This is a genomic window from Gemmobacter fulvus (genome assembly GCF_018798885.1).
In the GTDB taxonomy this organism is placed as follows: domain Bacteria; phylum Pseudomonadota; class Alphaproteobacteria; order Rhodobacterales; family Rhodobacteraceae; genus Gemmobacter; species Gemmobacter fulvus.
Window position 1 is genome coordinate 2508654 of sequence record NZ_CP076361.1, and the last position, 110081, is coordinate 2618734.

Annotated in this window: 120 protein-coding genes, 2 tRNA genes, 1 other RNA gene and 1 pseudogene (2 of these 124 cut by a window edge); 73 read left to right on the forward strand and 51 right to left on the reverse strand. The window is 63.4% G+C overall.

From position 1 onward, the window contains the following. From rpsC to KM031_RS12235, 24 genes are all read left to right on the forward strand, one after another. A protein-coding gene (gene rpsC, locus KM031_RS12120) for a 30S ribosomal protein S3 (RefSeq protein WP_215504658.1) crosses the window boundary here: on the forward strand, positions 1–289 show its 3' portion. Its footprint begins 428 nt before the window's first position; only the last 289 of its 717 coding nucleotides appear in the window; the start codon falls outside the window, past its left edge; the stop codon is at positions 287–289. A 12-nt stretch (positions 290–301) separates the two neighbouring features. Then, positions 302–715, forward strand: coding sequence for a 50S ribosomal protein L16 (gene rplP, locus KM031_RS12125; protein WP_215504657.1), 414 nt, complete (start codon positions 302–304; stop codon positions 713–715). A gap of 240 nt (positions 716–955) precedes the next feature. Beyond that, positions 956–1159, forward strand: coding sequence for a 50S ribosomal protein L29 (gene rpmC, locus KM031_RS12130; RefSeq protein WP_215504656.1), 204 nt, complete (start codon positions 956–958; stop codon positions 1157–1159). An 11-nt stretch (positions 1160–1170) separates the two neighbouring features. Next, a complete protein-coding gene (rpsQ, locus tag KM031_RS12135; protein WP_215504655.1) occupies positions 1171–1404 on the forward strand; it encodes a 30S ribosomal protein S17 in 234 nt (77 codons plus the stop codon). A gap of 79 nt (positions 1405–1483) precedes the next feature. Continuing rightward, positions 1484–1852 carry a 50S ribosomal protein L14 gene (rplN, locus tag KM031_RS12140; RefSeq protein WP_035714274.1) on the forward strand — a complete coding sequence of 123 codons (369 nt, stop codon included), beginning with the start codon at positions 1484–1486 and terminating at the stop codon, positions 1850–1852. Continuing rightward, complete coding sequence (rplX, locus tag KM031_RS12145) at positions 1852–2157, forward strand: 50S ribosomal protein L24 (protein WP_215504654.1); 306 nt, start codon at positions 1852–1854, stop codon at positions 2155–2157. The genes rplN and rplX overlap by 1 nt, the downstream gene beginning before the upstream one ends. Continuing rightward, positions 2157–2717, forward strand: a complete 561-nt coding sequence (gene rplE / locus KM031_RS12150) for a 50S ribosomal protein L5 (RefSeq protein ID WP_215504653.1) — start codon at positions 2157–2159, stop codon at positions 2715–2717. Before rplX ends, rplE begins: the two co-directional genes overlap by 1 nt. Before the next feature lie 19 nt (positions 2718–2736). Beyond that, the gene (gene rpsN, locus KM031_RS12155; RefSeq protein ID WP_215504652.1) at positions 2737–3042 is read left to right on the forward strand and encodes a 30S ribosomal protein S14; all 306 of its coding nucleotides are present in this window, start codon (positions 2737–2739) and stop codon (positions 3040–3042) included. 12 nt (positions 3043–3054) lie between these two features. Next, positions 3055–3453, forward strand: a complete 399-nt coding sequence (gene rpsH, locus KM031_RS12160) for a 30S ribosomal protein S8 (protein ID WP_215504651.1) — start codon at positions 3055–3057, stop codon at positions 3451–3453. A gap of 10 nt (positions 3454–3463) precedes the next feature. After that, positions 3464–3997 carry a 50S ribosomal protein L6 gene (gene rplF / locus KM031_RS12165; RefSeq protein ID WP_215504650.1) on the forward strand — a complete coding sequence of 178 codons (534 nt, stop codon included), beginning with the start codon at positions 3464–3466 and terminating at the stop codon, positions 3995–3997. Positions 3998–4008: 11 nt separating this feature from the next. Beyond that, positions 4009–4368, forward strand: a complete 360-nt coding sequence (gene rplR / locus KM031_RS12170; protein ID WP_215504649.1) for a 50S ribosomal protein L18 — start codon at positions 4009–4011, stop codon at positions 4366–4368. A gap of 11 nt (positions 4369–4379) precedes the next feature. Further along, a complete protein-coding gene (gene rpsE / locus KM031_RS12175; protein WP_215504648.1) occupies positions 4380–4952 on the forward strand; it encodes a 30S ribosomal protein S5 in 573 nt (190 codons plus the stop codon). Positions 4953–4963: 11 nt separating this feature from the next. Beyond that, on the forward strand, positions 4964–5155 hold the full coding sequence (rpmD, locus tag KM031_RS12180; protein WP_215504647.1) for a 50S ribosomal protein L30: 192 nt from the start codon (positions 4964–4966) through the stop codon (positions 5153–5155). A gap of 178 nt (positions 5156–5333) precedes the next feature. Beyond that, the gene (rplO, locus tag KM031_RS12185) at positions 5334–5813 is read left to right on the forward strand and encodes a 50S ribosomal protein L15 (RefSeq protein ID WP_215504646.1); all 480 of its coding nucleotides are present in this window, start codon (positions 5334–5336) and stop codon (positions 5811–5813) included. Positions 5814–5913: 100 nt separating this feature from the next. After that, positions 5914–7269 (forward strand): preprotein translocase subunit SecY, encoded by a 1356-nt coding sequence (secY, locus tag KM031_RS12190; RefSeq protein ID WP_215504645.1) that lies wholly within the window; start codon positions 5914–5916, stop codon positions 7267–7269. A gap of 20 nt (positions 7270–7289) precedes the next feature. Continuing rightward, the gene (locus KM031_RS12195; protein WP_215504644.1) at positions 7290–7940 is read left to right on the forward strand and encodes an adenylate kinase; all 651 of its coding nucleotides are present in this window, start codon (positions 7290–7292) and stop codon (positions 7938–7940) included. A gap of 187 nt (positions 7941–8127) precedes the next feature. Then, positions 8128–8496 (forward strand): 30S ribosomal protein S13, encoded by a 369-nt coding sequence (gene rpsM / locus KM031_RS12200; protein WP_215504643.1) that lies wholly within the window; start codon positions 8128–8130, stop codon positions 8494–8496. A gap of 13 nt (positions 8497–8509) precedes the next feature. Beyond that, complete coding sequence (gene rpsK, locus KM031_RS12205) at positions 8510–8899, forward strand: 30S ribosomal protein S11 (RefSeq protein WP_215504642.1); 390 nt, start codon at positions 8510–8512, stop codon at positions 8897–8899. Between the two features lie 114 nt (positions 8900–9013). Continuing rightward, a complete protein-coding gene (locus KM031_RS12210) occupies positions 9014–10030 on the forward strand; it encodes a DNA-directed RNA polymerase subunit alpha (RefSeq protein ID WP_215504641.1) in 1017 nt (338 codons plus the stop codon). 133 nt (positions 10031–10163) lie between these two features. Continuing rightward, the gene (gene rplQ, locus KM031_RS12215; RefSeq protein WP_215504640.1) at positions 10164–10583 is read left to right on the forward strand and encodes a 50S ribosomal protein L17; all 420 of its coding nucleotides are present in this window, start codon (positions 10164–10166) and stop codon (positions 10581–10583) included. A gap of 147 nt (positions 10584–10730) precedes the next feature. Beyond that, the gene (locus KM031_RS12220; RefSeq protein ID WP_215504639.1) at positions 10731–11342 is read left to right on the forward strand and encodes an autoinducer binding domain-containing protein; all 612 of its coding nucleotides are present in this window, start codon (positions 10731–10733) and stop codon (positions 11340–11342) included. Between the two features lie 55 nt (positions 11343–11397). Continuing rightward, on the forward strand, positions 11398–11985 hold the full coding sequence (locus tag KM031_RS12225) for an acyl-homoserine-lactone synthase (protein ID WP_215504638.1): 588 nt from the start codon (positions 11398–11400) through the stop codon (positions 11983–11985). Between the two features lie 86 nt (positions 11986–12071). After that, complete coding sequence (locus tag KM031_RS12230) at positions 12072–13454, forward strand: Do family serine endopeptidase (RefSeq protein WP_215504637.1); 1383 nt, start codon at positions 12072–12074, stop codon at positions 13452–13454. Between the two features lie 37 nt (positions 13455–13491). Beyond that, positions 13492–14799 carry a replication-associated recombination protein A gene (locus KM031_RS12235; RefSeq protein WP_215504636.1) on the forward strand — a complete coding sequence of 436 codons (1308 nt, stop codon included), beginning with the start codon at positions 13492–13494 and terminating at the stop codon, positions 14797–14799. Positions 14800–14808: 9 nt separating this feature from the next. Here KM031_RS12235 and KM031_RS12240 read toward each other — a convergent pair whose 3' ends face one another. Next, positions 14809–15540 carry an SDR family NAD(P)-dependent oxidoreductase gene (locus tag KM031_RS12240; protein WP_215504635.1) on the reverse strand — a complete coding sequence of 244 codons (732 nt, stop codon included), beginning with the start codon at positions 15538–15540 and terminating at the stop codon, positions 14809–14811. A 140-nt stretch (positions 15541–15680) separates the two neighbouring features. Here KM031_RS12240 and argB point away from each other — a divergent pair, with 140 nt between their 5' ends. The 3 genes from argB to KM031_RS12255 are packed head-to-tail and all read left to right on the forward strand — an operon-like array spanning position 15681 to position 17759. Then, positions 15681–16559: an acetylglutamate kinase gene (argB, locus tag KM031_RS12245; protein WP_246566987.1), complete on the forward strand. Its 879-nt coding sequence runs from the start codon at positions 15681–15683 to the stop codon at positions 16557–16559. Between the two features lie 31 nt (positions 16560–16590). Beyond that, positions 16591–17256 (forward strand): ferredoxin, encoded by a 666-nt coding sequence (locus KM031_RS12250; RefSeq protein WP_215504633.1) that lies wholly within the window; start codon positions 16591–16593, stop codon positions 17254–17256. Then, positions 17253–17759 carry a SixA phosphatase family protein gene (locus tag KM031_RS12255; protein ID WP_215504632.1) on the forward strand — a complete coding sequence of 169 codons (507 nt, stop codon included), beginning with the start codon at positions 17253–17255 and terminating at the stop codon, positions 17757–17759. The genes KM031_RS12250 and KM031_RS12255 overlap by 4 nt, the downstream gene beginning before the upstream one ends. Before the next feature lie 78 nt (positions 17760–17837). On the opposite strand, the gene KM031_RS12260 is transcribed toward KM031_RS12255, so the two are convergent. From KM031_RS12260 to KM031_RS12320, 13 genes are all read right to left on the reverse strand, one after another. Beyond that, entirely contained in the window at positions 17838–18617 is a 780-nt protein-coding gene (locus tag KM031_RS12260) for an amino acid ABC transporter ATP-binding protein (protein ID WP_281417226.1), read from the reverse strand. A 12-nt stretch (positions 18618–18629) separates the two neighbouring features. After that, entirely contained in the window at positions 18630–19937 is a 1308-nt protein-coding gene (locus KM031_RS12265) for an amino acid ABC transporter permease (protein WP_215504631.1), read from the reverse strand. A 1-nt stretch (position 19938) separates the two neighbouring features. Next, positions 19939–21216, reverse strand: coding sequence for an amino acid ABC transporter permease (locus tag KM031_RS12270; RefSeq protein ID WP_215504630.1), 1278 nt, complete (start codon positions 21214–21216; stop codon positions 19939–19941). Positions 21217–21341: 125 nt separating this feature from the next. After that, entirely contained in the window at positions 21342–22358 is a 1017-nt protein-coding gene (locus KM031_RS12275) for an amino acid ABC transporter substrate-binding protein (RefSeq protein WP_215504629.1), read from the reverse strand. Positions 22359–22589: 231 nt separating this feature from the next. Then, the gene (locus KM031_RS12280) at positions 22590–23294 is read right to left on the reverse strand and encodes an ATP12 family chaperone protein (protein WP_215504628.1); all 705 of its coding nucleotides are present in this window, start codon (positions 23292–23294) and stop codon (positions 22590–22592) included. Continuing rightward, a complete protein-coding gene (locus KM031_RS12285; RefSeq protein ID WP_215504627.1) occupies positions 23291–24337 on the reverse strand; it encodes an RluA family pseudouridine synthase in 1047 nt (348 codons plus the stop codon). The genes KM031_RS12280 and KM031_RS12285 overlap by 4 nt, the downstream gene beginning before the upstream one ends. Beyond that, positions 24334–24699, reverse strand: coding sequence for a fluoride efflux transporter CrcB (gene crcB / locus KM031_RS12290; protein WP_215504626.1), 366 nt, complete (start codon positions 24697–24699; stop codon positions 24334–24336). The genes KM031_RS12285 and crcB overlap by 4 nt, the downstream gene beginning before the upstream one ends. A 3-nt stretch (positions 24700–24702) precedes the next feature. Continuing rightward, positions 24703–25356, reverse strand: a complete 654-nt coding sequence (gene yihA / locus KM031_RS12295; protein WP_215504625.1) for a ribosome biogenesis GTP-binding protein YihA/YsxC — start codon at positions 25354–25356, stop codon at positions 24703–24705. After that, entirely contained in the window at positions 25353–26102 is a 750-nt protein-coding gene (locus KM031_RS12300; protein WP_215504624.1) for an MOSC domain-containing protein, read from the reverse strand. Before KM031_RS12300 ends, yihA begins: the two co-directional genes overlap by 4 nt. Then, the gene (gene yidC, locus KM031_RS12305; protein ID WP_215504623.1) at positions 26099–27895 is read right to left on the reverse strand and encodes a membrane protein insertase YidC; all 1797 of its coding nucleotides are present in this window, start codon (positions 27893–27895) and stop codon (positions 26099–26101) included. Before yidC ends, KM031_RS12300 begins: the two co-directional genes overlap by 4 nt. A 200-nt stretch (positions 27896–28095) precedes the next feature. Beyond that, complete coding sequence (locus KM031_RS12310) at positions 28096–29643, reverse strand: putative bifunctional diguanylate cyclase/phosphodiesterase (protein ID WP_215504622.1); 1548 nt, start codon at positions 29641–29643, stop codon at positions 28096–28098. A gap of 78 nt (positions 29644–29721) precedes the next feature. After that, on the reverse strand, positions 29722–30591 hold the full coding sequence (ttcA, locus tag KM031_RS12315; protein WP_215504621.1) for a tRNA 2-thiocytidine(32) synthetase TtcA: 870 nt from the start codon (positions 30589–30591) through the stop codon (positions 29722–29724). A 59-nt stretch (positions 30592–30650) separates the two neighbouring features. Further along, a complete protein-coding gene (locus KM031_RS12320; protein ID WP_215504620.1) occupies positions 30651–31346 on the reverse strand; it encodes a glutathione binding-like protein in 696 nt (231 codons plus the stop codon). Positions 31347–31508: 162 nt separating this feature from the next. On the opposite strand from KM031_RS12320, the gene mscL reads away from it, so the two are divergent. Then, entirely contained in the window at positions 31509–31943 is a 435-nt protein-coding gene (mscL, locus tag KM031_RS12325) for a large conductance mechanosensitive channel protein MscL (RefSeq protein WP_215504619.1), read from the forward strand. A 54-nt stretch (positions 31944–31997) separates the two neighbouring features. On the opposite strand, the gene ald is transcribed toward mscL, so the two are convergent. Then, complete coding sequence (ald, locus tag KM031_RS12330; RefSeq protein ID WP_215504618.1) at positions 31998–33116, reverse strand: alanine dehydrogenase; 1119 nt, start codon at positions 33114–33116, stop codon at positions 31998–32000. A 158-nt stretch (positions 33117–33274) separates the two neighbouring features. Here ald and KM031_RS12335 point away from each other — a divergent pair, with 158 nt between their 5' ends. Continuing rightward, the gene (locus tag KM031_RS12335) at positions 33275–33733 is read left to right on the forward strand and encodes an Lrp/AsnC family transcriptional regulator (RefSeq protein ID WP_215504617.1); all 459 of its coding nucleotides are present in this window, start codon (positions 33275–33277) and stop codon (positions 33731–33733) included. A gap of 91 nt (positions 33734–33824) precedes the next feature. Here KM031_RS12335 and rpsU read toward each other — a convergent pair whose 3' ends face one another. Then, a complete protein-coding gene (gene rpsU / locus KM031_RS12340; protein WP_091302652.1) occupies positions 33825–34031 on the reverse strand; it encodes a 30S ribosomal protein S21 in 207 nt (68 codons plus the stop codon). A gap of 107 nt (positions 34032–34138) precedes the next feature. Between rpsU and KM031_RS12345 the strand changes: the two genes are divergently transcribed. Beyond that, positions 34139–34831: a COQ9 family protein gene (locus KM031_RS12345; protein ID WP_215504616.1), complete on the forward strand. Its 693-nt coding sequence runs from the start codon at positions 34139–34141 to the stop codon at positions 34829–34831. Positions 34832–34845: 14 nt separating this feature from the next. Beyond that, entirely contained in the window at positions 34846–35841 is a 996-nt protein-coding gene (locus tag KM031_RS12350; RefSeq protein ID WP_215504615.1) for an NAD(P)H-quinone oxidoreductase, read from the forward strand. A gap of 11 nt (positions 35842–35852) precedes the next feature. Here the strand turns inward: KM031_RS12350 and KM031_RS12355 are convergent, their stop codons facing one another. The 3 genes from KM031_RS12355 to KM031_RS12365 form a co-directional block, all read right to left on the reverse strand. Beyond that, complete coding sequence (locus KM031_RS12355) at positions 35853–37115, reverse strand: PqqD family protein (RefSeq protein WP_215504614.1); 1263 nt, start codon at positions 37113–37115, stop codon at positions 35853–35855. Then, complete coding sequence (locus tag KM031_RS12360; RefSeq protein ID WP_215504613.1) at positions 37091–37432, reverse strand: hypothetical protein; 342 nt, start codon at positions 37430–37432, stop codon at positions 37091–37093. Before KM031_RS12360 ends, KM031_RS12355 begins: the two co-directional genes overlap by 25 nt. A gap of 75 nt (positions 37433–37507) precedes the next feature. Further along, positions 37508–38839 carry a S8 family serine peptidase gene (locus KM031_RS12365; protein WP_215504612.1) on the reverse strand — a complete coding sequence of 444 codons (1332 nt, stop codon included), beginning with the start codon at positions 38837–38839 and terminating at the stop codon, positions 37508–37510. A 175-nt stretch (positions 38840–39014) separates the two neighbouring features. Here KM031_RS12365 and KM031_RS12370 point away from each other — a divergent pair, with 175 nt between their 5' ends. Then, a complete protein-coding gene (locus tag KM031_RS12370; RefSeq protein ID WP_215504993.1) occupies positions 39015–39515 on the forward strand; it encodes an RNA polymerase sigma factor in 501 nt (166 codons plus the stop codon). Beyond that, positions 39512–40228 (forward strand): anti-sigma factor family protein, encoded by a 717-nt coding sequence (locus KM031_RS12375; protein ID WP_215504611.1) that lies wholly within the window; start codon positions 39512–39514, stop codon positions 40226–40228. Before KM031_RS12370 ends, KM031_RS12375 begins: the two co-directional genes overlap by 4 nt. Before the next feature lie 101 nt (positions 40229–40329). Here KM031_RS12375 and KM031_RS12380 read toward each other — a convergent pair. Continuing rightward, positions 40330–41117 (reverse strand): IS5 family transposase gene (locus KM031_RS12380; RefSeq protein WP_260691898.1). Its coding sequence is split into 2 segments (ribosomal slippage): positions 40330–40778 and positions 40778–41117, totalling 789 coding nucleotides; the frame shifts between segments, so codons are not numbered across the junction. 328 nt (positions 41118–41445) lie between these two features. On the opposite strand from KM031_RS12380, the gene KM031_RS12385 reads away from it, so the two are divergent. The 4 genes and pseudogenes from KM031_RS12385 to KM031_RS22700 form a co-directional block, all read left to right on the forward strand. Beyond that, a complete protein-coding gene (locus tag KM031_RS12385; protein WP_260691936.1) occupies positions 41446–42297 on the forward strand; it encodes a HamA C-terminal domain-containing protein in 852 nt (283 codons plus the stop codon). Further along, positions 42294–44423: a DEAD/DEAH box helicase gene (locus KM031_RS12390; RefSeq protein WP_215507446.1), complete on the forward strand. Its 2130-nt coding sequence runs from the start codon at positions 42294–42296 to the stop codon at positions 44421–44423. The genes KM031_RS12385 and KM031_RS12390 overlap by 4 nt, the downstream gene beginning before the upstream one ends. A gap of 481 nt (positions 44424–44904) precedes the next feature. Continuing rightward, complete coding sequence (locus KM031_RS12395) at positions 44905–45210, forward strand: hypothetical protein (RefSeq protein ID WP_215507444.1); 306 nt, start codon at positions 44905–44907, stop codon at positions 45208–45210. Positions 45211–45229: 19 nt separating this feature from the next. Then, positions 45230–46267 (forward strand): annotated as a pseudogene (locus KM031_RS22700) (recombinase family protein); the annotation flags it as partial. A 493-nt stretch (positions 46268–46760) separates the two neighbouring features. On the opposite strand, the gene KM031_RS12400 reads toward KM031_RS22700, so the two are convergent. From KM031_RS12400 to murA, 13 genes are all read right to left on the reverse strand, one after another. Further along, positions 46761–46836 (reverse strand) — tRNA-Phe (locus tag KM031_RS12400). Between the two features lie 78 nt (positions 46837–46914). Continuing rightward, positions 46915–47082 carry a DNA gyrase inhibitor YacG gene (locus tag KM031_RS12405; protein ID WP_215507442.1) on the reverse strand — a complete coding sequence of 56 codons (168 nt, stop codon included), beginning with the start codon at positions 47080–47082 and terminating at the stop codon, positions 46915–46917. Then, positions 47079–48131, reverse strand: coding sequence for a ribonuclease E/G (locus KM031_RS12410; protein ID WP_215507441.1), 1053 nt, complete (start codon positions 48129–48131; stop codon positions 47079–47081). The genes KM031_RS12405 and KM031_RS12410 overlap by 4 nt, the downstream gene beginning before the upstream one ends. Beyond that, the gene (locus tag KM031_RS12415) at positions 48128–48706 is read right to left on the reverse strand and encodes a Maf family protein (RefSeq protein ID WP_215507440.1); all 579 of its coding nucleotides are present in this window, start codon (positions 48704–48706) and stop codon (positions 48128–48130) included. Before KM031_RS12415 ends, KM031_RS12410 begins: the two co-directional genes overlap by 4 nt. A gap of 60 nt (positions 48707–48766) precedes the next feature. After that, positions 48767–48985 carry a translation initiation factor IF-1 gene (gene infA, locus KM031_RS12420; RefSeq protein WP_054301515.1) on the reverse strand — a complete coding sequence of 73 codons (219 nt, stop codon included), beginning with the start codon at positions 48983–48985 and terminating at the stop codon, positions 48767–48769. Positions 48986–49087: 102 nt separating this feature from the next. Beyond that, positions 49088–49969 carry a carbon-nitrogen hydrolase family protein gene (locus KM031_RS12425; protein ID WP_215507439.1) on the reverse strand — a complete coding sequence of 294 codons (882 nt, stop codon included), beginning with the start codon at positions 49967–49969 and terminating at the stop codon, positions 49088–49090. 30 nt (positions 49970–49999) lie between these two features. Further along, on the reverse strand, positions 50000–50581 hold the full coding sequence (locus KM031_RS12430) for a GNAT family N-acetyltransferase (RefSeq protein ID WP_215507454.1): 582 nt from the start codon (positions 50579–50581) through the stop codon (positions 50000–50002). Next, on the reverse strand, positions 50581–50979 hold the full coding sequence (locus KM031_RS12435) for a ketosteroid isomerase-related protein (protein ID WP_215507438.1): 399 nt from the start codon (positions 50977–50979) through the stop codon (positions 50581–50583). The genes KM031_RS12430 and KM031_RS12435 overlap by 1 nt, the downstream gene beginning before the upstream one ends. A 129-nt stretch (positions 50980–51108) precedes the next feature. Then, a complete protein-coding gene (locus KM031_RS12440; protein WP_246567333.1) occupies positions 51109–51534 on the reverse strand; it encodes an arsenate-mycothiol transferase ArsC in 426 nt (141 codons plus the stop codon). Positions 51535–51596: 62 nt separating this feature from the next. Then, positions 51597–52076 (reverse strand): UPF0262 family protein, encoded by a 480-nt coding sequence (locus KM031_RS12445; protein ID WP_215507436.1) that lies wholly within the window; start codon positions 52074–52076, stop codon positions 51597–51599. Beyond that, positions 52076–53383, reverse strand: coding sequence for a histidinol dehydrogenase (hisD, locus tag KM031_RS12450; protein ID WP_215507434.1), 1308 nt, complete (start codon positions 53381–53383; stop codon positions 52076–52078). The genes KM031_RS12445 and hisD overlap by 1 nt, the downstream gene beginning before the upstream one ends. Positions 53384–53527: 144 nt before the next feature. After that, positions 53528–54004 (reverse strand): DUF2948 family protein, encoded by a 477-nt coding sequence (locus KM031_RS12455; protein WP_215507432.1) that lies wholly within the window; start codon positions 54002–54004, stop codon positions 53528–53530. Further along, positions 54004–55272: a UDP-N-acetylglucosamine 1-carboxyvinyltransferase gene (murA, locus tag KM031_RS12460; protein WP_215507431.1), complete on the reverse strand. Its 1269-nt coding sequence runs from the start codon at positions 55270–55272 to the stop codon at positions 54004–54006. Before murA ends, KM031_RS12455 begins: the two co-directional genes overlap by 1 nt. A gap of 339 nt (positions 55273–55611) precedes the next feature. On the opposite strand from murA, the gene KM031_RS12465 reads away from it, so the two are divergent. The 17 genes from KM031_RS12465 to KM031_RS12545 all read left to right on the forward strand — a co-directional run bounded on the left by KM031_RS12465 (position 55612) and on the right by KM031_RS12545 (position 69077). Continuing rightward, positions 55612–55686: transfer RNA gene (locus KM031_RS12465), tRNA-Thr, on the forward strand. 151 nt (positions 55687–55837) lie between these two features. Beyond that, a complete protein-coding gene (gene pqqA / locus KM031_RS12470; protein ID WP_215507429.1) occupies positions 55838–55939 on the forward strand; it encodes a pyrroloquinoline quinone precursor peptide PqqA in 102 nt (33 codons plus the stop codon). 13 nt (positions 55940–55952) lie between these two features. After that, complete coding sequence (gene pqqB, locus KM031_RS12475) at positions 55953–56840, forward strand: pyrroloquinoline quinone biosynthesis protein PqqB (protein WP_215507427.1); 888 nt, start codon at positions 55953–55955, stop codon at positions 56838–56840. After that, entirely contained in the window at positions 56837–57577 is a 741-nt protein-coding gene (gene pqqC, locus KM031_RS12480) for a pyrroloquinoline-quinone synthase PqqC (RefSeq protein WP_215507425.1), read from the forward strand. Before pqqB ends, pqqC begins: the two co-directional genes overlap by 4 nt. Next, the gene (gene pqqD, locus KM031_RS12485; protein WP_215507423.1) at positions 57577–57843 is read left to right on the forward strand and encodes a pyrroloquinoline quinone biosynthesis peptide chaperone PqqD; all 267 of its coding nucleotides are present in this window, start codon (positions 57577–57579) and stop codon (positions 57841–57843) included. The genes pqqC and pqqD overlap by 1 nt, the downstream gene beginning before the upstream one ends. Next, positions 57836–58924, forward strand: coding sequence for a pyrroloquinoline quinone biosynthesis protein PqqE (pqqE, locus tag KM031_RS12490; protein WP_215507452.1), 1089 nt, complete (start codon positions 57836–57838; stop codon positions 58922–58924). The genes pqqD and pqqE overlap by 8 nt, the downstream gene beginning before the upstream one ends. A 63-nt stretch (positions 58925–58987) precedes the next feature. Next, a complete protein-coding gene (locus KM031_RS12495; protein WP_215507421.1) occupies positions 58988–59857 on the forward strand; it encodes a PaaX family transcriptional regulator C-terminal domain-containing protein in 870 nt (289 codons plus the stop codon). A 181-nt stretch (positions 59858–60038) separates the two neighbouring features. Further along, on the forward strand, positions 60039–61244 hold the full coding sequence (gene pcaF, locus KM031_RS12500) for a 3-oxoadipyl-CoA thiolase (protein WP_215507419.1): 1206 nt from the start codon (positions 60039–60041) through the stop codon (positions 61242–61244). A gap of 16 nt (positions 61245–61260) precedes the next feature. Continuing rightward, complete coding sequence (gene paaA / locus KM031_RS12505) at positions 61261–62259, forward strand: 1,2-phenylacetyl-CoA epoxidase subunit PaaA (RefSeq protein ID WP_215507416.1); 999 nt, start codon at positions 61261–61263, stop codon at positions 62257–62259. A gap of 72 nt (positions 62260–62331) precedes the next feature. Next, a complete protein-coding gene (gene paaB / locus KM031_RS12510; protein ID WP_215507414.1) occupies positions 62332–62616 on the forward strand; it encodes a 1,2-phenylacetyl-CoA epoxidase subunit PaaB in 285 nt (94 codons plus the stop codon). Next, a complete protein-coding gene (gene paaC, locus KM031_RS12515) occupies positions 62616–63371 on the forward strand; it encodes a 1,2-phenylacetyl-CoA epoxidase subunit PaaC (protein WP_215507412.1) in 756 nt (251 codons plus the stop codon). Before paaB ends, paaC begins: the two co-directional genes overlap by 1 nt. A gap of 5 nt (positions 63372–63376) precedes the next feature. Next, positions 63377–63901: a 1,2-phenylacetyl-CoA epoxidase subunit PaaD gene (paaD, locus tag KM031_RS12520; RefSeq protein WP_215507411.1), complete on the forward strand. Its 525-nt coding sequence runs from the start codon at positions 63377–63379 to the stop codon at positions 63899–63901. A gap of 34 nt (positions 63902–63935) precedes the next feature. Continuing rightward, positions 63936–65012 carry a 1,2-phenylacetyl-CoA epoxidase subunit PaaE gene (gene paaE / locus KM031_RS12525; RefSeq protein WP_215507409.1) on the forward strand — a complete coding sequence of 359 codons (1077 nt, stop codon included), beginning with the start codon at positions 63936–63938 and terminating at the stop codon, positions 65010–65012. 20 nt (positions 65013–65032) lie between these two features. After that, entirely contained in the window at positions 65033–65803 is a 771-nt protein-coding gene (locus KM031_RS12530) for a Phenylacetic acid catabolic protein (protein WP_215507407.1), read from the forward strand. A gap of 71 nt (positions 65804–65874) precedes the next feature. Next, the gene (gene paaZ / locus KM031_RS12535) at positions 65875–67941 is read left to right on the forward strand and encodes a phenylacetic acid degradation bifunctional protein PaaZ (protein WP_215507405.1); all 2067 of its coding nucleotides are present in this window, start codon (positions 65875–65877) and stop codon (positions 67939–67941) included. 21 nt (positions 67942–67962) lie between these two features. Then, positions 67963–68460: an acyl-CoA thioesterase gene (locus tag KM031_RS12540; RefSeq protein ID WP_246567328.1), complete on the forward strand. Its 498-nt coding sequence runs from the start codon at positions 67963–67965 to the stop codon at positions 68458–68460. Then, the gene (locus KM031_RS12545) at positions 68457–69077 is read left to right on the forward strand and encodes an acyltransferase (RefSeq protein WP_215507403.1); all 621 of its coding nucleotides are present in this window, start codon (positions 68457–68459) and stop codon (positions 69075–69077) included. Before KM031_RS12540 ends, KM031_RS12545 begins: the two co-directional genes overlap by 4 nt. On the opposite strand, the gene KM031_RS12550 is transcribed toward KM031_RS12545, so the two are convergent. The 4 genes from KM031_RS12550 to paaG all read right to left on the reverse strand — a co-directional run bounded on the left by KM031_RS12550 (position 69061) and on the right by paaG (position 72360). Continuing rightward, positions 69061–69660, reverse strand: coding sequence for a TetR/AcrR family transcriptional regulator (locus KM031_RS12550; protein ID WP_215507401.1), 600 nt, complete (start codon positions 69658–69660; stop codon positions 69061–69063). The genes KM031_RS12545 and KM031_RS12550 overlap by 17 nt on opposite strands. A gap of 110 nt (positions 69661–69770) precedes the next feature. Continuing rightward, positions 69771–71081 (reverse strand): phenylacetate--CoA ligase PaaK, encoded by a 1311-nt coding sequence (paaK, locus tag KM031_RS12555; RefSeq protein ID WP_215507399.1) that lies wholly within the window; start codon positions 71079–71081, stop codon positions 69771–69773. A 29-nt stretch (positions 71082–71110) separates the two neighbouring features. Beyond that, positions 71111–71569 carry a hydroxyphenylacetyl-CoA thioesterase PaaI gene (gene paaI, locus KM031_RS12560; protein WP_215507396.1) on the reverse strand — a complete coding sequence of 153 codons (459 nt, stop codon included), beginning with the start codon at positions 71567–71569 and terminating at the stop codon, positions 71111–71113. Further along, a complete protein-coding gene (paaG, locus tag KM031_RS12565; protein ID WP_215507394.1) occupies positions 71566–72360 on the reverse strand; it encodes a 2-(1,2-epoxy-1,2-dihydrophenyl)acetyl-CoA isomerase PaaG in 795 nt (264 codons plus the stop codon). The genes paaI and paaG overlap by 4 nt, the downstream gene beginning before the upstream one ends. 104 nt (positions 72361–72464) lie before the next feature. Here paaG and paaN point away from each other — a divergent pair, with 104 nt between their 5' ends. The 7 genes from paaN to KM031_RS12600 all read left to right on the forward strand — a co-directional run bounded on the left by paaN (position 72465) and on the right by KM031_RS12600 (position 80642). After that, entirely contained in the window at positions 72465–74117 is a 1653-nt protein-coding gene (paaN, locus tag KM031_RS12570) for a phenylacetic acid degradation protein PaaN (protein WP_215507392.1), read from the forward strand. 41 nt (positions 74118–74158) lie between these two features. Beyond that, positions 74159–75301, forward strand: coding sequence for an ABC transporter substrate-binding protein (locus KM031_RS12575; RefSeq protein ID WP_215507390.1), 1143 nt, complete (start codon positions 74159–74161; stop codon positions 75299–75301). Between the two features lie 97 nt (positions 75302–75398). Beyond that, complete coding sequence (locus tag KM031_RS12580; RefSeq protein WP_215507387.1) at positions 75399–76271, forward strand: branched-chain amino acid ABC transporter permease; 873 nt, start codon at positions 75399–75401, stop codon at positions 76269–76271. Continuing rightward, positions 76271–77230, forward strand: a complete 960-nt coding sequence (locus KM031_RS12585) for a branched-chain amino acid ABC transporter permease (protein ID WP_215507385.1) — start codon at positions 76271–76273, stop codon at positions 77228–77230. The genes KM031_RS12580 and KM031_RS12585 overlap by 1 nt, the downstream gene beginning before the upstream one ends. Continuing rightward, complete coding sequence (locus KM031_RS12590; RefSeq protein WP_215507383.1) at positions 77227–78006, forward strand: ABC transporter ATP-binding protein; 780 nt, start codon at positions 77227–77229, stop codon at positions 78004–78006. The genes KM031_RS12585 and KM031_RS12590 overlap by 4 nt, the downstream gene beginning before the upstream one ends. Then, positions 77993–78694, forward strand: coding sequence for an ABC transporter ATP-binding protein (locus tag KM031_RS12595; RefSeq protein ID WP_215507381.1), 702 nt, complete (start codon positions 77993–77995; stop codon positions 78692–78694). Before KM031_RS12590 ends, KM031_RS12595 begins: the two co-directional genes overlap by 14 nt. A gap of 1 nt (position 78695) precedes the next feature. After that, positions 78696–80642: a 3-hydroxyacyl-CoA dehydrogenase NAD-binding domain-containing protein gene (locus KM031_RS12600; protein ID WP_215507379.1), complete on the forward strand. Its 1947-nt coding sequence runs from the start codon at positions 78696–78698 to the stop codon at positions 80640–80642. Here KM031_RS12600 and KM031_RS12605 read toward each other — a convergent pair. The 3 genes from KM031_RS12605 to KM031_RS12615 are packed head-to-tail and all read right to left on the reverse strand — an operon-like array spanning position 80639 to position 86139. Beyond that, a complete protein-coding gene (locus KM031_RS12605; protein ID WP_215507377.1) occupies positions 80639–81148 on the reverse strand; it encodes a response regulator in 510 nt (169 codons plus the stop codon). The two genes, KM031_RS12600 and KM031_RS12605, sit on opposite strands and share 4 nt — an antisense overlap. 15 nt (positions 81149–81163) lie before the next feature. Beyond that, a complete protein-coding gene (locus KM031_RS12610; RefSeq protein WP_035714956.1) occupies positions 81164–83254 on the reverse strand; it encodes a recombinase family protein in 2091 nt (696 codons plus the stop codon). Next, positions 83254–86139, reverse strand: a complete 2886-nt coding sequence (locus tag KM031_RS12615; protein ID WP_260691943.1) for a PAS domain-containing protein — start codon at positions 86137–86139, stop codon at positions 83254–83256. Before KM031_RS12615 ends, KM031_RS12610 begins: the two co-directional genes overlap by 1 nt. Before the next feature lie 45 nt (positions 86140–86184). On the opposite strand from KM031_RS12615, the gene KM031_RS12620 reads away from it, so the two are divergent. From KM031_RS12620 to urtE, 6 genes are all read left to right on the forward strand, one after another. Beyond that, on the forward strand, positions 86185–86397 hold the full coding sequence (locus KM031_RS12620) for a hypothetical protein (RefSeq protein ID WP_215505997.1): 213 nt from the start codon (positions 86185–86187) through the stop codon (positions 86395–86397). Positions 86398–86548: 151 nt separating this feature from the next. Beyond that, positions 86549–87808, forward strand: coding sequence for an urea ABC transporter substrate-binding protein (gene urtA / locus KM031_RS12625; RefSeq protein WP_246567154.1), 1260 nt, complete (start codon positions 86549–86551; stop codon positions 87806–87808). An 81-nt stretch (positions 87809–87889) separates the two neighbouring features. Further along, complete coding sequence (gene urtB / locus KM031_RS12630; protein WP_215505999.1) at positions 87890–89851, forward strand: urea ABC transporter permease subunit UrtB; 1962 nt, start codon at positions 87890–87892, stop codon at positions 89849–89851. A 102-nt stretch (positions 89852–89953) separates the two neighbouring features. Continuing rightward, the gene (gene urtC / locus KM031_RS12635) at positions 89954–91186 is read left to right on the forward strand and encodes an urea ABC transporter permease subunit UrtC (RefSeq protein ID WP_215506000.1); all 1233 of its coding nucleotides are present in this window, start codon (positions 89954–89956) and stop codon (positions 91184–91186) included. Then, positions 91183–91923 (forward strand): urea ABC transporter ATP-binding protein UrtD, encoded by a 741-nt coding sequence (urtD, locus tag KM031_RS12640; RefSeq protein ID WP_215506001.1) that lies wholly within the window; start codon positions 91183–91185, stop codon positions 91921–91923. Before urtC ends, urtD begins: the two co-directional genes overlap by 4 nt. A gap of 1 nt (position 91924) precedes the next feature. Further along, complete coding sequence (gene urtE, locus KM031_RS12645) at positions 91925–92620, forward strand: urea ABC transporter ATP-binding subunit UrtE (protein ID WP_215506002.1); 696 nt, start codon at positions 91925–91927, stop codon at positions 92618–92620. A gap of 6 nt (positions 92621–92626) precedes the next feature. Here urtE and KM031_RS12650 read toward each other — a convergent pair whose 3' ends face one another. Next, a complete protein-coding gene (locus KM031_RS12650; protein WP_215506003.1) occupies positions 92627–93544 on the reverse strand; it encodes a LysR family transcriptional regulator in 918 nt (305 codons plus the stop codon). A gap of 103 nt (positions 93545–93647) precedes the next feature. Here KM031_RS12650 and KM031_RS12655 point away from each other — a divergent pair, with 103 nt between their 5' ends. The 5 genes from KM031_RS12655 to KM031_RS12675 all read left to right on the forward strand — a co-directional run bounded on the left by KM031_RS12655 (position 93648) and on the right by KM031_RS12675 (position 100894). Then, on the forward strand, positions 93648–94856 hold the full coding sequence (locus KM031_RS12655; RefSeq protein ID WP_215506004.1) for an acyl-CoA dehydrogenase: 1209 nt from the start codon (positions 93648–93650) through the stop codon (positions 94854–94856). An 83-nt stretch (positions 94857–94939) separates the two neighbouring features. Next, complete coding sequence (locus tag KM031_RS12660; protein WP_215506005.1) at positions 94940–97123, forward strand: thiamine pyrophosphate-dependent enzyme; 2184 nt, start codon at positions 94940–94942, stop codon at positions 97121–97123. Then, positions 97120–98157, forward strand: a complete 1038-nt coding sequence (locus KM031_RS12665; RefSeq protein ID WP_215506006.1) for an ACP S-malonyltransferase — start codon at positions 97120–97122, stop codon at positions 98155–98157. Before KM031_RS12660 ends, KM031_RS12665 begins: the two co-directional genes overlap by 4 nt. 1 nt (position 98158) lies before the next feature. After that, on the forward strand, positions 98159–99652 hold the full coding sequence (amaB, locus tag KM031_RS12670; protein WP_215506007.1) for an L-piperidine-6-carboxylate dehydrogenase: 1494 nt from the start codon (positions 98159–98161) through the stop codon (positions 99650–99652). Between the two features lie 159 nt (positions 99653–99811). Further along, positions 99812–100894, forward strand: a complete 1083-nt coding sequence (locus tag KM031_RS12675; protein WP_215506008.1) for a saccharopine dehydrogenase C-terminal domain-containing protein — start codon at positions 99812–99814, stop codon at positions 100892–100894. A 55-nt stretch (positions 100895–100949) separates the two neighbouring features. On the opposite strand, the gene KM031_RS12680 is transcribed toward KM031_RS12675, so the two are convergent. Genes KM031_RS12680 through KM031_RS12695 form a run of 4 tightly spaced genes read right to left on the reverse strand, consistent with a single transcriptional unit; the run spans position 100950 to position 104608 of the window. Then, entirely contained in the window at positions 100950–101852 is a 903-nt protein-coding gene (locus KM031_RS12680) for a peptidoglycan DD-metalloendopeptidase family protein (protein ID WP_215506009.1), read from the reverse strand. A 41-nt stretch (positions 101853–101893) separates the two neighbouring features. Further along, positions 101894–102490, reverse strand: a complete 597-nt coding sequence (gene recR / locus KM031_RS12685) for a recombination mediator RecR (protein ID WP_215506010.1) — start codon at positions 102488–102490, stop codon at positions 101894–101896. Beyond that, the gene (locus KM031_RS12690) at positions 102491–102835 is read right to left on the reverse strand and encodes a YbaB/EbfC family nucleoid-associated protein (RefSeq protein WP_215506011.1); all 345 of its coding nucleotides are present in this window, start codon (positions 102833–102835) and stop codon (positions 102491–102493) included. It abuts the gene before it with no gap. A 12-nt stretch (positions 102836–102847) separates the two neighbouring features. Then, a complete protein-coding gene (locus KM031_RS12695; protein WP_215506012.1) occupies positions 102848–104608 on the reverse strand; it encodes a DNA polymerase III subunit gamma/tau in 1761 nt (586 codons plus the stop codon). A gap of 112 nt (positions 104609–104720) precedes the next feature. Between KM031_RS12695 and KM031_RS12700 the strand changes: the two genes are divergently transcribed. Next, complete coding sequence (locus tag KM031_RS12700) at positions 104721–105047, forward strand: DUF3775 domain-containing protein (protein WP_215506013.1); 327 nt, start codon at positions 104721–104723, stop codon at positions 105045–105047. Positions 105048–105067: 20 nt separating this feature from the next. On the opposite strand, the gene KM031_RS12705 is transcribed toward KM031_RS12700, so the two are convergent. From KM031_RS12705 to KM031_RS12730, 6 genes are all read right to left on the reverse strand, one after another. Then, entirely contained in the window at positions 105068–105616 is a 549-nt protein-coding gene (locus tag KM031_RS12705) for a DUF924 family protein (RefSeq protein ID WP_260691950.1), read from the reverse strand. Continuing rightward, positions 105613–107400, reverse strand: coding sequence for a monovalent cation:proton antiporter-2 (CPA2) family protein (locus tag KM031_RS12710; protein WP_215506015.1), 1788 nt, complete (start codon positions 107398–107400; stop codon positions 105613–105615). Before KM031_RS12710 ends, KM031_RS12705 begins: the two co-directional genes overlap by 4 nt. A gap of 227 nt (positions 107401–107627) precedes the next feature. Further along, positions 107628–107724: signal recognition particle sRNA small type (gene ffs / locus KM031_RS12715), an RNA gene on the reverse strand. Between the two features lie 128 nt (positions 107725–107852). Continuing rightward, positions 107853–108800: an alpha/beta hydrolase family protein gene (locus KM031_RS12720; RefSeq protein ID WP_215506016.1), complete on the reverse strand. Its 948-nt coding sequence runs from the start codon at positions 108798–108800 to the stop codon at positions 107853–107855. After that, positions 108800–109426 carry an HAD family hydrolase gene (locus tag KM031_RS12725; RefSeq protein WP_215506017.1) on the reverse strand — a complete coding sequence of 209 codons (627 nt, stop codon included), beginning with the start codon at positions 109424–109426 and terminating at the stop codon, positions 108800–108802. The genes KM031_RS12720 and KM031_RS12725 overlap by 1 nt, the downstream gene beginning before the upstream one ends. 50 nt (positions 109427–109476) lie before the next feature. Then, positions 109477–110081 carry the end of a bifunctional 2',3'-cyclic-nucleotide 2'-phosphodiesterase/3'-nucleotidase gene (locus tag KM031_RS12730; RefSeq protein WP_215506018.1) on the reverse strand. 1282 nt of this gene lie beyond the right edge of the window, so 605 of the gene's 1887 nt are visible here — the last part of the coding sequence; its start codon lies beyond the right edge, outside the window — the gene reads right to left on this strand; the stop codon is at positions 109477–109479.

Here is a 110081-nt window from a genome sequence, read left to right on the forward strand (position 1 = left end):
CATCGGCGCCCTCGGCATCCGCGTGAACGTTGCGGGTCGTCTGGGTGGTGCGGAAATCGCGCGTACCGAATGGTACCGTGAAGGCCGCGTGCCGCTGCACACGCTGCGTGCCGACATCGACTATGCCCTGTCCGAAGCCATGACCCCCTATGGGATCATCGGTGTGAAGGTCTGGATCTTCAAAGGCGAAATCCTTGAGCATGATCCGCAGGCGCATGATCGTCGTCTTGCTGAGGCTCAGGAAGGCGCTGCACCGCGCGCCCCGCGTCGCGACCGCGAACGCGCCTAAGGGAGAGAGAAGATGCTGCAACCGAAACGGACCAAGTTCCGCAAACAGCACAAAGGCCGGATTCACGGCGAAGCCAAAGGCGGCTTCAACCTGAACTTCGGGACCTTTGGTCTGAAAGCGACCGAGCCGGAGCGCGTGACTGCGCGCCAGATCGAAGCTGCTCGTCGTGCCATCACCCGTCACATGAAACGTCAGGGCCGCGTTTGGATTCGCGTATTCCCGGATGTTCCGGTGTCGTCCAAGCCCACCGAAGTTCGGATGGGTAAAGGCAAGGGTTCCGTTGATTACTGGGCGGCCAAGGTGAAACCGGGCCGGATCATGTTTGAAATCGACGGCGTGGCCGAAACCATCGCGCGTGAGGCCCTGCGCCTTGGCGCCATGAAACTGCCGGTCACCACCCGCGTCGTTCAGCGCGAAGACTGGTAAGGTTTGGCCGGGGGCAACCCCGGCCTGACGATCAAGGCCCCGCCAGTGATGGCGGGGCCTTTTGCTTGGGGGCAGGGGGGGGCAAAGTTTCCCTTGCCCTGTTGGGTGCCTTCCTGTAGTGGAACGCATCCTACGGATTCCGGGCGACCGGGATTCGCTGGTTTGTCATTGATCCACCAGAACACAGGTCACCCTGCGTTACGGCAGGGGCCCTCTGGTGATTGAAAAAGGAAAAGGCGCATGACCGCCACGGAACTGAAGGCCAAGACGCCGGAACAGCTGCGCGAGCAGCTGCTGGCGCTGAAAAAAGAAGCGTTCAACCTGCGCTTCCAGCAAGCGACCGGCCAGCTTGAGAACACCGCCCGCATGCGCGCTGTCCGTCGTGACGCGGCCCGTGTGAAGACGGTCCTGAACCAAAAAGCCGCTGAAGCGGCGGCGAACTGAGGAGCACGCACATGCCCAAACGCATCCTGCAAGGCACCGTGACGAGCGACAAGAACGAGCAGACCATCACGGTTCTGGTCGAGCGCCGCTTCAAGCACCCGCTGCTGCAAAAGACCGTCCGTAAGTCGAAGAAATATCGCGCTCACGATGCGGAAAACAAGTTCAAGATTGGTGACACTGTTCGCATCGAAGAGTGCGCGCCGATCTCGAAGACCAAACGTTGGACGGTGGTAGTCGAGGCATAAGCTTCGACCCATCGTTCAGCCTTGAACGAAACCCTGGGACCCTCTCGGATTAGGGGGCCCAAAGGTCGGGAGAAACCAAATGATCCAGATGCAGACCAATCTGGATGTTGCTGATAACTCTGGCGCTCGCCGAGTTCAGTGCATCAAGGTTCTGGGTGGTTCCCATCGGCGCTATGCAAGCGTCGGCGACATCATTGTGGTGTCGGTGAAGGAAGCCATTCCGCGCGGTCGCGTGAAAAAAGGCGACGTCCGTAAGGCCGTTGTCGTGCGCACCGCAAAAGAAGTTCGCCGTGAAGACGGCACCTCGATCCGCTTTGACCGTAACGCTGCCGTCATCCTGAACAATCAGGGCGAGCCGGTTGGCACCCGTATCTTCGGGCCGGTCGTGCGTGAGCTGCGTGCGAAGAACTTCATGAAGATCATCTCGCTGGCGCCGGAGGTGCTCTGATGGCTGCGAAGCTTAAAAAGGGCGACAAGGTCGTCGTGCTGACGGGCAAGGACAAGGGCAAGCAGGGCGAAATCGCCTCGGTGAACCCCTCGGTCAACAAGGCCGTCGTGGAAGGCGTCAACATCGCCATCCGTCACACCAAGCAATCTGCCGCGTCGCAGGGTGGCCGTATCGCAAAAGCGATGCCGATCGACCTGTCGAACCTGGCGATCGTTGACAAGAATGGCAAACCGACCCGCGTTGGCTTCCGCATGGAAGGCGACAAGAAGGTTCGCTTCGCCAAGACCACGGGGGACGTGATCTGATGCTTGACGCTGCCACCTATACCCCGCGTCTGAAGGCCGAATTCAAGGCCCGCATCCGTGCGGCGCTGAAAGAAGAATTCGCCTACAAGAACGACATGCAGATCCCGCGTCTGGACAAGATTGTCCTGAACATGGGCGTCGGCGAAGCTGTGAAAGACACCAAGAAGGTGAAAGCCGCAGCCGAGCAGATGACCGCCATTGCCGGCCAGAAAGCTGTCATCACCCATGCCAAGAAGTCGATCGCCGGCTTCCGTGTGCGGGAAGAGATGCCTCTGGGCTGCAAGGTCACCCTGCGTGGCGACCGTATGTATGAATTCCTCGACCGTCTGATCAACATCGCTCTGCCCCGCGTCCGCGACTTCCGCGGCGTGAACGGCAAATCGTTTGACGGCCGCGGCAACTACGCGATGGGCCTCAAAGAGCAGATCGTGTTCCCCGAGATCGACTTCGATAAGATCGACGACGTTCTGGGCATGGACATCATCATCTGCACCACTGCGAAGACCGACGCGGAAGCGAAGTCGCTGCTGAAGCACTTCAACATGCCGTTCACCAGCTGATCGCGCGAGGAAAGACATTATGGCTAAAAAATCCATGATCGAACGCGAGAAGAAGCGTCAGCACCTGGTGGACGTCTACGCCGCCAAGCGCGCTGCTCTCAAAGAGATCATCAAGAACCAGGACCTGCCGGTTGCCGAGCGCTTCACCGCTGCTCAGAAACTCGCCGGTCTGCCCCGCAACTCGTCCGCGACCCGGCTGCACAACCGCTGCCAGCTGACCGGCCGTCCCCATGCTTACTACCGTAAGCTCAAACTCTCGCGGATCATGCTGCGCGAACTGGCCTCCTTCGGTCAGATTCCCGGCATGGTGAAGTCGAGCTGGTAAGGAGGTAAGATCATGTCGATGAACGATCCTCTCGGCGATATGCTGACCCGTATCCGCAACGCCCAGATGCGTGGCAAGTCCACCGTCAAATCCCCGGCTTCGAAACTGCGCGCCTGGGTTCTGGATGTGCTGGCCGACGAAGGCTACATCCGGGGTTATGAGAAGTCCGAGACCGAAAACGGTCAGGGCGAGCTGACGATCAGCCTGAAATACTTCGAAGGCACGCCGGTCATCCGTGACCTGAAGCGCGTCTCGAAGCCGGGCCGCCGCGTGTACATGGGCGTCAAGGACATTCCGTCCGTGCGCAATGGCCTCGGTGTTTCGATCGTCTCCACGCCGAAAGGCGTCATGTCCGATGCAGCAGCACGCTCCGCCAATGTTGGTGGCGAAGTGCTCTGCACCGTGTTCTGAGGAGGGGTATATGTCTCGTATTGGCAAAAAGCCCGTCGCTCTGCCGAAAGGCGTATCGGCCGAAGTCAAAGGTCAGACCGTGGAAGTGAAGGGGCCGAAAGGCACCCGCAGCTTCACCGCGACCGACGACGTGACGCTGGCGCTCGAAGAGGGTGCAGTGAAGGTGACGCCGCGCGGCACCTCCAAGCGCGCTCGTCAGCAGTGGGGCATGGTGCGCTCGCAGGTGGAAAACCTTGTGACCGGCGTGACCGCTGGCTTCAAGAAAGAGCTGGAAATTCAGGGCGTGGGTTACCGCGCCGCGATGGCCGGCAATATTCTGAAGCTGTCGCTCGGCTATTCGCATGAGGTCAACTTCGAAGTGCCGCAGGGCGTGACCGTTACCGCGCCCAAGCAAACCGAAATCGTTGTGGAAGGGATCGATCAACAGCTCGTTGGTCAGGTCGCCGCGAACATCCGTGACTGGAAACGCCCCGAGCCCTACAAAGGCAAAGGCATCCGGTACAAGGACGAGTTCGTCTTCCGCAAGGAAGGCAAGAAGAAGTAAGGACCGGGATCATGGCGAACAACAAGAGAGAGCTGTTCCTCAAGCGCCGCCTGCGCGTCCGGAACAAGATCAAGGCGATGTCGAACGGGCGTGCGCGCCTGTCCGTGCATCGTTCCAGCAAGAACATTTCTGTTCAGCTGATCGACGACGTGAACGGTGTCACGCTCGCTTCGGCCTCGACCCTCGAAAAGGATCTGGGCTTCGTGGGCAAGAACAACGTCGAAGCCGCCGCCAAGGTGGGTGCGACGATTGCCGAGCGCGCGAAAAAGGCCGGTGTCGAAGAGTGCTATTTCGACCGCGGTGGTTTCCTCTTTCACGGCAAGATCAAGGCTTTGGCCGAGGCTGCCCGTGAAGGCGGACTTAAGTTCTGAGGAGTTGAAAAATGGCAGAACGTGAAAACCGCCAGGGCCGCCGCGATGATCGTCGCAGCGATGCTCGTGAAGAGACCCCGGAATTCGCTGACCGTCTGGTCGCGATCAACCGCGTGTCGAAAACCGTGAAAGGCGGCAAGCGCTTCGGCTTTGCAGCCCTCGTGGTGGTCGGCGATCAGCGCGGCCGCGTGGGTTTCGGCAAAGGCAAAGCGAAAGAAGTGCCGGAAGCGATCCGCAAGGCAACGGAACAGGCCAAGCGCCAGATGATCCGCGTGCCGCTGAAGGACGCCCGCACCCTGCACCACGACATGGAGGGCCGTCATGGCGCTGGCAAGGTTGTGATGCGGGCCGCCGTTGCGGGTACCGGCATCATCGCCGGTGGTCCGATGCGCGCCGTGTTCGAAATGCTGGGCCTGCAAGACGTTGTGGCGAAGTCGCTCGGCTCGCAGAACCCCTACAACATGATCCGCGCGACCATCGACGGTCTGAAGCAGGAATCGTCCCCCCGTCAGGTCGCGCAGCGTCGCGGCAAGAAAGTGGCCGACATCCTGAAGAAGCCCGACGCTGAAGTCGTCGAAGCGTAAGGAGCTGGACAATGGCTGGTAAAACCATCGTCGTGAAGCAGGTGGCCTCGGCCGCTCGCCGTCCCGCGATCCAGACCGCGACCCTCAAAGGTCTTGGCCTGAACAAGATGAACCGCACCCGCGAACTGGAAGATACGCCTTCCGTCCGTGGCATGGTCAACAAGATCTCGCATCTTGTGAAGATCATCGAAGAGCGCGGCTGAACGCGTAGGGCGGGGGGCTCTCCGCCAGACGGAAAAGAGAGGCGCGCGGCTTGATCCGCGCGCCTTTCCCTTTTATTAGGCGCTCAGGGAATCACTCCGTGACGCCCTGAATCAACAAGAAATGCCGTGTTTGCCCCATCCGTCGCTGGCGGGGCAGTTCCGGCCAGGAGATAGCGACATGAAACTTCATGAACTTTCCGACAACCAAGGCGCAGCCCGCAAGAAAAAGCGCGTGGCACGCGGTCCGGGTTCGGGCAAAGGCAAAACCGCTGGCCGTGGTATCAAGGGCCAGAAATCGCGTTCGGGCGTTGCCATCGGTGGTTACGAAGGCGGCCAGATGCCGCTGTACCGTCGTCTGCCGAAGCGCGGCTTCACCAAGCCGAATGCAAAGCATTACGCTGTGGTCAACCTCGGGCTGATCCAGAAATTCATCAACGAGGGCAAGCTCAACGCCGCTTCGGAACTGACCGAAGAAGTGCTGGTGGCTTCCGGCCTCGTGCGTCGTCAGCTTGACGGTGTGCGCGTTCTGAACAAGGGCGAGATCACCTCGGCTGTCACCCTGAAAGTCACCGGGGCCTCGGCTGCGGCGGTTGAAGCGGTCGCCAAGGCTGGTGGCACGCTGACCGTGGCGGAAGCTGTGGCTGCTGCGGCGGAATAAAGGTTGTGAGCGGTCGCCAGACCGCTTACATCGGGTCAAGTTTTCCCGCGCCGCCGACCGGAAAACCCGGTTCGGCGGCGCTCTCATGAAAGAACTGGGCATGGCATCTGCTGCAGAGCAAATGGCGGCGAACCTGAGCTGGGGCGCCTTTGGCAAGGCAAGCGACCTTCGCCAACGCATTCTTTTTACAATCGGCCTGCTGATCGTCTACCGTCTGGGCACCTTTATCCCGGTTCCGGGCATCGACGGGGCACAGCTGCGCGAGTTCATGTCGGGCGTGTCGGCGGGTCTCGGCGGCATCCTGAACATGTTTACCGGCGGCGCCATCAGCCGCATGGGCATCTTTGCCCTTGGCATCATGCCCTATATTTCGGCCTCGATCATCGTGCAGCTTCTGACGGCCATGGTGCCGCAGCTGGAGCAGCTGAAGAAAGAGGGCGAGCAGGGCCGCAAGAAGATCAACCAATATACCCGCTACGGCACCGTGGCGCTGGCTGTGTTTCAGGCCTGGGGCATCGCGCTCAGCCTGGAGGCTGGCGATCTGGCGCATGATCCAGGCATGTTCTTCCGGCTTGCCTGCGTCATCACGCTGGTTGGCGGCACCATGTTCCTGATGTGGATCGGTGAGCAGATCACGGCGCGCGGCATCGGCAATGGCATTTCGCTGATCATCTTCGTCGGCATCGTGGCCGAGATCCCGGCCGCGCTTGCACAGTTCTTCAGCCAGGGCCGCTCGGGGGCGATTTCGCCTGCGGTGATCGTTGGTGTGCTGATCATGGTCGTGGCGGTGATTGCCTTCGTGGTGTTCATGGAACGCGCGCTGCGCAAGATCCATATTCAGTATCCCCGCCGTCAGGTGGGCATGAAGATCTATGATGGCGGCTCCAGCCACCTGCCGATCAAGGTGAACCCGGCGGGCGTGATCCCGGCGATCTTCGCCTCGTCGCTGCTGCTGCTGCCGACGACCATCGCCGCCTTCTCGGGCTCGGCCACCGGGCCGGTGATGTCGACCATCCTTGCCTATTTCGGGCCGGGGCAGCCGCTGTATCTGCTGTTCTTCACCGCCATGATCGTGTTCTTCGCGTATTTCTACACCCACAACGTCAGCTTCAAGGTTGATGATGTGGCAGAGAACCTGAAAAACCAGAGCGGCTTTGTGCCCGGCATCCGTCCCGGCAAGAAGACCGAGGAATATCTGGAATATGTGGTGAATCGTGTGCTGGTGCTGGGCGCGGGCTATCTCGCCCTCGTCTGTCTGTTGCCGGAGGTGATCCGCAGCCAGTTGTCCATCCCGTTCTACTTTGGTGGGACTTCCGTGCTGATCGTGGTTTCGGTCACCATGGACACCATCAACCAGGTGCAGTCGCATCTGCTGGCCCATCAATATGAAGGGCTGATCGAAAAGTCACAGTTGCGCGGCAAGAAACGCGGGGCAAAGACCCCGACACGTCGCTGAGGGAAGAGGGAAGTCTCACCATGGTAAATATCATTCTTCTTGGGCCGCCGGGCGCGGGCAAAGGCACGCAGGCCAAGCGGCTGGTGGAAGAGCGGAACATGGTGCAGCTCTCGACCGGGGACATGCTGCGCGAGGCGCGCAGCTCGGGCACCGAGATGGGCAAGCGCGTCGCCGAGGTGATGGACAAGGGCGGGCTGGTCACGGACGAGATCGTGATCGGCCTGATCGAAGAGAAAATCACCGGCAATGCAGGTGGCGGGTTCATCTTTGATGGCTTCCCCCGCACCCTGCCGCAGGCCGATGCTCTGGCGCAGCTGCTGGACAAGACCGGCCAGCGCCTGAATGCGGTGGTCGAGATGCAGGTGGATGATGCGGCGCTGGTGGCACGCATCACCGGCCGTTACACCTGTGGCAGCTGCGGTGAGGTCTATCATGACCAGATCCGCCCGACCAAGGTGGCGGGCACCTGCGATGCCTGTGGCGGCACGACGATGGTGCGCCGCGCCGATGACAACGAAGACAGCCTCAAGCATCGCTTGATGGAATATTACAAGAAAACCTCGCCGCTGATCGGCTACTACTATGCCAAGGGTCAGCTCAGCACGGTGGATGGGCTGGCGGAAATGGACACGGTTGCCGCCGCTATTGCCAAAGTTCTTGACAAAAGCTGAAATCCCTTTGGCTTGCCCTTGACTGGCGGGTCAAAAGCCCCTAATCCACGGCGTCCCGCAAGGGAATCGTCCGTGGTTTGGGTTTGTCCCATTGACCGGGATGTGAGTGCCGGGTGGCGGTCTGCCACGCTGGCGTTGTGAAAAAAGGTTCTGGCACTACGGAACCGCAACCATAAGGAAGACACGTTTGGCACGTATTGCTGGCGTTAACATCCCGACCGCGAAACGGGTTCCGATCGCGCTCACCTATATCACCGGGATCGGCAACCACACCGCAGACCAGATTTGCGCTGCTGTTGGCATCGACCCGACCCGCCGCGTGAACCAGCTTTCCGATGCTGAAGTTCTGGCGATCCGCGAATATATCGACGCGAACTACACCGTCGAGGGCGACCTGCGTCGTGAAACCTCGATGAACATCAAGCGTCTGATGGACCTCGGCTGCTACCGTGGCCTGCGTCACCGTCGCAACCTGCCGGTTCGCGGCCAGCGTACCCATACCAACGCACGCACCCGCAAAGGCCCTGCAAAGGCCATTGCCGGCAAGAAGAAATAAGGGGCGCTGAGATATGGCACGCGATAAAACCCGTATGAAGCGTAAGGAACGCAAAAACATCGCCGCTGGCGTTGTTCATGTGAACTCCTCGTTCAACAACACCAAGATCCTGATCTCGGACGTGCAGGGCAACGCCATTTCCTGGTCGTCGTCGGGCACCATGGGCTTCAAAGGCTCGCGGAAATCGACCCCCTACGCGGCCCAGATGGCCGCCGAGGATGCGGCCCGCAAGGCCCAGGAACACGGCATGAAAACCGTGGAAGTCGAAGTTCAGGGCCCCGGTTCGGGTCGTGAATCGGCTCTGCGCGCTCTGGCTGCTGTTGGTCTGAACATCACCTCGATCCGCGACGTGACGCCGCTGGCGCATAACGGCTGCCGTCCGCCGAAGCGTCGCCGCGTCTGACGCGATAATTTCAATCGGGCCGCGCCATGTTGCGCGGCCCGGTTTCGTATTTCTGATCCTCGGGCGTTGTCTGCTTTCGGGACATGGGCAGAGAACAAGTATGGAGGCGACAGCATGATCCACAAGAATTGGGCCGAACTGATCAAACCGATGCAATTGGTTGTGAAGCCGGGGCCCGATGCCTCGCGCACTGCCACTGTCATCGCAGAGCCGCTGGAGCGTGGCTTTGGTCTGACCCTCGGCAACGCGCTGCGCCGCGTGCTGATGTCGTCGCTTCAGGGCGGGGCCATCACCTCGGTGCAGATCGACAACGTGCTGCATGAGTTCTCGTCGGTGGCGGGCGTGCGTGAAGACGTGACCGACATCGTGCTGAATCTCAAGGGCGTCAGCCTGAAGATGGAAGTCGAAGGGCCGAAGCGCCTGTCGATCTCGGCCAAGGGGCCGGGCGTCGTGACGGCGGGCGATATTTCCGAATCGAATGGCATCGAGGTTCTGAACAAGGACCATGTGATCTGCCACCTCGACGACGGTGCCGATGTGTTCATGGAACTGACCGTGAACACCGGCAAAGGGTATGTCGCAGCAGACAAGAACAAGCCGGAAGATGCACCGATCGGCCTGATTGCCATCGACGCGATTTTCTCGCCGGTCAAGAAAGTGTCCTATGAAGTCACCGCGACCCGCGAAGGTCAGGTGCTGGATTATGACAAGCTGACCATGAAGATCGAAACCAATGGTGCGCTGACGCCGGAAGACGCCGTGGCCTATGCCGCGCGCATCCTCCAGGATCAGCTGGCTGTGTTCGTGAACTTCGACGAGCCGGAATCGGCAACCCGCAGCGATGTGGAAGACGGGCTGGAATTCAACCCGCTGTTGCTGAAGAAGGTCGACGAACTGGAACTGTCGGTCCGTTCGGCAAACTGCCTCAAGAACGACAATATCGTCTATATCGGCGATCTGATCCAGAAAACCGAAGCAGAGATGCTGCGCACGCCGAACTTCGGTCGCAAGTCGCTGAACGAGATCAAGGAAGTGCTTTCGGGCATGGGCCTGCACCTCGGCATGGATGTCGAGGATTGGCCGCCGGAAAACATCGAAGATCTGGCCAAGCGCTTCGAAGACCAGTTCTAAGCAGGCCGGGCGGGGGATCTCCCGCCCGCTGCGAAAATGCCCGCAATTGCGGGGAACCCCTGGGCAATTCCGCCCCAACGAAGTCGCCCCAACGCAGGGCGGCAGTACAAAGCAAAACGCTTAGGAGACCATCATGCGTCACGCTCGCGGCTACCGTCGCCTGAACCGCACCCACGAACACCGCAAGGCGCTGTTCGCCAACATGTCCGGCTCGCTCATCGAGCATGAGCAGATCAAGACCACGCTGCCGAAGGCCAAGGAACTGCGTCCGATCGTTGAAAAACTGATCACGCTGGCCAAGCGCGGCGACCTGCATGCCCGCCGTCAGGCTGCGGCTGCGCTGAAAGAAGACCGTCATGTGGAGCGGCTGTTTGCCATCCTCGGCCCGCGCTATGCCAACCGTCAGGGCGGCTATATCCGCATCCTGAAAGCCGGTTTCCGTTATGGCGACATGGCACCGATGGCGATCATCGAATTCGTGGATCGTGATCCGTCGGCCAAAGGCGCTGCTGATCATGCCCGCACCGCTGCTGAAGAAGCCGCCGACGCATAAGATTTGCCGCACAGGCACCCAAGGCCCGCCACTGGCGGGCCTTTTTCTTTTTATAGCATGGCTTTGCGGGCACCTCCCGCCGGGTCGGCTCTGGTCTCGCAACGCGTTGCAGCTTAAGGTTGAACCCGAATCGAACAGAGCGGACGGATGACCATACAGCGCGGCATAGACCTTGATCTGCACCAGCTTTCCTTGCTGGCGCCATCAGGCTATTTCATCGGGCTGCACATCCGTTTCACCTCGCCGCTGCTGACCTTCCAGACCTATCCGCAAGCCTGGACCGATCATTATACCGAACATGGCTATGCCATGCGGGATCCGATCATCGCCTGGGGCTTCACGACGCTGGGCCATACAAGGTGGAGCGAGATCGCCTTTCCCGATACTTTCGGGATCCTGCGCCAAGCGGCGTCCTATGGTCTGGTTTATGGCATGTCTGTGTCCTGTGGCCCGGTGTCCTCGCGGACGATCAGCGGCCTGGCGCGTGCCGACCGGGAGTTCACCGACGAGGAGATCGCCCGCGCCGAATCCATCATTTCCCGGCTGCACCGTGTCACCCAGCCGCCGGAAAACCTGACCGACGCGCAGATCGGTGCGCTCCGCCTCATCGCTGCTGGTGATCGCCATGCGGCGGCGGCGGCGAAGCTCGGGATCTCCGAAAGTGCGCTGAAGGCGCGGCTCAATTCTGCGCGCCAGCGGTTGCTGGCCCGCACCACAGCAGAAGCCATTCAACGTGCCAAGGACTACCGCCTGATCTGACGCGCCGGCCGTTCCCCTGTTTTCGGGGGTTTTTCACTTAGCCGGAGTGACACTCATGCAAACGACGACGCTTTCCTTTGCCAATATGCACAACCATGGCGAGCTGATGGCAAATATCTTTCGCGCAAGGCGGCAGAGCTTTATCATCCAGAACCGCTGGGATCTGCCCGAGGCGCTGGGGATGGAATATGACCAATACGATACCCCCGCGAGCCGCTGGATTGCCGTCCATGACGGGCCGAACGTGCTGGCGGGTATCCGCCTGACGCCCACAACGGCGCGCTGTGGCATCTACAGCTACATGATCCGCGATGCGCAACGCGGGCTGCTCGATACCATTCCGGACGATCTGCTCTATGCCCCGGCGCCGGTGGATGCCCATATCTGGGAATCGAGCCGGGTGTTTGTGGCCCATGACACGCCGATGGCGATCCGCCGCCGCGTTCATGCCCATCTGATTACCGAAATGACCAAATCCGCCCGCACACTTGGCGCGGCGCGGGTCGTGGGCATCATTCCGGCCAGCTGGCCGCGTTGGGCCGGGCGCTGCGGGTTGGATGCACAGGCGGCGGGGCGCGTGCTGGATTTCGACGGATACGAAAGCCAATGCGTGACGATCAACCTGCTGGACCGTCTGCATTGAAGCGTTGCAAGCGCGAGGCCGTCTCCCCATATGGGGGACGGCTGTTTCAGATGCGGGCCAAGGCGGTCCAGAATGCAGGCAATGACATGATACGATTTCCGACTCTGATTCTGGCGCTGTGGTGTGCCCTGCCACTGTCCGCCGAAACCGTGCCGCAATCGGCCCCCGAAATTTCGCTGAGCTTCGCGCCGGTTGTGCGCAGTGCCGCCCCGGCGGTGGTCAATATCTATGCGACAGTCGTGGTGCAGCGGCGCGAAACCCCGTTTGCGGGCGATCCGTTCTTTGAACAGTTTTTTCAGGGCTATGGCCGCAGCACCCCGCGGCTTGAAAATGCACTTGGCTCGGGCGTGATTGTCGCCGCCGATGGTGTGGTGGTGTCCAACTATCACGTGGTGGCGCAGGCGACCGAGATCCGGGTGGAGCTGGCCGACCGGCGCGAGTTCCGGGCGCATGTGCTGCTGGCCGATGAAGAGGCCGATCTGGCGGTGCTGCAACTGGAAGGCGCGCAGGATCTGCCCGCCTTGCCCCTGCGCAATTCCGATGATCTGGAGGTGGGCGAGTTGGTGCTGGCCATCGGCAATCCCTTCGGGGTCGGACAGACCGTGTCTTCGGGCATCATTTCCGGCCTTGGGCGGTCAACCCTGTCGATCGGGGCAGGGCGGGGCTATTTCATCCAGACCGATGCGGCGATCAATCCGGGCAACTCCGGTGGCGCACTGGTTGATGTGCGCGGGCAACTGGTCGGCATCAATACCGCGATCCTGACCAAGGGCGGCGGCTCCAATGGCATCGGTTTTGCGATTCCAGCCAATCTTGTGCAGAATTTCATGGATCAGGCCGTGGCGGGAGAAACCCGCTTTCAGCGACCTTGGGCCGGGATCGTCGGGCAGGCGATGGATGCGGGCATGGCCGAGGCGATGGGCCTGCCCCGCCCGGAGGGTGTGGTCGTCTCGGATCTGCATCCCGAAAGCCCGTTCAAGGCGGCGGGCCTTGCCGTGGGCGATGTGATCCTCGCGCTGGAGGGTGAGCTGACCGACAGCCCGCAAGAGGTGATGTTCCGTCTGGCGGCCATGGGGATCGGGCGCGATGTGACGGTGCGCTTCCTGCATCAGGGCAGCCCCAAGGAGGCGCGCCTGACGCTGGTGGCACCGCCGGACAGCCCACCCCGCGCCGAACAGCGGGTGGAGGGCGATGTGGTGCTGCGCGGCCTGTCTGTGGCCCGTATCAACCCTGCGGTCACCGCCGAGATGGATCTGCCCTCCGAGGTGACGGAAGGCGTGGTGGTGACGGGGGTGGATGATCTGGCGGCGGCCAGCGGGCTGCGGCGCGGCGACATCCTGCTGGCGATCAACGGCGCCCGTGTGCAGGAGCCCGGGGATGTGGCGCCGCTTGCCCAACCGACCCAGCGGCGCTGGAGCATCGAGGTGCTGCGCGGTGGCCGCCCGCTTCTTCTGCGCTTCCGCATCTGATCTTCCCTCCCGCCGGGGGAGGGCGTAGTCTGCCCGCATGTCCGATCTGTTTGACACGCCCGCCCGCCCACAGCCGGAGGCCCCGCGCCCTCTGGCGGATCGTCTGCGTCCGCGCTCCCTGTCCGAGGTGATCGGGCAGGCGCATGTTCTGGGGCCGGACGGGCCCCTGGGCGCGATGCTGGCGGCGGGCAGTCTGTCGTCGCTGATCCTGTGGGGGCCGCCCGGCGTGGGCAAGACCACTATCGCGCGGCTGCTGGCGGCGCAGACCGACCATGCCTTTGTGCAGATCAGCGCGATTTTCACCGGCGTGCCAGAACTGCGCAAGGTGTTCGAGCAGGCCAAGATCCGGCGCAGCAACGGCCAGGGCACCTTGCTGTTCGTGGACGAGATCCACCGCTTCAACAAGGCGCAGCAGGACGGCTTTCTGCCGCATATGGAGGATGGCACCATCCTTCTGGTCGGGGCCACCACCGAAAACCCGAGCTTCGAGCTGAACGCCGCCTTGCTGTCACGGGCGCAGGTGATCGTGCTGGAACGGCTGAGCTTGGCCGATCTGGAACGGCTGGCGCAGCGGGCCGAGCAGGATCTGGGCCGTGCCCTGCCGCTGAAGGCCGAGGCGCGCGAGGCGATGCTGGAAATGGCCGATGGCGACGGGCGCGCCCTGCTGAACCTGATCGAACAAGTGGCGGCGATCAAGGGCGAGCCTTTGACCCGGGCGCAGCTGTCACAGCGGCTGATGCGGCGCGCCACGAAATACGACAAGTCCGGCGAAGAACATTACAACCTGATTTCCGCGCTGCACAAATCGGTGCGCGGTTCAGACCCGGATGCCGCACTCTACTGGTTTGCGCGGATGCTGGAAGGTGGCGAAGATCCCCGCTTTCTGGCCCGCCGCATCATCCGCATGGCGGTAGAGGACATCGGCCTAGCCGACCCGCAGGCGCAGGAGATCTGTCTTGCCAGCTGGCAGACCTATGAACGGCTGGGCAGCCCGGAGGGCGAATTGGCGCTGGCCAATGCGGTGGTCTATATCGCGCTCGCGCCAAAATCGAACGGGGTCTATGTCGCCTACAAAGCCGCACGGGCTGCCGCGCGCGAGACCGGCAGCCAGCCACCGCCGCTGCATATCCGCAATGCGCCGACCAAACTGATGAAAGAGATCGGCTATGGCGCGGGTTATGCCTATGACCATGACGCCGAAGACGGGTTTTCGGGGCAGGATTATTTCCCCGAAGGCATGCGCCGCCCGGTCTTTTACATCCCGCCGGAACGCGGGTTTGAGCGCGAGTTGAAAAAGCGGGTCGAGTATTTCGCCAAGCTGCGCGCCAAACGGCAGGGCGGCTGACGCGCAGCGTCAGACGTGCTGCGCGCCGTTGACCTGAATCTCGGCCCCCGAAATATAGCTCGACTGATCCGAACACAGAAACCAGATGGCATCGGCCACTTCGCGCGGTTGGCCCAGCCGCCGCATCGGCAATTGTTCGACGATCTTATCTGTGCCGGGGCTGAGGATCGAGGTTTCGATCTCGCCCGGGGCAATCGCGTTCACCCGCACACCCAACGGGCCGAAGTCATGCGCCATTTCCCGCGTCAGGGCCGCCAGCGCCGCCTTCGAGGTGGAATAGGCCGCCCCGGCAAACGGATGCACCCGGCTGCCCGCGATCGAGGTGACGTTGACGACCGAGCCTTTCGCCGCTGACAACTCGTCCTTGAAGCCGCGCGCCAGCACGATCGAGGCGAAGAAATTGACGTGGAACACCTGACCCCAAGTGCGAAGATCGGTGTCCAGCGTGTTCAGCCGCCCGCCCCCCGCCGCCTTTGGTGAAATTCCGGCATTGTTGACAAGGGCATGCAGCTTGCCACCGATCTTCTGCTTGATCGAGGCAATGGCCGCAATCGTGGCATCAGGGCTGGCCAGATCAATCTGGATATGGTTCTCCTCGCCGCCCGGCCAGGGGCAGCGCGGATCAAAGGCGTGGCGGGAACAGGTCAGCACGCGCCAGCCTTCCATGCCGAACCGTTTGACCGTGGCGTGGCCGATACCCCGGCTGGCACCGGTCAGAACCATGACTTTCTGCTCGCTCATCGCTGCCTCCGCGCGTTATGCCGCCACCCTACGCAGGCAGCGCGGATTTGCAAGCTTGGCAGAGGGCCGCAAAGGGGCTACCAAAGCGCCCGAACCCCGCGAACCCTGATCGGCCCCCCATGAAAAAGCAGACTGCGACCATGCAAGATCCCCACGCCACCGCAAAGACGCTGTCCGAAGCCCTGCCGCATCTTCAGCGTTATTCGGGGGCGGTTGTCGTCGTGAAATTCGGCGGCAATGCGATGGGCGACGATGATGCGATGGCCGAATTTGCCCGTGACATCGTGCTGATGCGTCAGGTCGGCGTGAACCCGGTGGTGGTGCATGGCGGCGGGCCGATGATCAACGAGATGCTGGCCAAGCTGGGCATCAAATCCGAATTCGTGCGCGGCAAGCGGGTGACCGACAAGGCCACGGTCGAAGTGGTGGAGATGATCCTGTCGGGTCTGGTCAACAAGCGCATCGTGCAGGCGATCAACGATCAGGGCGGGCGGGCCGTCGGCATTTCCGGCAAGGATGATGACATGATGGTCTGCGTCGCCGATGACCCGGAACTGGGCTTCGTCGGCACGCCGGTGGAAATGAACGTGCAGGTGCTGCGCGATCTTTATGCGGCGGGCATCATTCCTGTTGTGGCGCCGGTGGCGACCGGCATGGCCGACAATGAAACCTTCAACGTGAACGGCGATACCGCCGCAGGCGCGATTGCCGGGGCGTTGCAAGCGGATCGTCTGTTGCTGCTGACCGATGTGTCGGGCGTGAAAAACGCGGCGGGCGAGGTGATGACCCAGATCTCTCCCGAAGAGATTCGCCAGATGACGGCGGATGGGGTGATTGCGGGCGGCATGATTCCCAAAACCGAAACGGCGCTGCTGGCGTTGGAACAGGGCGTGCGGGCCGTGACCATTCTGGATGGCCGCCTGCCCAATGCCTGCCTGCTGGAACTGTTCACCGATCATGGGGCGGGCAGCCAGATCCGCTCGACCGAACCGCGCGTCAAGCCGCGTATCCGCCGCTGACCACGGGCGAGGGGCAGGGGAGGCGCGTGCGATGACAACCCTGCACAGCATCCAGACCCGGCTCGCAGCGCATCATCTGGCGGTCTTTGGCGGCTTTCACGCCAAGGACGACGCCACGCTTCCCCCCGGCACACGCAGCCTGCTGCTGATCGGCCCGGCAGAGCCGGGGTTCTGGCCTGCCTTCACCGCCCAGCCGGAATGGCAGGACGGCGGCGAAAACCCGATGGACCGCTGGTCGCGCCGGGTGATCGGCAGGCTGGCCTGCGACCTTGGCGGTAAGGCGCTGTTTCCCTTTGGCGGGCCGCCCTATCATCCGTTCTTTCAATGGGCGCTCCGTTCGGGGCGGGCCTGGCAAAGCCCGGTGCGGCTACTGGTGCATGACACGGCCGGGCTTTTTGTCTCGTATCGCGGGGCCCTAGCGCTGAAACAGCCGCTGGACCTGCCCGAACCTGCGGTGAGCCCCTGCACCTCCTGCGCCCAGCCCTGCCTGACCGCCTGCCCGGCCGGGGCGCTGACCGGCGCGGGCTATGATCTGCCCGCCTGCCACGGTTTTCTGGAGACTGAGGCCGGGCAAACCTGTCTGAGCGGCGGTTGTCATGTGCGCCGCGCTTGCCCGCTGTCGCAAAGCTATGCAAGACTGCCAGAACATTCCGCCTATCACATGGCGATGTTTCACGGGGGGCAGTTCCACAGATGACCAAACGCCTGATCCTGACACGGCACGCGAAATCCAGCTGGGATGACCCGCTGATGAATGACCATGACCGCCCGCTGAACGAGCGCGGCAAGATGGCGGCAGCAGATCTGGGGGCCTGGCTCGCCTCGCGCGGCTATGTGCCGCAAGAGGTGCTGTGCTCTGATGCGCTGCGCACCCGCAAAACCTGGTCGGGCATTGCGCCCGCCCTGCCGGGCACCCCGGTGCTGGCGCTGAAACCCGCCCTCTATCATGCGGGGCCGGATGTCATGCTGGCGGTGCTGCGCCATGCCACGGCAGACACGGTGATGATGATCGGCCACAATCCGGGCATTGCGGAATTTGCCCAGCGGCTTGTGGCGCGGGCTCCGCTGAACCCGGAATTCCAGCGCTTCCCGACCGGGGCAACCCTTGTCGCCGATTTCGCCATCGAATCGTGGGAAGAGGCGGGCTGGGGCATGGCTGCGGTGGATGATTTCATCATCCCGCGCGAAATGGCGGCCTGATCCGCATGAAAAAAAGGGTGCGGATCTCTCCGCACCCCTCTGCCGACCGCGTGGGGGATCGCTCCCCCGCGCTTTTTTTTAATGCCCGAGGATCTGGCTCAGGAACAGTTTGGTGCGCTCGCTTTGCGGGTTGTTGAAGAACTCGCGCGGTTCGTTCTGTTCGACGATCTGGCCCTGATCCATGAAGATCACGCGGTTGGCCACGGCCTGTGCAAAGCCCATCTCATGCGTCACGCAGAGCATGGTCATGCCTTCTTCCGCGAGGCTGATCATGGTGTCGAGCACCTCTTTGATCATCTCGGGGTCAAGGGCCGAGGTTGGCTCGTCAAACAGCATGATGCGCGGTTTCATGCAGAGCGACCGAGCAATCGCCACACGCTGCTGCTGCCCGCCCGACAATTGCCCCGGGTATTTATGCGCCTGTTCCGGGATTTTGACCTTGCGAAGGAAGTGCATGGCCGTTTCTTCCGCTTCTTTCTTCGGCACCTTGCGCACCCAGATCGGAGCGAGGGTGCAGTTTTCCAGGATCGTCAGATGCGGGAACAGGTTGAAATGCTGAAACACCATCCCGACCTCTGAGCGCACCTTGTCGATGTTCTTCAGATCATTGGTCAGTTCGGTGCCATCCACGATGATCTGGCCCTGCTGGTGTTCCTCCAGCCGGTTGATGCAGCGGATCAGTGTGGATTTGCCAGAGCCGGAGGGGCCGCAGATCACGATCCGCTCGCCCTTCTGCACCGTCATGTTCACATCGCGCAGCACGTGAAAGCTGCCATACCACTTGTTCATATTGGTGATCTGGATGGCGACCTCATCCGAGACCATCATCTTGCTACGGTCGATTGCTTGTTCCGACATGGATGTCGCTCCTTAACGGTGATCGGTCTTCAGCTTGCGCTCCAGCCACATGGAGTAGCGCGACATGCCAAAGCAGATGAGGAAGAAGAGGGCGCCTGCGAACAGGTAGGGTTCCCAGTAGATGCCCTTCCAGTTGATGTCGGCCCGCACGATCTGGGTGATGCCTTTCAGCGGATCGTTCAGCCCGACAAAGGCCACCAGCGTGGTATCCTTGAACAGGCCGATGAACGACGACACGATGCCGGGGATGGAGATCTTGAGCGCCTGCGGCATCACGATCAGCCGCTGCGCCTGCCAGTAATCCAGACCCAGCGCATCGCCCGCCTCGTATTGGCCGCGCGGCAGCGCCGCAAGGCCACCCCGGATCACCTCGGCGATATAGGCCGCGGCAAACAGGGTTACGAGGATGATCACGCGCAGAATGATGTCGAAATCATTGCCCGGCGGCAGGAAGTATTGCAGCAGCAGTGATGCGGTGAACAGCAGGGTGATCAGCGGCACGCCCCGGATGAATTCGATGAACCCGACCGACAGCGTGCGCACCAGCAGCATGTCCGACCGACGCCCCAGCGCCAGCAGGATGCCCATCGGCAGTGATGCGGAAATCGCGGTGATGCCGATGACGATCGACAGCAGGAAACCACCGAACTGATCGCTGTCGACCGACTCGATGCCCAGCGGGATCGCGCCTTGCAGCGCCGCCGTGACCGGACCACTGGCCAGAAGCCACCACAGCACCGCCGCAACAAACCCGGCAGAGGCGCCGATGATCACGCCAAAGCGGGCGCTGACCAGTTTGAACACCACGGCCATCACGCCGAACCCGGCCATGGCCATCACGGGCGCCCAGACCGAGCCACCCCAGAGCAGCCAGAACATTAGCGCCGGATAGAGTGCCGTGAACCAGAGCATCTTGCGGGGCAGGGCGGTATAGAGCACCGGTGCCAGCGCAACAAACAGCAGGCAGAAGGCCAGTGTCGGACGCCAGTAGAGGTATTGTGGATAGAAGCCGAAGATATATTGGTGCCAGCGTGCCTTGACCATGGCCCAGCAGGCCCCGGTCGCACCTTCGCCCCAGCGCTCTGCAATGATCTGCCGACATTCGCCTAGCGAATTGGCATTCCATACGGAATGCAGCAGCCAGGGCAGCGCATTGCTCAGCACCCAATACAGCGCCAGCAGACCGAGGATGGTCAGCACCGAGTTCAGCGGGCCGGAGAACAGGTTCTCCCGCAGCCATTTCACCGCGCCTTTTTCGCCCGCAGGCGGATCCAGCGGCGGCAGCATCTGGCTGCGCACATACGAGATATGTTCCTGCATCTCAGCGCTCCTTCAGCTTCACGGCACGGTTGAACATGTTCATCACCGACGAGATGATGAGGCTGATGGTCAGATAGATCGCCATCATCAGCAACATGCACTCCAGCTCTTTGCCGGTCTGGTTCAGGGTGATCCCCCCAAGCGTGCCCCGCAGATCCATGTAGGATACGGCAATGGCGAGCGAGGTGTTCTTGGTCAGGTTCAGATACTGGCTGATCAAGGGCGGGATGATGACGCGCAGCGCCTGCGGCAGGATGATCAGGTTCATCGTGCGACCGGGACGCAGGCCCAGGGCAAACGCCGCCTCGGACTGGCCGCGCGCCACGGCCATGATGCCTGCGCGCACGATTTCAGCAATGAAAGCAGCGGTATAGAGCGCGAGTGCAACCGTCAGCGCGGTGAAAGAGTGTAACACTTCCATCCCGCCGGTGAAGTTGAACTTGGTCAGGCGCGGATAATCCAGATGGAAGCCCAGCCACCAGCCCAGCACCAGCAGCGGCAGCACGATCACGGCAATGCTTTTCCACCAGGTGGTGGGGCGGATGCCGGTCTCTTCCTGCACACGTTTGGCATGGGAACGGATCAGATGATTGGCCCAAAGCGCGGCAGCCAGCACGATCAGGAAGGCCAGAACATTGGCATTCATCGAGATCGGTCCCAGCTCCAGCCGACCCAGCCCGTTGTCGACCATCGGCGCGGGCATGTTGATGCCGCGATTGGTCAGCGCGATGCTGTCATCAAAGATCATGCTGGCCTTCGGGGCCTCGCCCGCGGCCTGCATGGCTTCGGTGACGCGATAGGCGGAGGGTGCAGGGGTCGTCTCGGACAGGATGGTGCCTGCCAGCAAGATCCACAGCAGCACCGGCACGTTGCGGAACACCTCGACATAGACCGTCATCAGGCGGCCCACGAGCCAGTTCTTGGAAAGCCGTAACACGCCGATGAAGACCCCCAGAATGGTGGCCAGTGTGCAGCCCACCACCGCAGACAGCAGCGTGTTCAGCACGCCAATCAATGCGGCGCGGGCATGGGTGCTGTCATTGGTGTAACTGATCAGCGTCTGGTTGATGTCATACCCTGCACGCGCGCCCAGAAACCCGAAATCGAAGGTCCGGTCTTTGGCTGCAAGGTTCTGGATGGTGTTGTTCACCAACCAGGACAGGAACAATAGGAACAGGATCAGCACAATCACCTGAATGGTGATCGAGCGATACCGTGTGTCATAAATAAGCATACTCAACCGAAAGGATTCTTTCGGTGTGTCCTGGACGAAAGCCATGGAAATGTACCCCCTGGGCCTGCCCGCGTCCGGGTTGTCCCGGTGAATTATGGTGCGGTGCAGGTATAACGGTGTGGTGGGGGCGCGGGCACTGGCCCTGAGGCCGCGCCCGCGCCGGGATCAGATCAGCGGAAGGGCGGGGCGTATTGCAGGCCGCCTTGGGTCCACAGCGCATTCAGGCCGCGGGCCAGCTTGATCGGGGTTGCCGAGCCGATATTCGCCTCGAAGATCTCGCCATAGTTGCCCGAAGCGGCAATGGCGCGCTTGGACCAGTCTTTGTCGAGACCCAGCATCGCGCCCAAGTCGCCTTCCATGCCAAGCAGACGCTTGATTTCCGGGTTTTGGGTCGATGCGGCCATTTCTTCGATATTGGCCGAGGTGATGCCGAATTCTTCGGCCGACAGCAGCGCGAAGAAGGTCCAGCGGACCACATCACCCCATTGGTTGTCGCCATGACGCACCAGCGGGCCGAGCGGCTCTTTGGAGATGATCTCCGGCAGGATGATGTGGTTGTCAGCATCCGGCATGGTGGCGCGCGAGGCGGCAAGGCCCGACGCGTCGGTGGTGTAGGTGTCGCACGAACCGGCGAGATACTGGCGCTGGCCTTCGGAATCATCAGCAACGGTGACCGGCTTGTAGGTCATGTTGTTGGCTTTGAAGAAGTCGGCGAGGTTCAGTTCGGTCGTGGTGCCGGTCTGGATGCAGACCGTCGCGCCGTCCAGTTCCTTGGCGGAGGACACGCCAAGATCTTTTTTCACCATGAAGCCCTGGCCGTCATAGTAGTTGACGCCGACGAAATCGAACTTCAGATCAACGTCACGCTGGAACGACCAGGTGGAGTTGCGGATCAGCACGTCCACTTCGCCCGAGGCCAGCGCGGTGAAGCGGGTCTCGCCGGTGGTGGGCACATATTTCACCTTGGAGGCATCGCCAAGAACGGCCGCAGCAACCGCCTTGCACAGCGCCACGTCGAAGCCCTGATAGGCCCCGTTCGCGTCAGGGGCACCAAAGCCGGTCAGACCGACGTTGACACCGCAGATCAGCTCGCCACGTGCCTTCACGTCGTCCAGCGTACCTGCTCCGGCGAGTCCGGCGGCAAGTGCGGCGACCGAAAGCGTGCCAAGGAATACGGGTTTTTTCATGCGTACCTCTTCCTGAATTCCCGCCCATTTTCAGGCGGATGTTATTAAAACCCCTGTGGCGGGGTCGAAAACTGATGGAGGGAGGCCCTCTCAGTGTGGGACAGTTTCGTGCAAAGCGCTTTGAAAGGTCAAGCGAAACCACTCCGTTAGCGCTAACGTGCAGCTTCTTAGGGGCTTGCCCGCCATTGCGCGCAAGATGCGCAGGTGCTGCCTGCTATTTGTGCAAGATTGTTACCGGCACAATTCGTAGAATCGGGCGGCATCGCGCAGGGCCTGATGCTTGATCGCCTCTAGCGCTGCGGCCTCGTCATCGACGCCCCATTGCTCATTCTGCCAATGTTCATCGATTCGGCTGAGGGCAAAGGCCTCCTCCGCCGTCAGTCGCGCTTCGGTGACGGCAAGGCCCAGGATCAGCGAACCGGAGATTGCCACCAGATCATGCAGCGCCGCCAGTTCGAACGGGGTGCAGCGATGTACCGCCGCGCGCAGCGCCGCCAGCGCCTCAGCGGGTTGCGCCACATGCACCACGCCTGCGGTCACGGTCAGGCGCGCGCCATAATGTGCCGCAGCCCAATCCAGCAGCGGATCCCAAGCCGCAGCCTGCCGCGCCACCAGCGTGGCCGGTCCATCCGCGCGGTAACACAGCAGGTCAGAGCCACCATATTCCGCCAGCATATCGGCCACGGCGGCAAATTGCGGGGCAACCTTGTCCAGCGCGGAATTGGCCGCGCGGGTGGCGGGCATGGCCTCGGGCCGGATCTGGCCCTGCTGCGCATCCCATTCCGCCGCGATCACCTCGGCCAGTGCCTGTGTCGGCACGGCCAACAGGGTGTGGGCCGGCGTTTTCACCAGCCGCCCGTCCAATGCGACAGCAAAGCCGCCGTCACAGGGCACCGCAGTCGCTGCCTGCCAGAACCGTTTGGCCTTCCAGCTCATCGTGCCACCATGAACGGATCTTCCGGCACATCCGTCTCTTTCCAGTCCATCAGCTTCCAGGTGCGCTGCATGTGATCGGGCAGGGGGGCGGTGAAGGTCATCTCGGCCTTGGTGATCGGGTGCTGAAAGCTCAGCCGACGCGCGTGCAGATGCAGTTTGCGCGACATGTCACCGCCGCCCTGCGCACCCCAGCCATCGCCCAGATTCTCCTGCCCCGAACCCCCATATTTGCCATCGCCGATGATCGGATGCCCCAGCTCTGCCATATGCGCGCGCAGCTGGTGCGTGCGCCCGGTGATCGGCTCCAGGGCCATCCAGCTCAGCCGGGTGCCAAGGAACCAGAGGGTGAAATAATCGGTCTGCGCCCGTTTCGCGCCTGGATAGTCATCCACCTTGGCGGGGTGGATGCACATCATCTTTTCGCCTTCGCCGCCGCGGCCATGACCGGGCGCTTTCATCAGGGCATATTTGATCGACCCTTGCCGCGGATGCGGCACGCCAGCGACCACGGCCCAATAGATCTTGCGGGTATTGCGATGGCGGAAGGCTTCGGATAGCGCGCGCGCCACCCGGTCGGTGCGGGCCAGAACCAACACGCCCGAGGTGTCCTTGTCCAGGCGATGCACCAGTTTCGGGCGCTCCTTGAAACCGAATTTCAGCGCCTCGGTCAGGCCATCCACATGCCGGTCGCCTTGCCCGGAGCCGCCCTGCGAGGGCAACCCGGCCGGTTTGTTCAGCACGATGATATGCTCATCCTTGAACAGCACGCAGGCCTGAATCATCTTGGTATCCGCCGCGCTCACCCCATCGCGGGCGGGGCGCGAGGGCGCCTCGGATTCCGGCAGCGGTGGCACACGGATCACCATGCCGGGGGCCACGCGATCTGCGGCCTTGGCCCGTGCGCCATCCACGCGCACCTGCCCGGTGCGGCACATCTTTTCCACAGCCCCTTGCGTCAGCAGGGGAAAGCGCCGCTTGAACCAGCGGTCCAGCCGCTGTTCACCCTCATCGGCTGAAACAGTCAGAAGTTTCACGCCACTCATGCCAGAAATCCTTTGAACAGCCACACGGCCAAAGCCAGCGCAGCAAGAGAGAGCGCCACCGAGAGCGCGACATAAAGGGCGGCGGCGCCGGATTGCCCCGCCTCCCAAAGTTTGAACGCATCCAGCGAAAAGGCCGAAAACGTGGTGAAGCCGCCCAGAACGCCGGTCATCAGCAACAGGTGCTGGCCGCGCCCGGCAAGGGTAACAAACAGCGCCCCCATCACAAAGCTTCCGATCACATTGACCAGCAGCGTGCCAACCGGAAAGCCCATGCCAAAGGCGCGATGGGCGGCCAGCACCGTCAGATAGCGCGCAGCAGAGCCGATGGCCCCGCCCAAAGCCACCTGTGCCAGCCCCCACATGGTTTATTCCAGCCCGGCCACGATGGCGCGCAGCGTTTCAATACCGTCACCCTTTTCCGAACTCGTCACTACGATTTCGGGATAGGCGGCGGGGTGTTTGCCCAGCGCGCCCTGCACCTGGGCGATATTGGCATCCCGCTCGGCCTTGCTGACCTTGTCGGCCTTGGTCATCACCACCTGAAAGGTGACCGCCGTGCGGTCCAGGAGCGTCAGGATCTCTTCATCCACCGCCTTGACGCCATGGCGGGTGTCGATCAGCACAAACGCCCGGCGCAGCGTCTGACGCCCCGACAGATAGGCACGCAGCAAGGCCTGCCATTTCTTCACCGTGGCCAGCGGGGCCTCGGCATAGCCATAGCCCGGAAGGTCGACCATGTAACGCTGATCCCCCAGCGCGAAATAGTTGATCTCCTGCGTGCGGCCCGGCGTGTTCGAGGCGCGGGCCAGGCTTTTGCGCCCGGTCAGCGCATTGATCAGGCTGGATTTGCCGACGTTGGAGCGCCCGGCGAAGCACACTTCGATCCGGTCAGCGGGGGGCAGGCCGGGCATCGCCACAACGCCTTTGACGAAATCGACCGGGCCTGCAAACAGAAGACGCCCGCGTTCGCGCGCAAATTCGTCCGGTTCGGCAACAAGGGGGAAGGGCAGGGATGTCATGCAATCACCTCGATCGGTTGACCCAGCGCAATCTCTCCGCCTTCGATCACCACGGCATAGACGCCAAAATCCTGATGCCCATAGGCTGCGCGCAAACCGCCCAGCGTATCGGCGTTGATCTGGCCGGTTTCGGGATCGGCCTTGGTGGCATTGCAGCGCTCGATCCGTTCGCGCACTTCCAGCAGGGCCGAGCCGATGCGCAGTTGCCGCCCGACCAGATCCCATTCGGCCCAGGGCTCCCAGCCCTCGACCCAGAGGTTGCCGCGCCAGCGATAGGGCGACAGCTCGGTGCCCATGCTCTGCGACAGCGCCCGGCCCGAGGCCAGATTGAGGATCGAGACCGAGGCGTAATCGGTATCCGACATGATGCGCCCGGCGCTGACGATGCGTTCCGGCATGGCGCGGCCTTCGGGGTTCAACCCGCGCACCCAGTCCAGAAAGCCCGGCAGATCCTCTGGCGCATCGGGGCGGAAGGTCAGGTCTGCCCGGTCGGGATGGCGCAATGTCACCTCGGCTGTCGCCTCGTTCAATTCGGCGCTGATCGCCATCAGGGCCGGGGCCTTGGAGCCGCGCGCGAAGTTGACGCAGGGGTTCCAGCCCTCGACCAGCTTTGCCGCCTCATGGGCGACAGCCCAGTGCCGATCCCACGGCAGCCCCTCACCCGCCAAAAGCCGAACGGACGCGAGGTCTTCGCGTCCGTGGCTCTTGATCGGGTGGCGGCAGATATGTGCAAGCCGCACCGTCATTTTTTGCCCTTCACCTCTGGCACTGGCTTCTTGCGGAAGCTGGCCCTGATATTGCCGAACAGATCCGGCTTGTGTCCATGGCTGCGCATGATCGTGTATTGCTGCATGAAGGTGATCGTGTTGTTGGTGATCCAGTAGAGCACCAGACCCGACGCAAACCCACCCAGCATGAACATGAACACCCAGGGCATCCAGGCAAAGATCATCGCCTGTGCCGGATCGGCGGGTGCCGGGTTCAGTTTCTGTTGCAGCCACATCGAAATACCCAGCAGAATCGGCAGGATACCGATGAAGGCCAGCGCGAGGAAGCTGCCCGGCATGGGCGCGGCCCAGGGCAGCAGCCCGAACAGGTTGTAGAGCGACGAGGTGTCAGGGGCCGAAAGGTCGGTCAGCCAGCCGAAGAACGGCGCGTGGCGCAGTTCCAGCGTGACGAAGATCACCTTGTAGAGCGAGAAGAAGATCGGGATCTGGATCAGGATGGGCAGACAGCCCGCCGCCGGATTGACCTTCTTTTCCTTGTAAAGCTGCATCATTTCCTTTTGCAGCTTTGCCTTGTCGTCGCCCGCGCGCTCTTTCAGCGCTTCCATTTCCGGCTGAAGCTCTTTCATCCGCGCCATGGAGACATAGGATTTGTAGGCCAGCGGCAGCACCAGCAGCTTCAGCACGAAAGTCAGGGCGATAATGGCCAGACCCATATTGCCGATCTGCGCGTTCAGCCAGTGCAGCAGGGCGAAAATCGGCTTGGTCAGGAAGAAGAACCAGCCCCAGTCAATCGAATCGATGAAACCGGCAATGCCATCCTCGTTCTGATAGCGGCGGATGGTTTCCCATTCCTTCGCACCGGCGAAGAGGCGCGAGCTGACCTCGGCGCTGGCACCGGGGGCCACTGTCATCACCGGCTGGCGGGTCTCGGTCTGATAGATATTGGCCGAGGCATTGTATTTGGTGACAGCGGTGAACGGCTTGCCCTGATCGGGGATCAGCGTGGTCATCCAGTATTTATCGGTAAAGCCGATCCAGCCATCGGTCGTGGCCTCGATCACCTCGGCCTGCGCGCCTTCACGGTCCACCACCGGCAGTTCGGCCACGTCATCGTAATCGACTTCGGCAAGCTTGCCGTCGGTGCGGCCCACCACGCCTTCGTGCAGCACGAAGAAGTTTTGCAGATCCGCCGGTTTGCCATGGCGGGCAACGACGCCGTAGGGTTGCAGCGCAACCTCGGTCGTGCCGGTGTTCTGCACCGCATCGGTGACGGTGAACATATAATAATCGTCCACGGCCAGGGTGCGGGTGAAGGTCAGGCCCTTGCTGTTTTGCCATTGCAGAACAACCGGTTGTCCGGGGGCCAGCGTGCCGCCCGATGCCAGAGACCATTCTGTGGTCGCCCCCGGCACATCGGCAAACTCCAGTGCGCCGCCGGGAACCCAGCCATACAGCGCGTAATAGGCATTCGGCTCGCCCACCGGGGTCAGCAGGCGCACGATTTCCGCATCATCGGCCTGCGAGACGCGGTAGCCTTTCAGCGACAGATCGTCGATCCGGCCGCCAAGCAGCGAGACAGAGCCTTTCAGGCGCGGCGTGTCGATCGTCAGGCGCGGGGCCTGCGGCACGGCCACCACTTCGGCCTGCGTAGGGGCGGCCACTTCGGCGGCCGGGGCCTGCGTCGTCGCGACGACGGCGGGGGAGTTCGGATCTACGACCGGCTCTTCCGGCGGGAAAAGCACGAACCAGACCAGGATCACGAGGAAACTGAGCGCGGTCGCAAGAATGAGGTTCTTGTTCTGACTGTCCATGTGGGATCCCCACCATCCTGTAAAGGCTTTTGCCCATTGCGGGTCTGGCGTGGTTCAACAGAAGGGGGGAGGAAAGGTCAAGCGGTTTTCCCCTGACGGGCGCGGCGCGGGCGGGGCGCGCATGGTTTTTTCGCGTCCACGCCTTCAATTTGAAGCACGCCACTGTGACCGGGCCGCAGGTGGCGCGGATTCCGCATCCCCTAACGGGCGCGGTGCCCAATGCGGGGCGGCGGAACATGCCTGCTGCGATACTGTGCGATCCAGTCTGCTGTCTGTTCAAAGGGCATCGGTCGCCCGATTCCAAAACCCTGCACATGGCCGCAGCCCAATTGCGCCAGCATCGCGTGTTCGCCCGGGGTCTCCACACCTTCGGCAAGGGTCTCCAGCCCCAGTTGTTCCGCCAGCGACAGGATGGCCGCGACCATCTTCTGCTGGTCACGATCCTCATCGACGCGGGTGACAAAGCTGCGGTCGATCTTCAACCGCCGCACGGTAAAGCGGCGGATATTGGTGATCGAGGCATGGCCGGTGCCAAAATCATCCAGGTCGATGCCGCAGCCAAGCTGGGCCAGTGCCGCGATATTGCGGACGATCATGTCGCTGTCGGTGTCCGCCATCACCGTTTCCAGAATCTCGACCGACAGGCGCTGTGGTGCCAGATCAAATCGGTCCAGCTCCCATTGCAGCTTTTGCGCCAGCATCGGGTTGCGCAACTCCGCCGCCGAAAAATTCACGCCGACCATGGGAATAGTGAGCCCTGCCTTGTCCCAGCGCGTCAGCGCCGAAAGCGCCTGATACAGCATCACCTCGCTCAGCCGTTCTGACAGCCCCGCCTCGTCGAGCATGGCCAGAAACTCTGCCGGAGGCAGGATGCCCCGCTCCGGGTGGTGCCAGCGCGCCAGTGCCTCGAAGCCGGACAGGGCGCCGGTATCGGTCGAGATCTGCGGCTGGAAATGCGCGCGGATCTGGCCTTCGTCCAGTGCCTGTTCCAGAACCGCGCGCAGGGCATCGCGGTCGGCGCGTCTCCGCGGCATATCGGCCGAAAAGGCGCGGATCGCACCGGGGCCGTTGCGGAGTGCATCATCCGCCGCGACCTGCGCCGCCTCAAGCACGCCCCGCCCCGTTGCCTCCGGCGCGGCAGTCCCCAGACAAAAGCCGATGGAACAGCTGACATAAATCCGCGCAGCGCCGAGACTGATCGGCGGGGCAATGGCGGCTTGCAGGCGCGCGGCCAGCTGCACCATGGTTTCCAGATCCAGCCGCCGTTGCGGTGCCAGCGCGATGGCAAAGCCGCCGCCCTCCAGCCGCGCCACGCTGTCGCCCTCGCGCAGGGCGGCACAGATGCGTTCGGCGCTGCTGGCCAGAACCTCGGTCTGCGCTGCGCGGCCATGGCGGTCCATCAACAGGTCCGGCGCGTCGAACTGGAGCACCAGACAGCCGGTGTTGCGCCCCGTCACCGCCTGCTGCTGAAACGCCCGGTCCATCGCTGCAATCACATGCGGGCGCAGCGCCAGCCCATGCAGCCCGTCCGGCAAAGGGGTCAGCGGCACATCGTGAAACCGGAAGGCCCCGGCGAGCAGGAAGAGGAGCGGCGCCCCCAGCGCCACCATCAACAACACCCTTTCACCCCCGAGCCAGAAGGCCGACAGGGTGAGCGCGGGTAAGAATACCATCAGTTCCGGTCGGCGCAGCCAGTCTGCCGCATGCCGCACCCTGTGCCAGATTGCCGAGCCGATGCGCTGCTGCATCCGTGATCCCCCGATCCTGCGATGGGGCCACAGGGCCCCGATGCAGCGCAGGGTAGAAGAATCAGGTTGTCGGTTTCGTTAATTTGCATCCCGAAGTTGCGGAGGATTTTCGGCAAATGATTTGGCTTCCGTCGCCAGCCCCAGAAAATCAAACACCGCAGGATCAAGCAGATGCGACGGGCGCACATTCATCAGCGCGCGGAACATCACCTGCCGCCGCCCTGGGCTGCGCGCCTCCCAGCTGTCCAGCAACTGCTTGACCTGCTGCCGCTGCAACCCTTCCTGCGACCCGCAAAGGTCACAAGGAATGATCGGGTAATTCAAGGCCTTGGCGAATTTTTCGCAATCGGCTTCGGCCACGAAGGCCAGCGGGCGATACACGAACAGATCGCCCTCTTCGTTCACCAGCTTGGGGGGCATGGTTGCCAGCCGTCCCCCGTGGAACAGGTTCATGAAAAACGTCTCAAGCATGTCATCGCGGTGGTGGCCCAGCACCACGGCAGAACAGCCCTCTTCGCGGGCGATGCGATACAGATTGCCGCGCCGCAGCCGCGAACACAGGCTACACATCGTCTTGCCGGGCTGGATCTTGTCCATCACCACGGAATAGGTGTCCTGGTATTCGATGCGATGTTGCACCCCCATCCGCGCCAGAAACTCGGGCAGCACAGTGGCGGGAAAATTGGGCTGGCCCTGATCCAGATTGCAGGCCAGAAGATCGACGGGCAGCAGGCCGCGCCATTTCAGCTCGTGCAACACTGCCAGCAGGGTATAGCTGTCCTTGCCGCCCGACAGGCAGACAAGCCAGCGCGTGCCGGGCTGGATCATGCCATAATGATCAATCGCCTCGCGCACTTCACGCACGATCCGTTTGCGCAGTTTCTTGAACTCGGTCGTGCTGGGCGCGCCGTGGAACAACGGGTGGATTTCATCGGCATCGTCAAGCATCTGGGGCCTCGCTCGGGGGTGGCCCGCATATGCCAGATGCGGGCCACGAATGCAAAGTGTCAGCCGCGCGCCGGAATTTTCAGGCCGCGCTGCACCGCCGGACGGGCAAGAAAGCGGTCCAGATAGGCGGGCACGTTCTTCAGATCCGCCCAGCCTGCAGTTTCTGCCGCCTTGTAGAAATTCAGCAGCGTATTCAGCCAGGGCGCAATCGCAATGTCGGCGATGGAATAGTCACCAGCGATCCAGTCACGCCCTTCCAGTGCGGTGTCCAGCACCCGCAGCAGCCGGGCCGCCTCGCTGCGATAGCGTTCCTTCGGGCGGGGGTCTTCGATGTCTTTTCCGGCAAAATGATGGAAAAAGCCAAGCTGGCCAAACATCGGCCCCAGACCGCCCATCTGGAACATCAGCCATTGCAGCACATGATAGCGCTGCGCATCCGGCAGAAGCTTCCCTGATTTTTCCGCCAGATAAATCAGAATCGCACCGCTTTCAAACAGCGCCAGCGGCGTGCCGTCCGGCCCCTGCGGATCAAGGATCGCGGGGATCTTGTTGTTCGGATTCAGACTCAGGAATTCCTTGCTCATCTGATCGTTCGTAGAGAAATCCACCAGATGTGCGTCATAGGCGAGGCCCATTTCCTCCAGCGCGATGGAGATCTTGACGCCATTCGGCGTCGGCAGGGAATAGAGCTGGATCGCGTCTGCGGTCCTGGGTGGCCAGCGGTGCGTGATCGGAAATTGGGCAAGATCGGTCATGGTGGATCCTTTTTGGCATCTGTCTGATGCAGCTAAGCACGAATTCCCCATCACAAAAGCTCTTCACCTGTGCAATATTTCGCCCGCATATGTGCGCATAAGCCGGAAAGGCCACTGACAACAGGTGGCCGTCGGGCGAAGGGTCAGAAAAGGAAATGCAGAATGTTGAATGAGTTCAAGGCCTTCATCGCCAAGGGTAATGTCGTTGACCTTGCCGTTGGTATCATCATCGGTGCCGCTTTCACCGCCATCGTCAATTCGCTTGTGGCCGATCTGATCAACCCGATCATCGGCCTGATCACGGGTGGTGTTGATTTCTCCAACCTGTTCGTCAACCTCAACTATTCGGACCCGACCACCTATACGTCGCTGGCGGCGGCAAAAGACGCGGGCGCGCCGGTCTTTGCCTACGGGGCCTTCATCACCGCCGTCATCAACTTCCTGATCATCGCCTGGGTGGTGTTCCTCCTGGTCAAGGCGGTGAACAAGCTGAAAGAGGCGACCGCCCGCAAGGAAGCGGCCGAGGCCGCAGCGGCTCCGGCAGGGCCGACTGAATTGCAGATCCTGATGGAAATTCGCGATTCGCTGAAGAAATAAGCGGATAGGCTTCGGCAAAGGCCCCCCGATCCGGGGGGCCTTTTTCGTTCGGCGTTACAGGTTCAGCGCGTCAGCCGCCGGGATGGATGGCAGGCCCAAGGCCGCGCCAACCGCCGCATAGGTCAGTTTGCCCGCATGGGTGTTCAGCCCGGCCAGCAGGTGACGGTCCTCGGCGCAGGCGCGTTTCCAGCCTTTGCCGGCCAGCGCCAGCAGGAAGGGCAGAGTGGCATTGCCGAGCGCAAGCGTCGAGGTGCGCGCAACCGCGCCGGGCATGTTCGCCACGCAGTAATGCATGATTCCGTCAATTTCATAGACCGGATCCTGATGGGTGGTGGCGTGGGATGTTTCAAAACAACCGCCCTGGTCAATCGCCACATCCACCAGAGCCGCCCCCGGTTTCAGCTCTGCCAGCTGCGCACGGCTGATCAGCTTGGGGGCCGCCGCGCCGGGGATCAGGACGGCGCCGATGATCATGTCGGCTTCGCGCGCGAGGTCAATCGTATTGCCCGCGCTGGCATAGGCGTTCTTGAACTCGCGCCCGAACACATCATCCAGATAGCGCAGCCGGTTCACCGAGCGGTCAATCACCGTCACATCCGCGCCCATGCCTGCGGCAACGCGGGCCGCATGGGTGCCCACCACCCCGCCGCCGATCACCAGCACACGCGCCGGGGCCACACCGGGTACACCGCCCAACAGCACACCGCGCCCGCCATTGGCTTTTTGCAGCGTCCAAGCGCCGACCTGCGGCGCCAGCCGCCCGGCCACTTCGGACATCGGCGCCAGAAGCGGCAAGCCGCCGCGATCATCGGTCACGGTTTCATAGGCAATCGCTGTCACCCCGCTGTCGAGCAGGTCGCGCGTCTGTTCCGGGTCCGGGGCGAGGTGCAGGTAGGTGAACAAAATCTGTCCTTCGCGCAGACGTTTACGCTCCACCGGCTGCGGTTCTTTGACTTTTACGATCATTTCGGCCTGGGCAAAGACCTCATCCGCTGTGCCGAGGATCACTGCGCCTGCCGCCTCATAATCGGCATCGGTGAAGCCCGCGCCGATCCCGGCCTGCGTTTCCACCACGACCTGATGGCCCTGCGCCACCGCTTCTTTTACCGCGTTGGGGGTCATCCCAACGCGAAACTCCTGCGGTTTGATTTCTTTCGGACAGCCGATTTTCATGGTTATTCCTCCCAAAACACCGCTGCTTCCTGCGCGGCTTGTTCGCTCAGCCTGATCCAGAATCGATGGAAAAACTTTGATTTCTGTGGCGGAGCGGGGGCGGTCGGTGATAGATTTTCTAAAGTTTTGCCACATTCATCGAAGAAATCGCCACCAGTATGGATCTTGACGCAACAGACCGCCGCATCCTCAACGTCTTGCAGAAGAATGGCCGGATCACCAATGCCGAATTGTCGGACACGGTGAACCTGTCGGCAAGCGCCTGTCACCGCCGTGTGCAGCGGCTGGAAGAGGAGGGGTATATCGCCGCCTATGTCGCGCTTTTGGATCCGCGTCGGCTGGGCCGCCCTACCACGGTGTTTGTGGAGATCACGCTTCAGGGGCAGGCGGATGACCTTCTGGATGCGTTTGAACGCGAAGTGGCCCGCATCCCTGACATTCTGGAATGTCACCTGATGGCGGGCAGCGCCGATTACCTGCTGAAAATCGTGGCGCAGGATACCGAGGATTTCGCCCGCATCCATCGCCAGTATCTGAGCCGCCTGCCGGGCGTGGCGCAGATGCAAAGCAGCTTCGCGCTGCGCATGGTGGTGAAAACCACCGCGCTGTCGGTCTGACGATCGCGCCGGCAAAAGAAAAACCCCCGGCCAGAGGACGGGGGTTGATCTTGTCAGGCGGGTTTAACCCCGCCCAGCTTTCAGACACGTCTTAAAGACCGCCTTCACGCTGCGCCTTTTTACGCGCGAGTTTGCGCGCACGGCGGACAGCTTCGGCTTGCTCACGGGCTTTCTTGACCGACGGCTTCTCGAAATGTTGCTTGAGCTTCATTTCGCGGAACACGCCTTCGCGCTGGAGCTTCTTCTTCAGGGCCCGAAGGGCCTGTTCGACGTTATTGTCACGAACGCTGACCTGCATGTGGTTGTCACCACCTTCCTAAGCTAGAGTTGCACTATATGTGCAGGCAGGGCGCGCATATCAAACCCGCGCGGTCCTGTCTACCTTCTGTCTGGAAAGGACGCCTGATGGATGCCGAAAACACGCTGCACGCCAGCCGCGAGGCGGTATTGGCCGCTGCAATCGCCCATGTGCCCTTCGATGGCTGGTCGGCCACGACGATGAAAGCGGCCTTAACCGATTCGGGGATCAACTCCGCACTTGCCGCTGCGCTGTTCCCGCGCGGGGCGCTGGATCTAGCGCTGGCCTATCATCAGCGTGGCGACCGGCGCATGGCCGAACAGCTGGCGCAAACCGATCTTGGCAGCCTGCGCTTTCGCGACCGGATTGCCGCCGCCGTCATGGCGCGGCTGGATCTGGTCGAGGACAAGGAGCTGGTTCGGCGCGGCACGACGTTTTTTGCCCTGCCGCAAAATGCCGCCGAAGGCGCGCGGGCGGTCTGGGGCACGGCGGATGCGATCTGGACTGCTTTGGGCGATACCTCGCAGGATCTGAACTGGTATTCCAAACGCGCCACCCTGTCGGCGGTCTATTCGGCGACGGTGCTGTTCTGGTTGGGCGATGACAGCCCCGGCCATGAGAACACCCGCGATTTTCTGGATCGTCGCATCGGGGATGTGATGCAGTTTGAAAAACTCAAAGCGGCGCTGGGCAACAATCCCGTGTCAAAGGCACTGCTGGCCGGGCCGTTGAAGCTGATGGGGCAGATCCGCGCACCACGCCGCTCCGAGGATCTGCCCGGCACCGTGAACGAGCAATAAGCGAAAGACCTGATATGACCCTCTCTCCTCCGCATATGATGCAAGCGATTGAAATCACCGCCCCCGGTGGTCCCGAGGTGCTGAAACCCGCCGAAGTGACCGTGCCGGTGCCGGGGCATGGCCAGATCCTGATCCGGGTCGCCTATGCCGGGGTCAACCGCCCGGATGCGCTGCAACGGGCCGGGCTTTACGCGCCACCGCCCACCGCCTCGCCCTTGCCGGGGCTGGAGGCATCGGGCCATGTGGCCGCCGTGGGGCCGGGGGTGACACGCTGGCAACTGGGCGATGCGGTGACGGCGCTGCTGCCCGGTGGCGGCTATGCCGAATATGCGCTGACCCACGAAGATCATGCGCTGCCGATCCCCGAAGGGGTGACATTGCGTGAGGCGGCCTGCCTGCCGGAAACCTGTTTCACCGTCTGGTCCAACATCTCGTTGCGCGGCGGGTTGCAGGCGGGCGAGCGGTTTCTGGTGCATGGCGGATCTTCGGGCATTGGCACCACGGCCATTCAACTGGCCCGCGCGATGGGCGCACGGGTCTTTGCCACGGCGGGCAGCCCCGAAAAATGCGCCGCCTGCGTTGCCTTGGGGGCAGAGCGCGCCATCAACTACCGTGACGAGGATTTTGTGGCGATCCTGCGCGCGGCAGGGGGCGCGGACGTGATTCTCGATATGGTCGGCGGCAGCTATCTGCCCCGCAATGTCAAAGCGCTGGCCGATGACGGGCGGCTGGTGCAGATCGCCTTTCTGCAAGGTGCCAAGGTCGAGATGAACTTTGCCGAGGTGATGACCCGTCGCCTGACCATCACCGGGTCAACCCTGCGGCCACAAAGCGATTTCGCCAAGGCGCGTTATGCCCGCCATTTGCGCAAACACGTCTGGCCGCTGGTGGCCACCGGCGCGCTGCGCCCGGTGATCGACAGCGAATTTGCCCTGGCCGATGCGGCAGAGGCACATCGCCGGATCGAAACCTCGGATCATATCGGCAAGATCGTGCTGAAGGTCAGCTGAGCGGGTGATCGTCACTGTCTGGCCACCAGCCCCTCCTGCGCCAGATCGCCCAGCAGATGACGCATGTCTGACAGCAGCACCGCGCCGGGCACATCCGGGAAATACTCGGCCAATGCTGCCGCCAGATCTGCGCTGCTTGCGGGCAGTTCCAGCAGGGTCCAGACCGCAGCAGCGACGGGGTTGAGCCGGTAGAGCATCGGCGCACCCGGACGCCACAGGAAGGCATCCGCCCCATGCTGGCGCAGTGTCACCCGGCCTGCACGGCGGAACACCTGCGTCGGATCGACAGGCGGGCCTGCGGGTTCGGGCGGCGGGGCGGCAATCTCGGGGCCGATGTCGAGGCCGGGGGGCAGGGCGACTGCGCCACCAAAGGCAGACAGCAGCAAGGCCACGGCCTCTTCCAGATCGGAATAGACCATGCGGAACGCGGGCAAGCCTTGCGTCAGGCGCAAGCCGGTCCTGAAGGCTGCCGCCCCGCTGTCCAGATCGGTGATCGTTTGCACCAGCATCCTGTGCAGGGCTTCGGCCGGGTCCATCCGGTGCAGCCGGGCCGCCTGCCCATCGCGCCGGTCCAGCAGCACCAATGCGGCAATCGGGGCCTGCTGGCCATGCGGGGCACGCCGCGCCCCCGACAGATAACCATAGAGATCATCCCTGAGGCCCAGGTGATCCGCCACGAAGCGCCGAAAGCCGGGATCGACGCGGGCAGGCAGCGGCAGGCGCAGCCGTGGCGCAATGCCGAGGGCGGTGGCCTGCCCGTCACTGCGCAGCGGCAGCACATCGTCACAGAACAGCTCTACCCCCGGTTCGGCGCAGAGCCGGGCACAGATCGTGCTTTTGCCAGAGCGGGCCAGCCCGGTCAGCACCACCAGCCGCCCGCCGATCTGCGCCGCGCCGCAATGCAGCCCGAGCGTGCGGGGGGCCGCTTCGCACCAGGCTTGCGAGACATCCGCCAGCAGGGCGCAGATCGCGCTGGCGGCGGGCAGCCCCTCCATCGGCGTCTCGAAATAGACCGAGCGGATGCGGTAAAGCCCGCCGCGCTCTGGCTCGATCCGGCACAGAACCTCCGCGTTCGGCTGTGGGGCAGGGGTGATTTGCCAGCCGGTCAGGCAACTGCGCAACGGCTCCAGCAGCTCTGGCGGCAGCAGGATCTGGCGGTTGAGCCCGGCAAAGCCGATCCGCAACGGAACCGGGGCGGCACCGCGCAGGCCCGCCCCCCGTCCCGGCGCTGACAGACGCCGCGCCATTGTCAGCCGCCGAACCGGATGCGCCAAGCGGATTTTCTGCGCGAAGCGACCGAGCGTTTGCCCCGCGACGGGGCCGAGCGGCGTCCGCGCGACGCGGCAGAGCGACGCCCGCGCGATGCTGCGGACCGGCGACCGCGCGAGGCCGCCGACCGGCCCCCCCGCCCTGCGCCGGACCGTCCCCCGCGCGAGCCGCCGCCCGATTTGCCGCCCGAAGCGCCGCTGGCATGGGCCGCGTTCAGGCCCAGCATCACGGGGGCCACATAAGCCGCGCCTGCGATGAGCCCGGTCCTGAACAGCAGGGCGCGGCGGGACAGGGTGGGATCAGCCTTCTTTTCTCCGGTCATGTGATGTCCTTTCCGTTTGCGTTCTGGCCGGTCTTTTGATCCGGCTCTGTGGATGAAACGGAACAGCCCGCCGATTTATTCCCCGCTGGTCAGATAATTTTTGGCCCCGTCCCCGGCGACGGTTGCGGTGCAGAGGTTCGGGGCGGTGACAAGACCGTGCCCGAAGGTCTCGTCAAAGCCCGCCTCGCCCAGATCCTTGGCGCAGCCGATCAGGCCCGCCACCACCGCCGCCACCGGCGCATCCGGGTTGCGCATCTGTTCTATCGCAAGGGCGGCGGTGACAAAGGGCGCGGCGTAAGAGGTGCCGGAGCGCAACCTGCCGCCCGAGATCGACGCGGCTGTCCAGAGGTTCACCCCCGGCCCCGCCAGGGTGACATAGGGGCCGCGATTGGCCTGCCGGTAACTGCGCTGTTCGTCGTCCACCGCCGTGACCGCAATCACCTCGGGCCAGGCCGCAGGCCAGGCAGGCCCGGCCCCCGGCCCACCATTGCCCGCCGCCGCCACAAGCCCGATGCCCTGCGCCGCCGCATGTTCGACCAGGCGTTTCAGCACGATGTTCTCCGGCCCCGAGAACGACATGTTGATCACGCTCACCCCTGCGGCAACCATGCGCTCCAGCGCCTGACCAAGCGAAAAGGCATCGGCCTGATCGGCCCCGCCCCGGTTGTGAAAGGCCTCGACCGCGACCAGCTCGGCATGGGGCAGCAGGCCCGGCGTCCGGCTGTCGAGCCGCCCCAGCAGCAGGGCAGCAATCGCGGTGCCATGCTGGCGGCCTGCCGCATCGCGCTTGCCCAGATCCACCTGATGCACGGTCAGCTTTTGCCCGCGCAGCGCCTCGTGGTCGGTATTGATGCCGGTGTCGATCATGCCGATGCGCGGGGCATAGGCGCTGGGCCAGCCGCTCCAGCCGATCATCTCATGCGCGGCGCAATCGCCCGCTTCGCATAGAAAATCGTCGGGTGCATAAAGGTGGTTCTCGTCGCCCACCGCGCCCGGAAAGCTGCCTGCGAGGCGCGCGAGCGCGGTTTCAGGCGTCTCGCCCGAGGGCAGGGCCAGCCGCAGCAGGGTGGCCCCCGCAACCGGGCTGCTGGCGAGCACATCATACCCGGCCTGCGTCACCGCCTCGGCTGTGGCGCCGGGGGGCAGCAGGACCACCAGTTCCGGGTCAGGTGGCGGAGGCGCGCGCCGTACGCGCTGCGGCTGCGGTTTTGCCACACGCCGTTGCTGGCGCACCACCGGGCGCGAGCCGCCGCCCCGCCCGCCGCCGCCGGATCCGCCCGAAGCGCCAGAGGCCCGCGCCACCCCAAGCGTCGTCAGCACCGGCGCAACATAGGCCAGCCCGCTGGCCAGGCCGATCCGCCGTAGCAGCGCGCGCCGCCGCAGGTTGGTTTCTTCATGGTCTGCCATCAATGCCTCCGCAATTCCGCCCCAGATCTACAGAACGGTCGTCCGCTTGATTTATTCCTGACCCGCCGTATATCAAAAAATATTCACGTCGGCGGAATAAACCGGGCCGTCTGGCCGTTGGCATAGACAGAAGCCATGCGGGGGACGGCCAGTGTCACAAGCCATTCGGGCAGAGATGATAGAGATGCTGCCGCGTCTGCGCAGCTTCGCGCTCAGCCTGACGCGGGCGCGCGATACGGCAGACGACCTTGTGCAACAGACCTGCGAAAAGGGCCTGCGCAATCTGGCGGGCTTTCAGCCGGGCACCCGGCTGGATGCCTGGCTGTTCCGCATCATGCGCAACACCTGGATTGATACCGTCCGGGCGCGCAAGGAGGCGATGCCGCTGGATGATCTGACCGAGGGCGCAGAGCTGATGGGCGAGGATGGGCGCAGGACAAGCGAAGACCGCCTGCATCTGGCCGAAGTGCGCCGCGCCATCGCCCGTCTGCCAGAGGATCAGCGCGCCGTCTTGCTGCTGGTCTGTGTCGACGGGCTCCGCTATCGCGAAGTCGCGGCGGCGCTGGACATCCCGGAGGGCACGGTGATGAGCCGCCTGTCGCGGGCGCGCCTTGCCTTGGCTGCAGAACTGAACCGCACCGAAGAGCCTGCGGCAAGAAGGGGAAACACGCCATGATGAACCATGATGTTGACGGGCTGGGTGGCGAGGAGAGCGACGAGATGCTGATGGCTTTGGCCGATGGTGAACTGCCCGAACCCCAGAGCACGCAGCTTCTGGCGCGGATCGCGGCCAACCCGGATCTGGCCGCGCGGTATGCGCTGTTCACCGATACCCGCGCCTTTGTGCAGGAGGCCTATGCGCCCGGCCCGGTGCCGGACGCCTTGGTGCAGGCCATTCTGGATGCGCCAACCTCCAATGTCGTGGCTTTTCCCGCGCGCCGTCCGGTTCGGGCGGGAATGGCGCTGGCGGCCTCGCTGGTGGTGGCGGTGGGCTTGGGCGGCTTTTTTGCCGGGCAGGGGTTTGGCCCCGGCCTGCAAGCCACCGCCGATCCCGCGCGCGATGCGGCCCGCCTGCTGGCGACCACACCGACCGGCGGCACTGCCGCGCAACCCGATGGTGGCAGCGCGCGGGTGCTGGCAAGTTATCAGACCGATCTTGGCCTCTGCCGTCTGATCGCGCTGGAGTTCGCTTCCGGCGGGGCAGAGCGTGCCATGGTGTGTCAGGAAGGCACCGATTGGGCTGTTGCGCTGTCGGTCATCGCGGGAACCGAAGAGGCCTATCTGCCTGCGTCGGAAACGGCGACGGCGCTGATCGACACCTTCCTCGATGGCTTCAGCGCCAGCGCTCCGCTTGAGGCAGAGGCAGAGGCCGCCGCCCTCGGGCAATAAGCGGCCGCAGCATCCCTGAGCTGCTATGTCAGGGATTGCGTGCGATCTTTTGCGCTTTTTAGGTGTAAATGACTGTTTTCGTGTAAAGTGGTGCACCTAGGTCATGTTGACAAATGGCGGAGCCAGAGGCGGATCGAGGTGATGTCGATGAAGCCCAAGAAGCTCTCTGCGGTTTTGTCGTAGCGGGTGGCGACGCGGCGGGCGTTCTTCAGCTTGTTGAAACAGCGCTCGACGAGGTTGCGCAGCCGATAGAGGGTGCGGTCCACGGCCACGCGCAGCTTGCGGGACTTGCGCATGGGGATCACTGGCACGACGTTGCGTCCCTCCATGGTTTCTCGAAGCTTGTCAGAGTCATAGCCGCGATCTGCCAGCAGGACGCTCGGCTCGGGCAGGTTGTCGTCCATGATGAGGTTGAAGCCCAGATAGTCCGATGTCTGGCCCGGCGTGATGTCCGACCTCATGGGCAGGCCTGCGCCATTGACGCGGAGGTGGATCTTGGTCGTGAAGCCACCTCGCGAACGGCCAAAACCTTGTCGCGGAGTCCCCCTTTAGCGCCCGCTGCCTGATGATGGGCGCGGACCACGGTGCTGTCGATCATCTGCAAGGCCGCAGGAACCACCCCGCTCTCGTTCAAGGCCTCCAGTATCCCTTCCCACAGCCCAGCCAGGGTCCAGCGCCGGAACTGGCGGTAGACAGACGACCACTTGCCGAACTCCTCCGGCAGGTCACGCCACGGAGAACCTGTGCGCGCTATCCAGAAAATCCCATCCAGAACAAGACGATGGTTCATAGGTTTGCGCCCGTTCGGTGCGCGGACGGCCAGGATGAAGCGTTCGTGAAACGCCCATTCATCGTCCGACATCAGGTCTCGTGCCAAGCTGGTCTCCATCGCAGATACCAGCTTGAATCACGTTCAGAGCGCCCCGTGAATCCCTTTTGTCAACACGGCCTAAAGGGAGAAACTTCGAACCGGGTGTTTGTGGAGCTTGCATAGTGGAACCTGCAGCTTGACTGGAGCGAGCACAGCTCGAGATAAACAGCAACGACCACCGACCTCGACCTCGACCTCTAACTGCAGGAGCAAAATAATGTAGCAAGCTTCGTATGCAACTTCAGGCATGCTCCAGATACCACGCTGGTCCGCCTTTGCGCACCCGCCACAACATCTTGCGGTAGAATTCGCGCGCGCATACTCGGCGAATGAGTGCATCAATTGTGTGAGCAGTTTGTCGAGCATCCCAGACCCGTTTCTTGAAATCCGCTGCACAACCGTGCTTGGCGATCACACTGCCTATACGCTTTGTGCGGGGTACGAAGGCGACGAGTGGCGGGCAAAAAAGCTCGCCGCTCACATTTTTGCATGGCTTCCACAGGTAGCCCTTGACCAAACCCGTCGAGATACCTTCGACACGGGGAACTGGCATGAACGCGTTGAACTCGCGGCCGCACACATCTACCGGACCAAGAAGACTTTGAGCCGAGGGGAGATCGGTGAAATACTCCTGCATATCGCGTGTGTTCAACAATTCAATACCCTTCCGGTCTTGTGCAAACTGGTCTTGAAGACTAGTCACAATGACACCGTAAAAGGATTTGACGCGGTTCACGTCGTTTACACAGGAGACCAGATTGAATTTTGGCTCGGAGAGTCAAAATTTTACAAAAACCCGACTGCCGCAATAAATGACGCGCTGAATTCAATTCGCAATCACCTTCTACCAACATTTCTCGACACCGAGAAGGCAATGATCTACGGCCATATACCCGCAGACTTTCCAAAAGCCGATGAGATTCGAAAATTTTTTCACAGAAATACATCCAGCGACGAGCTGATTAAAAGATCGGTTGTACCAGTTTTAATATGCTATGAAAGCAAGTCGGTAGCCAGCTCCAAGAAGCTAACGGCTGAATATTCAGAGGCACTAACCAAAGAAATAGCAACACTTCATAATGAATTCATCTCCAAAGGGCTTGATATAAAAATCACAATTCAACTTATTTTTATTCCAATGCACTTGAAGACGGTACTGATTTCGCACTTTGACAAGATGCTGGAGGCATTCGCGTGAATTCACTCGAAATTTTGCGAAATCTTAGCTCCGAGAGAATTCTCACGGGAAATGAAGTTTTCGATGCTATTCTTGAGGCGAGCATCGTCAGTTCGTCACGTCGATATGAAAATCCGTGCGCCCTCGAAATTTCTATAAGATTGCTGGATGCAAGCGAGAAAGGTCAAATTCCATATGGTTGTCACGACGCTATTGAGCACTTGGCTGAAGAATGTGGATTGTACCCGTATGTAGCCCTCGAAAATCTGAACACTTTGCGTTCCGCCGCGATGGAAGCATTTGCGGTGCAACTTGACAATAAAATCTATCTTCATGCCAAACAAATGGAAGTCCTAACCCACCTTGAGGCGGGCGAGAATATCGCTCTCAGTGCCCCCACAAGCTTTGGAAAGAGTCTTGTGGTTGATGCCTTCATAGCGACCAGCAGACCAATCTGCACAGTAGTAATCGTTCCAACTATCGCCCTAATTGATGAGACTCGACGCAGGCTGGAAAAGAATTTCGGCGATATGTACCAAATCATATCGAAAAGATCAGATATTCGAAAGTCCGATCAAGCTATATTTGTCCTGACACAAGAGCGATTTCTCAACAGAGAGGACATAGATAACATAGATTTTCTCTTCATCGACGAATTTTACAAACTTGATCCACGTCGTGATGACCATCGACATCGCGCTCTCAATGTCGCACTATATCGTGCCTTGCGGATATCAAAGCAATTCTTTCTGGCCGGTCCTCACATAGCGCATCTAAACGCAGGTCCCGTTTGGAAGGAGCGAATTCTTTTTATGAGATCAGAGTATCAGACTGTTACAGTGAACACGATTGACCGCTCCAACTTGGATCAAAGACTTCCCTCGTTCATCTCAGACCTGCGCGGCGTAGAAGGCCAGCAATCTCTAGTGTATACAAGATCACCGGGTTCAGCCCGGAAACTAGTCAAAGAACTTCTGGTCAACGAAATTCATTTCGATTCTCCGATGGGCGTTGAAATCTCAAACTGGCTTAAGGAAAACTTCCACGGCGAATGGTTTTTGGCCGACGCATGCAAGCATGGAATCGGAGTGCATCATGGTAAAATTCCCCGATCAGTCGCTCAGTTTTTTGTTCAGCTTTTCAATGATGGCGAGCTACCAGTTATGATCTGCACTTCAACTCTCATTGAAGGTGTAAATACGTCTGCTGAGAATGTTTTTATTTATGACAATGAAATAAACTTAACGCCGCTGGATTACTTCTCATTCGCGAATATTCGCGGGCGGGTGGGGCGGATGATGAAGCACTTTGTGGGAAAGGTCTATCTTTATTATACACCTCCAAAGCACACGGACCTCGGCGTCGACATACCTGTACTCTCAGCCCCTGATGAATCAGATGATTACATCTTGATAAACTACGATACGGAACAACTTAGCGATGCGGGGCGAACTAGGCAGTTATCATTGCCTCTCAAGTATGATTTGAGCGTAGATACGTTAAAGATGTTTGGTCATTTTGGGGCTGACGTTCTGAGTGATGTAAAAAAAGAAGTTCGGAAGATTCTTTTGGACCAACCTCATCGCTTGGAATGGTCTGGATATCCGGATTACAATCAAAGGATTACTGTTTGTGAACTAATCCGCCCGCTTCTTAATTCAAAAAGTGATAGAACGGTTCGCCTTTCCGCGAAGCAGACAGCTTGGGCTTGGGGTAAGTTACTTAAACTTCCAAATCTAGGCAGCTTCCTCCTCTGGTTTCAGACTACATTTTCTAGTGACGAAGTGCAGGATGGCATAGAACGTGCATTTGAATTCTTGGGATCATGTGAATTTAATCAGGCGACATCTGTAGCGGCGGTGAATGCTCTAATTCTTGAGATCAATCCCAACTTTAAGGCTGGATACAGCTTCTTTGCTTTGCAGCTTGAATCATGGTTTCGCCCTCCTTGGATGAAAGAGCTTGATGAGATGGGCATACCGGTTCCGCTGTCAGAACGCTTGTTGCGTTATTTGGGTAGGCCGGACGACTATGCGGCAGCCCTTTCAGCTATTGCAAGCCTGCCCATAGATGAAATCAAGGGCCTCTCGTCTATTGACAGGCTGTTGATTCGCCGAGCAACGACAGCTCAAAGCCGCCTTGCATGAGCTTAACGGCGTCTACCTCGAGTTTCGGATTTGTCTGTGGTGTGTTCAGGCTCCGGCTAACGCAAGGCAAGCCACAAAATATTCTGGAAGATGTTCTCCTTCCAACGTCTATGCTGCTACGGTCAATTTTTGGATATCAATAGGACGTTTCTGGTACTTGCTCGCATTAACACGACCCAGCCCATCTAGCACAATTTCTCCCCGATTCTCGCAATTATAAATCACATTATGTAATTCATATTGACTGCAGGAAGCGCAATGGCACATCAGGAATGTACCATTTTATTTTACTTGCATCATTTTTGGAGAATAATGCTAGCAAGTTGATGTAGTTGGCGCAAACAGATGTGCCATTTTCTGGGGCGGGCCAATGTCATTTACTCTTACACAAGCAAAGCATTGATTTTGATTTATAATTTGAGAACATAGCCTCAAGCCAAATCGATCCGCGATGAGGCGTTTATGTAAGGAGGGTTCGAAAATGACTTTGCTCCACGAAGCCGAAATCAAAACCACGCGGCCTATGAATGTAATTGCGCAGCACCGCCCCCACGGACACGTGGAAATCGATACCGAGCACTATCAGGCACTTCTCGACGGTAGCGATTTGAATGCGAAGCAGAGGACCGACTTCCTTGCAGCGCTGTGGTCGGTGATCGTCGCCTTCACTGATCTTGGTTACGGCGTACACCCCCTTCAGCACGCTTTACCGGGCCTCACCATCGGAGAAGACCTGAATCGCGAAATCATTCGAACCATCGAAGAATTCTGGCGCGACGCCGCCTGATCATTACAGAGGAATCCCAATGCTTGACCGCCACCCCAAAATTGTCCGCAAGAAGTGCGTCATTTACTGCCGCGTATCATCAACGAAACAGACCAGCGACGGAGCCGGACTGACCAGTCAGGAACAAAGCTGCCGCGAGTATGCTGAACGATGCGGCTACGACATCCTCGACGTTTTCACTGACGTGATCTCGGGCAAGTACGCGGTGCGGCCCGGCATGAACGCGCTGATTGCCTATCTTAAGAGCGTGAAGGCCCATGAATACGTCGTCGTCTTCGACGACGTATCCCGCCTTGCCCGGGACGTTGGTGCATATACTGAACTGCGCGGGAAGATCACATCGCTCGGTGCGGTCTTGGAAAGCCCTAAGCAAAAATTCGGTGAGGATTCGAATTCACGCCTCATCGGTAACATCATGATGTCGGTTGCGTCTCATGGTCGCGAAAGCAACGCTGAACAGTCTCACAGCCGTAGCATCGCACGCATGAAGACTGGCTACTGGGTTTTCCGTGCACCTCCCGGATACCGCTACGAGAAGGCGCGCGGCGGCGGTAAGACACTCGTTCGTGATGACCCCGTCGCATCTATCTTGGCAGAAGCACTCAATGGTTTTGCAACTGGCCGATTTCAGTCTCAGGCTGAAGTGAAACGGTTCCTCGACACCAAGGCCGAGTTCCCGAAAGACTATCAGGGCACCGAGGTCCGGTTTGACCGTGTCACTTTCCTGCTAAGACATGTAGCCTATGCCGGGTACGTCGAGAAAGAGGATTGGGGAGTACCTCTCACCAAGGCAGTCCATGAGCCCCTCATCTCGTACGATACCTACCTCATAATTCAGGATCGCCTGAATGAAAGGAACGTCGTACCTGCTCGCAAGGACATTGATCAGGACTTCCCGCTTCGTGGCTTCCTTGTCTGCGACTCCTGCGGGCGTCGACTGACGGCGTGCTGGTCACAGAGCCGTACGGGCAAGAAGTACCCTTACTACCTGTGCCATTACCGCGACTGTGCCGAAAAGGGCAAGCCGATCCGTAAGGACAAGATCGAGGATGTTTTCAGCGATCTTCTGAAGGCGGTTGTGCCCAATCAAAATACTTTCGAACTCGCCGAACGCATGTTCAGGGATGCGTGGGACCGTCGCTCTGCTCAGTCAAAGGACGAGCAGCAAAGGCTTCGAACCAAAGCCAATCAGATTGAAAGGGAAGTTGAACAACTTCTCGAACGAGCCTCGCGAACCAGCAACGATTCCGTCGCCGAGGCATACGAACGTAGGGTGGCGGAACTGCAAGCCGAGAAGGTCAAACTAGCTGAGGAGACAGACAAACTGGACGCTCCTGCGGTCAGCTTCGACAAAATGTTCGAACTCGCGATGCGCTTCCTCGCAAACCCTTATGAAATCTGGAAAAAGGGAGGATTCGTTGTCAAGCGAACTGTACTAAGATTGGTTTTCGCCGCGCCCCTCGCGTTCAGTCGAAAAGAAGGCCTTCGAACCGCAGAAACCACCTATCCGTTCAAGGTCTTACACTACATCTCAGGGATGGATTGTAAAATGGTGCCCGGAGACGGATTTGAACCGCCGACACGCGGATTTTCAATCCGCTGCTCTACCAACTGAGCTATCCGGGCATCCTTGGCGTGATGCCGTTTGGTGGGGCGGTATTAAGCGAGGGCGTCGGGGCTGTCCAGAGGGATTTCGGAAAAAAGTCAGTGCTTCGGCGTTTCTTGTGGTGCGGGATCGTCTTCTTCCTGCGCCGGGCCGGGGATAACATAACTGCCCTTGAGCCAGCGGCCCAGATCAATGTCGGCGCAGCGGCGCGAACAGAAGGGACGGTATTTCGGATCGCTGTCCTTCTGGCAGATCGGGCAGCTCATGGGGCTGCTCCGATCAGTTCGGCCAGAGGCAGGCGGTCGCGTTTGCGCACCAGTTCGTAAAGCCCGAGATTGGTCCAGCCTGACAGGCTGGTCTCCGAGGCTTCGCCCTTGAACGCCGCGCGCAGCACCTGATCCAGCACGGCGCGGTCTTTCTTCGGCATCGGCGCGAAATCGACCACGACCTGCCCGCCCAGCCCACGCAGGCGCAGCTGGCGCGGCAGGTCGCGGGCGGTGGCGATATTGGCCTTCAGCGCCGCCGCAGGCGTGGTGTCATTGCCGGTGTTCACATCCACGGCAACCAGCGCGCGCGTGGGTTCGATATAGGCATGGCCGCCACCGGGCAGGGTGATGCGGGGCGACAGCAGATCGTCCAGCAGCTCTGCCACGCCATGATCGGCAAAGCTGCCTGCGCCCTCGGCCACCTCATCTGGGGCCGGGTCGGTCCAGTCGCGCCAGGCCTGTTCATGGGCGCTGGCCCCCTCCACCAGCAGTTCCGGGCCGCCCTTGATATCGGCCAGAACCGCCGTGGCGAGATCGCGCATGGCCAAAATGTCTTCGGCAATCTCGGCCTCGTCCGCTGTCTCGCAGGCAGAGCGCAGGATCAGGCCCAGATCGGCGGCAGCGCCCTCCATTCCGGCTTCGGCAAGGGCGGCCAGATCGGCGCGCAGATCCTCGTCGCGGATGCGGCGGCTGATGTTGCGCCCCGGCGCGCCGGGGGTGATGATGGCGAACTGGCTTTTGAACAGGATGCGGGTCGAGACCGGCAGGGCCTTGCCCGGTTCGGCGGCCCCGGTCAGCTGCACCAGCACGGCCTGTCCGGGGGCAAGCCCCGACACCTGCCGCAAAAAGCCGGACTGGCCATCGGGCAGTTTGACAAACACACCGCCCTGGCCCTTCATCGGCCGATCCACGATGCCACGGAAAATCGCGCCGGGCAGGGGGGCGTCACCCACCGGATCCACGGCCAGATCTTGCAGAACGCCATCCACGACCAGCGCTGCGGCATCCCGCCCTGCGATCTGATCCAGCACGATTACGCGGCCCTTCATGCGTCACCTCTGTAAATGGGATAGCCGGCTGCGGCTAGCAATGCGGCGGTTTCCGCCACGGGCAGGCCAACGACGCCGGTGAAAGAACCGGAGATCCAGGGGATGAATGCCCCGGCCAGCCCCTGAATCGCATAACCACCGGCCTTGCCCTGCCATTCCTGGCTGGCCAGATAGGTGTTCAGCTCCAGATCCGACAGGCGCTTCATCTTCACATCGGTGACGACCTCGCGGCACCAGATGCGCGGGCCGCGCCGCACGGCAACAGCGGTGATCACCTGATGGCGGCGCCCGCCCAGCAGCGTCAGGAACGACGCCGCTTCGGCAACATTGGCAGGTTTGCCCAGAATGCGGCGACCCAGCGCCACGGTGGTATCGGCGCAAAGCACGACATCCTCGTCGCCCGCCACCACGGCCTGCGCCTTTTCCCGGGCCAGCCGCGCGCAATAGGGGCGCGGCAGTTCGGCCTTCTTCGGGTCTTCGTCAATGTCAGGGGGCAGGATGGCATCGGGTATGATGCCGAGCTGCGCCAGAAGATCCTTCCGGCGCGGGCTCGCAGATCCGAGGATCAGGCGCATGGCAAGTCTCCGCGTGGGGTGTCCCGAACACCGGGGTCCACGGTTCGGGCCGCGCTCACGTTATTTGAAGCGATAGTTGATGCGACCCTTCGACAGGTCATAGGGGGTCATTTCAACCTGCACCTTGTCGCCAGCCAGAACACGGATGCGGTTCTTGCGCATCTTGCCTGCCATCGTCGCGATCAATTCATGGCCGTTTTCCAGCTCGACCTTGAATGTCGCGTTCGGCAGGAGTTCCTTCACGACACCGGGGAATTCGAGCAGTTCTTCCTTGGCCATGTTCACTCCAATAGGGTTTCGCCCGCGTCCAAGCGCAGGCACCGGCGGGTAAATGCGCCTGTTCCCCCAATAATTCAAGGGCAAAAACGCAAAGGGTACAATTCAGGCGCGCGTCACGCCCGCGTCGATGCGTGCGGCCTGTTCTGCCCAGTGCAGGGTATTGAGCACACCACCGTTGCGGCGCACCTCTGCAATGGCTGCGCGCGAGATGTCGGCATAAGCCCAGCCGGGGGTATTGAGCGGGGTCTGCGCAAAGATGCCATCCTCGGGGAATCCTGCGTCGGGCGGGCCATAGATGGCGGCAGAGCCCACATTTTCATCCACCGCCGGGCAGAAATCGCACAGGCCGACGGTGGGCGCATGGATCACGACGCACTGATTCTCCAGTGCGCGCGCCATGGATCCCACGCGCACGCGGGTAAAGCCACGGAACGTATCGGTGCAGGAGGGCACCAGCAGAATCTCGGCCCCGGCCTCGATCAGGGCACGCGACAGCAGGGGGAATTCGCTGTCATAGCAGATCATCACGCCAATGCGGCCAAGTGGTGTGTCAAACAACGTCAGCCCCTGACCGGGAGCGACGAACCATGTTTCCCGCTCGAACCGGGTCATGATCTGTTTGTCCTGATGGCCCAGAATACCCTGCGGACCATAAAAGGTGGCGCGGTTCACCGGGCGGGACTGGTCTGCCAGAAACACCGGGGCCGACGCGCCGAGGATATGCAGACCATGCTGCGCTGCCAGCGCGCAGTAAATCGCGTCGACGCGGGGCTGCCAGCGGGCGACCTCGTGCAGACAGGCTTCCAGATCGGCGGCGATGGCAGGGCCGCCAAGGCTTCCCAACTCCATCGCGCCATATTCGGGAAACACCAGAAGCTCTGCCCCGGCCCCCGCCGCTTCGCTTACCCAGGCGGTGAGCTTCGCCTCGAAACCGGCGAAATCGGCGAAGAAATCAAGCGGATAGGCTGCGGCGGCAACTTTCATCGGTGGCTCCGGCTGGTAAGGGGGCGCGCGTTACAGCGCCCGCATCCAGAATTGCAGCGGCTTTCTGGTTTCTTCGGCGTCGCCCAGATCTTTCCAGGCAAATTCGGCCATTACGCCCGGCAGCGGCGCATAGCCCCGCTTCTGCCAGAACGCATCATTGGTGCGAAAGCTGGCCGGGCGCATCGGATGGCTGTCGGGGCGTTTGACCGAACAGAAGGCGACATGGCTGCGCCCCAGCGCGCGGGCATGGGCCTCGCGCGCGTCAAAGAAACGATGCCCCAGCCCCTGACCACGATAGGCGGGCAGCAGCACGGATTCGGCACCGTAAAAGATCGTCTCCAGCGGCAGGCCAAGGGCCGCGAGCGGGGCCGCGAAATCGGCGGCGTGATCCTCCATCGGGGTTCCGGTCGAGGCGCCGATCAGCCGCGTGCCATCAAAGGCGCCGACCAGCAGGGCACCCGGACTGTCGCGGTAGGTTTGCAGATAGTCCCGCTCATAGGCGAGCGTGCCATCGTACAGATAAGGCCATTCGCGGAACACAGTGATGCGCAGCCGGGCCACATCGTCCAGCGCTGCATCCAGCGCCGCGCCGGTCAGGGTGCGGGTCTCGATCACTTCGAAACCTGTGCGATCCAGTCGTTGAGGTTGTAGAAGGTGGTGACGCGCGCAATCTTGCCGTCCTGAAGATCGAAAAACGCCCCGGCGGGCAGGATATAGGTCTGGCCCTTTGCCTCGGGCAGGCCGGGGTCGGTTTGCAGATATTCGCCATGCACCACGAATTCCGCCGCGCCGCGCGTGCCATCCTCGTTCACGAAGATCACCATATCCTTCAGCTGTTCGCGGTAGCTGACCCCCATATGCGAGCAGAATTCGGCGAACTTCTCGCGCCCGAACCGGATCGCGCCTTCATTGACGCGATGCTCGATGCCATCCGTGACGCAATCGAGCATGCCCTGCGCGTTTCCGGCGTTGAACGCGGCATAATAGGCTTCAAGGGTGGCGCGGGTCATCGGCATCTCCGTTTTGGCAGGGGCGGGGCGTTTCCCCGCGCGGCGCTTCATGTCTGACATGGTTTCGGGCGCGCGGCCAAGGCCCTCACAGACATCTGGTGGGCCTTTTGCGACCTCGGCCAAACGCCCTCAGGCCGCCGCGTCGGCAGAGCTGTTTTCTTCGGGTTCTGTCGGCGGACCAAAGCGGGCAATCATCCGCTCGCGGATCTGATCACGGGCCTGCCGATACGAGGCAAGCTTGGACTCGCGGCTTTCACCAAGGCCAGTGGGATCGAGGATCGGCCAGTATTCCACATCGAGATGAAAGAACCGGGTCAGTTCCAGCGCCATGCGCTGACTGGCGGGGGACAGGGCGATGATCAGGTCGAACTGGCTGAGATCATCGCCCCATTCCTGCATCTCTTCGAACGAGCGCGAGCGGTGGCGGCCCAGTTCGATGTCCAGCTCCTTGCAGACGGCAATCGAAAAGCCGTCAATCTCCATGTCATTATGCACCCCGGCCGATTGCACATAGGCGCGCTGGCCGTAGAATTTTTTCATCAGCCCTTCGGCCATGGGCGAACGCACGGCATTGTGGTCGCAACAGAACAGAACCGAGGAGGGAAAACCGCTCAAGATCAGCCCCAGTGCAACACGCAGATCAGGGTGAACAGGCGGCGGGCGGTATCGAGATCGACATCGGCCTTTCCGGTCAGCCGTTCCTGTAACACACGCGCCCCCTCATTGTGGATGCCGCGCCGGGCCATGTCGATCGCCTCGATCTGGCTGGGGGGCAGACGCTTCACCGCGTCGAAATAACTTTCGCAGATCTGGAAGTAATCCTTCACCACCTGCCGGAACGGCCCGAGCGACAGATGAAACTCGCCCAGCCGCTCTGCGGATTCCGAGGCGATGTCAAACACCAGCCGGCCTTCGCGGATGGCCAGCGCCAGCCGGTAGGGGCCATCCGGCACCGCGCGATCCTCGCGTTTGGGCAGGGCAAAGCTGTTGTCTTCCAGCAGATCAAAGATGGCGACGCGGCGTTCCTGTTCGATTTCCGGCGTGGCGGCTTTCAGCCCGCGCTCGTCGATGTCGATATGGCAGATGCGGTTCGTCATCAGTGCGTTCCGTTCAGACGGTTGAGGCGGGCGCGGACCGACAGCCCATGCGCTTCGAGGCTTTCAGAAATGGCAAGGCGCTCCGCTGCCGGGCCGATGGCGGCCAAGGCTTCCGGGGTCATCTTGGCAAGGGTCGTGCGCTTCAGAAAATCCATGACAGAAAGACCTGACGAAAACCGTGCCGAACGGGCGGTAGGCAGAACGTGGTTCGGGCCGCCAACGTAATCGCCGATGGCCTCCGGTGTCCAGCCACCAAGGAAGATCGCCCCCGCATGGGTGATCCGGGCGCTGAGCGCATCAGGGTCGGCCACGCAAAGCTCCAGATGTTCGGGGGCGACGCGGTTCGACAGGGCGGCGGCCTCCTCCAGATCGCGGGTCACGATGACCGCGCCGAAGTCACGCCAGCTTGCACCGGCAATGGCGCGCCGCTCCAGCGTTTCCAACCGCTTTTCCACTGCCGCAGTCACGGTGCGGGCATAGGCGGCATCGGGGGTGATCAGGATGGATTGGGCTGATTCGTCATGCTCGGCCTGGCTGAGCAGATCCAGCGCGACCCAATCGGGATCGGTGTCGCCATCGGCAATCACCAGAATCTCGGACGGGCCTGCGATCATGTCGATGCCCACCTTGCCGAACACGCGCCGTTTGGCGGCGGCGACAAAGGCATTGCCGGGGCCGGTGATCTTGTCGACCGCAGCGATGCTGTCGGTGCCATAGGCCAGCGCCGCAATCGCCTGCGCGCCGCCGATGCGGTAGATCACATCGACCCCGGCGATCTGCGCCGCCAGCAGCACCAGCGGATTGACCACCCCGCCCGGTGTCGGACAGGCGATGGCCAGCCGCGCTACCCCCGCCACCTTGGCCGGAATGGCGTTCATCAGCACCGAGGACGGATAAGAGGCAAGCCCGCCCGGCACATACAGCCCGGCCGCCGAAACCGGCGTCCAGCGCCAGCCGAGCTGCGCGCCATTGTCCTCTTGCCACATCTGGTCTTCGGGCATCTGGCGCGCGTGATAGGCGCGGATGCGCGTAGCCGCCAGTTCCAGCGCGGCGCGGTCCTCGGCCGAGACCTTGGCCACTTCGGCGGCAATCTCGGCGGCGGTGAAGGCCAGCGTTTCGGGTGTCAGCTCCAGCCGGTCGAACTTCGCCGTCAGTTCGATCACCGCCGCATCACCACGGGCGCGCACATCGGCGATGATCGCCGCGACCGTGGCATCCACATCCGGGCTGTCCTCGCGTTTCATGCCCAGAAGGGCGGTGAACGCCGCCTCGAAGCCGGCATCTTGGGTGGTGAGGAAATGCGGCATGGCGGGCCTCCGGTCTTGTGTTGGGGGAGTGATAGCCGCCTTGGGCTGCCGTCTCAAGCGTCGAAGCCCCGGGGCGCTGCCCCGGACCCCGGGATATTTTGGCCAAGATGAAAGCGCATTTTATCTTGGTTCAAATATCCATCTTCAGGGGCCGTGATCGGGGGCCTTGCGCGACGGCGCAAGATAGGGGCGCGTGACGTCGCGCAGGGTGACATCCAGCGTCTCGACATCCAGTGCAATCGCGCCGTCGCCTGCCAGCGTCAGGGTCAGTGTGCCGGTGCCATCCGCGCCCGGCGCAAAGCTGATATCCAGCAGCGACAGGATCGTGCTCTGTGCGGCCCGGTCGATGCCTTGGCTGCGCACCGCCAGCACATCGCGGATCAGCAGCCCGGCGCGCACCCGTTCATAGCCCCGGCCCGCGCGATCCGCCGTCTCGCGGTCTTCCCAGCGGAAGCGGTTGAGCAGCAGCGCGAATTCCCGGCGCTGCCGCTGATAGGTCATCTCCGTGATGGGAAACACCGCGTCTTGAACAAGGGCGGCGAGGATCTTGAGATCCTCGGCATCCTCGGCCCCCAGATACAGGGGCGATTCGGCCCCGTCTTCAAAACGCGCGTCAGCCATCAGCCCTTGATCCTTTCGATCTGGGCGCCGCAGGCTCCCAGCTTGTCTTCGACATGCTCATATCCGCGGTCGAGGTGATAGACCCGGCTGACCACGGTTTCGCCTTCGGCGGCAAGACCGGCAAGGATCAATGAGACCGAGGCGCGCAGATCGGTGGCCATCACCGGCGCGCCACGCAGCCGTTCAACGCCGGTCACGGTGGCATGGCCGCCATGCACGTCGATCTTTGCGCCCATGCGGATCAGTTCCGGCGCGTGCATGAAGCGGTTCTCGAAGATCTTCTCTTCCAGAACGCTCGTGCCCTCGGCGGTGCAGAGCAGCGCCATCATCTGCGCCTGCAGATCGGTCGGGAAGCCGGGGAAGGGCTCTGTGGTCACGTCGACCGCCTTGACCCGGCCATTCTTGCGCGCCACTTTCAGGCCGCGTTCGGTTTCGGTCACCGAAATCCCGGCCTGATCCAGCTTTTCCGCAAAGGCCCCGACCAGATCGAGTCGCCCGCCCAGACATTCCACCTCGCCGCCGCAGATCGCCGGGGCCAGCATATAGGTGCCCAGTTCGATGCGGTCGGTCACCACCGGATGCGTGGCCCCGCCCAGCCGGTCAACGCCCTGAATGGTGATCGTGCTGCTGCCCTCGCCCTCGATCTGCGCGCCCATCCGGCGCAGGCATTGTGCCAGATCAACGATTTCCGGTTCACGCGCGGCGTTTTTCAGCACCGTGGTGCCTTTGGCCAAGGTGGCGGCGAGCAGCGCGTTTTCCGTCGCGCCGACCGAGACGATCGGGAATTCGACCACAGCGCCCTTCAGTCGCCCGCCCGGCGCCTTGGCATGCACATATCCGTCGCGCAGATCAAGCTCGGCCCCCATCGCCTCTAGCGCCTTCAGGTGCAGATCGACCGGGCGCGCGCCAATGGCGCAGCCGCCGGGCAGCGACACGATGGCATGACCGTCACGCGCCAGCATCGGCCCCAGCACAAGGATCGAGGCGCGCATCTTGCGCACGATGTCATAATCCGCCGTATGATTGTGGATGTCATGCGATGACATCGCCAGCACCTTGCCGCCTTGCAGGCTGGAGACTTCGGCCCCCAGCGATTGCAGCAGTTGCGTCATGGTGCGGATGTCCGACAGGCGCGGCGCATTGGTCAGCGTCAGCGGCTCTTCGGTCAGCAGCGTGGCCGGCATCAGCGTGAGGCAGGCGTTCTTCGCCCCTGCGATGGGAATCACCCCGTTGAGCTCGCCACCGCCACGCACCAGAATCGAATCCATCGTCCCGCCTCATTCTTTCTCGTTATTGTTCACGTCTGTGTCGGCCTCTTCCCCAGAGCGCCGCGCGCGGGTCTGTGCCTTGCGTTTGGCCATATTGGCTTTCAACGCGGCTTTCAGCCTGTCTTCGCGCGTCTTTGCGCCGCCAGACGGCCTCTGCGCAGCTTGCGCTGCGGGCCTGTCAGGGCTGGTGCCATCGGACCGGGGCGGGGGATCGGAGGGTGACTTCATGCAGCCTTCTGTAACGCAGGTGCAAAAAAGGGTCCAGATTGCGCTTGCACCCCGCTGAGAATGCGTCTAATCAGCCGCCACGCCGGGCGGGAAGCCGCCGACGCGCAGGATGCTGTGGTAGCTCAGTGGTAGAGCACTCCCTTGGTAAGGGAGAGGTCGAGAGTTCAATCCTCTCTCACAGCACCATCCTTTGCCATGAAAAACAATGATTTGGTCGCACCCTGCGGGCTATTTGCCCGATCCGCCACCAAGGTCTGATTTCCGAGTTGCGCATTCTTGCCTAACCTCTGTTGCAGGGGCCGCGTGGCCCTGTCAACGCAAGGGAGGAGAGACGAACATGGCCTGGAAAAAACCTGTCGTGAAGCAGATCGCCTGTGGCATGGAGATCAACATGTATGGCCCCGCCGAGGATGACCGCAGCGGCGGCGGCGTGATCTGAGCCGACGGGCGCGATGATCATCAGGACGCTCGGGGCTGGTGCGGGCGGTGGGCTGCCGCAGTGGAACTGTGGGTGCCCTCAATGCCGGGCAGCGCGGGCCGGCGAGATTGCGGCGATGACGCAATCTTCGCTGGCGCTGTCGGCAGATGGGCAGGCGTGGGTGCTGCTCAATGCCTCGCCTGATCTGCGCCAGCAACTTGCGGCCACGCCTGCGCTGCATCCACGCGGGCTGCGCGACAGCCCGGTGGCCGCTGTTGTTCTGACCAATGCCGATGTGGATCATATCGCCGGGTTGCTGAGCCTGCGGGAAAAGACGCCGTTCCGGCTGTTTGCCACCGCATCGACCCTGACGGTTCTGGCCGAAAACGCGGTGTTTGCGGTGCTGGATCCTGCGCTGGTGACGCCGGTTGCCATCACGCTGGATCAGCCGTTCTGCCCGCTGCCGGGGCTGGAGATCATCGCCTATGCCGTGCCGGGCAAGGTGGCGCTGTATCTGGAAGGGCCCGAGGTCGAGACGCGGGCGATGGGCGAGCAGACCATTGGTCTGCGCATCGTGCAGGGCGGTCGGGTGCTGCATTACCTGCCGGGCTGTGCCGATCTGCCCGACTGGCTGTGTGACCGGCTGACCGAGGCGGATCTGCTGCTGTTTGATGGCACGGTCTGGGCCGATGACGATATGCAGCGCTCTGGCACCGGGGCAAAGACCGGCGCGCGCATGGGGCATCTGGCGATGTCGGGGCCGGAGGGCAGCCTTGCGCGGTTGGCGGGGCTGACCGCCCGGCGGGTCTATACGCATATCAACAACACCAACCCCGTTCTGCTGCCGGGCGCGCCGGAACGCGCCGCCCTGTTTGCCGCCGGATGGGAGCTTGCCGCTGATGGCATGGAGATCGTGTTATGACGGAACTTTCGCTCACCCGCGCCACGCTGGAGGCGCGTCTGCGCCAGATCGGCGTTGACCGCTATCACGACAAACATCCCTTCCATCACCGGCTGCATTCCGGCCACTGCACCATGGAAGAGGTGCAGGCCTGGGTGATCAACCGCTGGTATTACCAATCGCGCATCCCGATGAAGGACGCGGCCTTTCTGTCGCGCTGCACCGATCCGGATCTGCGCCGCATCTGGCGATCGCGGATCAAGGACCATGACGGCGGGGAGCATGAGGGTGGCGGCATCCGGCGTTGGCTGAAACTGGCCGAGGGTGTGGGGCTGGACCCCGATTATGTCGCCTCGGGGCGCGGCGTGATGCCCGCCACCCGCTTTGCGGTGGAGGCCTATATCCGCTTCGTGCGGGACGAGCCGCTGATTGCGGCCATGGCCGCCTCATTGACCGAGATGTTCGCGCCCGCGATCCATACGGCGCGGATCGAAGGTCTTCTGGCGCATTACAGCTTTGCCAATCCGACCACGGTGTCCTATTTCCGACACCGGCTGGGCGAAGCGCCAAAGGATGTGGCCTTCACGCTGAACTGGGTGCTGGACCGGGCGCTGACCCGCGCCGACCAAGAGGCCGCCCTTGGCGCGCTGACCTTCAAGACCGAGGTGCTGTGGGCGCAACTGGATGCGCTGTGGCATGGCTATGTGGCGGGCAATATCCCACCCGGTGCCTGGCGACCCGGCGAGGGGCAGCTGTGATGGCCCTCATCCCCCGGCTGCCGCGCGGCGTGCGCCTGCATCAGGATCGGGTGCGCGGCGTGCCGGTGCTGCTTGGCCCCGAACGGGCGTTGATCCTGGACGAGATCGGTGCGGCGATCCTGGCCGAGCTGGACGGCGCGGCGCTGGACGAGATCGTGGCCCGGCTGGCAGTGCGCTATGACGCGCCCGTGGCCGAAATCGGCGCGGACGTGCGGGACTTTCTGGATGATCTTCAGGCGCAGCGACTGGTGGATTACCATGCGTGACGCGCCGCCTTCCGCCCCGCCGATTGCGCTTCTGGCCGAGCTGACACATCGCTGCCCGCTGGCCTGCCCCTATTGTTCCAACCCGCTGGACCTGCTGGCGCGCGAGGCAGAGCTGGACACCGATGCCTGGGCGCGGATCTTTGATCAGGCGGCAGCGCTCGGGGTGTTGCAGGTGCATCTGTCGGGCGGAGAACCCGCCTCGCGCCGGGATCTGGAGGCGCTGGTGGCGGCGGCGCGGCGGGCCGGGCTTTATGTCAACCTGATCACTTCGGGCATCGGGCTGACCGAGGCACGGCTGGACGCGCTGGAGGCAGCGGGCGTCGATCATGTGCAATTGTCGCTGCAAGGGGTGACGGCGGCGATGGCTGATCGGATCGGCGGTTACAAGGGCGGTTATGACCGCAAGCTGGCCATCGCACGCTCGATCACGGCGCGCGGCCTGCCGCTGACGCTCAACGCGGTGATGCACCGCGAGAATATCGGTGATCTGCGGCAGGCGATTGATTTTGCCGCCGATCTGGGCGCGCGGCGGATCGAGGTCGCCTGTGTGCAGTTTTACGGCTGGGCGTTGAAGAACCGCAGCGCATTGCAGCCGACCCGCGCGCAGGTCGACGAGGCCAAACGTGTGGTAGAAGCCGCCCGCCCGCAGTATCACGGGCGCATGGTGCTGGATTTCGTGCCGCCCGATTACTACGCCGATTACCCCAAGGCCTGCATGGGCGGCTGGGGTTCGACCGGGCTGAACATCGCGCCGGATGGCACGGTGTTGCCCTGCCATGCGGCGGCGACGCTGCCGGGGCTGGTGTTTCCCAAGGCGACCGAGGTGCCGCTGGCCGACATCTGGTATCGCTCTGCCGCGTTTGACGCCTATCGCGGCGAGGACTGGATGCAGGAGCCGTGCCGCAGTTGCGACCGCCGCCACATCGACCATGGCGGCTGCCGCTGTCAGGCGCTGGCGCTGGCGGGCGATGCCCGCGCCGCCGATCCGGTCTGCCGTCATTCGGCGCATCGCGGCGTGGTCGACCGGCTTCTGGCCGATGTGCCGGTGGGCGACAGCCCGGCCTTCGCCTATCGGCGCTGACGACGGCGGTTTGACAAGACGCCTGCGCGCCGCTTAGGTCTGGCCCGGATGGCAGGGGTGGGCATGACGCAGACCGACAGCAGGGAACAGGGCCTGATCGCAACGCTGCTGGCAGCGGTGCCGTTGCGGGCGACGGCGATGATCGTCACGATCTATGGCGATGTGGTGGTGCCACGTGGCGGGGTCTTGTGGATGGGCGCGCTGGTCGAGATCTGCGCGGCCCTTGGCATCAGCGAAACGCTGGTGCGCACGGCGGTGTCGCGTCTGGTGGCGGCGGGGCAACTGGTGGGCGAGCGCGTGGGGCGGCGCAGCTATTACCGTCTGGCCGAGGCGGCGGGGCAGGAGTTCGCGGCAGCGGCACGGTTGCTTTATGGCCCGGCATCCGATGCGACAGGCTGGATGATTCACCATGCGCCGGGTCTGGCCGATGACGTGATCCGTCGCGCGGGGCTGGCGCGGATCGGGGCCGACCTCTATCTGCGGCCCGCGCATGACGGGGCGATGGCCGTGCCCGGCCTCGTCTTCCGCGCCGAGGTGGCGATGGGCGGCGCGGATCTGCCCACCTATGTGGCAGGTCTCTGGCCGCTGGACAGCCATGCCGCTGGTTATCACGCAATGATTGCGCAGTTCCGCCCGGTTGCCACATGGCTGGCGCAGGGCGGCGCGCTTGGCCCGGCGCAGGCGCTGGTGGCGCGGCTGTTGCTGGTCCATGCCTATCGTGGCGTTCTGTTGCGCGACCCGCGCCTGCCGGTGGCCGCACTGCCTGCTGACTGGCCCGGCGCGGCGGCGCGGGCGCTGTTTGCACAGCTTTATCCGCTGCTGTCGGCGCGGGCTGATTCGTATGTCGGCGCCCATTTTGACGGCGGCAGCGGGCTGTTGCCTGCCCAGACGCCGCAAACGCAGGCGCGGCTGCGGACACTGGCCGAAGGCTGACCGGAGATAAATACAAGAAAATGAATACTTTTTCACGGTGCGTCTGCCGCAACGGTAAAAGCATCACATAAATTGCAATAAATCTCTTTATTGCGTGATGCTTTGGCGCTATACGTTGACCGATCGGTTGGCGAATTGGGAGATGCGCCAGCCTCAGCAGACACACGGGAGGACAGCGCGCATGTCGGAAGCTTTCATCTGCGACGCGATACGCACACCCATCGGGCGCTATGGTGGCGCGCTGGCCGGGATCCGGGCCGATGATCTGGCGGCGCTGCCGCTGAAGGCGCTGATGGCGCGCAATCCGCAGGTGGACTGGACGCAGGTGGATGACCTGATCTTCGGCTGTGCCAATCAGGCGGGCGAGGACAACCGCAATGTGGGCCGGATGGCGGTGCTGCTGGCGGGTATGCCCATCGGCGTGCCGGGCACCACGGTCAACCGGCTCTGCGGCTCGGGCATGGATGCCGTCGGCATGGCGGCGCGGGCGATCCGGGCTGGGGATTGCGACTTTGTCATCGCAGGCGGCGTGGAAAGCATGACCCGCGCCCCCTTCGTGATGCCCAAGGCCGAGACCGCCTTTTCGCGCAGCACGGCGGTCTATGACACGACGATTGGCTGGCGCTTTCCCAATCCGGCGCTGAAAAAGCTTTATGGCACCCATTCCATGCCGGAAACGGCGGATAATGTGGCGGCGGATCACGGCATCAGCCGCGCCGATCAGGATGCCTTTGCGGCGCGCAGCCAGGCGCGCTGGGCGGCGGCACAGGCAGCCGGGCGCTTTGGTGATGAAATCGTGCCGGTGAGCATCGCGCAGAAAAAAGGCGATCCGCTGATCGTGGACACCGACGAACATCCGCGCCCCGGCACCACGGCAGAGCAGCTGGCAAAGCTGCGCGGCGTGAATGGCCCCGATCTGACGGTGACGGCAGGCAATGCCTCGGGGGTCAATGACGGCGCGGCGGCACTGGCGATCTGCTCGGCCGAAATGGCCCGCGCGCAGGGCCTGACGCCCAAGGCCCGTATCGTGGCCATGGCGGCGGCGGGGGTGGAGCCGCGCGTGATGGGCGTTGGCCCGGCCCCTGCGGTGCGCAAGGTTCTGGCGCGCGCCGGGCTCACGCTGGACCAGATGGATGTGATCGAACTGAACGAAGCCTTCGCCGCGCAGGCGCTGGCCGTGCTGCGGGATCTGGGTCTGCCCGATGATGCCGCGCATGTGAACCCCAATGGCGGCGCGATTGCCCTGGGGCATCCCCTCGGCATGTCCGGCGCGCGCCTTGTCACCACGGCCATGTACCAGCTGCACCGCACCGGCGGGCGCTATGCGCTCTGCACCATGTGCATCGGCGTGGGGCAGGGCATCGCTCTCATCATCGAACGCGTCTGAACAGGGAAAGCCAGCCATGTATGCACAGCTTGTGAAATCCGAAGGCGCGAAATCGCGCGACGAGATGACCCCGGAAGAAATCGCCTTTCAGGAGCGGATCGACCGGGGCGAGAAGATCGAGCCGAAGGAATGGATGCCCGAAGGCTATCGCAAGACGCTGATCCGTCAGGTCGGCCAGCACGCCCATTCGGAAATCGTTGGTCAATTGCCCGAAGGCAACTGGATCACCCGCGCGCCTACGCTGGAACGCAAGGCGATCCTGCTGGCCAAGGTGCAGGACGAGGCGGGGCATGGGCTCTACCTCTATTCTGCCGCCGAAACGCTGGGCGTTTCGCGCGATGAGCTGCTGGAAGCACTGCATTCCGGCAAGATGAAATATTCGTCGATCTTCAATTACCCGACGCTGACCTGGGCCGACATGGGCGCGGTGGGCTGGCTGGTGGATGGGGCGGCGATCATGAATCAGGTGCCGCTGCAACGCACCAGCTATGGCCCCTACAGCCGCGCGATGATCCGCATCTGCAAGGAAGAAAGTTTCCATCAGCGGCAGGGCTACGACATCATGATGAAGATGTGCGCAGGCACGCCCGAACAGAAGGCGATGGCGCAGGATGCGCTGAACCGCTTCTGGTATCCGGCGCTGATGATGTTCGGCCCTTCCGACAAGGACTCGGTCCATTCCGCACAGTCGATGGCGTGGAAGATCAAGATGAACACCAATGACGAACTGCGCCAGAAATTCGTCGATCAGACGGTGCCGCAAGCGAAATACCTTGGCCTGACCGTGCCGGACGACAATCTGGTGTGGAACGAGGAAAAGGGCGGGCATGATTTTTCGGAACCCGACTGGGCCGAATTTTACGATGTGATCGCTGGCAATGGCCCCTGCAATGCCGAACGGCTGGGCGCGCGCGTCACCGCCTGGGAGGAGGGCGCTTGGTTCCGGGAGGGGCTGGTGGCCCATGCCCGTAAGGCCGAGGCGCGGCGCACCAGCGCAAGACACGCCGCCGAATGATCTGACCGATGTTTCGGGGGCGTGCCGTCCCCGACCCTAGCCAAATTACCCAAGCTTTGGGAGGAGAACCCGATGTCCAGCGAATGGCCCCTCTGGGAGGTCTTCATCCGTGGTCAGCATGGTCTGAACCACCGTCATGTCGGCAGTCTGCACGCCCCGGATGCCGAAATGGCCATCCTGAATGCGCGCGATGTCTATACCCGCCGCAATGAGGGCGTGTCGATCTGGGTGGTGAAATCGAATGACATCACCGCCTCGTCGCCCTCGGAAAAAGGCCCGCTGTTCGAGCCGTCGAATGCCAAGGTCTATCGTCACCCGACCTTCTTCACGATTCCCGAAGAAGTGGGGCATATGTGATGACCCAGGCGGCTTTGGTGGAATGGCTGCTGAGGACGGGCGACAATTGCCTGATCCTGGGCCATCGCGTGTCGGAATGGTGCGGCCACGCGCCGGCGCTGGAAGAGGATATCGCGCTGGCCAATACCGCGCTGGATCTGATCGGCCAGACGCAGTTCTGGCTGGGCCTTGCGGGCGAGGTCGAGGGGCAGGGGCGCAGCGCCGATCAGATCGCGTTTCTGCGTGATGCAGGCGCGTTCCGCAATGTGCTGCTGGTCGAGCGCCCGAATGGTGATTTCGGCCATACGCTGATGCGGCAATTCCTGTTCGATGCCTGGCATCTGGAATTGCTGCGCGCCCTGACCGGATCCGCCGATCCGCGCGTGGCCGAAATTGCGGCCAAGGCGCAAAAGGAAGTGGCCTATCATCTGGAACGCTCTGCGGATCTGGTGATCCGGCTGGGCGATGGCACTGATGAGAGCCGCCGCCGGATGCAGAAGGCGCTGGACACGCTCTGGCCCTATACCGGCGAATTGTTCCTGTCGGACGAGGCGGACCGGGCTGTGGCCGAGGCGGGCATTGCGCCGCTGCCGGATACGCTGAAACCGGCATGGGATACCGTGGTGGCCGAGGTTCTGGCGGAGGCGACGCTGACCCTGCCGGGCGGCAGCTATCAGCACAAGGGCGGCAAGCGCGGTGTGCATACGGAACATCTGGGCTTTCTTCTGGCCGAGATGCAGTTTCTGCAACGCGCCTATCCCGGCGCGGTCTGGTAAGCGCGATGCAGGCCGCCGCACATCCCCCGGTGGACGAGATCTGGCGCTGGCTGGCCGAGGTGCCGGACCCGGAAATCCCGGTGATCAGCCTGACCGATCTGGGCATCATCCGCGCGGTGGAATGGCAGGAGGATACGCTGGTTGTCACCGTGACACCGACCTATTCGGGCTGCCCCGCCACCACGGTGATCAATCTGGATATCGAGACCGCCTTGCGCACCCATGGCATCCAGAAGCTGCGTCTGGCGCGGCGCCTGTCTCCGCCCTGGACAACCGACTGGATCAGCGCCGAAGGCCGCGACAAGCTGCGCGCCTATGGCATCGCGCCGCCGGTGGATGGCACGGCGGCGGATGGCCGCCTTGTGGCGCGGGCCAGCCGTTTGGCAGGCGGGGCCAATCTGGTCATCACCTGCCCGCGCTGCGGATCGAACCATACCGAAAAGGTAAGCCAGTTCGGCTCTACCCCCTGCAAGGCCAGCTACCGCTGCACCGACTGTCTGGAACCCTTCGATTATTTCAAATGCATCTGACGATGCGCCCGACCCTTATAGGCAGGAGCCCGAAATGGCACGCTTCCACCCCCTGAAGGTCACCGAGGTCCGCCGCGAAACGCGCGATGCGGTGGTGGTGACCCTCGCCCCGCGCGATGAGGATCGCGCCCTGTTCGATTTCACCCAAGGCCAGTATCTGACCTTCCGCCGCGCCTTTGACGGCGAAGAACTGCGCCGGTCCTATTCCATCTGCGCGGGCCGCGATGAGGGGGTTCTGCGCGTAGGCATCAAGCGCGTCGAGGGGGGCGCCTTCAGCACCTGGGCCAACGAGAATCTGCGCCCCGGCGACGAGATCGAGGCGATGCCGCCGATGGGCAAGTTCTTCACCCCGATCGAACCGGCGGCAGACAAGCATTACCTTGGCTTTGCCGGCGGCTCGGGCATTACTCCGCTGCTGTCGATCATCAAGACGGTGCTGGCGCGCGAACCGAAGGCGCGGTTCACGCTGGTCTATGCCAACCGCCAGATCAGCAGCATCATGTTCCGCGAGGATCTGGAGGATCTGAAGAACCTCTATCTGGGGCGGTTCTCGGTGCTGCATGTGCTGGAAGCCGAGGCGCAGGAGATCGAGCTGTTCACCGGACGGATTGATGCGGCCAAGATGGCGGCGCTGTTCCAGCGCTGGATTGACCCGGCCTCGGTCGACACCGCCTTCATCTGCGGGCCGGAGCCGATGATGCTGGCGATTGCCGCCGCGTTGCGCGACCACGGGCTGTCCGATGCGCAGATCCGGTTCGAGCTGTTCGCCAGCGGCCAGCCGGGCCGCGCCAAGGCCAAAACCGTCTCGAAAGCGGCACTGGAGGCAGGCAATGCCACCCACGCCACCGTGACGATGGATGGGGCGACCCGCAGCTTCGAGATGCCGAAACAGGGGCAAAGCCTGCTGGATGCGGCGCTGCAAGCCAATCTGGATGCGCCCTATTCCTGCAAGGCCGGGGTCTGCTCCACCTGCCGCTGCAAGGTGCTGGAGGGCGAGGTTGAAATGGCCGTCAACCATGCGCTGGAAGATTACGAAGTGCGCGCGGGTTATGTGCTGAGCTGTCAGGCCTTCCCGCTGAGCGACAGGCTTGTCGTCAGCTACGACGAATGAGCGGGACGAGGGAGGAAACCATGTCCGACACGACCAATCCCGATACGATGCCGCTTGAAGACTATCTGGCGCAGGGCGGGGTGCTGACAGCGCCCGGCAATGTGCCTGCCCGCTATCGCGGCGAGCTGATGCGGCTGATGGCGTCCTTTGTGGACAGCGAACTGGCCGGATCGGCGGGTTTTGCCGATACGATCAACGCGGCCCCCGGCATCAAGCAGCGCATTGCCGCCAGCCGGATCACGCTGGAAAAGGCCGATCACGCCGAACGGGTGCTGGCGGTCATGGGCAGTTTCGGCACCGATACCGACCGCTATCAGGTGCAGCATGACTGGGCGGCGCGGGTGGCGCGCGATGCCGATCTGGGCGCGGTGCGCACGGGCGGCGACATGCGCCTCTCGGTGTTCCATTACCCGTTGCAGGGCTGGACCGATGCGGTGGTGATGAACGTGCTGATGGGGCTTGCGACTGGCGTGCAACTGGCCGAACTGGCCCGCGTTTCTTATGCGCCGCTGGCCGAGGTGTTCCGCGCCATCGCCCCGCGTGAGGCGCGCCATGCCGAACTGGGGCTGGAAGCGCTGGCACAGATTGCCACGACCGACGATGGCCGGGCCGCGGCGCGCAAAGCCATCGCCTATTGGCAGCCGCGCGTGGCCGCGACCTTTGGCAACGCCGGATCGGCGCGTTATGCGACGCAGGCCCGCTTTGGTCTGCGCCACACCCCGAACGAGGCGCTACTGGCAGAGTGGACGGCGCTGGTTGCCGCTCGTCTGACCCCGCTTGACCTGATCTGAGTGCAGACCGGCGCGGGCGGATTACCCCGGCGCCGGTCCTGTTCTGACCCCGATACCCGAAGGATATGCCCATGAATGCCCCAGCCCGTCGCGCTCCGCGCCGTCTTGAAAGCTATGTCTGCGGCGGCTGGACCGCTGGCCGGGGGGAAGGTGTCTCTCTGTGTGATGCCGCCACCGGCGATGCGGTGGCGCTGATCGACGCAAGCGGCCTCGATTTCGCGGCGGCGCTGGCCTATGGCCGCGAGGTGGCCGGGCCAAAGCTGCGGGCCATGTCGTTCCATGACCGCGCCGGGATGCTCAAGGCGCTGGGCATGGCGCTGATGGGGCTGAAGGAAGAGTTCTATACCGAAAGCCTGCATACCGGGGCTACGCGGGCCGATGCCTGGGTGGATATCGAAGGCGGGATCGGCACGCTGCTGTCCTTTGCCTCCAAGGCGCGGCGCGAATTGCCCAATACCCGCGTGCTGGTGGATGGCGAGGTGGAACTGCTGTCCAAGGACAATTCCTTTTCGGCGCAGCATATCCTGACCCCGCTGCTCGGGGTGGCGGTGCATATCAACGCCTTCAACTTCCCGATCTGGGGCATGTTGGAGAAAATCGCGCCGACCCTGCTGGCGGGCGTGCCCTGTATCGTGAAACCGGCCAGCCAGACCGCCTATCTGACCGAGCTGATGGTGCGGCGGATCGTTGATCTGCGGATCCTGCCCGAAGGGGCGCTGCAACTCATTTCCGGCTCGGTCGGGGATTTGCTGGATCACGTCACAGCACAGGATGCCGTCACCTTTACCGGCTCGGCCTGGACCGGGCGCAAGCTGAAGGCGCATCCGGCGGTGATTGCCAATTCCGTGCGCTTCACCATGGAGGCCGACAGCCTGAATGCTTCGGTGCTGGGCCCCGATGCCGGGCCGGGCACGCCGGAGTTCGACCTGTTCGTCAAAGAGGTGGCGCGGGAAATGACGGTGAAGGCCGGGCAGAAGTGCACCGCCATCCGCCGCGTGATCGCGCCGCGCGCGCATGTCGATGCGCTGGTGGCCGCGCTGGGCGACCGGCTGGGCAAGACGGCGCTGGGCCTGCCGGGTGACGACGCGGTGCGGATGGGGCCGCTGGCCAGCCTCGATCAGCGCGAGGAGGTGCGGGCGCGCATCCGCGAATTGCAGGCCGATGCCGAGATCGTGGCGGGCAACCCCGATGACGTGCGTTTGGTGTCGGGTGATGCGGCCAGGGGGGCCTTTCTGAACCCGGTGCTGCTCTATTGTGACACGCCCTTTGCGGCGACTGCGGTGCATGATGTCGAGGCGTTTGGCCCGGTGTCGACCGTGATGCCCTATGACAGTGTGGACGAGGCGGTGGCGCTGGCGCGGCGCGGTAAGGGGTCGCTGGTGGCCTCGGTGTTTACCGATGATGCGCGGGTGGCCGAAGAGATGGTGATCGGCATGGCGCCGTTCCATGGCCGGGTGCTGATCGGCAACCGGGCTTCGGCCAAAACCTCGACCGGGCATGGCGCGCCCTTGGCCGGGCTGGTGCATGGCGGGCCGGGCCGGGCCGGTGGCGGCGAGGAAATGGGCGGGATGCGTGGCGTGAAACACTACATGCAGCGCAGCGCCGTGCAGGGCACGCCCCGCCTGCTGTCCGCAGTGACCGGGCGCTGGATCGAAGGGGCCGCGGTGCAGCAGGGCGTGCATCCGTTCCGCAAGTCGTTGGCAGAGCTGCGGATCGGGGATCAGCTGGTCACCGCCACGCGCACCGTGACCGAGGCCGATGTCGAACATTTCGCGCATTTCACCGGCGACACCTTCTATGCGCATATGGACAGCGCCGCCGCCAAGGCCAACCCGTTCTTTGACGACCGCGTGGCGCATGGCTATCTGATCGCCGCGTTTGCGGCAGGGCTGTTCGTCGATCCGGCCCCCGGCCCGGTTCTGGCCAATTACGGCGTCGACAACCTGCGGTTTCTGACGCCGGTATATTTCGGCGACACGCTGCAAGTGCGGCTGACCTGCAAGGAGATCAATCCGCGCGCCAATGCCGACCATGGTGAGGTGCGCTGGGATGCACGGGTGACCAACCAGGACGGGGCTGTGGTGGCGCAATATGACGTGCTAACCATGGTGGCGAAAACCTGGCCACCCACGGCCTGAGCCAACCGGAAGGATCTGCCGATGCCCGATGCGCGCCGCCTTGAAATGACCGTGCTGATGACGCCCGACATGGCGAATTTCAGCGGCAAGGTGCATGGCGGTGCCTTGCTGAACCTGCTGGACCGCGTGGCGTTTTCCTGCGCCTCGCGGTATTCTGGGCAGTATTCGGTGACGCTGTCGGTGGATCAGGTGACATTCAAGGAGCCGGTCCATGTGGGCGAGCTGGTCACCTTCCGCGCCTCGGTCAACCATGCCGGGCGCACCTCGATGGAGGTGGGCATCCGGGTGGAGGCCGAGAATATCCGCAGCGGGGCGCGGCGGCACACCAATTCCTGCTATTTCACCATGGTTGCGGTGGATGACACGGGCCGCCCGGTGCAGGTGCCGGAACTGGTGCTGGAAAGCGATCTGGACCGCAAACGCCAGCGCGCGGCAGAGCTGCGCCGGGCCTTGCGGCGCGAATTCGCGGCACGGCTGGACGAGGCCGCCGAAGCCAAGGGCATGACAGAGGACGAATGACCCAGATTTACGCCTATGACGGCATTGTGCCGGTGATTGATCCGCAGGCCTTTGTGCATCCGGCAGCGGTGGTGATTGGCGATGTGATCATCGGGGCCGCCTGTTATGTTGGCCCCGGCGCGGTGCTGCGCGGCGATTTCGGGCGGATCGTGCTGCACCCGGGCTGCAATGTGCAGGAGACCTGCGTGATCCACAGCTTTCCCGGCAAGGATGTGGTGATCGAGGAGTCCGGCCATATCGGCCACGGCGCGGTACTGCATGGCTGCCATATCGGGCGCAATGCGATGGTCGGCATGAATGCCGTGGTGATGGACGAGGCGGTGGTGGGCGAGAACAGCATCATCGCCGCCATGGCCTTTGTGAAGGCGGGGGCGGTGATCCCGCCGGGCAGCCTTGCCGTCGGATCGCCCGCCAAGGTGATCCGCAGCCTGACCGAGGAGGAGATCGCCTGGAAGCGGCAGGGCACCGGCGTCTATCAGCGTCTGGCGCTGGAGGCGCATGGCAAGCTGACCCCCGCCACACCGCTCAGCGCACCAGAACCCGACCGCCGCCGCGCCAGGGCACCGGAGTATGACCCGCTGATCCTGGAACGCGCAAAGTTCAGCGGACGGCCTTGATACCTTCAAGGATCAGTGTCGTCGCCACATCGGCGTAATCGTCGCGGCTGATCCGCCCGCCTTCCTTGAACCACATGTAGACCCAGTTCATCATGCCAAACAGCGACATGGTGACGGGCATCAGCAAGGGGCGTTCGCGGTCGTCCAACTCGGGGTTGATCTCGCGCAGCACCACCGAAAACCGCCGCACGATGCCGCGTTCCATCGCCATGATCTCGGCCTTTTGCGGATCTGACAGGGCCGAGGTGGCATTCAGCTGCACCTTGTGCTGGTTGTCGGCGCCACGATAGTTTTCCAGCACCGCCCCCACCAGCCGCCGCAAGCGCTGTTCGGGCGGCAACGAGGGGTCTTCGGCCGCCTCGATCGCGGCATCCAGACCTTCCAGATGGGTGATGATGATCGCAAAGATCAGCGCGTCCTTGCTGGGGTAATAGTGATACAGAAGTGCCTTCGACACCTGCGCATGTTGTGCGATTTGCGACATGGAGGCTTTCTCCATGCCCTGTTCCGCGAAAACCGCCGCGGCATTGTCGAGAATGCCACGCTGTTTTTCTTCAAAATCCGTCGCTCTTGTCCGAGCCATGTCACGTCACTTTCCTGCTTGCAGGGGGCCTGCAAAAAAGGGGGCCTTGCGGCCCCCTTCGGTGTATCGGCGGATCAGGGCCGAGTCATCGGCCTTGTGCCGCCCGGGGGTCATTCTTTCGGACGATTGTCCACCACCCGCTTGGCTTTGCCTTCAGACCGGGCAAGCCCGTTCGGATCGCGGACCTCGATCCGGGTCGAGACGCCGACGATGCTTTTGATGTGATGCGCCAGTTCCTTGGCAGATCTGGCGCGGTCGGCCTCGTCGGCCCCATCGGGGGTGCATTCCACGTGGACGGTCATGTTGTCCATCCGCCCGGCGCGGCCGAGTTCGATCTGGAAATGCGGCGCGAGGCCTTTGCATTTCAGGATCTGCTCCTCGATCTGGGTCGGGAACACGTTCACGCCGCGCAGGATGATCATGTCATCCGACCGCCCGGTGATCTTTTCGATGCGCCGCATCGCCCGCGCCGTGCCGGGCAGCAGGCGGGTCAGATCGCGGGTGCGATAACGCACCATCGGCAGACCTTCCTTGGTCAGCGTGGTAAACACCAACTCGCCCATCTCGCCATCAGGCAGCACCGCGCCCGTCACCGGGTCGATGATCTCGGGATAGAAATGGTCCTCCCAGATGTGCAGACCATCCTTGGTTTCCACACATTCACTGGCAACGCCCGGCCCCATCACCTCTGACAGGCCGTAAATATCCACGGCGTGCATGTCAAAGGCCTGCTCGATCTCGGCGCGCATCGCATTGGTCCAGGGCTCGGCCCCGAAGATGCCGACGGCGAGGCTCGACTCGCGCGGGTCGATGCCCTGCCGACGGAATTCATCCAGAATGGACAGCATGTAGGACGGTGTGACCATGATGATGCGTGGCTTGAAATCCTGCATCAACGTGACCTGGCGTTCGGTCATGCCGCCAGAGATCGGTACCACGGTGCAGCCCAGCCGCTCGGCCCCGTAATGCGCACCAAGCCCGCCGGTGAACAGACCATAGCCATAGGCGACATGCACGATATCGCCTGCCCGCCCGCCCGCCGCCCGGATCGACCGCGCCACCATATTCGCCCAGACATCAATGTCATGTTTGGTATAGCCCACCACGGTCGGCTTGCCGGTGGTGCCGGACGAGCCGTGAATCCGCACCAGCTGATTCTGCGGGACGGCGAACATGCCGAAAGGGTAGGTGTCGCGCAGGTCGGTCTTGGTGGTGAAGGGAAATTTCGCCAGATCGGCCAGAGTGGTCAGATCATCGGGATGCACGCCATGGTCATCGAACCGCTTGCGGTAGAAGGCCGAGTTTTCATAGGCATGTTTCAACGACCGCTTCAGGCGGTGAAATTGCAGGGCAGAGATTTCATCGCGCGAGGCGATCTCGATCGGCTCCAGGTCTCCGGGCCGGGGTGACAGGTCTTCCATGGTTTCCTCCCTCGAATGCGGCTGGCGGCTCAGGCCGGGTCCGGCAGATGCTGGCCTTTGACGGTGCGCGAATGGCCGCGAAATTCGGCCACAGGCTCGCCGTGCTGATTGGTGATGTGAATGTCGTAGATACCCGAGCGCCCCTTGAGCGAGACTTCCCGTGCCTCGGCGGTCAGGCGGTCGCCCAGACGGCCCGGGGTCAGATAGGTGATCGAGCAATGCTGCCCCACCACCACGGCATTGCGGCTGTTGCAGGCAAAGGCAAAGGCGCTGTCGGCCAGCGTGAAGATATAGCCGCCATGGCAATTGCCATGGCCGTTCGACATGGCCTCGGTCACGGTCATTTCCAGCATGGCCTCACCCGGGGCGACCCGGATCAGCGCCATGCCCAGCCGCTGCGAAGTGCTGTCATTGTGCCACATCGCCGCGGCGCAGGCCTCGGCCAGGGCCTGCGGATCGCGCGGGGCGGGGGGGAGAGGCGCGTTCATTTTCCCTTGAACTCCGCTTTGCGTTTTTCGAGGAAGGCCGTGACGCCTTCGGCATAATCGGCGCTGCGCCCGGCTTCCTGTTGCAGATCGCGCTCCATATCCAGCTGCGCGTCAAGGCTGTTGCTGGCGGCGGCCTGAATAAGGCGTTTGGTCAGCCCAAGGCCCAGCGTCGGCCCGGCAGCAAGAGACAGCGCCAGCGCTTCGGCTTCGGTCATCAGGGCGTCATCGTCGACGGCCTGCCAGATCAGCCCCCAGGCGGCAGCGGTTTCGGCGGGCAGGGGGGCGGCGGTCAGGGCCAGCGCCTTGGCACGCGGTTCGCCGAGAATACGCGCAAGGCTCCAGCTGCCACCCGCATCGGGAATCAGCCCGATTTTCGAGAAGGCCTGAATGAACTTGGCCGACCGCGCCGCCAGAACGATGTCGCAGGCAAGGGCGATATTCGCCCCGGCACCAGCCGCGACACCGTTCACCGCGCAGATCACCGGCTTTTCCAGCGCGCGAATCAGCCGCAGCGTCGGGTTGTAAAACCGGTCCAGCGTCTGGCCCAGATCGGGCACCGGGCCGCCTTTGCGCGGATCGCGGTCGCCCAGATCCTGCCCGGCGCAGAAGCCGCGCCCCGTGCCCGTCAGCAGCACGGCGCGCACGGCATCTTCGTCCTGTGCGCGCTGAAATCCGGCGCGCAGCGCCATATGCATCTCTTCGTTGAAGGAATTCAGCTTGTCTGGCCGGTTCAGCGTCAGGCGCAGAACGCCATCGGCCAGCGTCACCAGAACGGTGTCGGATTGGATCATCGGTTTCTCCCTCGCCTCGCGGAAAACGTCGCTGCGCCCAAGATTTTTGTTGCATAGACCGACCGGTCGGTCAATGATAAAGCGCAACCTGGGAGGAGGATGCCATGACATCGTTGTTCGACCGCCATCACGCCGTGCTGGATGCTGCTGTTGCGGCCCTGACGGATCGTGGGTTCTGGTCGCCCTTTTCCGAGGTGCCCAGCGGCAAGATCTATGGCGAAACCGCGCGCGAGGATGGCGCGGCGGCTTATGCGGCCTTGCTCAACACACCCTTTGCCTTGCCCGGCCATCCCGAATCCGGGCGCGTCGGGGCTGAACTGTCGCCTTGGGGGCCAGCGCTGGGAATCACCTATCCTGCCGCCGATGTGCCCAGCCTGATCGCCGCCGCCAAGGCCGCCGCAGGTGCATGGGCCGCGGCCACGCCCGAGGCGCGGGTGGGGGTCTGTCTGGAGATTCTGGCCCGGCTGAACCGGATCAGCTTCACCATGGCCCATGCCGTCAGCCACACCACGGGCCAAGCCTTTGCGATGGCGTTTCAGGCGGGCGGCCCGCATGCACAGGATCGCGGGCTGGAGGCGGTGGCGATGGCCTGGGCGGAAATGATCCGCTTCCCTGCCACCGCACGCTGGGAAAAGCCGCAGGGCAAGGCCGCGCCGATCCTGCTGGAAAAACACTGGACGCTGGTGCCGCGCGGCGTGGCGCTGGTGATCGGCTGCCAGACCTTCCCGACATGGAACAGCTATCCGGGGCTGTTTGCCAGCCTCGCCACCGGTAATCCGGTGATCGTGAAACCCCATCCCGCCGCGGTGCTGCCGCTGGCCCTGACAGTGCAGGTGGCGCGTGCGGTGCTGGTCGAGGCGGGCTTTCCCGCCGATGTGGTGCTGCTGGCCGCCGATGCGGCGGGGGCCGAGATCACGCAGGATCTGGTGCGCCACAAGGATGTGGCGATCATCGACTATACCGGCTCCACCGCTTTTGGCGACTGGGTGCGCCGCCATGCGGGCGAGGCGCAGGTTTTCACCGAAGAGGCGGGGGTGAACAGCATCACGCTGGCCGCCACCGATGATTTCGCGGCCACCTGCGCCAATATCGCCTTTTCGCTGGCGCTTTATTCCGGGCAGATGTGCACCGCGCCGCAGAATATCTACATCCCGGCAGGCGGAATCGACACCGATCAGGGCCATCAGAGCTTTGAGGCCGTGGCGCAGGCGCTGGCCTCGGCGGTGGATGCGCTGCTGGACGATCCGGCCCGTGCGGCAGGCCTCTGTGGCGCGATTGCCAATCCGGCCACGCTGGCGCGAGTGACGGCGGCGCGCAGCCTTGGCCGGGTGATCCGCGACTCAACCGCCCTGCCCGAAGGGCGCAGCGCCACGCCGCTGATGCTGGCGGTGCGCGCCGATGAGACCGGGGTGTATGAGGCTGAATGCTTCGGCCCGATCAGCTTTCTGATTGCCGTGCCGGATGCGGATACGGGCATCGCGCTTGCCGCCGATCTTGCGCGCCGCAAGGGCGCGATCACGGCGGCGCTGTATGACACGGACGAGGACCGCATCGCGCGGGCCATCGACGCGTTTGCGCAGGCCGGGGTGAATCTGTCGATCAACCTGACAGGCAATATTTTCGTCAACCAATCGGCGGCGTTCAGCGATTTCCACGTCACCGGGGCGAACCCGGCGGGAAATGCCAGCCTCACCGATACCGCCTTTGTCGCCAGCCGGTTCCGGCGGGCGATGTGGCGTCGCCCCACGGCGGCGTGACCACGCTTCAGCTTCACCGCGTTCTCTGGGAGGAGACCCTTATGAAGACCCTGACGACCACGGCCCTTGCCACCCTGATGGCCCTTGGCCTGACCACCGCCGCCAGCGCCGAAATCAAGATCGGCGCCACCGTCTCGGCCACTGGCCCCGCCTCGTTCCTCGGCGACCCCGAGGCCAAGACGCTGGAAATGCTGGTGGAAGAACTGAACGCCGCAGGCGGCATCAATGGCGAGGAAGTCGCGCTGGTGCTCTATGACGATGCGGGCGATCCGAACAAGGCGCGCACCTTCGCCACCCGTCTGGTGGAAGATGACGAAGTGGTGGCGATCATCGGCGGCAGCACGACCGGCACCACCATGTCGATCATCGCCGTGGCCGAAGATGCAGAGATCCCCTTCATCTCGCTGGCCGGGGCCATCGAGATCATTGACCCGGTCAAACCCTTCGTGTTCAAGACCCCGCATACCGACCGCATGGCCTGTGAAAAGATCTTCGAGGATATGAAGGCGCGGCAGATTGCAAAGATCGGCCTGATCTCGGGCACCGATGGGTTCGGCGCTTCGATGCAGGCGCAGTGCAAGGCGGTGGTCGGCAATTACGGCATCGAAATCGTCGCGGATGAAACCTATGGCCCGCAGGATGCGGACATGACGCCGCAACTGACGAACATCAAGGGCGCAGAGGGAATTCAGGCGATTCTGAACCCCGGCTTCGGGCAGGGGCCGTCGATCGTGACGCGCAACTATGCCCAGCTGGCGATCGACCTGCCGCTGTATCAATCGCATGGCGTGGCGTCTGACGGCTTTATCGAACTGGCCGGGGCGGCGGCTGCCGAAGGCGTGCGCCTGCCGGGCACGGCGCTGCTGGTGGCCGACCTGCTGCCCGACAGCGATCCGCAAAAAGCCATCGTCGCCGCCTATAAAACCGCCTTCGAGGCCAAGACCGGCACCCCCGTCGGCACCTTTGGCGGCTATGCCCATGATGCGTTCCGCATCCTGACCGATGCCATCACCCGCGCCGGATCCTCTGATCCTGCCGCGATCCGCGACGCCATCGAGGCAACCTCGGGTCTGGTCGGCACCACCGGCACCGTGACCATGTCGGCCACGGATCACCTCGGTCTGGATCTGAGCGCGTTCCGCATGCTGGAAATCAAGGATGGCGGCTGGACCATCGTCGAGTGACACAGACCCCGGCTGCCCCGTGTGGGGTGGCCGGGCCTGTCGCCGGGGCGCGCCTTGCGCCCATATCGCTGCATCCCAAGCCGGAGCGAACCCCTCCATGTCGGAACTCATGCAATTCCTCCTGTCGGGGGTGACGGTCGGCGCGGTTTATGCGCTTGTCGCGCTCGGCTTCACGATCATTTACAACGCCTCGGATGTGGTGAACTTCGCGCAAGGCGAATTCGTCATGCTCGGCGGCATGATCACCGTCTTTGCCTTCGAGGCGGGACTGCCGCTGCCCTTGGCGGCGGTGGTGGCCATTGCGGTTACGGCGGGCATCGGTGTGGCCCTGAACAAGCTGGCCATCGAACCGGCGCGCGGGGCACCGGTGGTGTCGCTGATCATCATCACCATCGGCGCGTCGATCTTCATCCGTGGCGTCACGCAGCTGACCTTTGACAAGCAGTTGCATCGCTTTCCGGCCTTTTCGGGGGATGATCCGATCCAGGTGCTGGGCGCGACCATCCTGCCGCAAAGCCTGTGGGTGATTGCGGGCGCATTGGCGGTGTTTGTCGGCCTGTTCTTCTTTTTCACCCGCACGCTGACCGGCAAGGCCATCCTTGCCACCTCGAACAACCGGCTGGCGGCGCAGCTTGTGGGCATCAATACCAATTGGGTGATGACCCTGTCCTTTGCGCTGTCGGCGGGCATCGGGGCGCTGGCCGGGGTGCTGGTCACGCCGATCACGCTGACCTCCTATGATGTCGGGATCGCGCTGGCGCTGAAGGGGTTTGCGGCGGCCATGCTGGGTGGCATGGGCAATCCGAAGGGCGCGCTGGTGGGGGGTATCCTTCTGGGCCTGTTCGAGGCGCTGACGGCGGGCTACCTGAGTTCGCAATACAAGGATGCCGCTGCCTTTGTGGTGATCCTTGCCGTGCTGTTCGCCATGCCGCAGGGCATCTTTGGCCGCAAATCGACGGATCGGGTGTGATGATGAAACTGTCCCCCAAATCCGCCACCCTGCTGGTTCTGGCGCTGCTGATTGCCATCACCCCGTTCTTCTTTCCCTCGGGTTATTATTACCGGGTCGGGGCGCTGATCTTCGTCAATGGCATTGCCGTGACGGGCATCGTGATCCTGACCGGCTATGCCGGGCAGATCAGCCTTGGCCATGCCGGGTTTGCCGGGATCGGTGCCTATGCCTGTGCGCTGGCCCCGGTGCATCTGGGCCTGCATCCGGCCCTGGCTGCTCTGCTCGGGGCGGTGATCTCTGCCCTGCTGGCCTATCTGGTCGGGCGGCCCATCCTGCGCCTGAAGGGTTATTACCTTGGGGTGGCGAGCCTTGGCTTCGGTATCCTTGTGTCAATGGTGCTGGCCAATGAACGCTGGCTGACCAAGGGCCCGGACGGTATCGAAGTGCCGGATCTGGGGCTGCGGGCGCTGCTGAAACAGGCGGGGTTGGACCTGTCGAATGCCGAATTCTGGTATGCGTTTTCCGGGCTGTGCCTGCTGATCGGGGCCTGGCTGGCGCTGAACCTCTATAACAGCCCGACGGGCCGCGCGCTGCGCGCCCTGCACGGGTCGGAAATTGCCGCAAGGACGGTGGGGGTGGATGTTACCCGGCTGAAATTGCAGGCCTTCGTGATTTCGGCAGTCTATGCCTCGGTCTCGGGCTCCCTGCTGGCCTTGCAGAACAAGTTCATCACCCCCGATGTGGCTGGATACATGCACTCGATCGAGATGGTCACCATGGCCGTGCTGGGCGGGGCCGGATCTGTGCTGGGTGCGATCTTCGGTGCGGGCATCCTGACGCTGCTGCCGCAGGTGCTGACGGTCTTTGCCGAATATGAACAGCTTCTGCTCGGTCTTGTGATGATGCTGGTGATGATCTTCATGCGCGACGGGCTTTTGCCCTCGCTCATGCGCCGGGTGCGGGGGAGGGACGAATGAGCCTGCTGCAAGTTGAAGGTCTGGGCATCACCTTTGGCGGCCTGCGTGCCGTGAACGATGTCAGCTTTGCCCTGAACCCCGGCGAGATCGTGTCGGTGATCGGGCCGAATGGCGCGGGCAAGACCACGCTGTTCAACATGATTTCGGGCGTATATCAGCCCGGCTCCGGCAAGGTGAAGCTGAACGGCGAGGATGTGACGGCGATGAGCCCGCATCTTCTGGCGCGGCGCGGCATGTCGCGCACCTTTCAGAACCTGCAAATCTTCCAGAGCATGACCGTGCTGGAAAATGCGATTGCTGGCTACCATCTGCGCGAAAGCGGCTCGGTTCTGGCTGATCTGCTGGGCCTTCCGGCCTCGCGCCGCCGGGCCGCACTGGCCGAAGAGGGCGCGCGCGCCTTGCTGGCGCGCGTCGGGCTGGAGCGTGCGGCGGAACGCGAGGCGGGCAATCTGTCTTACGGCGCGTTGAAACGGCTGGAGATTGCCCGTGCGCTGGCGCTCGACCCCAAGGTCTTGCTGCTGGATGAACCCGCCGCAGGCTGCAATGCCGTGGAAACCGAAGAGATCGACCATCTGATTGCCGAGGTTGCGGCCTCGGGCGTGGCGATCCTGCTGGTGGAACATGACATGAAGATGGTCATGCGCATCTCCAATCACATCGTGGTGCTGGACCATGGCGAAAAGATTGCCGAAGGCGATCCGGCTACGGTCAGCCGCAACCCGGCGGTGATTGCCGCCTATCTGGGCACCGAGGAGGCCGCACATGCTCACGGTTGAAGGGCTGCGTTCGCGCTATGGGCGCATCGAGGTGCTGCATGGCATCGACCTGCGCGTCGACAGCGGCGAGATCGTGACGGTGGTGGGGGCGAATGGCGCGGGCAAGACCACGCTGTTGCGCTGCCTGTCAGGGGTGCAGCCGGTGTCGGGCGGCACAATCACCTTCCGTGGCGAGGCACTGACGCCGGTGCCCGCCTACAAGCGGCTGCGCCGGGGGCTGGCACAATCGCCCGAAGGGCGGCAGATATTCACCAACCTGTCGGTCGAAGAGAACCTGCGGCTCGGGGCCTTCCTGTTCACCGATGATCGGGTGGACAAGGATATGGACGATGCCTTTCAGATGTTCCCGATCCTGAAGGAAAAGCGCAATCTGGCGGCGGGCGGCCTGTCGGGCGGGCAGCAGCAGATGCTGGCGATTGCCCGCGCCCTGATGGGGCGGCCCTCGTGCCTGTTGTTGGACGAGCCGTCGATGGGTCTGGCACCGATCCTTGTCAGCCAGATATTCGAAGTGGTGAAGGGTCTGAAGGCGCTGGATGTGACGGTGCTTCTGGTGGAACAGAATGCCTTTGGCGCGCTCAAGGTGGCGGATCGGGGTTATGTGATGGAAACCGGGCGCATCAGTATGGAGGGCGCGGCGGCAGAGCTGATTGCCGATCCGCGCATCCGTGAAGCCTATCTGGGGATATGAAATGAGCCTTGTCAGCATCGCCCGCGAGGGCAGCATCGCCGTTGTCACCATCGACAACCCGCCGGTCAATGCCCTGGGGCAGGCGCTGCGCCAGCAGCTGTGGGATGCGGTGGCGGCGCTGGATGCCGACGCCGCCGTGCAAGCGGTGCTGCTGATCTGCGCCGGGCGCACCTTCATCGCCGGGGCCGATGTCAGCGAGTTCGGCAAGCCGCCGGTCGCGCCGCATCTGCCCGATGTGGTGGCCCGGATCGAGGCGGCGGCAAAGCCCTGGGTCGCAGCGATCCATGGTGCGGCGCTGGGTGGTGGGTTCGAGGTGGCGCTGGGCTGCCGGTTCCGTCTGGCACTGGACAGCGCCTCGGTCGGGTTGCCCGAAGTGGGGCTGGGCATTGTGCCGGGGGCGGGGGGCACGGTGCGCACCCCGCGTGTGGCGGGCGTGGCGGCCGCGGTCGATCTGGTGACGGGCGGCAAGCCGCTCCGCGCGGCCAAGGCGCAGGCGCTGGGCCTGATTGACGCGGTTGTCAGCGGGGATCTGCGGGCGGCGGCGATTGCCTTTGCGCAGGAGGCCATCGGCAAGCCCTTGCCGCTGCCCGCCTCGGCCCGCCCGGTTGTGGCCCCGGAGGCGGGGTTCTGGGACGACCAGCAGGCCGCCATCACCAAACGTGCCAAGGGCGAGGTGGCACCGCTGCACGCGCTGGCCTGCCTGCGCAAGGCGACCGAGGTGCCCTTTGCCGAGGCGATGGCCTTCGAGCGCGAAACCTTCCTTGCCCTGCGCGGCTCGGATCAGGCGGCTGCGCTGCGCCATGTGTTCTTTGCCGAACGCGCCGCGCCCCGGCCCGCCCATCTGGGCGCGGCGCAGCCCTTGCCGCTGCGCGCTGCTGCCGTGATCGGCGGTGGCACCATGGGGGCGGGGATAGCTGCCGCCTTGCGGGATGCGGGCCTGCCGGTGACGCTGATCGAGCGGGATGCAGCGGCGTTGGAGCGTGGCGTGACCAATCTGCGCGCCATTTTCGACGGCGCGGTGGCGCGGGGCCGCCTGACCGAGGCGCAGGCGGCAGAGCGTTTGGCGGGCGTTACCGCCTCGACCGATTATGCCAGCCTCGCCGGGGCGGATCTGGTGATCGAGGCGGTGTTTGAAGAGATCGGCGTGAAACGCGCCGTCTTTGCGCAGGTGGCAGCGGTTTGCAGGCCCGATGCGGTGCTGGCCACCAATACCTCTTATCTGGATCCGGCGGCGATTGCGCAAGGTGTGCCCAATCCGGCGCGGTTTATCGGGCTGCATTTCTTCAGCCCGGCCAATGTGATGAAACTGCTGGAAATCGTGCCCACACCCGACACGTCGCCCGACGTGCTGGCCACCGGCTTTGCGCTGGCCAAGACGCTGGGCAAGATCCCGGTGCAGGCGGGCATCTGCGAAGGCTTCATTGGCAACCGCATCCTGAAACGCTACCGTGCCGGCGCCGAGGCCTTGGTGCGGCGCGGCGTTGCCATCGCGGCGGTGGATGCCGCCATGCGCGGCTTCGGCTTTGCCATGGGGCCGTTCGAGGCGCAGGATCTGGGCGGGCTCGACATCGCCTTCCTGCAACGCGAGGCAGCACGGGCCACCGGGCAGGACGTGCCAGAGACATTGGGCGACCTGTTGGTGCGGGCGGGCCGCAAGGGGCAGAAAACCGGCGGTGGCTGGTATGATTATGCGCCGGGGCAGCGCAAGCCGCAGCCCTCTGCGACCGTGGCCGATCTGCTGGCCGATCAGATCCGCGCGGAAGGCCAGATGGATGGCCCGGCGATTGCCGAACATCTGGTGGCCGAAATGGCGGCAGAGGGGCAGGCGATTCTGGCCGAAGGCATCGCCCGCCAGCCCGCCGACATCGACCTTGTGGAGATCCATGGCTACGGCTTTCCGCGCTGGCGCGGCGGGCCGATGTTTCATGCCCAAAACCGCGCCGGTTAATCGGGAACAGGCCCCCCGGTCAGTGTCGGCAGGGGGGCATCCAGCACCGCGCGCAGCTTGCGCGCCAACTCGTCCCGGCGATAGGGTTTTGACAGCAGCTGCACCCCGTGATCGAGCCGACCGTGATGCACGATGGAGTTTTCGGTATAGCCCGAGGTGAACAGCACCCGCAGCGACGGATACTCTGCACAGGCCTTTTCGGCCAGAAGCCGGCCCGGCAGCTCTCCGGGCATCACCACATCGGTGAACAGCAGCGTCACATCCCCGGCGGCACGGATGGCCGCCAGCGCCTCGCTGCCATCGGCGGCCATGGTCACGCGGTAGCCAAGGCTTTCCACCAGCCGCTTCACATGATGGCGCAGCGCCGGATCATCCTCTGCCGCCACGATATGTTCGCCCGCGCCCATCGGCACGATACCACTGGCGGGCATCAGCACATCTGCGCGCTGCTGCGCGGCACTGCGCGGCAGATAGAGGCTGACCGTGGTGCCCCGATCACGTTTCATAATGCATCTCCTCCTTCAGAATCCGGGTAGGGTCATGGACCTGTCTGCAATCTTATCAAGCGCTTGCCTTGGCCTGCGCGCGGCTATTTCCTGCAAGCCTATCCGAACCGCCTCGGTTTCGAGCGCGGCCAGCGGTATTTTCCATGGGGCGGAATACAGGATCTGTGTCGCGGGGAGGATCTGCGCGCGGATCAGTTTGTGGACAGATGCCACGCAGACGCCGAGCCGCTTGGCGGCAGCATCGACGCTCACGGTCTTCTCCTCCTCGGCCTCGGGATCATAGGGTGGGATCGCGAGCCTGTCGCGCAATTCAGCCACGCGGACGGTCGTCCATGTCTCGTCATCCTCAGTGCGGCAGCGCATCCGGTTGAGGGTCACGGCAAGTTCCCTGTCTGGCCAGTGCCCGCCAAGTTTGCGCAAGATGTCGGCAGCAGTGCGCTTTGGCCCCGGTGGGAAGCGACCGGTTCGGCGCCGGGCCAGCCTGACCTCGGTGTGGCGCCCGCCGATCCAGTGAATGAGCAGAACGAAGGCGTTCTCCGCCTGATCGATGTCGATCACCACTTCCTCGATCAGCAGGCGCACCAGTCGCTGCCGCGCGCGGGCATCGGTCCCGGCGGCATTCCATGCCGAGGGCAGGTCGGTGGCGAGCCGCAAGAGGACATCAGGATCGACCCCGGGCCTCGCGATGAGTTCTGCGCCCAAAGCGGCAAGTTTTTGCTCGACCGAGGCCACCCGCTCCAGGGCTGCGTTCCACCGCGCCTCCAGCGTGCGCGCAACATGCCGTTTGGCGGGATCGACATGCTCATATCGCCGCTCGGCCAGTTCCGCGGCGTATCGTGCCTCATCAAGCTCCTTCTCGACAGCAAGCCGCACCACCTCCTGTGCCCGGGTGGCCTGCTGTCCCGCCAATAGGGCAGCCTGCACGGCGCGGCCGGAGACCGCTTCGAGCAGTTGGCCGGTCACGGCCGCATCGATGCCGCCCCCGCCCGCACCGATGCAGAGCCCAGCCCCGACATGGCTGTCATCGCCCCGACATTGGTAACGATGGGACAGGTCGGTCCCGGTCTTGTAAAAGACCCGCATCATCCGGCCGCACCTTGCGCAACGCGCCATGCCGCTCAGCAGCGCCTGTCCGCCGCGCCCGGATTTGCGGGCCGTTCGCTTTTGCATATGCGCGTTCTCCCCCAGCAGGACGCGGTTCTCCTCATAGGCCTGCCAGTCGATGTATCCTTCGTGATTGCTCTTGATCAGCACGCCCCACTCCTCGATCGCCCGGTGATGGCCGCTGGTCTTGCGCGCCTCGCCCTCGACCACCGCCATCCGATTACCGGTCCGGCCGAAGGCATAGGCACCAGCGTAGACCGGATTATGCAGCACCTGCATCACGCTGTGATAGGCAGGCTTGCGCCAAGCGATCTTGCGCAGGGCACCGTTGCGCAGGACCACTGGCAGATGGACATCGGCCGCGCGCAGCCACAGGAACACCTGGCGACCGCTGCCAAGCTCGCGGAACTTGGCGAAGATCAGGTGGATGGCCTGCCGGACCCGCTCATCAGGATCCATCTCAATCCTGTCGTCCTCGCTCCAGCAGAACCCAGGCGGCAAGGTAAAGCGGAGTTCTCCCCGCTTCGCCTTCGCATCGCGGGCCGCCAGCCCACGTTGCCGCAGAAGACTGAGTTCGTATTCCGACATGGTGCCCTTCAGCCCCAGCAGCAGTCGATCATTCATTTGACGCGGATCGTAGACCCCCTCCGGGTCAACGACCAAGGCCCCCGTCAAGGCGCAGAGGTCAATCAGATGATGCCAGTCCCGGCCATTACGGGAAAGCCGCGAGGCTTCGATGCAATAGACCGCCCCCACCGTCCCGGCACAGACTTCCGCGACCAGACGCTGGAAGCCCGGGCGGGCAATCAGACCAGAGCCGGAGCGTCCCAGATCCTCATCGATGACCCGGACCTCGGCGAAGCCGGTGTCGCGGGCGGCTTCGGCCAGCTGGTATTGCCGCTTCTGGCTTTCGAGATTCCCGAGCACCTGAGCCATCGTCGACTGGCGAACGTAGACGAGTGCGCTGCGGGCAAGGTGCTCAGCGGTGATCTTTGCGTGCATCATGACCTGCGCCCTCCGCAATCTTGCCCGCCGCCATCAGCAGCAGGTCTGCCAATGCCTCCAGGATCGCCGGTGTCGCGGGCGCGGCCGGGGGGCGGTTCGGGCTGTCGTTCAGGTCCAGGCAGAGCTGACTCGGCGTCGCTTGCTTTTGTTGCGAGAGGGGTCGGGGTCGGCAGGGCATGCGTATCCTCCTCGGGAATCGATCCCCCACAGGATGACGCAAGCTGACCGTGACGCATTAGATCGAGTGTCTGTGCAAGCGACCGCAAGGCTTCGAGAGCAACAACCGGCGGGCCGCTTTCCATGCGTGCGCAATAGGCGGCATCGCACATCCAGGGGGGCAAAGTCCGGAAGAACCCCTGCCGTTCCTCGACCAGCACAGAGTCCGATCCGTGCCTGCGTCCCCCATCGCGCGCGCGTAGAACCCGCCCGTAAAGAGGGTGCCAAGGATATTCGATCCGCAAATCACGCAGTTGGTATGTGGAATGAAAGCCGATCACCAGACCGGGTTCGGAATAGATGTTCACATGCCCGCCCGACTGGCTGACAAAGCCATGCACCATCGACAGGCCCAGCCCTGAGCCCTTGCCGACGGGTTTGGTGGTGAAAAACGGGTCAAACGCCCGGGCAATCACATCGGCGGGCATGCCGCTGCCGGTATCCGACAGGGCAAGCCGCAGAAATTCGCCTTCGCGCGCGCCGGGATTGGTGGCGGCGTAATCGGCATCAAGGCGCACGTTGGACACCTCGATCATCAATTGCCCGCCCTCTGGCATCGCATCGGCGGCATTGACGGCAAGGTTGAGTAGCGCCGTCTGCAACTGGGTCGGATCTGCCTCGATCAGCCACAGATCCGCATCGGCCAGCATCCGCAGCGAAATATAGGCGGGCAGGGTGCGCAGCAGCATCCGGTTCAGTTCGGCCAGCACATCGCGCGGATCCAGCGCCAGCGGCCGCAGCGGCTGTTTACGGGCAAAGGCCAGCAGGCTGCCGATCAGTTCGGCCCCGCGTTCGGCGGCGTGCATCACCGCTTCGGCCATGGCGCGGCTGTCGGGATCGTGGCTGCGATCGGCCAGCAATTCGGCATTGCCTAGCATCACGGTCAGCAGGTTGTTGAAATCATGCGCCACACCGCCGGTCAGCTTGCCGATGGCCTCGAGCTTCTGGGTCTGGTGCAGCTTTTCGGCGGTTTCCACCTGGTCGCTGACATCCTGCACTGATCCGATGACGCGCAGGGCCTCGCCATCTTCGTCGCGCAGCGCCACCGCCCGTTCGCGCACATGCGCATAGGTGCCGTTGCCCCGGCGCAGGCGGTATTCGGCGCGCCACTCATCGCGCCGCCCCGCGGCAAAGGCACGGAACTGCCGCTCCAGCAGCGCGGACTCGTCGGGGTGCACTGCCCGCAGCCAGGGCGTTGGGCGCTTGTGCGTGCCTGCCCAATCCAGCCCGAAGTTTTCCAGCGCGCCATCCGAAAAGGTCACGGTATCGGCGCGCAGATCCATCTCATAGATCATGTCTGCCGCCACATGCAGCACGGCGCGCAGGCGTTCCTTTTCTTCGTGCAGGCTGCTGACATCGACGATGGAGCCGACAATGCGCTGCACTGCCCCATCCGGGCCGCGCGCCGCGGCGGCCCGGTCGATCACATGGGCGATGCGGCCATCGCTGCGATGCACGCGATAGCTCGTTTCCCAACGATCCACGCCGTAGGCGAGGGCCGTGGCTTCGGCGGCGAGCATTCGGGGCAGATCGTCACGATGAATCGCCGCGCGCCAGCTGCCCGGCCCCTCGATCCCCAGCTTGGGGTCATAGCCGAACAGGCGTGCATAGCTGTCACTGCGCCAGGCTGTCCCATCGGCCGGGGACCAAGTGTAGATCACATCCTGCGACGCTTCTGCCGCCAGCCGGAACCGTTCCTGCCCATCACGCAGCGCCGTCACATCGACGATGGAGCCGACACTGCGCGCCAGCCGACCATCTGCATTTCTGAAAAACCGCGCACGATCAATGACATGCGCATAATGCCCATCGGCGCGCGCAAAGCGGTATTCCTCGGTCCAGGTTTCGGCCCCCGAGGCCAGAGCCGCAGCATGACTTCGGCGGATGCGGTCGCGGTCGGTGGGGTGGATCAACTGGAACCAGCGGTCCACCGTGGCAGCACCCCCATGCGGGTCGTGGCCATACTGGGTCTGCAAAGCCTCGCTCCACCAATGCGTGCCGGTGTCGAAGTCGAGGATGAAAATCACATCGGTCGAAGCCGAGGTCGCCAGACGAAAGCGGTCCTCCGCCTCGTGAATCGCACTGACGTCGATCATGGAGCCGATCATGCGACGGGGTGCGCCGGTGCTGTCGCGCAGCAGGAACCCCCGGTCGATCACATGGGCAATGCTGCCATCCGCGCGCAGAAACCGATATTCGGCCTGCCAGATGTTCGATCCGTCCGGCGGATCGTTTTCCGTCGCCTCTGACATGCGCGCCCGGTCGTCGGGGTGAATTCGATCCAGCCAGCGCTCCAGCCGTTCCGGGAAAACCGCCGGGTCATACCCGAAGGTTTCGGCAGTTTCGGCCTTCCACTGGAGGGTGCCGCTCTGGATATCCCAGTCAAACACCACATGCCCCGCCGCCCGCGCCGCCAGACGATAGCGGCTGTCCCAGCCGGACAGCGCCAGAATGGCCGGGGCGTTTCTGCCCTGCCATGGCAGATCCATCTCATGCGCCGTCCAATCCGGCTGTTCCGCGATCAGCCGGGCGATGGTGTCGCGGTCGGGCAATGCGTCACCCGACAGGAGGCGCGCTGAGGCATTGGCAAATATAGCACGCCCGGCGGCTTCATCCAGAAGCCAGACCGGCTGCGTGATTCCGTCCAGATACTCTGTCTCTGTCATTGCGCCGTGGCCTGCCCGTGTTTTTTGCCACTATGGCGCATCTTCGTGGCCGAATTGAAGCGGCAGGTTCGCCCGGCGATTGAAATAGATGTGCAGGTGTGTCCCGTCAGGGCAGGCGGCAAGGCCGGGATATGCCGTCCACTGCCCAAGTCTGCGCCGCATTGCAGCAAAATCGGTCAGAAAATGAGCATCCCCCGTCATCCGCCCAAGAAAATGGCGATGATCTTTGCTGCAATGCCGCATTTTCCGCTTTCGTAAAACGGTCGGCAGGCAACTGCCTCGCCGACGTGGGCGCCGGGCTCTGCGCCACGCCCGCCACGACGAAACACAGGACGGCCAGCCCGCCTTTGCCTGCGGGGACAATCCGGTCGCAAAACAGGGGTGAGAGATGAACGCAATCAAACATGCGATGCTCGGGGGGGCGATAGCGCTTTCTCTGGCGGGGACCGCGCAGGCCCAGGAGGAAACGATCAAGGTCGGCGTGCTGCATTCGCTGTCGGGCACGATGGCGATTTCGGAAACCACGCTGAAAGACACGATGCTGATGCTGATCGACGAGCAGAACGCCAAGGGCGGCCTGCTGGGCAAGAAGCTTGAGGCGGTTGTGGTCGATCCGGCCTCGGACTGGCCGCTGTTCGCGGAAAAGGCGCGCGAATTGCTGACCGTCTCGAAGGTCGATGTGATGTTCGGCTGCTGGACCTCGGTATCGCGCAAATCGGTGCTGCCGGTGATCGAAGAGCTGAACGGCCTGCTGTTCTACCCCGTGCAATACGAGGGCGAGGAATCGTCGAGGAACGTGTTCTACACGGGCGCTGCACCAAACCAGCAGGCGATCCCGGCGACCGATTATTTCCTGGATGAACTCGGCGTTCAGAAGTTCGCGCTGCTGGGCACGGATTACGTCTATCCGCGCACGACCAACAATATTCTTGAGGCTTATCTGATCTCCAAGGGCATCCCGAAAGAGGATATCTTCGTCAACTACACCCCGTTCGGCCATTCGGACTGGTCCAAGATCGTGGCCGATGTGGTGGCGCTGGGGGCAGATGGCAAGAAGGTCGGCGTGATCTCCACCATCAACGGCGATGCCAATATCGGCTTCTACAAGGAACTGGCGGCGGCGGGTGTGTCGGCGGACGAAATTCCGGTGGTGGCCTTCTCGGTCGGGGAAGAGGAACTCTCGGGCCTCGATACCTCTAACCTCGTCGGCCACCTTGCCGCGTGGAACTACTTCCAATCGGCAGATGTGCCGGTGAATGCCGAATTCATCACCAAATGGAAGGCCTTCGCCGGGGAAAAACGCGTGACCAATGACCCGATGGAGGCCACGGTGATCGGCTTCAACATGTGGGTCAAGGCGGTCGAGGCGGCAGGCAGCACCGAAGTCGACAAGGTGCGCGCGGCGATGTACGGGCTGGAAGTGCCGAACCTGACCGGCGGCACCGCCAAGATGCTACCGAACCACCATCTGACAAAGCCGGTGCTGATCGGCGAGATTCAGGCGGATGGCCAGTTTGACATCATCAGCCAGACGGAACCGGTGCCCGGCGATGCCTGGACCGATTTCCTGCCGGAATCCAAGGTGCTGGAGTCCGACTGGGCCGAACTGGATTGCGGCATGTACAATTCCAAAACCAAGACCTGCGTGCAGATCAAATCCAACTATTGATCGGGCCGGGGCTTGCGCCCCAACCGCATCCTGACGGGGCCACGCTGGCCCCGTCCCCTCCGCCGCGAACCGCAGGGACACATGCGCCACCTCATATCCGCCCTTTTCGCAGCCCTGCTCTGGGTGCTGCCGCAGCTTGGCGCCAGTGCGGCCTACGCCGAAGGCGCAGCCGCCGCGATCCTCGCCACCCACCGCGACCAGATCGTCAAGCCCTCGCGCCAGACCATCGGCCCGGTGATTGCCGAACTGGCCGCCTCGGGCGATCCCGCCGCCGCCCGGATCCTTGCCGCATGGGAGGCCAAGGGGCTGGGCCTGCGCAAGGCGGATGGCCGCTTCTTTTTCATCACGCCAACCGCGGAGGGCTATGCCCTGACCGCGCTGGATGGCAGCGAGGCCGGAAGTGCCGCGAAACCCGAGGTGACAGAGCTGAAACCCAATGCCGGCGTGCGCGGGCTGATTGCCACGGCGCTGGTGCAATTCACCCTGTCGGACCCCGATCCCGCCGCCCGCACCGCCGCCCTCACCTCCATCGCCCGCGATCCGGCCGCCGCGCATCTGGCCCCGCTGCGGGCCGCCATCGACAGTGAAACCGACCCGGCGCTGAAGGCGCAGAAACAGCGGCTGGAACGGCTGCTGACGCTGCAATACGGGGCGGATGCCGCCGAACGCGTCGCCGCGATCAACAGCTTCGGGGCCGATCTGGGGCTGGATCTGCGCGGCGCGCTGAACCCGCTGACCGCCACCACCCGCGCCGCCTTTGCTGGCGACCCGCCCGCAGGCAGCAATATCGCCCGCAGCCTGACCCCCGGCAAGGATCTGCCCGCAACCGAAGCCTATGACCTGCTGGTCGCGGCCAACCTCGCGCCCGCCCGGCTGACGCTGGAAGACCAGCGCGCGGCGCTGGCCGCCAATCTGGCCGATGGCGCGGTGGGCGGGGTGGCGCTGGCCGATCTGAACAGCCGCGCCGCGCGTGACCGCGCCTATACCGAGCTGGAACAGGCAGGAAGCGTGCCCACCGCCGCCACCGATGACGAGGTGGCCGCCGCCCTGCGCACGCATCGCTTCGTTGATGTCTATGCCGAACCGGATCCCGCCGTCACCACGGCGGCAGCAGCAGCCCTCTCGCGCATCGGCACCGTGGTCGGCGCGATGCAGGCCGCCGATCTGGCGCTCGATGCCATCTCGCTCGCCTCGATCTATTTCCTCGCCGCCATCGGCCTCGCCATCACCTTTGGCGTGATGCGGGTGATCAACATGGCGCATGGCGAATTCATCATGCTGGGCGCCTATACCGGCTATGTGGTGCAGCTTTTCGTGCCGAACTACACGCTGTCCATCGTGCTTGCCCTGCCGCTGGCCTTTGCCGTCACCTTCGCGGCAGGCGTGGCGATGGAGCGGCTGGTGATCCGCCATCTCTACAAACGCCCGCTGGAAACCCTGCTGGCCACCTTCGGCATCTCCATCGCGCTGCAACAGATCGCCAAGAACATCTTCGGCACACAGGCCCGCCCGCTCACCGCGCCGGGCTGGCTGGATGGCGCACTGGTGCTGAACGACGTTGTGTCCATCAGCTATATCCGCATCGCCATCTTCGTGCTGGCGATGCTGTTCCTCGGCTTTTTCCTCTGGTTGATGAAACGCACCCGGCTGGGGCTGGAGGTGCGCGCGGTGACGCAAAACCCCGGCATGGCCGCCAGCATGGGCATCAACCCCGACCGCATCAACATGCTGACCTTCGGCATCGGCTCGGGCATCGCGGGCATCGCGGGCGTGGCCATCGGCCTTTTCGCCAAGGTCACCTCCGAGCTCGGCTCCGACTATATCGTGCAAAGCTTCATGACCGTCGTGGTCGGCGGCGTCGGCAATATCTGGGGCACGCTGGCCGGGGCCTTCCTGATCGGCACGCTGCAAAAGGGCATTGAATGGCTGAACCCCTCCAACACGCTCGCCGCCCAGACCTACATGATCATCTTCATCATCATCTTCATCCAGTTCCGCCCGCGCGGCATCATCGCGCTCAAGGGCCGGGCCGCAGGGGATTAAAAGCATGACCTCCCGCGTTTCCTCCGCTTCGCCCCTTCATCTTGGCCCAAATATCCTGGGGGTCCGGGGGCAAGCCCCCGGTTCCACGACCGGAGACCCGCAATGACCCAGAGCTTTCTTGCCAGAAACCCCTCGGTGCTGATTTTCCTGACCTGCCTTGCGCTGTTCACCCTGATGGTGACGCTGCTGTCCGAGGCGACAGGCCTGTCGCTTCTGTCCACCTCAATGGTGAAAACGCTGGGCAAGACCCTCTGCCTCTGCCTGATCGCGCTGGCGATGGATCTGATCTGGGGGTATGCGGGCATCCTGTCGCTGGGCCATTTCGCGTTTTTCGCGCTGGGCGGTTACATGATCGGCATGTGGCTGATGTATGCGCGCACCGAAGAGATCGTGGTGGCGGCACTGGCGCAAAGCCCGCTGCCCGCCACGCCCGAAGAAATCCGTCAGGGTATCGCCACGCAGATTTTCGGAGTGGTAGGCGCTTCGGATTTTCCGCCGATCTGGGCCTTTGCCCATAGTTTGCCGCTGCAACTCCTGCTCACGCTGCTGGTGCCGGGGGCGCTGGCGCTGGTGTTCGGCTGGCTGGCCTTCCGCAGCCGCGTCACCGGGGTTTACCTCTCGATCCTGACGCAGGCGATGACGCTGGCCCTGGCGCTCTATCTTTTCCAGAACGATTCCGGGCTGCGCGGCAATAACGGCCTGTCGGGGTTGCAGAACATCCCCGGTCTGGGCGCGGTGCCGCAGGCGGATCTGTCGATCTGGTTCTTCTGGGCCTCGGCGCTGGCGCTCGGGCTGGGGTATCTGCTGCTGGCCTGGCTGGTTTCGGGCAAGTTCGGCTCTGTCACCCGTGCGATACGGGATGATGAACAGCGGGTGCGCTTTCTGGGCTATTCGGTCGAAGGCTACAAACTGTTCCTGTTCACGCTGACGGCGCTCATCGCGGCCATTGCGGGCGCGCTCTATTACCCGCAGGCGGGCATCATCAACCCGGCAGAGCTGGCCCCGATTGCCTCGATCTATCTGGCGGTCTGGGTCGCCATCGGCGGACGCGGGCGGCTGTATGGCGCGGTGATCGGCGCGGCGCTGGTCACCCTTCTGTCCAGCTGGTTCACCGGCGGGCGCATCCCCGATATTCCGCTGGGCTTTGCCACGTTGAAATGGGTGGACTGGTGGCTGGTGCTGCTGGGGCTTGGCTTTGTCTGTGTCACCCTGTTTGCCCCCAAAGGTGTCGGCGGGCTGTTCGACTGGCTGCAAGGCCTGCGCAGCCCGGACCGCAAGGGGGCGCCACTTGGCCCCGATGACAGTGCCTTTCAGGAACGGGAGGCACAGGAATGAGCGCGCTGCTTGAAGTTTCGGGCGTCTCGGTCAGCTTTGATGGTTTTCGCGCCATCAACAACCTGAGCTTTTCCATCGGTGCCGCCGAGTTACGCGCCATCATCGGCCCCAATGGCGCGGGCAAAACCACCTTCATGGATATTGTCACCGGCAAGACCCGCCCGGACGAGGGCACGGTGCGCTTTGGCGCGCGGCCGGTGTCGCTGCTGTCCTTGTCCGAGGCGCAGATCGCCCGCGCCGGGATCGGGCGCAAGTTCCAGCGCCCGACGGTGTTCGAGGATCAGACTGTGGCCGAAAACCTGACCATGGCGCTGAAAGCCGCGCGCGGCCCGTTCCGTGTGCTGTTCTGGAAGGAAACCCAGGCGGATCGGGACCGGGTGGCGGCTTTGGCCGCCGAGGTCGGGCTGGGGGATCAACTGGCCCGCAAATCCGGCGAGCTGAGCCATGGCCAGAAGCAATGGCTGGAAATCGGGATGCTGCTGGCGCAGGAGCCGCGCCTGCTGTTGGTGGATGAACCCGCCGCAGGCATGACACTGGCCGAACGCGAACACACCACCGCGCTGCTGGTCGACATGGCCAAGACTCGCGCCGTGGTGGTGGTGGAACATGACATGGAATTTGTGCGCCGCCTGAACTGCAAGGTGACGGTGCTGCACGAAGGCTCGGTGCTGGCCGAGGGATCCTTGGATCACGTCACCAGAAATCCTGACGTGATCGACGTTTATCTGGGGCGATGACATGCTGAAAACCGAAGGTCTCACCCTGCATTACGGCGGCTCGCAGATCCTGCACGGCATCTCGATGGAGGCGAAGGCGGGCGCTGTGACCTGCATCATGGGCACCAATGGTGTTGGCAAGACCTCGTTGCTGAAGGCGATGGCGGGCACCCATCCACGCTCGGCCGGGCGGCTCTGGCTCGACGGGCAGGAGGTGCCGAAATGCCCGCCGCAGGCCATGGCCAAACGTGGGCTGGCGGTGGTGCCGCAGGGGCGCATGATCTTTCCGCTGCTGACCGTGACGGAAAACCTGCAAACCGGCTTCAGCCTGCTGCCGAAAGCCGATCACAGGATCCCGGCCGAGATCTATGACCTGTTTCCGGTGCTGAAAGACATGGCGCATCGGCGTGGCGGCGATCTGTCGGGCGGGCAGCAACAGCAGCTTGCCATCGCGCGGGCAATGATCATGCGGCCCAAGGTCTTGTTGCTGGATGAACCCACCGAAGGCATCCAGCCCAATATCATCCAGCAGATCGGGCGGGTGATCAGCTATCTGAAGGGGCGGGGGGGTATGGCGATTGTGCTGGTCGAGCAGTATTTCGAATTCGCCTATGATCTTGCGGATCAGTTCTATGTGCTGAAACGCGGCGCGGTGGCGATGGAGGGCAGCAAGGCCGCCCTGACCAAGGACAGCCTGCGCGCCACCGTCTCTGTCTGACCGTGATTACCAGGCCAGCAATTCCTCGTCCATGCCGCCTGCCACCGCCGTCAGCAGCCAGTCGCGGAACGCGACCAGCGGCGGATAGGCCTCGCCGATGCCGGGCCAGACAAGGTAATAGCTGCCGGCGCTGGGCACTGGCCCGCCCCAGGCATCCACCAGCCGGCCATCGGCCAGTTCGGCCTTGGCCAGGAATTCGGGCAGCAGTGCAATGCCCATGCCATAGATGGCCGACTGGATCATCGGCGCGAACTGGTCGAACAGCATGCCCAGCGGCACCGAAGCGCTGACGCCATGATGCGCGAACCACCCCGCCCAGGCATTGGGCCGGGTTTCCAGTTGCAGCAGCGGCAGCCCTGCCAGATCGCCCGGCCCGCGCACCGGATGGCTGGCCAGAAAGCCGGGGGCGCAGCAGGCGACCATACGTTCATCGAACAGCTTGGCAAAGCCCGCCTCGGGCCAGGTCGGCTCGCCAAAATGGATCGCGGCGTCGAATCCCTCTTCCGCGAAATCGAAGGGGCGCAGACGGGTGCCAAGATTGATCGTCACCCCCGGGTGCTGGGCCAGAAACCGCGGCAGGCGCGGTGCCAGCCAGCGGGTGCCGAAGGTCGGCAGGATCGACAGCGCCAAAGTGCCCCCCCCGGTATTTGAACGCACCCGCATCGACGCCCGGCTGATCAGATCCATCGCCTTGGCCACATCGCGGCCATAGGCCAGCGCGTTTTCGGTGGGCACCAGCCGCCGCCCCTCGCGCCGGAACAGTTGCACGCCCAATTGCGCCTCAAGGTTCTGGATCAACCGGCTGACCGCGCCCTGGGTCAGGCTCAGATCCTGCGCTGCGGCCAGTGTGCTGCCGGTGCGCAGCACGGATTCAAACCCCATCAACAGGCTGATGGACGGAAGCAGGCGGCGCGGCGTGGCCATTCGTATTCCTTTTGAGCATAGAATAACGTCAATCTATCGTTATTCAGCGGCGAAACAATCCCCTATACACATATGCAACACAGCATCCGAAAGGCGCAACAGCATGGCACTGAAACCGAAAGACGCCCCCGATCTGGGCCGGTTCGATTGGGAAGACCCCTTCCGCATGGAAGACCAACTGACCGAGGAAGAGCGGATGCTGCGCGATGCGGCCCGTGCCTATGCGCAGGAAAAGCTGCAACCGCGCGTGACGGCGGCTTACCGCGAAGAAACCACCGACCCGGCGATCTTCCGTGAAATGGGCGAGATGGGTCTGCTGGGCGTCACCGTGCCCGAAGAATACGGCGGCATCGGCGCGTCCTACGTCGCCTACGGTCTGGTTGCCCGCGAAGTGGAACGGGTCGACAGCGGCTATCGCTCGATGATGTCGGTGCAATCCAGCCTCGTGATGTATCCGATCTACGCCTACGGCTCGGAAGAGCAGCGGATGAAATATCTGCCAAAGCTGGCCAGCGGCGAATATATCGGCTGTTTCGGGCTGACCGAACCCGATGCCGGCTCTGATCCGGCAGGCATGAAGACCGTCGCCCGCAAGACGGCGAATGGTTATGTGCTGAACGGCGCGAAGATGTGGATCTCCAACGCGCCGATTGCGGATGTGTTCGTGGTCTGGGCAAAATCCGAGGCACATGGCGGTAAAATTCGCGGTTTCGTGCTTGAAAAAGGCATGAAAGGTCTCTCGGCGCCGAAGATTGGTGGAAAGCTCTCCCTCCGCGCTTCGGTGACCGGCGAGATCGTGATGAAGGATGTCGAGGTCGGCGAGGACGCGCTGCTGCCGAATGTCGAAGGCCTGAAAGGCCCGTTCGGCTGCCTCAATCGCGCCCGTTATGGCATCAGCTGGGGTGTGCTGGGTGCCGCAGAGTTCTGCATGCACGCTGCCCGCCAATACGGTCTGGACCGCAAGCAGTTCAACCGGCCACTGGCCCAGACCCAGCTCTATCAGCTGAAGCTGGCCAATATGATGACCGACATCAGCCTTGGCCTGCAAGCCAGCCTGCGCGTTGGTCGCCTGCTGGACGAGGCAAATGCCGCGCCCGAGATGATCTCGATCGTGAAGCGCAACAATTGCGGCAAGGCGCTGGAAATCGCCCGCCATTCCCGTGACATGCACGGCGGGAACGGCATTCAGGAAGATTTCCAGATCATGCGCCATATGGTGAACCTTGAAACGGTCAACACCTATGAGGGCACGCATGACGTTCATGCGCTGATCCTCGGCCGTGCCATCACCGGCCTGCAAGCTTTCTTCTGATCCGGTTCAGCCCCCGCCGGGCGCCAGACGGCCCTGGCGGGGGATCGGATCAGATTGCACCACAGATAGGGAAAAGACCCGGCATGGATCGCGCCGACATCGTTCACGACAATTTCCTGCGTCGCGTTGCGGCGCGGGACTTCTCGCATGGCAACGCCCCTTCGGGGGCGCTTTCGTCGTTTCAGGCGGTGGAAATCTATCGCGCTGCCTGTCTGTCCCGCGCGCTTGACCGGCAGAGCCGGGTGATGCAGCGGGCCGGGCAGGGGTTCTATACCATCGGCTCCTCGGGGCATGAGGGGTTGGCGGCGGTCGCCGCTGCCCTGCGCCCGACCGACATGGCCTTTCTGCATTACCGCGACGCGGCCTTCCAGATCGCGCGCAGCCAGCAGGTGCCGGGGCAAAGCATCGCCTGGGACATGCTGTTGTCCTTTGCTGCCTCCAGCGAGGATCCGATTTCCGGCGGACGGCACAAGGTGCTGGGGTCAAAGGCGCTGAGCATCCCGCCGCAAACCTCGACCATCGCGTCGCATCTGCCGAAAGCGGTGGGGGCGGCCTATGCGGTGGGCGCAGCGCGGCGGCACCGCCCCGAACATGCCGAACTGCCCGAGGATGCGATTGTCTATTGCAGCTTTGGCGATGCCTCGGCCAACCACTCCACCGCGCAGGGGGCGTTCAACACTGCGCAATGGACCAGCTATCAGTCGATCCCGCTGCCTTTGCTGTTCTGCTGCGAGGATAATGGCATCGGCATTTCCACCAAGACGCCAAAGGGCTGGATCGGTGCCACCTTCAGTACGCGCCCCGGCCTGAAATACTTTGCCTGTGACGGGCTGGACATCTTTGATGCCTATGCGACGGCGCAAGAGGCGGCGCATTATGTGCGGACGCGGCGCAAGCCCGCCTTCCTGCATATCCGCACCATCCGCCTGTATGGCCATGCCGGGGCCGATATGCCCACCACCTATCTGCCGCGCGAAGAGGTGGAGGCCGAAGAGGCGCAAGACCCGCTGCTGCATATGGTGCGGCAAATGGCAGAATCGGGGGCGATGACGCCCGAAGCGGCGCTGGCCGTCTATACCGACACCAATGCGCGTGTGGCCCGCATCGCCGGGCAGGCCGTCACTCGTCCGCGCCTGACCACGGCAGAAGGCGTCATGGCCTCGATCATTCCGCCCAAACGCGCCTGCCGCGCCACCAACGGACCCAGCGCCGAGGCCCGCGAGGCGGTGTTCGGCAGTGACATGAAGCAGATGAACGATCCGCAGATCATGTCGCGCATCATCAACTGGGCGCTGACCGATCTGATGCTGGATCACCGCGAAATCGTGATGATGGGCGAGGATGTGGGCCGCAAGGGCGGCGTCTATGGCGTGACGCAGAAGCTTCACACCCGCTTTGGCCCCGACCGGATGATCGACACGCTGCTGGATGAACAGTCGATTCTGGGCCTTGCCATCGGCATGGCGCAGAACGGCTTTGTGCCGATGCCCGAGATCCAGTTCCTTGCCTATCTGCACAATGCCGAGGATCAGCTGCGCGGCGAGGCGGCGACGCTGCCCTTCTTCTCCAATGGCCAATATACCAACCCGATGGTGCTGCGTATTGCGGGACTGGGGTATCAGAAGGGCTTTGGCGGGCATTTCCACAATGACAATTCGGTGGCGGTGCTGCGCGACATTCCGGGGCTGATCCTTGCCTGCCCGTCGAACGGGGCCGATGCCGCGCGGATGCTGCGTGAATGCGTGCGGCTGGCGCGTGAGGAGCAGCGGCTGGTGGTGTTCCTGGAACCCATTGCGCTCTATCCGATGCGCGATCTGCATGGCGACAAGGATGGCGGCTGGATGACCCGCTATCCCGACCGCAGCGAGGTGATCCCTTATGGCGAGGTGGGTGTGCAGGGCGCGGGCGATGATCTGGCGATTGTCACCTTCGGCAATGGCACCTATCTGAGCCATCAGGCCGAGCCGCTGCTGCGCGAGGCGGGTATCAAGACCCGCATCATCGACACGCGCTGGCTGTCGCCCTTGCCGAAGGCGGCGCTGACCGCAGCGGTGCAGGGGGCCAAGCGCATCCTGATCGTCGATGAAACCCGCCACACCGGCGGTCTGGCCGAGGCCTTCATGGCGCATTTCCATGAGGCCTGTCCGGGCGTCAAACTCGCCCGCATCACCGCCGAGGACAGCTTTATTGCCACCGGCCCGGCCTATGCCGCCACCATGCCCTCGCGGGACAGCATCGTGGCCGCCGCCAAGGAGATGATGCAATGACCGCCAAGAAAACCGCCGTTGTCATCTGCCCCGGCCGGGGCACCTATACCAAGACCGAACTCGGCTATCTGAAACGGCATTTCAAGGATGCCGCTCTGATGGCCGATTTCGACACCCGCCGCGCCAGTGCCGGGCAGGAAACGCTGACCGCGCTGGACGGGGCCGCCACCTATTCGGTGTCGAAACACACGCGCGGCGACAATGCCAGCGCTCTGATCTATGCCAGCACGCTCGCGGATTTCCGCGCCCTCGACGGGGTGGAGGTGGTGGCCGTCACCGGCAATTCGATGGGCTGGTATTCGGCGCTGGCCTGCGCCGGGGCCTTGACCGCCGAAGCCGGGTTCGAGGTGGTCAATACCATGGGCACCTTGATGCAGGAGCGGTTGATTGGCGGGCAGCTGATCTATCCGTTCGTGGATGAAAACTGGCAGCCAAACCCCGCGCACAAGGCCGAGCTTCTGGCGCTGGTGGCACGGATCGACGCGCCGGGCCAGCGGCTCGCCCTGTCGATCGACCTTGGCGGGATGCTGGTTCTGGCGGGCGACGAGGCCGGTCTGAAAGCCTTCGAGGCCGCCGTTCCGGTTGTGCAGGGGCGGTTTCCGATGCGGCTGGCCAATCATGCGGCCTTCCATACCGCCTTGCAGGCCCCGGTGGCCGAGGCGGGCCGGGCGCGGCTGTCGCCCGCGCTGTTTGGCCAGCCCGATCTGCCGTTGATCGACGGGCGTGGCCATATCTGGTGGCCCGGAGCAGTGGATACCCACAAGCTGTGGGATTACACGCTGGATCATCAGGTGGTGCAATCTTATGATTTCACCAAGGCCATCACCCATGCCGCACGCGAATTCGCGCCGGATCTGTTCATCATCACCGGCCCCGGCACCACGCTGGGCGGGGCCGTTGCGCAATCGCTGATCCTTGCGGATTGGCGGGGGATGCGCTCCAAGACCGATTTCCAGAACAACCAGAACGCGGCCCCGCTGCTGGTCTCCATGGGTATGGATGACCAGCGCCGCACCGTCACCAAGGGAGACTGACATGACTCACGCCGACATTCTCAAGGCCGCTGGCCTGACCGCCGCCGAACTGACCGGCGGCACGCTTGCCGTGCGTTCGCCCATCGACGGCGCGCTGCTGGCCGATGTGCATGAAACGCCCGCCGCCGACATGCCCGCCATCATCGCCAAATCGCAGGCGGCGTTCAAAACTTGGCGCACGGTTCCGGCTCCGCGTCGCGGCGAGCTTGTGCGCCTGCTGGGCGAAGAGCTGCGCGCCGCCAAGGCCGAACTTGGCGCGCTGGTGACGCTGGAGGCGGGCAAGATCACCTCCGAAGGGCTTGGCGAAGTGCAGGAGATGATCGACATCTGCGACTTCGCCGTGGGCCTGTCGCGGCAGATCTATGGCCTGACCATCGCCTCGGAGCGCCCCGGCCACCGGATGATGGAAACCTGGCACCCGATGGGGCCCTGCGGCGTGATCAGCGCCTTCAACTTCCCGGTTGCGGTCTGGTCGTGGAACGCGGCGCTGGCGCTGGTCTGCGGTGATCCGGTGATCTGGAAACCGTCGGAAAAAACCCCGCTGACCGCGATTGCCTCGATGAAGATCATGGACCGCGCGCTGGCCCGCTTTGGCGATGCGCCGGACGGGCTGTGCCAGCTGGTGATCGGCGGCCCGGCCGTGGGCGAGGCGCTGGTCGCCTCCAAGGATGTGCCGATCCTGTCGGCCACCGGCTCCACCCGGATGGGCAGCATCGTCGGCCCGAAGGTCGCCGCCCGCTGGGGCCGCCCGATTCTGGAACTCGGCGGCAACAATGCGATGATCGTGGCCCCCTCGGCCGATCTGGATATGGCGGTGCGCGCCATCGTGTTTTCGGCGGTCGGCACCGCCGGGCAGCGCTGCACCTCGCTGCGCCGTCTGATCGCGCATAATTCGATCCGCGCCGATCTGGTGGCCAAGCTGGCCAAGGCCTATGCCTCGCTGCCGATCGGGGATCCGCGCAAGGCGGGCACGCTGATCGGGCCGCTGGTCGATCAGGGTGCACGCGACCGGATGCTGGCGCAGCTTGACAAGGCCCGCGCCGAAGGCGGCGTCGTGCATGGCGGTGCCGCGATCGAAGGCGTGGCGGGCGGGGCCTATGTCACCCCGGCGCTGGTCGAGATGCCGGAACAGACCGAGACGGTGCGCGAAGAAACCTTCGCCCCGATCCTCTATGTTCTGGGCTATGACACGTTTGACGAGGCCGTGGCGATCCAGAATGATGTTCCGCAGGGCCTGTCGTCCTGCATCTTCACGCTGAACCTGCGCGAAGCCGAGGCCTTCCTGTCGGCTGCGGGATCGGATTGCGGGATTGCAAACGTCAATATCGGCCCCTCGGGGGCCGAGATCGGCGGAGCCTTCGGCGGCGAGAAGGAAACCGGCGGCGGGCGCGAAAGCGGCTCGGATGCGTGGAAGGGCTATATGCGCCGCCAGACCAATACGATCAACTATTCCGCCCAACTGCCTCTGGCACAGGGCGTGAAGTTCGACTTCTGATCAGAACCGGAAGTGGCGGGCAATTTGCCCGCCACTTCGTCAATATGACGAGAAATCGCTACATTACCGCAGGAATAACCAGAGAAATCGCCATCTCTGCAAGCGACACTCCTCTTCGACAGACAGCCCGGACCGGGCAGGACGAAGAAGGAAAACGCCATGTCATTCAACAAGATCGCAGTTCTGGGCCTGGGCAAGGTGGGCCATCTGGCAGCGGAACTGCTGGCCGAAAGCGGCTTTACCGTCACCGGCATTGATGCCCGCCCGGTTACAGATGCGCCCTTTGCCACCAAAGTGGTCGATCTGACCGATACCGCAGGGCTGGCCGAGGTGTTGAAAGGCCAGGAGGCAGTGCTGTCCTGCCTGCCCTATCACCTGAATATCGGAGTCTCGACCGTGGCGCATGGGCTGGGCCTGCATTACTTCGATCTGACCGAAGATGTGCCCACCACCAAACATATCCGCGAACTGGCCAAGACCTCCAAAGGGCTGATGGCGCCGCAATGCGGTCTCGCGCCCGGTTTCGTCGGCATCGTCGCCGCCGATCTGGCAAACCAGTTTGACAGCGTGCGGTCGATCAAGCTGCGCGTCGGCGCGCTGCCGCAGAACCCGACGGGCCTGCTGGGCTATGCGTTCAACTGGTCGCCCGAAGGCGTGGTGAACGAATATCTGAACGATTGCGAGGTGATCGAAGAAGGCGTGCTGAAAACCGTCTCGGCGATGGAATGGACCGAAGCCATCTATATCGACGGTATGCAGCTTGAGGCCTTCACCACTTCGGGCGGACTTGGCACCATGTGCGAAACCTATTTGGGCAAGATCGAGAACCTCGATTACAAGACCATGCGATATCCGGGCCATGTGCAGCTGATGAACTTCTTCTTCCACGAGCTGTTGATGCGCGAAAACCGAGCCGAGGCCGGGCGCATCCTGACCAACGCGAAACCGCCGGTGGATGAGGATGTGGTCTATGTCCACGTCGCCGCCGAGGGCAAGACCGGCGGGCAATTGCGCCGCAAGGAATTCGTGCGCAGCTATTACCCGATTGAAATCGGTGGCAAATCCCGCACGGCAATTGCCTGGACCACCTCGGCCTCGGTCGTGGGCGTGATCGAGATGGTGCGGGCCGGGGCCCTGCCGCAGCAGGGCTTCCTCAAGCAGGAGGACATTCCGCTGAAACCCTATCTGGAAACCCGCACCGGCAATTACTATCAGATCGGCCACCGCGCGCGGCACGCCTGACCCTTCATCTTGGTGCAAATATCCTGGGGGTCCGGGGGGGAAACCCCCGGGCCTTTCAGCCGAAAGCGCCGTCTGGCAGGCGCAGGATCAGGTTCGGATCTGGGCAGATCTGTTGCCAGATGTCCCACAGGCTTTCATGGCCGACGCCAAAGAAATTGCCGTTTGTCTGCTGCAACATATCCGACATGATCTGAAAATGCAGATGCGGCGCCCAGCCGCCGTTTTCCGGCCAGTCGCCCAGATGGGCAATCACCTGTCCCGGCGCGACCGTATCCCCCAGCGCGCACAGCCGGGGCAGGCTGGCCCCGAGATGGCCATAGAGGGTCCAGAACGGTGCCGCCTCTGCCCGGTGTTCGAGGATGAGCGTGTGGCCGTAATCCAGCGGATCGGCGTTATAGGTGACATGGGCCACTCGGCCGGGCAGGGGGGCGCTGACCGGGGTGCCTGCCGGGGCAAAGACATCAATGCCCTGATGGATCATCCGCCGCTCGGGGCTGGCACTGTCGGCGAATTGTGCAGCGCGGTAGACGCTGCGCTTTTCGCCATAGGGGCCGAGGCCGTAATCCGCGCCCTGGGCCGCGAACCACGTATCAAAGGCCGGATCGGAATAGGCGGGCATGTCGGGCATCTGCGCAGTCAGCAGTGGCATGTGGCGGCTGTCGGCAATGGCCGGGGAAAACATCGGGGCCACGTCGGCCTGTGCCAGATAGCGGCGCAGGGCCACGGCGTTGCGGGTGGCGGGCCAGCCCGCCCCGGCTCGCAGGATGCAGACCAGCAGCGCCTGATCCACGGCACGCAGCCGCGCCGCCTCGGGCGCATCGCCCAGATCGGCCAGAATCGCGGGCAGCAGCGTGTCGGCCTCCGCCTCGCTCAGCCCGGCGCTGGCAGCGCGCAGCGCGCCATAGAGATTGTCCTGCCCGCGCAGCTGCGCCGCGATCCGGCTTGCCTTGGTGATCACATCTGCCTCCCTATGGTGCGGTCCGCCCGAACCGGGACGGTTCAGAACCGCTTTCTGGCCCGGAGCGCCGCCCCGATCGTGCCATCGTCGAGATAGTCCAACTCGCCGCCCACCGGCACGCCCTGTGCCAGCGATGTGACCTGCACGCCGCTGCCTTCCAGCACATCCGCGATGTAATGCGCGGTGGTCTGGCCATCGACGGTGAGATTGAGCGCAAGGATCACCTCGCGCAGCCCCTCTTCGGCCACACGGGCGACCAGGCGTGGAATGCGCAGATCCTCTGGCCCCACGGCATCCAGCGCCGACAGGGTGCCGCCCAGCACATGATAGCGGCCCTTGAACGCGCCGGTCCGCTCCATCGCCCAAAGATCGGCCACATCCTCCACCACGCAGATCTCGCCGGTGGCGCGGCGGTCATCGGCGCAGATCGGGCAGATGTCGGTGGTGCCGATATTGCCGCAGCGTGTGCAATCCTTGGCGGTCAGCGCCACATGCGCCATGGCCTGTGCCAGCGGTGCCATCAGCGGCCCGCGTTTCTTGAGCAGCATCAGCACCGCCCGCCGGGCCGAGCGTGGCCCGAGGCCGGGCAGCCGGGCCATCAGATCAATCAGATCCTCGATATCGCGCGCGTGGCCCATTCAGAACGGCAGTTTGAAATCCGCAGGCAGGCCCAGACCTTCGGTCAGCCGGGCCAGTTCCTGCTGGCTGCGCGTGGCGGCTTTGGCCTGCGCATCTTTCAGGGCGGCGATGATCAGATCCTCGATCACTTCCTTTTCCGACGGGATCAGGATCGATGGGTCGATATCCAGCCCGGTCACTTCGCCCTTGGCCGTGCAGCGTGCCTTCACCAGACCCGCGCCGCTTTCGCCAATCACCACGATCTGCGCCAGATCTTCCTGCATCTGCGCCATCTTGACCTGCATGTCCTGCGCGGTCTTCATCATCTTGGCCATATCGCCAAGCCCGCCTAAGCCTTTGAGCATGTTCTGTTCCTCTTAGCTGTCTTCGAAGGGATCCCACTCGTCCTCGACCTCGGGCAGGGCCTGCACGGCGGCTTCCTGCAGCATGGCCTCGGGGGTGCGGATCTCGGTGATCTTCGCGCTGGGAAAGGCCGCGAGAACGGCCTGCACCAGCGGGTTTTGCAAGGCTTCGGCCTCGGCAGCCAGACGCTCGCTGTCGCGGCTTTCGGCAATGGTCGGCGCGCCGCCGCTGCCGACGACCGAAACGCCCCAGCGCGCGCCGGTCCAGTTCTGCAACCGCGCCGCCAGCGTCGCTGCCAGATCAGAGGGTGCATCGGGCGTGGGTTCAAACTCGATCCGGCCTGGGCTGTAGCGGGCAAGGCGCAGACAGGCCTCGACCGAGAACAGCAGTGTCATGTCGCGCTTTTCACGAATGAGATCAATCACATGATCAAAGGTCGCGTAAAGCGCCAGCCCACCCTCGGCGAGGGCGAGCGCTGTGGCGGCCCCGCTCATCGTGGCGCCCATCACCGGGCTGCGCGCCGGGGCCATCAGCCGGGCTGCGGCGTGAACCATGCCTCCGCCCCCACCTGCCGGGGCACCGCCGCCGCCGCCCGGATGCACCGGCGGCGGGCCGGATTGCAGGCGGCGCACCAGCGCCTCGGGGTCGGGCAGATCGGCCACATGGGTCAGGCGGATCACCGCCATTTCGGCGGCCATCATCGCATTGGGGGCCAGCGCCACCTCTTCGATGGCTTTCAGCAGCATCTGCCACATGCGGGTCAGCACCCGCATCGGCAGGCGCTGTGCCATATCAAGGCCACGCGCGCGTTCATCGGGCGGCGTGGTCGGATCTTCCGCCGCTTCGGGCGTGATCTTGATGACCGAAATCCAATGCGTGATCTCGGCCAGATCGCGCAGCACCGCCATCGGGTCGGCCCCGTCGGAATATTGCGCCGACAGTTCCGCAAGCGCTTCGGCAGCAGCCCCCCGCATCACCATGTCGAACAGATCGAGCGTGCGGCCGCGATCCGCCAGACCGAGCATTGCGCGGACCTGCATCGCCGTGGTTTCGCCCGCCCCATGCGCAATCGCCTGATCCATCAGGCTCATCGCATCGCGGACCGAGCCTTCGGCGGCCCGTGTGATCAGCGCCAGCGCATCCTGCGCCAGACTTGCGCCCTCCAGCCCGGCAACGCGGGCAAGGTGGCTCATCATCACCTCGGGTTCGATCCGCTTCAGATCAAAGCGCTGGCAGCGCGACAGGACCGTCACCGGCACCTTGCGGATTTCGGTGGTGGCAAAGATGAATTTCACATGGGCGGGCGGTTCTTCGAGCGTCTTCAGCAGCGCGTTGAAGGCGCTGGTCGACAGCATGTGAACTTCGTCGATGATATAGATCTTGTAGCGGGCCGAGGCGGCGCGATAGTGAACGGATTCAATGATTTCGCGGATGTCACCCACGCCTGTGCGCGATGCGGCATCCATCTCCATCACATCGACGTGGCGGCCTTCGGCAATGGATTTGCACTGGTCGCACAGGCCGCAGGGTTCGGTGGTCGGGCTGCCCTGACCATCGGGGCCGATGCAGTTCAGCCCCTTGGCAATGATGCGCGCCGTGGTGGTCTTGCCCACCCCGCGCACCCCGGTCATCACGAAGGCATGGGCGATGCGGTCGGCGGCGAAGGCGTTCTTCAACGTGCGCACCATGGCCTCTTGTCCGATCAGATCGGCAAAAGTCTGGGGGCGGTATTTGCGGGCAAGAACCTGATAGCCTTGCTCGGGGGTGTCGGACATGCGCGCCTCGCGGGATTCTGAAGCCCTAACCTAAGGTGCCGGGCTGTCCCCGTCCACCCGCGCTTGCAAATGCCATGCCACAGGCGCAGCATGGTGCCGAAGGAGTTGACCGATGTTAGAGATCAGTCCCGCCAAAGTGGCCCATATCATCTATCAATCCCGCGAAGGGCGGATGGGCGAGGGCGAATTGCACGCCTTCATCGCCGGACTGAACGAAGATGAACAGGCGCATCTGGTGGCGCTGGCCTGGGTCGGGCGCGGTGTGTATGAGGCGGATGATTTTCAGGAAGCGGTGAATACCGCCTTTACCGAACGCAGCGCGCCAACCGACCGCTATCTGATGGGGATGCCACATCTGGCCGAAAATCTGGAAGCCGGGCTGGAGGCGATGGGGCTGGATGTGACAGAGGTCGAGAATGATTTTCTGCGCGATCATTGAGCCTTTGGGCCGCGCATCGCTCAGCCGGAAAAGCCCCCCGCCGCAAGGAATGTGAGTTCCGCGTCGGTCGACTGCCTGCCCAGAATGGCGTTGCGATGCGGGAAGCGCCCGAATTGGCGGATGATGTCACGATGCCCCTCGGCATGGTCCAGCCAGGGCTGACCAAGCCGGGCATTGAGCTGCACCGACAGATCCTGATCGGCAAGATCTTCGGAATGGGCGAAGGGCAGCGCAAAGAACAGGCGCAGATCCGCCTCCACCTCTGCCATATGCCCGCGCTGTTCGGCCTCTCGCGCCAGCAGGCGCGCAAGACCATCGGTGGCATACATATGCCCGGTGCCGCGAAAGGCGTTGCGCGGAAACTGGTCCAGCAGGATCATCAGCGCCAGCGCCCCTTCGGCAGAGGGGATCCAGCCATCACAGGCGCGGGCGGCGGCGCGCAGATGCAGATCCAGAAAGGTCGCGCGGAAACGGGCATCAAAGGCGGGATCCTTGCGGAACCACGCCTCATCCCGGCCCGCCGCGCGCCAGAAGTCGATGACGCGGCGCGCCTCGGCCCTGTCTGTCACTGCGCCGGCTCCGCCAGATCCTTGTTGCCATGCAGCATCGACCGCCCGGCATAGATGCCGCCGACACATTCCATGGCAAAGCGTTCAATGTCACGGCCCCGGATTGCCGTCATCACGTCATCCGCCTCCTCCGGGGCATCGCCCAGCCGGATCAGGGCCTCGCGCCCGATCACCAGCGCACTTTCCAGCGTCTCGCGGATCTGGAACTCCACCCCCGCCTTCACAAGATCCAGCGCATGTTCCCGGTCGAAGGCGCGTGCCAGCACCGGCACCAGCGGAAACTCTGCCTTGGCCAGTTCGGCGATCTTGGTGACGGCTTCGCGGCTGTTCGGGGCGGCAATGATCAGGCTGGCCTCGGCGGCCCCCGCTGCGTGCAGGATATCCAGCCGCGTGCCATCGCCATACCAGACCTTGAAGCCGAAATCGCCCGCATCACGGATGGCCTGCGCATCGGTGTCGATGATCGACAGGCTGTGACCGCGCGCCAGCAAGGGCTGGCTGATGATCTGGCCCATGCGCCCGAAGCCGATCAGCAGCACCCGCGCGCTCAGCTCTTCCACCGCGTCCACGCCATCCATCGCGGCGGTGGCCTTGGGGCCAAAGCGGTCATGCAGGAGGATCATCAGGGGTGTCAGCGCCATGGAGACGATGATGATGGCGGTCAGCACCGCATTGGCCGCGCCGTCAATGATGCCGACCTGCGTGGCGGTGGCATATAGCACGAAGGCAAATTCGCCGCCCTGCGCCATCAGCACCGCGCGTTCCAGTGCCTCGCCATGCCCGGCGCGGGTCATCCGCGCCACGCCATAGATGACCCCCATCTTCAGGATGACATAGGCGGGCACACAGATGGCAATCAGCCCCCAGTTCGCGGCAATCGTGGTCAGATCCAGCGCCATGCCGACGCCGAGGAAAAAGAGGCCGAGCAGCAGGCCGCGGAACGGCTCCACATCCGCCTCAAGCTGATGGCGGAACGAGGATTCCGACAGCAGCACCCCGGCGAGGAAGGCGCCCATGGCCATTGACAGCCCACCCGCCTGCATCAGCACCGCCGCCCCCAGAACCACCAGCAGGGCTGCGGCTGTCATCACCTCGCGCGCGCCGAACCGGGCCAGCAGCCGGAACATCGGGTCCAGCAGATAGCGCCCGGCCAGCACCAGCGCCGCAATCGCCGCCAGCCCCATGGCAACGCCGGTCAGCCGGTCTGCCACTGTCACCTCGGCGCCACCGGGGGCCAGAAAGGCCACCAGAGCCAGCAGGGGCACGATCGCCAGATCCTCCAGCAGCAGGATCGCCACAATGCGCCGCCCCTTGGGCAGGGCCATCTGGCCGCGCTCTTCCAGCATCTGCATCACGATTGCGGTGGAGGTCAGCACAAAGCCTGTGCCCGCGACGAAGCTTTGCGCAATCGGAAAGCCAAGCGCCAGCCCGACGCAGGTCAGCGCCGCGATGGCCCCGGCCACCTGAACCAGCCCGAGGCCAAAGATCTCGCCCCGCATCGCCCAAAGACGCGAGGGCTGCATTTCAAGGCCGATGATGAACAGGAACAGCACGACGCCCAGTTCCGCCACATGGATGATCGATTGCGCATCCTGAAAGACACCCAGCCCTAACGGCCCGATCACCAGACCGGCGGCCAGATAGCCCAGCACGGATCCAAGCCCCAGCCGCCGGAACAGCGGCACAGCAATCACAGCTGCGGCCAGCAGGACCACAACGCTGACCAGATCCGTACCCCCATGGTGCCCCGCCGCCTCTGCCGCTGCCACCGCTTCGCCTGCCATGCCGTCACCCCTTCAAGATTGCACATCACCCACACCGATCCGGCCACCACCCAAAAGGCCAGCATCGGCGCGTCACGCACAGGCCTATAACCCGCTTTCGTGACGCAAACCCATAGGGTGCGAAAAATCAATGGCCCGCGTTGCAGGGCCAGTGTCTTTTGCAGAAGAGGTGGGGATTTGACCTGCTCCCGGATGCAATGATGCGCATCCATATGGCGGGAAGGGAGGGTGAGAGGCTGGACAACGACCCAAGCGGGGCTCGTTACGGCTGCTTCCTTCCGGACCTGACCGGGTTGGCGAGGCGCTCGCCCGCGCCAACCTCTCACCGCCCAGATAGGGCAGCGCGGCGGGGAATGCAAGGGGGCTGGCGTGGCAAAGCGTGGCCGCCGGGGCGGGCATCGAACCCGCCCCGGCGGCATTGCTATGGGATGCGGGCCGCGACGGAGCGGGGATCAGCGGGGCAGGGCGGCCAGAAACCCGGCCAGCAGTGCCGAGAACCGCGCGGGTTCTGCCGCGCGGCTTTGCAGGTGATCGCCACGGGTGTGCAGAAAAGTGGTTTGCCCCTGCCGCGCCGCCAGCAGGGCAAAGCTGGTCTCCTTGGGCACGATCCGGTCGGCAGAGCCGTGGAACAGCAGCACCGGGCCGGGGAAGGCGGCCAGCACCGGAATCACCTGTGCCTGACCGAGATTGACCCCATGGGTCAGCGCGAAGGCGGGGAGGGCAAGGCGGGTGCCCAAGCTGCGCAGCGGCAGGCCCAGCCGGTCGGTGACATGGGCGAGGACTATGGGGAAATCCAGCGCCGGGGCATCCAGCACCACGGCTGCCACATCCGCCGCCAGATCGGAACGGGCCAGAAACTGGCCAATGATGCCACCGCCCATCGACGCACCGACCAGCACCACCTTTTGCACGCCCTGTGCCTGCAAGGCGATCATGGCGGCCTCGAGATCCTGCCATTCCGTCAGGCCGAAGCTGCGCAGGCCATCGGGGGCAGCGGGGGCCCCGGCATCGTTGCGATAGGTGATCAGCAGCGTCGGCAGGCCTGCGGCGTGCAATTCGCGCAGATAGGCATACCCATCCTCACGCGCGCCACCGATCCCATGCACGAAAATCGCGCCCAGCTGCGCCTGTTCCGCCCCCGGCACCAGCCACGCGGGGGCGGGGCCGAGCGGTGTGTCCACCGTCAGTTCAGTGAAAGGCAGGCCAAGTGCGCGGCTGGGATCGCCCCGGTAGCCGAGGGTCAGAGGATCGGTGATCTCTGCCGCCTCGGGCGCTGCAAAGGCGCGCCCGCTGAGCACCTCGACCATCAGGCGATGGGTAAACCATGTGGCACCGACCACCGCCAGCAACAGCAGCACAAATGCGGTGACCAGCAGGCGGCGTGGCCAGCGGCGGCGCATCAGATCAGCCCCACCCGCCGCGCGCCATCCAGCAGCGAGGCGGCGACGTGATCCGCATGGCGGCCATCGGTCGGCAGCACATCGGGCACCTGCACGACCACACAGCCCGCCGCCTTGGCCGCTGCCGCGCCGGTTTCGCTGTCTTCAAACACCACACAGCGGGCCGGGGCGACGCCCAGCTTGGCCGCTGTCAGCAGGTAGGGTTCGGGATGGGGTTTGGCGGTCTGCACATCATCCAGCGTCACCACATGGGCAAAGGCATCGGCCAGCCCGGCCAGCCCCAGCTTGTAATGCGCGCTGTCCCGCCCGGAGGAGGTGCAGAGCGCGCGGGGTTGGCGCAGCAGGCCCAGCAGTTCAAACACACCGGGCTTCAGCGGCAGGTTGCGGGCGATTTCGGCCTCGAATCCGCTGCGCCACAGGCGGTTCAGGGCGACAAGGTCCAGATCGGGATGGGCCGCCCGCAAGATCGCATCGCCCGAGGTGACATCCTTGCCGATCAGGCTGTGGAACACCGTTTCGTCCAGCGGCGCATCCAGCGCGGCAAAGGCCGCGCGCCCGGTACGGAGCGCCACGCTTTCGGTATCAATCAGCGTGCCATCCAGATCGAAGATCACCGCATCGAACATCGCGTTTTCCTTTTTTCTGTGGCCGCGTCTGTGGTGTTCCGTCTAGCGGATCACAGATGCAGACGGAAGCGGGCAAAACCTTCGTCGGTCTGGCCCAGCAATTGCGGGGTGAAATGCGCGATGTCGGCCAGATAGGGCAGGGCGGCGGGGGCGGTGTCATAGGTGACGGTTGTGCCGGGCATCGGTTGAAAACGGGCGGTTCCGGCGGGCAACGGCGATGCCACCGGGGCCTGTGCGATGAAACGCAGCAGCACATCGCGGATCGGCATCCGCCCTACATCGACCAGCCGCTCGGGCCGCGCGCCGGAGTACCCGCCACAGCCTGCCGCGCGATAGCTGTTGGTCGCCAGCAGGAATTCGGCCTGCGGCGGGATCGGCTGGCCCTGAAACCGCAGATTTTGCACCCGCTGCGCCTCAGGGTGCCGCAGCGCGCCATGGCGGTCGTAGCGGGCCGGTTGTGTCAGGTCGATCTCGAAGCTGAGGCCAAGGATGCAGTCGTGATTGTAGCTGGGAAAATCCTCGTCGATCAGCGGATGATCCTGCGCTCCGGGCGGGATGCGCTGAAACAGGCCCATCGCGTTTTCCAGCCAATCCGCCAGATCGGCCCCGGTCAGGCGCAGTGCGGCGATGGTATTGGGAAAGATATACAGATCGG

Coding starts and splice junctions, on each gene's coding strand:
- rplR (WP_215504649.1), top strand. CDS start 4,009: ATGGCGAACAACAAGAGAGAGCTGTTCCTCAAGCGCCGCCTGCGCGTC.
- KM031_RS12360 (WP_215504613.1), bottom strand. CDS start 37,432: ATGACCGGAGAAAAGAAGGCTGATCCCACCCTGTCCCGCCGCGCCCTG.
- KM031_RS12300 (WP_215504624.1), bottom strand. CDS start 26,102: ATGACGGTGCGGCTTGCACATATCTGCCGCCACCCGATCAAGAGCCAC.
- KM031_RS12350 (WP_215504615.1), top strand. CDS start 34,846: ATGACCCTCTCTCCTCCGCATATGATGCAAGCGATTGAAATCACCGCC.
- paaN (WP_215507392.1), top strand. CDS start 72,465: ATGACATCGTTGTTCGACCGCCATCACGCCGTGCTGGATGCTGCTGTT.
- paaB (WP_215507414.1), top strand. CDS start 62,332: ATGTCCAGCGAATGGCCCCTCTGGGAGGTCTTCATCCGTGGTCAGCAT.
- KM031_RS12195 (WP_215504644.1), top strand. CDS start 7,290: ATGGTAAATATCATTCTTCTTGGGCCGCCGGGCGCGGGCAAAGGCACG.
- KM031_RS12410 (WP_215507441.1), bottom strand. CDS start 48,131: ATGAAGGGCCGCGTAATCGTGCTGGATCAGATCGCAGGGCGGGATGCC.
- KM031_RS12550 (WP_215507401.1), bottom strand. CDS start 69,660: ATGGCTCGGACAAGAGCGACGGATTTTGAAGAAAAACAGCGTGGCATT.
- KM031_RS12275 (WP_215504629.1), bottom strand. CDS start 22,358: ATGAAAAAACCCGTATTCCTTGGCACGCTTTCGGTCGCCGCACTTGCC.
- KM031_RS12455 (WP_215507432.1), bottom strand. CDS start 54,004: ATGGCTGACGCGCGTTTTGAAGACGGGGCCGAATCGCCCCTGTATCTG.
- KM031_RS12530 (WP_215507407.1), top strand. CDS start 65,033: ATGTCCGACACGACCAATCCCGATACGATGCCGCTTGAAGACTATCTG.
- paaK (WP_215507399.1), bottom strand. CDS start 71,081: ATGGAAGACCTGTCACCCCGGCCCGGAGACCTGGAGCCGATCGAGATC.
- rpmD (WP_215504647.1), top strand. CDS start 4,964: ATGGCTGGTAAAACCATCGTCGTGAAGCAGGTGGCCTCGGCCGCTCGC.
- KM031_RS12240 (WP_215504635.1), bottom strand. CDS start 15,540: ATGAGCGAGCAGAAAGTCATGGTTCTGACCGGTGCCAGCCGGGGTATC.
- rpsQ (WP_215504655.1), top strand. CDS start 1,171: ATGCCCAAACGCATCCTGCAAGGCACCGTGACGAGCGACAAGAACGAG.
- hisD (WP_215507434.1), bottom strand. CDS start 53,383: ATGCCGCATTTCCTCACCACCCAAGATGCCGGCTTCGAGGCGGCGTTC.
- KM031_RS12495 (WP_215507421.1), top strand. CDS start 58,988: ATGACGCAGACCGACAGCAGGGAACAGGGCCTGATCGCAACGCTGCTG.
- yihA (WP_215504625.1), bottom strand. CDS start 25,356: ATGACATCCCTGCCCTTCCCCCTTGTTGCCGAACCGGACGAATTTGCG.
- KM031_RS12260 (WP_281417226.1), bottom strand. CDS start 18,617: ATGTCGGAACAAGCAATCGACCGTAGCAAGATGATGGTCTCGGATGAG.
- urtC (WP_215506000.1), top strand. CDS start 89,954: ATGACCCAGAGCTTTCTTGCCAGAAACCCCTCGGTGCTGATTTTCCTG.
- KM031_RS12230 (WP_215504637.1), top strand. CDS start 12,072: ATGATACGATTTCCGACTCTGATTCTGGCGCTGTGGTGTGCCCTGCCA.
- KM031_RS12660 (WP_215506005.1), top strand. CDS start 94,940: ATGGATCGCGCCGACATCGTTCACGACAATTTCCTGCGTCGCGTTGCG.
- KM031_RS12405 (WP_215507442.1), bottom strand. CDS start 47,082: ATGAGCTGCCCGATCTGCCAGAAGGACAGCGATCCGAAATACCGTCCC.
- KM031_RS12675 (WP_215506008.1), top strand. CDS start 99,812: ATGTCATTCAACAAGATCGCAGTTCTGGGCCTGGGCAAGGTGGGCCAT.
- KM031_RS12270 (WP_215504630.1), bottom strand. CDS start 21,216: ATGGCTTTCGTCCAGGACACACCGAAAGAATCCTTTCGGTTGAGTATG.
- pqqE (WP_215507452.1), top strand. CDS start 57,836: ATGCGTGACGCGCCGCCTTCCGCCCCGCCGATTGCGCTTCTGGCCGAG.
- pqqC (WP_215507425.1), top strand. CDS start 56,837: ATGACGGAACTTTCGCTCACCCGCGCCACGCTGGAGGCGCGTCTGCGC.
- rplP (WP_215504657.1), top strand. CDS start 302: ATGCTGCAACCGAAACGGACCAAGTTCCGCAAACAGCACAAAGGCCGG.
- KM031_RS12255 (WP_215504632.1), top strand. CDS start 17,253: ATGACCAAACGCCTGATCCTGACACGGCACGCGAAATCCAGCTGGGAT.
- KM031_RS12395 (WP_215507444.1), top strand. CDS start 44,905: ATGACTTTGCTCCACGAAGCCGAAATCAAAACCACGCGGCCTATGAAT.
- secY (WP_215504645.1), top strand. CDS start 5,914: ATGGCATCTGCTGCAGAGCAAATGGCGGCGAACCTGAGCTGGGGCGCC.
- KM031_RS12720 (WP_215506016.1), bottom strand. CDS start 108,800: ATGCGCCGCCGCTGGCCACGCCGCCTGCTGGTCACCGCATTTGTGCTG.
- KM031_RS12615 (WP_260691943.1), bottom strand. CDS start 86,139: ATGACAGAGACAGAGTATCTGGACGGAATCACGCAGCCGGTCTGGCTT.
- KM031_RS12650 (WP_215506003.1), bottom strand. CDS start 93,544: ATGGCCACGCCGCGCCGCCTGCTTCCGTCCATCAGCCTGTTGATGGGG.
- argB (WP_246566987.1), top strand. CDS start 15,681: ATGCAAGATCCCCACGCCACCGCAAAGACGCTGTCCGAAGCCCTGCCG.
- paaG (WP_215507394.1), bottom strand. CDS start 72,360: ATGATCCAATCCGACACCGTTCTGGTGACGCTGGCCGATGGCGTTCTG.
- crcB (WP_215504626.1), bottom strand. CDS start 24,699: ATGTGGGGGCTGGCACAGGTGGCTTTGGGCGGGGCCATCGGCTCTGCT.
- KM031_RS12265 (WP_215504631.1), bottom strand. CDS start 19,937: ATGCAGGAACATATCTCGTATGTGCGCAGCCAGATGCTGCCGCCGCTG.
- amaB (WP_215506007.1), top strand. CDS start 98,159: ATGACTCACGCCGACATTCTCAAGGCCGCTGGCCTGACCGCCGCCGAA.
- KM031_RS12665 (WP_215506006.1), top strand. CDS start 97,120: ATGACCGCCAAGAAAACCGCCGTTGTCATCTGCCCCGGCCGGGGCACC.
- rpsE (WP_215504648.1), top strand. CDS start 4,380: ATGGCAGAACGTGAAAACCGCCAGGGCCGCCGCGATGATCGTCGCAGC.
- KM031_RS12210 (WP_215504641.1), top strand. CDS start 9,014: ATGATCCACAAGAATTGGGCCGAACTGATCAAACCGATGCAATTGGTT.
- KM031_RS12695 (WP_215506012.1), bottom strand. CDS start 104,608: ATGTCCGACACCCCCGAGCAAGGCTATCAGGTTCTTGCCCGCAAATAC.
- yidC (WP_215504623.1), bottom strand. CDS start 27,895: ATGGACAGTCAGAACAAGAACCTCATTCTTGCGACCGCGCTCAGTTTC.
- pcaF (WP_215507419.1), top strand. CDS start 60,039: ATGTCGGAAGCTTTCATCTGCGACGCGATACGCACACCCATCGGGCGC.
- KM031_RS12335 (WP_215504617.1), top strand. CDS start 33,275: ATGGATCTTGACGCAACAGACCGCCGCATCCTCAACGTCTTGCAGAAG.
- ald (WP_215504618.1), bottom strand. CDS start 33,116: ATGAAAATCGGCTGTCCGAAAGAAATCAAACCGCAGGAGTTTCGCGTT.
- pqqD (WP_215507423.1), top strand. CDS start 57,577: ATGGCCCTCATCCCCCGGCTGCCGCGCGGCGTGCGCCTGCATCAGGAT.
- infA (WP_054301515.1), bottom strand. CDS start 48,985: ATGGCCAAGGAAGAACTGCTCGAATTCCCCGGTGTCGTGAAGGAACTC.
- murA (WP_215507431.1), bottom strand. CDS start 55,272: ATGGATTCGATTCTGGTGCGTGGCGGTGGCGAGCTCAACGGGGTGATT.
- urtA (WP_246567154.1), top strand. CDS start 86,549: ATGCTCGGGGGGGCGATAGCGCTTTCTCTGGCGGGGACCGCGCAGGCC.
- KM031_RS12545 (WP_215507403.1), top strand. CDS start 68,457: ATGACCCAGATTTACGCCTATGACGGCATTGTGCCGGTGATTGATCCG.
- rplE (WP_215504653.1), top strand. CDS start 2,157: ATGCTTGACGCTGCCACCTATACCCCGCGTCTGAAGGCCGAATTCAAG.
- KM031_RS12710 (WP_215506015.1), bottom strand. CDS start 107,400: ATGGCAGGCGAAGCGGTGGCAGCGGCAGAGGCGGCGGGGCACCATGGG.
- KM031_RS12595 (WP_215507381.1), top strand. CDS start 77,993: ATGCTCACGGTTGAAGGGCTGCGTTCGCGCTATGGGCGCATCGAGGTG.
- rpsK (WP_215504642.1), top strand. CDS start 8,510: ATGGCACGCGATAAAACCCGTATGAAGCGTAAGGAACGCAAAAACATC.
- paaZ (WP_215507405.1), top strand. CDS start 65,875: ATGAATGCCCCAGCCCGTCGCGCTCCGCGCCGTCTTGAAAGCTATGTC.
- rpsN (WP_215504652.1), top strand. CDS start 2,737: ATGGCTAAAAAATCCATGATCGAACGCGAGAAGAAGCGTCAGCACCTG.
- KM031_RS12320 (WP_215504620.1), bottom strand. CDS start 31,346: ATGACCGATCTTGCCCAATTTCCGATCACGCACCGCTGGCCACCCAGG.
- rplO (WP_215504646.1), top strand. CDS start 5,334: ATGAAACTTCATGAACTTTCCGACAACCAAGGCGCAGCCCGCAAGAAA.
- KM031_RS12725 (WP_215506017.1), bottom strand. CDS start 109,426: ATGTTCGATGCGGTGATCTTCGATCTGGATGGCACGCTGATTGATACC.
- KM031_RS12580 (WP_215507387.1), top strand. CDS start 75,399: ATGTCGGAACTCATGCAATTCCTCCTGTCGGGGGTGACGGTCGGCGCG.
- KM031_RS12345 (WP_215504616.1), top strand. CDS start 34,139: ATGGATGCCGAAAACACGCTGCACGCCAGCCGCGAGGCGGTATTGGCC.
- paaE (WP_215507409.1), top strand. CDS start 63,936: ATGGCACGCTTCCACCCCCTGAAGGTCACCGAGGTCCGCCGCGAAACG.
- rplX (WP_215504654.1), top strand. CDS start 1,852: ATGGCTGCGAAGCTTAAAAAGGGCGACAAGGTCGTCGTGCTGACGGGC.
- KM031_RS12690 (WP_215506011.1), bottom strand. CDS start 102,835: ATGCTCAAAGGCTTAGGCGGGCTTGGCGATATGGCCAAGATGATGAAG.
- KM031_RS12220 (WP_215504639.1), top strand. CDS start 10,731: ATGACCATACAGCGCGGCATAGACCTTGATCTGCACCAGCTTTCCTTG.
- KM031_RS12610 (WP_035714956.1), bottom strand. CDS start 83,254: ATGCACGCAAAGATCACCGCTGAGCACCTTGCCCGCAGCGCACTCGTC.
- paaI (WP_215507396.1), bottom strand. CDS start 71,569: ATGAACGCGCCTCTCCCCCCCGCCCCGCGCGATCCGCAGGCCCTGGCC.
- KM031_RS12585 (WP_215507385.1), top strand. CDS start 76,271: ATGATGAAACTGTCCCCCAAATCCGCCACCCTGCTGGTTCTGGCGCTG.
- KM031_RS12415 (WP_215507440.1), bottom strand. CDS start 48,706: ATGCGCCTGATCCTCGGATCTGCGAGCCCGCGCCGGAAGGATCTTCTG.
- rpsH (WP_215504651.1), top strand. CDS start 3,055: ATGTCGATGAACGATCCTCTCGGCGATATGCTGACCCGTATCCGCAAC.
- KM031_RS12310 (WP_215504622.1), bottom strand. CDS start 29,643: ATGCAGCAGCGCATCGGCTCGGCAATCTGGCACAGGGTGCGGCATGCG.
- KM031_RS12445 (WP_215507436.1), bottom strand. CDS start 52,076: ATGACGAACCGCATCTGCCATATCGACATCGACGAGCGCGGGCTGAAA.
- KM031_RS12250 (WP_215504633.1), top strand. CDS start 16,591: ATGACAACCCTGCACAGCATCCAGACCCGGCTCGCAGCGCATCATCTG.
- KM031_RS12440 (WP_246567333.1), bottom strand. CDS start 51,534: ATGGCCGAAGGGCTGATGAAAAAATTCTACGGCCAGCGCGCCTATGTG.
- KM031_RS12375 (WP_215504611.1), top strand. CDS start 39,512: ATGATGAACCATGATGTTGACGGGCTGGGTGGCGAGGAGAGCGACGAG.
- KM031_RS12700 (WP_215506013.1), top strand. CDS start 104,721: ATGTTAGAGATCAGTCCCGCCAAAGTGGCCCATATCATCTATCAATCC.
- recR (WP_215506010.1), bottom strand. CDS start 102,490: ATGGGCCACGCGCGCGATATCGAGGATCTGATTGATCTGATGGCCCGG.
- paaD (WP_215507411.1), top strand. CDS start 63,377: ATGCAGGCCGCCGCACATCCCCCGGTGGACGAGATCTGGCGCTGGCTG.
- KM031_RS12575 (WP_215507390.1), top strand. CDS start 74,159: ATGAAGACCCTGACGACCACGGCCCTTGCCACCCTGATGGCCCTTGGC.
- ttcA (WP_215504621.1), bottom strand. CDS start 30,591: ATGCTTGACGATGCCGATGAAATCCACCCGTTGTTCCACGGCGCGCCC.
- KM031_RS12590 (WP_215507383.1), top strand. CDS start 77,227: ATGAGCCTGCTGCAAGTTGAAGGTCTGGGCATCACCTTTGGCGGCCTG.
- rplN (WP_035714274.1), top strand. CDS start 1,484: ATGATCCAGATGCAGACCAATCTGGATGTTGCTGATAACTCTGGCGCT.
- pqqA (WP_215507429.1), top strand. CDS start 55,838: ATGGCCTGGAAAAAACCTGTCGTGAAGCAGATCGCCTGTGGCATGGAG.
- urtD (WP_215506001.1), top strand. CDS start 91,183: ATGAGCGCGCTGCTTGAAGTTTCGGGCGTCTCGGTCAGCTTTGATGGT.
- KM031_RS12225 (WP_215504638.1), top strand. CDS start 11,398: ATGCAAACGACGACGCTTTCCTTTGCCAATATGCACAACCATGGCGAG.
- KM031_RS12435 (WP_215507438.1), bottom strand. CDS start 50,979: ATGACCCGCGCCACCCTTGAAGCCTATTATGCCGCGTTCAACGCCGGA.
- mscL (WP_215504619.1), top strand. CDS start 31,509: ATGTTGAATGAGTTCAAGGCCTTCATCGCCAAGGGTAATGTCGTTGAC.
- urtB (WP_215505999.1), top strand. CDS start 87,890: ATGCGCCACCTCATATCCGCCCTTTTCGCAGCCCTGCTCTGGGTGCTG.
- KM031_RS12600 (WP_215507379.1), top strand. CDS start 78,696: ATGAGCCTTGTCAGCATCGCCCGCGAGGGCAGCATCGCCGTTGTCACC.
- KM031_RS12655 (WP_215506004.1), top strand. CDS start 93,648: ATGGCACTGAAACCGAAAGACGCCCCCGATCTGGGCCGGTTCGATTGG.
- KM031_RS12235 (WP_215504636.1), top strand. CDS start 13,492: ATGTCCGATCTGTTTGACACGCCCGCCCGCCCACAGCCGGAGGCCCCG.
- KM031_RS12540 (WP_246567328.1), top strand. CDS start 67,963: ATGCCCGATGCGCGCCGCCTTGAAATGACCGTGCTGATGACGCCCGAC.
- urtE (WP_215506002.1), top strand. CDS start 91,925: ATGCTGAAAACCGAAGGTCTCACCCTGCATTACGGCGGCTCGCAGATC.
- rpsU (WP_091302652.1), bottom strand. CDS start 34,031: ATGCAGGTCAGCGTTCGTGACAATAACGTCGAACAGGCCCTTCGGGCC.
- paaA (WP_215507416.1), top strand. CDS start 61,261: ATGTATGCACAGCTTGTGAAATCCGAAGGCGCGAAATCGCGCGACGAG.
- KM031_RS12605 (WP_215507377.1), bottom strand. CDS start 81,148: ATGAAACGTGATCGGGGCACCACGGTCAGCCTCTATCTGCCGCGCAGT.
- rpmC (WP_215504656.1), top strand. CDS start 956: ATGACCGCCACGGAACTGAAGGCCAAGACGCCGGAACAGCTGCGCGAG.
- rplQ (WP_215504640.1), top strand. CDS start 10,164: ATGCGTCACGCTCGCGGCTACCGTCGCCTGAACCGCACCCACGAACAC.
- pqqB (WP_215507427.1), top strand. CDS start 55,953: ATGATCATCAGGACGCTCGGGGCTGGTGCGGGCGGTGGGCTGCCGCAG.
- KM031_RS12365 (WP_215504612.1), bottom strand. CDS start 38,839: ATGGCAGACCATGAAGAAACCAACCTGCGGCGGCGCGCGCTGCTACGG.
- rplF (WP_215504650.1), top strand. CDS start 3,464: ATGTCTCGTATTGGCAAAAAGCCCGTCGCTCTGCCGAAAGGCGTATCG.
- paaC (WP_215507412.1), top strand. CDS start 62,616: ATGACCCAGGCGGCTTTGGTGGAATGGCTGCTGAGGACGGGCGACAAT.
- KM031_RS12280 (WP_215504628.1), bottom strand. CDS start 23,294: ATGAGCTGGAAGGCCAAACGGTTCTGGCAGGCAGCGACTGCGGTGCCC.
- KM031_RS12285 (WP_215504627.1), bottom strand. CDS start 24,337: ATGAGTGGCGTGAAACTTCTGACTGTTTCAGCCGATGAGGGTGAACAG.
- KM031_RS12370 (WP_215504993.1), top strand. CDS start 39,015: ATGATAGAGATGCTGCCGCGTCTGCGCAGCTTCGCGCTCAGCCTGACG.
- KM031_RS12425 (WP_215507439.1), bottom strand. CDS start 49,969: ATGAAAGTTGCCGCCGCAGCCTATCCGCTTGATTTCTTCGCCGATTTC.